At 65.2% G+C, this 112,222-nt stretch carries 112 protein-coding genes (1 of these 112 only partly in view); 51 read left to right on the top strand and 61 right to left on the bottom strand.

Annotated features, from left to right (window positions below):
• Positions 1-60 precede the first annotated feature (60 nt).
• Positions 61-1,344, top strand: coding sequence for a BamB-related PQQ repeat family beta-propellar protein (locus AC4LGL_RS09965; RefSeq protein ID WP_491838567.1), 1,284 nt, complete (start codon positions 61-63; stop codon positions 1,342-1,344).
• Positions 1,345-1,351: 7 nt separating this feature from the next.
• On the opposite strand, the gene AC4LGL_RS09960 is transcribed toward AC4LGL_RS09965, so the two are convergent.
• The 8 genes from AC4LGL_RS09960 to AC4LGL_RS09925 all read right to left on the bottom strand — a co-directional run bounded on the left by AC4LGL_RS09960 (position 1,352) and on the right by AC4LGL_RS09925 (position 7,500).
• Positions 1,352-2,041 (bottom strand): esterase, encoded by a 690-nt coding sequence (locus tag AC4LGL_RS09960; protein ID WP_491838566.1) that lies wholly within the window; start codon positions 2,039-2,041, stop codon positions 1,352-1,354.
• 74 nt (positions 2,042-2,115) lie between these two features.
• On the bottom strand, positions 2,116-3,288 hold the full coding sequence (locus AC4LGL_RS09955) for a THUMP-like domain-containing protein (protein ID WP_491839317.1): 1,173 nt from the start codon (positions 3,286-3,288) through the stop codon (positions 2,116-2,118).
• 9 nt (positions 3,289-3,297) lie between these two features.
• Entirely contained in the window at positions 3,298-4,305 is a 1,008-nt protein-coding gene (locus tag AC4LGL_RS09950; RefSeq protein WP_491838565.1) for a methyltransferase domain-containing protein, read from the bottom strand.
• A 34-nt stretch (positions 4,306-4,339) separates the two neighbouring features.
• Positions 4,340-5,011, bottom strand: coding sequence for an enoyl-CoA hydratase (locus tag AC4LGL_RS09945; protein WP_491838564.1), 672 nt, complete (start codon positions 5,009-5,011; stop codon positions 4,340-4,342).
• Entirely contained in the window at positions 5,008-5,844 is an 837-nt protein-coding gene (locus AC4LGL_RS09940) for an NUDIX hydrolase (RefSeq protein ID WP_491838563.1), read from the bottom strand. The genes AC4LGL_RS09945 and AC4LGL_RS09940 overlap by 4 nt, the downstream gene beginning before the upstream one ends.
• Positions 5,841-6,710, bottom strand: a complete 870-nt coding sequence (locus AC4LGL_RS09935; RefSeq protein WP_491838562.1) for an ABC transporter ATP-binding protein — start codon at positions 6,708-6,710, stop codon at positions 5,841-5,843. The genes AC4LGL_RS09940 and AC4LGL_RS09935 overlap by 4 nt, the downstream gene beginning before the upstream one ends.
• Positions 6,641-7,357, bottom strand: coding sequence for a membrane protein YczE (gene yczE, locus AC4LGL_RS09930; RefSeq protein ID WP_491838561.1), 717 nt, complete (start codon positions 7,355-7,357; stop codon positions 6,641-6,643). Before yczE ends, AC4LGL_RS09935 begins: the two co-directional genes overlap by 70 nt.
• Positions 7,354-7,500 (bottom strand): hypothetical protein, encoded by a 147-nt coding sequence (locus tag AC4LGL_RS09925; protein WP_085980426.1) that lies wholly within the window; start codon positions 7,498-7,500, stop codon positions 7,354-7,356. Before AC4LGL_RS09925 ends, yczE begins: the two co-directional genes overlap by 4 nt.
• Positions 7,501-7,564: 64 nt before the next feature.
• On the opposite strand from AC4LGL_RS09925, the gene yczR reads away from it, so the two are divergent.
• Positions 7,565-9,004 (top strand): MocR-like transcription factor YczR, encoded by a 1,440-nt coding sequence (gene yczR, locus AC4LGL_RS09920; protein ID WP_491838560.1) that lies wholly within the window; start codon positions 7,565-7,567, stop codon positions 9,002-9,004.
• 7 nt (positions 9,005-9,011) lie between these two features.
• On the opposite strand, the gene AC4LGL_RS09915 is transcribed toward yczR, so the two are convergent.
• The 3 genes from AC4LGL_RS09915 to ctaD are packed head-to-tail and all read right to left on the bottom strand — an operon-like array spanning position 9,012 to position 12,372.
• Positions 9,012-9,320, bottom strand: a complete 309-nt coding sequence (locus AC4LGL_RS09915) for a hypothetical protein (protein ID WP_055112661.1) — start codon at positions 9,318-9,320, stop codon at positions 9,012-9,014.
• A 37-nt stretch (positions 9,321-9,357) separates the two neighbouring features.
• On the bottom strand, positions 9,358-10,602 hold the full coding sequence (serB, locus tag AC4LGL_RS09910) for a phosphoserine phosphatase SerB (RefSeq protein WP_491838559.1): 1,245 nt from the start codon (positions 10,600-10,602) through the stop codon (positions 9,358-9,360).
• 42 nt (positions 10,603-10,644) lie between these two features.
• Positions 10,645-12,372 carry an aa3-type cytochrome oxidase subunit I gene (gene ctaD, locus AC4LGL_RS09905; protein WP_491838558.1) on the bottom strand — a complete coding sequence of 576 codons (1,728 nt, stop codon included), beginning with the start codon at positions 12,370-12,372 and terminating at the stop codon, positions 10,645-10,647.
• A 176-nt stretch (positions 12,373-12,548) separates the two neighbouring features.
• Here ctaD and AC4LGL_RS09900 point away from each other — a divergent pair, with 176 nt between their 5' ends.
• The 3 genes from AC4LGL_RS09900 to AC4LGL_RS09890 all read left to right on the top strand — a co-directional run bounded on the left by AC4LGL_RS09900 (position 12,549) and on the right by AC4LGL_RS09890 (position 15,121).
• On the top strand, positions 12,549-13,622 hold the full coding sequence (locus AC4LGL_RS09900) for an iron-siderophore ABC transporter substrate-binding protein (RefSeq protein ID WP_491838557.1): 1,074 nt from the start codon (positions 12,549-12,551) through the stop codon (positions 13,620-13,622).
• A gap of 10 nt (positions 13,623-13,632) precedes the next feature.
• On the top strand, positions 13,633-13,908 hold the full coding sequence (locus tag AC4LGL_RS09895; RefSeq protein WP_491838556.1) for a YciI family protein: 276 nt from the start codon (positions 13,633-13,635) through the stop codon (positions 13,906-13,908).
• A 163-nt stretch (positions 13,909-14,071) separates the two neighbouring features.
• Complete coding sequence (locus AC4LGL_RS09890; RefSeq protein WP_491838555.1) at positions 14,072-15,121, top strand: NAD(P)-dependent alcohol dehydrogenase; 1,050 nt, start codon at positions 14,072-14,074, stop codon at positions 15,119-15,121.
• 65 nt (positions 15,122-15,186) lie between these two features.
• On the opposite strand, the gene AC4LGL_RS09885 is transcribed toward AC4LGL_RS09890, so the two are convergent.
• The gene (locus tag AC4LGL_RS09885) at positions 15,187-15,537 is read right to left on the bottom strand and encodes a DUF3349 domain-containing protein (protein WP_491838554.1); all 351 of its coding nucleotides are present in this window, start codon (positions 15,535-15,537) and stop codon (positions 15,187-15,189) included.
• A gap of 144 nt (positions 15,538-15,681) precedes the next feature.
• On the opposite strand from AC4LGL_RS09885, the gene AC4LGL_RS09880 reads away from it, so the two are divergent.
• Complete coding sequence (locus AC4LGL_RS09880) at positions 15,682-17,133, top strand: LLM class flavin-dependent oxidoreductase (RefSeq protein WP_491838553.1); 1,452 nt, start codon at positions 15,682-15,684, stop codon at positions 17,131-17,133.
• Positions 17,134-17,153: 20 nt separating this feature from the next.
• Here the strand turns inward: AC4LGL_RS09880 and AC4LGL_RS09875 are convergent, their stop codons facing one another.
• Positions 17,154-18,530: an alpha/beta hydrolase gene (locus tag AC4LGL_RS09875; RefSeq protein ID WP_491838552.1), complete on the bottom strand. Its 1,377-nt coding sequence runs from the start codon at positions 18,528-18,530 to the stop codon at positions 17,154-17,156.
• Between the two features lie 131 nt (positions 18,531-18,661).
• Positions 18,662-19,126 carry a DUF2510 domain-containing protein gene (locus AC4LGL_RS09870; protein ID WP_491838551.1) on the bottom strand — a complete coding sequence of 155 codons (465 nt, stop codon included), beginning with the start codon at positions 19,124-19,126 and terminating at the stop codon, positions 18,662-18,664.
• Between the two features lie 100 nt (positions 19,127-19,226).
• On the opposite strand from AC4LGL_RS09870, the gene AC4LGL_RS09865 reads away from it, so the two are divergent.
• Complete coding sequence (locus AC4LGL_RS09865) at positions 19,227-19,769, top strand: hypothetical protein (RefSeq protein WP_491838550.1); 543 nt, start codon at positions 19,227-19,229, stop codon at positions 19,767-19,769.
• Here AC4LGL_RS09865 and nrdF read toward each other — a convergent pair whose 3' ends face one another.
• From nrdF to AC4LGL_RS09850, 3 genes are all read right to left on the bottom strand, one after another.
• Positions 19,770-20,732, bottom strand: coding sequence for a class 1b ribonucleoside-diphosphate reductase subunit beta (gene nrdF / locus AC4LGL_RS09860; RefSeq protein ID WP_055119916.1), 963 nt, complete (start codon positions 20,730-20,732; stop codon positions 19,770-19,772).
• Between the two features lie 75 nt (positions 20,733-20,807).
• Entirely contained in the window at positions 20,808-22,346 is a 1,539-nt protein-coding gene (locus AC4LGL_RS09855) for a flavin-containing monooxygenase (RefSeq protein WP_491838549.1), read from the bottom strand.
• Between the two features lie 80 nt (positions 22,347-22,426).
• On the bottom strand, positions 22,427-23,167 hold the full coding sequence (locus tag AC4LGL_RS09850; RefSeq protein WP_039318236.1) for a TetR/AcrR family transcriptional regulator: 741 nt from the start codon (positions 23,165-23,167) through the stop codon (positions 22,427-22,429).
• Between the two features lie 151 nt (positions 23,168-23,318).
• Between AC4LGL_RS09850 and AC4LGL_RS09845 the strand changes: the two genes are divergently transcribed.
• The 5 genes from AC4LGL_RS09845 to AC4LGL_RS09825 all read left to right on the top strand — a co-directional run bounded on the left by AC4LGL_RS09845 (position 23,319) and on the right by AC4LGL_RS09825 (position 28,605).
• Positions 23,319-24,497 (top strand): geranylgeranyl reductase family protein, encoded by a 1,179-nt coding sequence (locus tag AC4LGL_RS09845; RefSeq protein WP_491838548.1) that lies wholly within the window; start codon positions 23,319-23,321, stop codon positions 24,495-24,497.
• 130 nt (positions 24,498-24,627) lie between these two features.
• On the top strand, positions 24,628-25,275 hold the full coding sequence (locus tag AC4LGL_RS09840; RefSeq protein WP_491838547.1) for a TetR/AcrR family transcriptional regulator: 648 nt from the start codon (positions 24,628-24,630) through the stop codon (positions 25,273-25,275).
• A 370-nt stretch (positions 25,276-25,645) separates the two neighbouring features.
• Positions 25,646-26,203: a nuclear transport factor 2 family protein gene (locus AC4LGL_RS09835; RefSeq protein ID WP_491838546.1), complete on the top strand. Its 558-nt coding sequence runs from the start codon at positions 25,646-25,648 to the stop codon at positions 26,201-26,203.
• Positions 26,204-26,209: 6 nt separating this feature from the next.
• Positions 26,210-27,004, top strand: coding sequence for an SDR family oxidoreductase (locus tag AC4LGL_RS09830; RefSeq protein WP_491838545.1), 795 nt, complete (start codon positions 26,210-26,212; stop codon positions 27,002-27,004).
• Entirely contained in the window at positions 27,001-28,605 is a 1,605-nt protein-coding gene (locus AC4LGL_RS09825; RefSeq protein WP_491838544.1) for a GMC family oxidoreductase, read from the top strand. The genes AC4LGL_RS09830 and AC4LGL_RS09825 overlap by 4 nt, the downstream gene beginning before the upstream one ends.
• A gap of 62 nt (positions 28,606-28,667) precedes the next feature.
• On the opposite strand, the gene AC4LGL_RS09820 is transcribed toward AC4LGL_RS09825, so the two are convergent.
• Together AC4LGL_RS09820 and AC4LGL_RS09815 are read right to left on the bottom strand one after the other, a co-directional pair.
• Positions 28,668-28,898 (bottom strand): SDR family oxidoreductase, encoded by a 231-nt coding sequence (locus AC4LGL_RS09820; protein ID WP_491838543.1) that lies wholly within the window; start codon positions 28,896-28,898, stop codon positions 28,668-28,670.
• Positions 28,899-29,004: 106 nt separating this feature from the next.
• Complete coding sequence (locus AC4LGL_RS09815) at positions 29,005-30,192, bottom strand: cytochrome P450 (protein WP_491838542.1); 1,188 nt, start codon at positions 30,190-30,192, stop codon at positions 29,005-29,007.
• A 133-nt stretch (positions 30,193-30,325) separates the two neighbouring features.
• On the opposite strand from AC4LGL_RS09815, the gene AC4LGL_RS09810 reads away from it, so the two are divergent.
• Genes AC4LGL_RS09810 through AC4LGL_RS09790 form a run of 5 tightly spaced genes read left to right on the top strand, consistent with a single transcriptional unit; the run spans position 30,326 to position 34,487 of the window.
• Entirely contained in the window at positions 30,326-31,069 is a 744-nt protein-coding gene (locus AC4LGL_RS09810; protein WP_491838541.1) for an SDR family NAD(P)-dependent oxidoreductase, read from the top strand.
• Positions 31,070-31,111: 42 nt separating this feature from the next.
• Positions 31,112-31,321, top strand: coding sequence for a ferredoxin (locus AC4LGL_RS09805; RefSeq protein WP_491838540.1), 210 nt, complete (start codon positions 31,112-31,114; stop codon positions 31,319-31,321).
• Positions 31,318-32,667: a cytochrome P450 gene (locus tag AC4LGL_RS09800; RefSeq protein WP_491838539.1), complete on the top strand. Its 1,350-nt coding sequence runs from the start codon at positions 31,318-31,320 to the stop codon at positions 32,665-32,667. Before AC4LGL_RS09805 ends, AC4LGL_RS09800 begins: the two co-directional genes overlap by 4 nt.
• Positions 32,667-33,530 (top strand): SDR family NAD(P)-dependent oxidoreductase, encoded by an 864-nt coding sequence (locus tag AC4LGL_RS09795; RefSeq protein WP_491838538.1) that lies wholly within the window; start codon positions 32,667-32,669, stop codon positions 33,528-33,530. Before AC4LGL_RS09800 ends, AC4LGL_RS09795 begins: the two co-directional genes overlap by 1 nt.
• Positions 33,531-33,557: 27 nt before the next feature.
• Complete coding sequence (locus AC4LGL_RS09790; protein WP_491838537.1) at positions 33,558-34,487, top strand: TIGR03564 family F420-dependent LLM class oxidoreductase; 930 nt, start codon at positions 33,558-33,560, stop codon at positions 34,485-34,487.
• Between the two features lie 4 nt (positions 34,488-34,491).
• On the opposite strand, the gene AC4LGL_RS09785 is transcribed toward AC4LGL_RS09790, so the two are convergent.
• Positions 34,492-35,685 carry a cytochrome P450 gene (locus AC4LGL_RS09785; RefSeq protein ID WP_491838536.1) on the bottom strand — a complete coding sequence of 398 codons (1,194 nt, stop codon included), beginning with the start codon at positions 35,683-35,685 and terminating at the stop codon, positions 34,492-34,494.
• Between the two features lie 89 nt (positions 35,686-35,774).
• Between AC4LGL_RS09785 and AC4LGL_RS09780 the strand changes: the two genes are divergently transcribed.
• A complete protein-coding gene (locus tag AC4LGL_RS09780; RefSeq protein ID WP_491838535.1) occupies positions 35,775-36,620 on the top strand; it encodes a TIGR03619 family F420-dependent LLM class oxidoreductase in 846 nt (281 codons plus the stop codon).
• A 62-nt stretch (positions 36,621-36,682) separates the two neighbouring features.
• Here the strand turns inward: AC4LGL_RS09780 and AC4LGL_RS09775 are convergent, their stop codons facing one another.
• Together AC4LGL_RS09775 and AC4LGL_RS09770 are read right to left on the bottom strand one after the other, a co-directional pair.
• Positions 36,683-37,111: a VOC family protein gene (locus tag AC4LGL_RS09775; protein ID WP_491839316.1), complete on the bottom strand. Its 429-nt coding sequence runs from the start codon at positions 37,109-37,111 to the stop codon at positions 36,683-36,685.
• Positions 37,112-37,118: 7 nt separating this feature from the next.
• Positions 37,119-37,889 carry an SDR family NAD(P)-dependent oxidoreductase gene (locus AC4LGL_RS09770; RefSeq protein WP_491838534.1) on the bottom strand — a complete coding sequence of 257 codons (771 nt, stop codon included), beginning with the start codon at positions 37,887-37,889 and terminating at the stop codon, positions 37,119-37,121.
• A gap of 126 nt (positions 37,890-38,015) precedes the next feature.
• Between AC4LGL_RS09770 and AC4LGL_RS09765 the strand changes: the two genes are divergently transcribed.
• Positions 38,016-38,693, top strand: a complete 678-nt coding sequence (locus AC4LGL_RS09765) for a nitroreductase family protein (RefSeq protein ID WP_491838533.1) — start codon at positions 38,016-38,018, stop codon at positions 38,691-38,693.
• Here AC4LGL_RS09765 and AC4LGL_RS09760 read toward each other — a convergent pair.
• Together AC4LGL_RS09760 and AC4LGL_RS09755 are read right to left on the bottom strand one after the other, a co-directional pair.
• Positions 38,690-39,043 (bottom strand): cupin domain-containing protein, encoded by a 354-nt coding sequence (locus tag AC4LGL_RS09760; protein WP_491838532.1) that lies wholly within the window; start codon positions 39,041-39,043, stop codon positions 38,690-38,692. The genes AC4LGL_RS09765 and AC4LGL_RS09760 overlap by 4 nt on opposite strands.
• Before the next feature lie 42 nt (positions 39,044-39,085).
• Positions 39,086-39,799 carry a LysR family substrate-binding domain-containing protein gene (locus tag AC4LGL_RS09755; RefSeq protein WP_491838531.1) on the bottom strand — a complete coding sequence of 238 codons (714 nt, stop codon included), beginning with the start codon at positions 39,797-39,799 and terminating at the stop codon, positions 39,086-39,088.
• 28 nt (positions 39,800-39,827) lie between these two features.
• Here AC4LGL_RS09755 and AC4LGL_RS09750 point away from each other — a divergent pair, with 28 nt between their 5' ends.
• The 3 genes from AC4LGL_RS09750 (at position 39,828) to AC4LGL_RS09740 (ending at position 41,622) form a co-directional block, all read left to right on the top strand.
• Positions 39,828-40,214: a DUF5997 family protein gene (locus AC4LGL_RS09750; protein ID WP_491838530.1), complete on the top strand. Its 387-nt coding sequence runs from the start codon at positions 39,828-39,830 to the stop codon at positions 40,212-40,214.
• Positions 40,215-40,346: 132 nt separating this feature from the next.
• The gene (locus AC4LGL_RS09745) at positions 40,347-40,850 is read left to right on the top strand and encodes an ABC transporter permease (protein ID WP_491838529.1); all 504 of its coding nucleotides are present in this window, start codon (positions 40,347-40,349) and stop codon (positions 40,848-40,850) included.
• A gap of 511 nt (positions 40,851-41,361) precedes the next feature.
• Entirely contained in the window at positions 41,362-41,622 is a 261-nt protein-coding gene (locus tag AC4LGL_RS09740) for a hypothetical protein (protein ID WP_491838528.1), read from the top strand.
• Positions 41,623-41,635: 13 nt separating this feature from the next.
• On the opposite strand, the gene AC4LGL_RS09735 is transcribed toward AC4LGL_RS09740, so the two are convergent.
• Complete coding sequence (locus AC4LGL_RS09735) at positions 41,636-42,202, bottom strand: metallophosphoesterase family protein (protein ID WP_491838527.1); 567 nt, start codon at positions 42,200-42,202, stop codon at positions 41,636-41,638.
• 67 nt (positions 42,203-42,269) lie between these two features.
• Positions 42,270-42,434, bottom strand: a complete 165-nt coding sequence (locus AC4LGL_RS09730) for a hypothetical protein (protein WP_491838526.1) — start codon at positions 42,432-42,434, stop codon at positions 42,270-42,272.
• A 115-nt stretch (positions 42,435-42,549) separates the two neighbouring features.
• On the opposite strand from AC4LGL_RS09730, the gene AC4LGL_RS09725 reads away from it, so the two are divergent.
• Positions 42,550-43,440 (top strand): hypothetical protein, encoded by an 891-nt coding sequence (locus AC4LGL_RS09725; protein WP_491838525.1) that lies wholly within the window; start codon positions 42,550-42,552, stop codon positions 43,438-43,440.
• Positions 43,441-43,488: 48 nt separating this feature from the next.
• On the opposite strand, the gene AC4LGL_RS09720 is transcribed toward AC4LGL_RS09725, so the two are convergent.
• Complete coding sequence (locus AC4LGL_RS09720; RefSeq protein WP_491838524.1) at positions 43,489-44,847, bottom strand: SMI1/KNR4 family protein; 1,359 nt, start codon at positions 44,845-44,847, stop codon at positions 43,489-43,491.
• A gap of 207 nt (positions 44,848-45,054) precedes the next feature.
• Here AC4LGL_RS09720 and AC4LGL_RS09715 point away from each other — a divergent pair, with 207 nt between their 5' ends.
• Positions 45,055-45,888: a MerR family transcriptional regulator gene (locus AC4LGL_RS09715; protein ID WP_491838523.1), complete on the top strand. Its 834-nt coding sequence runs from the start codon at positions 45,055-45,057 to the stop codon at positions 45,886-45,888.
• 105 nt (positions 45,889-45,993) lie between these two features.
• Here the strand turns inward: AC4LGL_RS09715 and nrdE are convergent, their stop codons facing one another.
• From nrdE to AC4LGL_RS09695, 4 genes are all read right to left on the bottom strand, one after another.
• On the bottom strand, positions 45,994-48,162 hold the full coding sequence (gene nrdE / locus AC4LGL_RS09710; RefSeq protein ID WP_491838522.1) for a class 1b ribonucleoside-diphosphate reductase subunit alpha: 2,169 nt from the start codon (positions 48,160-48,162) through the stop codon (positions 45,994-45,996).
• Positions 48,129-48,581, bottom strand: coding sequence for a class Ib ribonucleoside-diphosphate reductase assembly flavoprotein NrdI (nrdI, locus tag AC4LGL_RS09705; RefSeq protein WP_135359842.1), 453 nt, complete (start codon positions 48,579-48,581; stop codon positions 48,129-48,131). Before nrdI ends, nrdE begins: the two co-directional genes overlap by 34 nt.
• Before the next feature lie 40 nt (positions 48,582-48,621).
• A complete protein-coding gene (locus tag AC4LGL_RS09700) occupies positions 48,622-48,861 on the bottom strand; it encodes a redoxin NrdH (RefSeq protein WP_055112584.1) in 240 nt (79 codons plus the stop codon).
• Positions 48,862-49,363: 502 nt separating this feature from the next.
• Entirely contained in the window at positions 49,364-49,906 is a 543-nt protein-coding gene (locus AC4LGL_RS09695) for an NADPH-dependent FMN reductase (RefSeq protein ID WP_491838521.1), read from the bottom strand.
• Between the two features lie 90 nt (positions 49,907-49,996).
• Between AC4LGL_RS09695 and AC4LGL_RS09690 the strand changes: the two genes are divergently transcribed.
• Genes AC4LGL_RS09690 through AC4LGL_RS09680 form a run of 3 tightly spaced genes read left to right on the top strand, consistent with a single transcriptional unit; the run spans position 49,997 to position 52,881 of the window.
• On the top strand, positions 49,997-50,614 hold the full coding sequence (locus AC4LGL_RS09690; protein WP_491838520.1) for a TetR/AcrR family transcriptional regulator: 618 nt from the start codon (positions 49,997-49,999) through the stop codon (positions 50,612-50,614).
• A 4-nt stretch (positions 50,615-50,618) separates the two neighbouring features.
• A complete protein-coding gene (locus AC4LGL_RS09685) occupies positions 50,619-51,692 on the top strand; it encodes a DNA polymerase IV (RefSeq protein ID WP_491838519.1) in 1,074 nt (357 codons plus the stop codon).
• A 10-nt stretch (positions 51,693-51,702) separates the two neighbouring features.
• Positions 51,703-52,881, top strand: coding sequence for an AAA family ATPase (locus AC4LGL_RS09680; protein WP_491838518.1), 1,179 nt, complete (start codon positions 51,703-51,705; stop codon positions 52,879-52,881).
• On the opposite strand, the gene AC4LGL_RS09675 is transcribed toward AC4LGL_RS09680, so the two are convergent.
• Positions 52,878-53,759 carry an SDR family oxidoreductase gene (locus tag AC4LGL_RS09675; RefSeq protein ID WP_491838517.1) on the bottom strand — a complete coding sequence of 294 codons (882 nt, stop codon included), beginning with the start codon at positions 53,757-53,759 and terminating at the stop codon, positions 52,878-52,880. The two genes, AC4LGL_RS09680 and AC4LGL_RS09675, sit on opposite strands and share 4 nt — an antisense overlap.
• Positions 53,760-53,781: 22 nt before the next feature.
• A complete protein-coding gene (locus tag AC4LGL_RS09670) occupies positions 53,782-54,435 on the bottom strand; it encodes a TetR/AcrR family transcriptional regulator (RefSeq protein ID WP_135359838.1) in 654 nt (217 codons plus the stop codon).
• Between the two features lie 128 nt (positions 54,436-54,563).
• Here AC4LGL_RS09670 and AC4LGL_RS09665 point away from each other — a divergent pair, with 128 nt between their 5' ends.
• The 3 genes from AC4LGL_RS09665 to AC4LGL_RS09655 all read left to right on the top strand — a co-directional run bounded on the left by AC4LGL_RS09665 (position 54,564) and on the right by AC4LGL_RS09655 (position 57,384).
• Complete coding sequence (locus AC4LGL_RS09665; RefSeq protein WP_491838516.1) at positions 54,564-56,045, top strand: cytochrome P450; 1,482 nt, start codon at positions 54,564-54,566, stop codon at positions 56,043-56,045.
• Positions 56,046-56,141: 96 nt separating this feature from the next.
• A complete protein-coding gene (locus AC4LGL_RS09660; RefSeq protein WP_418022588.1) occupies positions 56,142-56,621 on the top strand; it encodes a MarR family winged helix-turn-helix transcriptional regulator in 480 nt (159 codons plus the stop codon).
• Positions 56,622-56,718: 97 nt separating this feature from the next.
• The gene (locus AC4LGL_RS09655; RefSeq protein ID WP_491839315.1) at positions 56,719-57,384 is read left to right on the top strand and encodes a nitroreductase; all 666 of its coding nucleotides are present in this window, start codon (positions 56,719-56,721) and stop codon (positions 57,382-57,384) included.
• 5 nt (positions 57,385-57,389) lie between these two features.
• Here AC4LGL_RS09655 and AC4LGL_RS09650 read toward each other — a convergent pair whose 3' ends face one another.
• On the bottom strand, positions 57,390-57,845 hold the full coding sequence (locus AC4LGL_RS09650) for a 2-isopropylmalate synthase (protein ID WP_418022589.1): 456 nt from the start codon (positions 57,843-57,845) through the stop codon (positions 57,390-57,392).
• A 231-nt stretch (positions 57,846-58,076) separates the two neighbouring features.
• Between AC4LGL_RS09650 and AC4LGL_RS09645 the strand changes: the two genes are divergently transcribed.
• Complete coding sequence (locus AC4LGL_RS09645; RefSeq protein ID WP_055112567.1) at positions 58,077-58,838, top strand: sulfite exporter TauE/SafE family protein; 762 nt, start codon at positions 58,077-58,079, stop codon at positions 58,836-58,838.
• 10 nt (positions 58,839-58,848) lie between these two features.
• Here the strand turns inward: AC4LGL_RS09645 and AC4LGL_RS09640 are convergent, their stop codons facing one another.
• From AC4LGL_RS09640 to AC4LGL_RS09600, 9 genes are all read right to left on the bottom strand, one after another.
• Entirely contained in the window at positions 58,849-59,913 is a 1,065-nt protein-coding gene (locus AC4LGL_RS09640; protein WP_491838515.1) for a phosphotransferase family protein, read from the bottom strand.
• Between the two features lie 116 nt (positions 59,914-60,029).
• Positions 60,030-60,884, bottom strand: a complete 855-nt coding sequence (locus tag AC4LGL_RS09635) for an SDR family NAD(P)-dependent oxidoreductase (protein ID WP_491838514.1) — start codon at positions 60,882-60,884, stop codon at positions 60,030-60,032.
• Between the two features lie 143 nt (positions 60,885-61,027).
• A complete protein-coding gene (locus tag AC4LGL_RS09630; protein WP_491838513.1) occupies positions 61,028-62,521 on the bottom strand; it encodes an aldehyde dehydrogenase family protein in 1,494 nt (497 codons plus the stop codon).
• Positions 62,518-64,161, bottom strand: a complete 1,644-nt coding sequence (locus AC4LGL_RS09625; RefSeq protein ID WP_491838512.1) for an AMP-binding protein — start codon at positions 64,159-64,161, stop codon at positions 62,518-62,520. Before AC4LGL_RS09625 ends, AC4LGL_RS09630 begins: the two co-directional genes overlap by 4 nt.
• The gene (locus AC4LGL_RS09620) at positions 64,158-67,628 is read right to left on the bottom strand and encodes an indolepyruvate ferredoxin oxidoreductase family protein (RefSeq protein WP_491838511.1); all 3,471 of its coding nucleotides are present in this window, start codon (positions 67,626-67,628) and stop codon (positions 64,158-64,160) included. The genes AC4LGL_RS09625 and AC4LGL_RS09620 overlap by 4 nt, the downstream gene beginning before the upstream one ends.
• Entirely contained in the window at positions 67,621-68,142 is a 522-nt protein-coding gene (locus AC4LGL_RS09615; protein ID WP_491838510.1) for a YceI family protein, read from the bottom strand. The genes AC4LGL_RS09620 and AC4LGL_RS09615 overlap by 8 nt, the downstream gene beginning before the upstream one ends.
• Entirely contained in the window at positions 68,139-69,875 is a 1,737-nt protein-coding gene (locus AC4LGL_RS09610) for an FAD-dependent monooxygenase (protein WP_491838509.1), read from the bottom strand. Before AC4LGL_RS09610 ends, AC4LGL_RS09615 begins: the two co-directional genes overlap by 4 nt.
• Before the next feature lie 61 nt (positions 69,876-69,936).
• Complete coding sequence (locus AC4LGL_RS09605) at positions 69,937-70,347, bottom strand: nuclear transport factor 2 family protein (RefSeq protein ID WP_491838508.1); 411 nt, start codon at positions 70,345-70,347, stop codon at positions 69,937-69,939.
• A 35-nt stretch (positions 70,348-70,382) separates the two neighbouring features.
• On the bottom strand, positions 70,383-70,979 hold the full coding sequence (locus AC4LGL_RS09600; protein WP_491838507.1) for a VOC family protein: 597 nt from the start codon (positions 70,977-70,979) through the stop codon (positions 70,383-70,385).
• 63 nt (positions 70,980-71,042) lie between these two features.
• Here AC4LGL_RS09600 and AC4LGL_RS09595 point away from each other — a divergent pair, with 63 nt between their 5' ends.
• Entirely contained in the window at positions 71,043-71,984 is a 942-nt protein-coding gene (locus AC4LGL_RS09595; RefSeq protein ID WP_491838506.1) for a fumarylacetoacetate hydrolase family protein, read from the top strand.
• On the opposite strand, the gene AC4LGL_RS09590 is transcribed toward AC4LGL_RS09595, so the two are convergent.
• The gene (locus AC4LGL_RS09590) at positions 71,985-72,572 is read right to left on the bottom strand and encodes a TetR/AcrR family transcriptional regulator (protein ID WP_491838505.1); all 588 of its coding nucleotides are present in this window, start codon (positions 72,570-72,572) and stop codon (positions 71,985-71,987) included.
• A gap of 193 nt (positions 72,573-72,765) precedes the next feature.
• Between AC4LGL_RS09590 and AC4LGL_RS09585 the strand changes: the two genes are divergently transcribed.
• Entirely contained in the window at positions 72,766-73,812 is a 1,047-nt protein-coding gene (locus AC4LGL_RS09585; protein WP_491838504.1) for an amidohydrolase family protein, read from the top strand.
• 10 nt (positions 73,813-73,822) lie between these two features.
• Here the strand turns inward: AC4LGL_RS09585 and AC4LGL_RS09580 are convergent, their stop codons facing one another.
• The 3 genes from AC4LGL_RS09580 to AC4LGL_RS09570 all read right to left on the bottom strand — a co-directional run bounded on the left by AC4LGL_RS09580 (position 73,823) and on the right by AC4LGL_RS09570 (position 76,315).
• A complete protein-coding gene (locus AC4LGL_RS09580) occupies positions 73,823-74,311 on the bottom strand; it encodes a MarR family winged helix-turn-helix transcriptional regulator (RefSeq protein WP_157923431.1) in 489 nt (162 codons plus the stop codon).
• Positions 74,312-74,376: 65 nt separating this feature from the next.
• Positions 74,377-75,381 (bottom strand): zinc-binding dehydrogenase, encoded by a 1,005-nt coding sequence (locus AC4LGL_RS09575; RefSeq protein WP_491838503.1) that lies wholly within the window; start codon positions 75,379-75,381, stop codon positions 74,377-74,379.
• Positions 75,382-75,481: 100 nt separating this feature from the next.
• A complete protein-coding gene (locus tag AC4LGL_RS09570) occupies positions 75,482-76,315 on the bottom strand; it encodes a class I SAM-dependent methyltransferase (protein ID WP_491838502.1) in 834 nt (277 codons plus the stop codon).
• Between the two features lie 162 nt (positions 76,316-76,477).
• On the opposite strand from AC4LGL_RS09570, the gene AC4LGL_RS09565 reads away from it, so the two are divergent.
• Positions 76,478-77,152, top strand: coding sequence for a winged helix-turn-helix transcriptional regulator (locus AC4LGL_RS09565; RefSeq protein WP_491838501.1), 675 nt, complete (start codon positions 76,478-76,480; stop codon positions 77,150-77,152).
• A gap of 3 nt (positions 77,153-77,155) precedes the next feature.
• Here the strand turns inward: AC4LGL_RS09565 and poxB are convergent, their stop codons facing one another.
• Positions 77,156-78,892, bottom strand: coding sequence for a ubiquinone-dependent pyruvate dehydrogenase (gene poxB, locus AC4LGL_RS09560; protein WP_491838500.1), 1,737 nt, complete (start codon positions 78,890-78,892; stop codon positions 77,156-77,158).
• Between the two features lie 71 nt (positions 78,893-78,963).
• Complete coding sequence (locus AC4LGL_RS09555) at positions 78,964-79,731, bottom strand: SDR family NAD(P)-dependent oxidoreductase (protein ID WP_491838499.1); 768 nt, start codon at positions 79,729-79,731, stop codon at positions 78,964-78,966.
• A gap of 221 nt (positions 79,732-79,952) precedes the next feature.
• Here AC4LGL_RS09555 and AC4LGL_RS09550 point away from each other — a divergent pair, with 221 nt between their 5' ends.
• The 5 genes from AC4LGL_RS09550 to AC4LGL_RS09530 all read left to right on the top strand — a co-directional run bounded on the left by AC4LGL_RS09550 (position 79,953) and on the right by AC4LGL_RS09530 (position 85,815).
• Positions 79,953-80,333: a GatB/YqeY domain-containing protein gene (locus AC4LGL_RS09550; protein WP_491838498.1), complete on the top strand. Its 381-nt coding sequence runs from the start codon at positions 79,953-79,955 to the stop codon at positions 80,331-80,333.
• Positions 80,334-80,354: 21 nt separating this feature from the next.
• Entirely contained in the window at positions 80,355-81,878 is a 1,524-nt protein-coding gene (locus AC4LGL_RS09545; protein WP_491838497.1) for an ATP-dependent DNA ligase, read from the top strand.
• A 114-nt stretch (positions 81,879-81,992) separates the two neighbouring features.
• A complete protein-coding gene (locus AC4LGL_RS09540; protein ID WP_491838496.1) occupies positions 81,993-84,299 on the top strand; it encodes a carbon starvation CstA family protein in 2,307 nt (768 codons plus the stop codon).
• Positions 84,299-84,436, top strand: a complete 138-nt coding sequence (locus AC4LGL_RS09535) for a CstA-like transporter-associated (seleno)protein (RefSeq protein ID WP_491838495.1) — start codon at positions 84,299-84,301, stop codon at positions 84,434-84,436. The genes AC4LGL_RS09540 and AC4LGL_RS09535 overlap by 1 nt, the downstream gene beginning before the upstream one ends.
• Positions 84,437-84,528: 92 nt before the next feature.
• The gene (locus AC4LGL_RS09530; RefSeq protein WP_491838494.1) at positions 84,529-85,815 is read left to right on the top strand and encodes an amidohydrolase family protein; all 1,287 of its coding nucleotides are present in this window, start codon (positions 84,529-84,531) and stop codon (positions 85,813-85,815) included.
• A 68-nt stretch (positions 85,816-85,883) separates the two neighbouring features.
• Here the strand turns inward: AC4LGL_RS09530 and AC4LGL_RS09525 are convergent, their stop codons facing one another.
• Both AC4LGL_RS09525 and AC4LGL_RS09520 read right to left on the bottom strand, forming a co-directional pair.
• A complete protein-coding gene (locus tag AC4LGL_RS09525; protein WP_491838493.1) occupies positions 85,884-87,113 on the bottom strand; it encodes a cytochrome P450 in 1,230 nt (409 codons plus the stop codon).
• Positions 87,110-88,165 carry an LLM class F420-dependent oxidoreductase gene (locus AC4LGL_RS09520; protein WP_491838492.1) on the bottom strand — a complete coding sequence of 352 codons (1,056 nt, stop codon included), beginning with the start codon at positions 88,163-88,165 and terminating at the stop codon, positions 87,110-87,112. The genes AC4LGL_RS09525 and AC4LGL_RS09520 overlap by 4 nt, the downstream gene beginning before the upstream one ends.
• Positions 88,166-88,321: 156 nt before the next feature.
• Here AC4LGL_RS09520 and AC4LGL_RS09515 point away from each other — a divergent pair, with 156 nt between their 5' ends.
• Positions 88,322-89,818 (top strand): acyl-CoA carboxylase subunit beta, encoded by a 1,497-nt coding sequence (locus AC4LGL_RS09515; RefSeq protein ID WP_491838491.1) that lies wholly within the window; start codon positions 88,322-88,324, stop codon positions 89,816-89,818.
• Positions 89,819-89,865: 47 nt separating this feature from the next.
• On the opposite strand, the gene AC4LGL_RS09510 is transcribed toward AC4LGL_RS09515, so the two are convergent.
• From AC4LGL_RS09510 to AC4LGL_RS09500, 3 genes are read right to left on the bottom strand one after another with little or no spacing between them, the layout of a single operon-like run.
• Positions 89,866-90,912, bottom strand: coding sequence for a TIGR03857 family LLM class F420-dependent oxidoreductase (locus AC4LGL_RS09510; protein WP_491838490.1), 1,047 nt, complete (start codon positions 90,910-90,912; stop codon positions 89,866-89,868).
• Between the two features lie 28 nt (positions 90,913-90,940).
• On the bottom strand, positions 90,941-91,318 hold the full coding sequence (locus tag AC4LGL_RS09505) for a nuclear transport factor 2 family protein (protein ID WP_135359825.1): 378 nt from the start codon (positions 91,316-91,318) through the stop codon (positions 90,941-90,943).
• Positions 91,315-92,361, bottom strand: a complete 1,047-nt coding sequence (locus tag AC4LGL_RS09500; RefSeq protein ID WP_491838489.1) for a phosphotransferase — start codon at positions 92,359-92,361, stop codon at positions 91,315-91,317. Before AC4LGL_RS09500 ends, AC4LGL_RS09505 begins: the two co-directional genes overlap by 4 nt.
• Positions 92,362-92,429: 68 nt before the next feature.
• Here AC4LGL_RS09500 and AC4LGL_RS09495 point away from each other — a divergent pair, with 68 nt between their 5' ends.
• Positions 92,430-93,038 (top strand): TetR/AcrR family transcriptional regulator, encoded by a 609-nt coding sequence (locus AC4LGL_RS09495; RefSeq protein ID WP_491838488.1) that lies wholly within the window; start codon positions 92,430-92,432, stop codon positions 93,036-93,038.
• On the opposite strand, the gene AC4LGL_RS09490 is transcribed toward AC4LGL_RS09495, so the two are convergent.
• Genes AC4LGL_RS09490 through AC4LGL_RS09480 form a run of 3 tightly spaced genes read right to left on the bottom strand, consistent with a single transcriptional unit; the run spans position 93,021 to position 96,725 of the window.
• A complete protein-coding gene (locus AC4LGL_RS09490) occupies positions 93,021-94,100 on the bottom strand; it encodes an alpha/beta hydrolase (RefSeq protein ID WP_491838487.1) in 1,080 nt (359 codons plus the stop codon). The genes AC4LGL_RS09495 and AC4LGL_RS09490 overlap by 18 nt on opposite strands.
• Positions 94,093-95,709 (bottom strand): flavin-containing monooxygenase, encoded by a 1,617-nt coding sequence (locus AC4LGL_RS09485; protein ID WP_491838486.1) that lies wholly within the window; start codon positions 95,707-95,709, stop codon positions 94,093-94,095. Before AC4LGL_RS09485 ends, AC4LGL_RS09490 begins: the two co-directional genes overlap by 8 nt.
• Positions 95,706-96,725, bottom strand: coding sequence for an NAD-dependent epimerase/dehydratase family protein (locus tag AC4LGL_RS09480; protein WP_491838485.1), 1,020 nt, complete (start codon positions 96,723-96,725; stop codon positions 95,706-95,708). Before AC4LGL_RS09480 ends, AC4LGL_RS09485 begins: the two co-directional genes overlap by 4 nt.
• Positions 96,726-96,815: 90 nt before the next feature.
• Between AC4LGL_RS09480 and AC4LGL_RS09475 the strand changes: the two genes are divergently transcribed.
• Entirely contained in the window at positions 96,816-97,757 is a 942-nt protein-coding gene (locus tag AC4LGL_RS09475; protein WP_491838484.1) for a TIGR03619 family F420-dependent LLM class oxidoreductase, read from the top strand.
• Between the two features lie 62 nt (positions 97,758-97,819).
• Here AC4LGL_RS09475 and AC4LGL_RS09470 read toward each other — a convergent pair whose 3' ends face one another.
• Positions 97,820-98,254, bottom strand: a complete 435-nt coding sequence (locus AC4LGL_RS09470) for a nuclear transport factor 2 family protein (protein WP_135359777.1) — start codon at positions 98,252-98,254, stop codon at positions 97,820-97,822.
• Positions 98,255-98,494: 240 nt separating this feature from the next.
• Here AC4LGL_RS09470 and AC4LGL_RS09465 point away from each other — a divergent pair, with 240 nt between their 5' ends.
• Genes AC4LGL_RS09465 through AC4LGL_RS09455 form a run of 3 tightly spaced genes read left to right on the top strand, consistent with a single transcriptional unit; the run spans position 98,495 to position 101,792 of the window.
• Positions 98,495-99,502, top strand: a complete 1,008-nt coding sequence (locus AC4LGL_RS09465; RefSeq protein WP_491838483.1) for a Rieske 2Fe-2S domain-containing protein — start codon at positions 98,495-98,497, stop codon at positions 99,500-99,502.
• Positions 99,499-100,116: a cysteine hydrolase family protein gene (locus AC4LGL_RS09460; protein WP_491838482.1), complete on the top strand. Its 618-nt coding sequence runs from the start codon at positions 99,499-99,501 to the stop codon at positions 100,114-100,116. Before AC4LGL_RS09465 ends, AC4LGL_RS09460 begins: the two co-directional genes overlap by 4 nt.
• Before the next feature lie 20 nt (positions 100,117-100,136).
• The gene (locus AC4LGL_RS09455; protein WP_491838481.1) at positions 100,137-101,792 is read left to right on the top strand and encodes a medium-chain acyl-CoA ligase Mig; all 1,656 of its coding nucleotides are present in this window, start codon (positions 100,137-100,139) and stop codon (positions 101,790-101,792) included.
• On the opposite strand, the gene AC4LGL_RS09450 is transcribed toward AC4LGL_RS09455, so the two are convergent.
• A complete protein-coding gene (locus tag AC4LGL_RS09450) occupies positions 101,776-103,263 on the bottom strand; it encodes an aldehyde dehydrogenase family protein (protein ID WP_491838480.1) in 1,488 nt (495 codons plus the stop codon). The genes AC4LGL_RS09455 and AC4LGL_RS09450 overlap by 17 nt on opposite strands.
• Positions 103,264-103,421: 158 nt before the next feature.
• Here AC4LGL_RS09450 and AC4LGL_RS09445 point away from each other — a divergent pair, with 158 nt between their 5' ends.
• The 3 genes from AC4LGL_RS09445 (at position 103,422) to AC4LGL_RS09435 (ending at position 106,228) form a co-directional block, all read left to right on the top strand.
• Positions 103,422-104,207, top strand: coding sequence for an SDR family oxidoreductase (locus AC4LGL_RS09445; RefSeq protein ID WP_491838479.1), 786 nt, complete (start codon positions 103,422-103,424; stop codon positions 104,205-104,207).
• A gap of 82 nt (positions 104,208-104,289) precedes the next feature.
• Positions 104,290-105,510 carry a cytochrome P450 gene (locus AC4LGL_RS09440; protein ID WP_491838478.1) on the top strand — a complete coding sequence of 407 codons (1,221 nt, stop codon included), beginning with the start codon at positions 104,290-104,292 and terminating at the stop codon, positions 105,508-105,510.
• A 13-nt stretch (positions 105,511-105,523) separates the two neighbouring features.
• Positions 105,524-106,228: a TetR family transcriptional regulator gene (locus AC4LGL_RS09435; protein ID WP_491838477.1), complete on the top strand. Its 705-nt coding sequence runs from the start codon at positions 105,524-105,526 to the stop codon at positions 106,226-106,228.
• Positions 106,229-106,250: 22 nt separating this feature from the next.
• Here the strand turns inward: AC4LGL_RS09435 and AC4LGL_RS09430 are convergent, their stop codons facing one another.
• Positions 106,251-107,711 (bottom strand): aldehyde dehydrogenase family protein, encoded by a 1,461-nt coding sequence (locus AC4LGL_RS09430; protein ID WP_491839314.1) that lies wholly within the window; start codon positions 107,709-107,711, stop codon positions 106,251-106,253.
• 183 nt (positions 107,712-107,894) lie between these two features.
• Complete coding sequence (locus AC4LGL_RS09425) at positions 107,895-110,117, bottom strand: molybdopterin-containing oxidoreductase family protein (RefSeq protein ID WP_491838476.1); 2,223 nt, start codon at positions 110,115-110,117, stop codon at positions 107,895-107,897.
• Between the two features lie 28 nt (positions 110,118-110,145).
• On the opposite strand from AC4LGL_RS09425, the gene AC4LGL_RS09420 reads away from it, so the two are divergent.
• The 3 genes in view from AC4LGL_RS09420 to AC4LGL_RS09410 are tightly spaced (at most 12 nt apart) and all read left to right on the top strand, a layout consistent with a single transcriptional unit that may run on beyond the window.
• Positions 110,146-110,583 (top strand): Zn-ribbon domain-containing OB-fold protein, encoded by a 438-nt coding sequence (locus AC4LGL_RS09420; RefSeq protein WP_491838475.1) that lies wholly within the window; start codon positions 110,146-110,148, stop codon positions 110,581-110,583.
• A gap of 12 nt (positions 110,584-110,595) precedes the next feature.
• Positions 110,596-111,744: a thiolase family protein gene (locus tag AC4LGL_RS09415; RefSeq protein WP_491838474.1), complete on the top strand. Its 1,149-nt coding sequence runs from the start codon at positions 110,596-110,598 to the stop codon at positions 111,742-111,744.
• Positions 111,745-111,753: 9 nt separating this feature from the next.
• Positions 111,754-112,222, top strand: partial view of an amidohydrolase family protein gene (locus AC4LGL_RS09410; protein WP_491838473.1) — the beginning only. It continues 764 nt past the right edge of the window; only the first 469 of its 1,233 coding nucleotides appear in the window; it begins with the start codon at positions 111,754-111,756; the stop codon falls past the right edge of the window.

The raw sequence follows: 112,222 nt of genomic DNA, 5'->3' as shown, positions 1-112,222 counted from the left end.
GTTACCCTCACCTGGGTCACAATTACGAGCGCCCTGCGTGTTCGGCGACGAAAGGACATCGTGTTCCGGCGATACCTTGCACTGGCGGTCGCGGTGCTGCTCACGGGCCTGCTCGCCGGTTGCGAGAACACCGATTCATGGGTGGACGCACACGCCGCACAAGGTTGGTCGGCGCAATACGGAGACGCCGCCAACAGCAGCTACGTCCGATCTCGTGGTCCCGAAGCGCTCCGGCTGGAGTGGAGCCGGTCCGTCAAGGGTGAGCTGGCGGCCCAGGTGGCGCTCAGTTCGGATGGCCGTCTGGCCGTCAACGCGCAGACCGCCGGTGGTTGTTCGTTGATGGTGTGGGAGGCCGACAACAATGCCCGCCAACGCTGGTGCACGCGACTGGTCCTCGGCGGTGGCTGGTCCAGTCCCCTGTTCGACGGGTTCGACAACGTCTACGTCGGCCAGCCCGGCACCATCATGTCCTTCCCTCCGACCCAGTGGATCCGCTGGCGCCAGCCGGTGATCGGCATGCCGACCACGCCCAGGCTTCTCGATGACGGCCAGCTGCTGGTGGTCACCCATCTAGGGCAGGTGCTGGTGTTCAACGGGCATCGCGGCACGGTCGAGGGCACGCCGCTGGACCTGGTCTCCGGTGTGGACCCGACCGATTCGCAGCGCGGTCTCGGCGATTGCCAACCGGCCCGGTCCCGCTGCCCGGTGGCGGCCGCACCGGCGTTCTCGCATGAGGCCGGCCTCGTGGTGCTCAGCGTGTGGCAGCCCGGTGCCGAGGCGCCCGTGCTGATGGGCCTGCGCTACCACCCCGGCGAGAAGACATTGCTGACGCAGGAATGGACGAGCACCGCCGTGGACCGCGGGCCGCTGGCCAGCCCGGTGCTGTCGGCCGACGGTTCGACGGTGTACGTCAACGGCCGCGACCAGAAACTGTGGGCGCTCAACTCCGCCGACGGCTCCCCCAAATGGTCGGTGCCGCTGAGCTATCTGGCCCAGACCCCGCCGTCGGTGTCACCGGACGGGCTGATCGTGGCCGGTGGCGGACCAGAGGCCAAGCTGACCGCGGTGCGCGACGCCGGCGCTCACGGCGAGGTGGCCTGGACCCGTGACGATGTCGTTCCGCTGACCACGACGAGCCGCGCGGACGGGGTGGGATACACAGTGGCCCGGGAGGGCGGTCACGGCCAGACGCTGTTGGTCTTCGACACCGGCGACGGACACACCCTCAACAGTTATCCCGTGCCCGAGGCCACGGGCTGGCCGGTCGGCGTTTCGATCGGACACGACCACCGGATCGTCACCGCCACCAGTGACGGTCAGGTGTACGGGTTCGCCCCGGCCTGACCGGCGCTCAGGCGAGCAGCGCCGCCACAGCCGAGCGCGGGACGTTGGCCTGGCTGGCTCCGGCGGCCTCGGGCAGCAGCTCGCCCTGGCCGAAGAAGAAGATCACCGAGTCGTCGGTGATCGCGAAGTTCTGATAGTGCGCGGGATCCAGACCGACGGCCGGCGTGATGGCCTGTTCGACGCCGGACTGCTTCTGCAGTTCGCGCTGCACGATCGGGAAGATGACGTCCAGCGGCTTGGATCCCGGCTTGAACAACGTGTCGAAGGTAATCGGTGCCCGGGTGGCCACGTTGTAGTTGAACGTCTTGTACCAGGTCTGCGGGTGGGCGCCACCGACGTTCTGATAGACCTCGAACACCAGGCTCTGGGTGTGCGGTGGGGTCCCGGAGCTGTACGCGGTGCCCTTGGCGTCGAGGACGTAGGGCTGATCACGTGAGCCGGGCATGCCCGAGACGTTGACGAACCCGTCGCGGGTCTGGATCAGGTAACCGGCGACGGCCTGTTGATCGGGATAGTCGACCGGGAACGTGTAATCCAGTGTGTAGGTGGCGTTGGCGGTGTGCACCTGACAGACCTGGTCGCCGTCGACGGTGCCGCCGAGGTCGACACAGGCCGACTGCGCAGCCACCACGGGCATGCCGAGCCAGCCGAGCAGCGCACCGGCCGCCAGCAGCGCTGTCACATGGGAAATTCGCATCGTCAGTCGTCCTCGCAGGCGATCAACTCACACCGGTGGATCCACCGGCGTGTTTCGTTCAGGGTACGTGTCAGTTATCGAGACGGGCGACAAATGAATGCCGTTGCCCGACTGGCCGCTCCGGAGCCGAGCCGGGCGATCACCACCGCCAGGCGCTCGGTACCACGCAACCGCATCCGGGTCCGGAGCACATCGGGGTCGACGTCGACGCCGCGGATCAGGATTTCCAGTGCTCCTACCGACCGCGCCGCCAGCGCGGACCGGAGCCGGCGTTCCTGGAATTGCAGCTGTTCGAGGACCTCGAAACCTCGCACCCCGGCGGGCAACTCGTCACCGGACAGGTAGGCGATGTCGGGGTCGAGCTGCCACAGTCCGTGCCGGGTCGCGTAGTGGCGCACCAGCCCCGCGCGCACGACCGCACCGTCGGGGTCGACGATCCAGCGGCCCGCCTCGGCGACGGGACAGTCGTCGGGTTGGGCGTCGGTGAGCTCCTCACCCGTCTCGAGCATGCTGGCCCGCCTCCGCACACCGGGCTCGGTCAGCCCGGGTGACCACAGGCAGGCCTCCCGAACGCTGCCGCCCACCGAGGTCACCTCTATCTCCCCGGTGAACCCCATCTTGGTGAGCTCCTCGAAATCGATTCCCGGAGCGCACTTCACCACCAGGTCCCGTCCGGCGTAGACATCCAGGACCGCATCGAGCGCCGGGGTGTAGGCCCGCGGGTCGAAGCGGCGCCGTCCGCCGGACCGGCGAGCCGGGTCGATGAGCACCACCGTGTCGCGGGTCACCGGTGTCAGCGCGTCGGCCCGGCACAGTGGGACAGCGGTGCCGCCGTCATCGAGATTGTTGGCCGCCATCGCCAACCGCACCGGATCGAGGTCGCTACCGACTAGCTGTGCAGCGCAATCACGCAGTGCCACAAGCTCACTGCCGATCGAACAGGTGGCATCGTGAACCCGGGCGCCGGTGAGCCTGCGGGCCCGGTGCGCAGCGACCGGCGCAGCCGTGGCCTGTTGCAGGGCATCGTCGGTGAACAGCCACCGGTCCGGTTCGGTGAACTTGGCCTGCGCACGCCTGCGCAGCTGCACGGTTTCCACGAGCACCGCCGCGTGGTCACCGAATTGCGCGCGGACAGAGGCGATGTCGCTGACCAATGCTGCTCCGGCCAACGACATCCCGGCGACCTGCGTCAGGGCCTGCTCCCCCGCCTCCGACCGCAGATAAGCGACAGCTCCGATGTCAAACAGCGTCGGGACCTAATCTCCTGACGGCTTAACCCCGGTGACCATCACGTTGTAGAACCAGCCCTTGGGCACCACGCGGCGCCAGATGTTGGAGTCCACCCAGCTCAGCGTGGTCCAGCTGTTGAACGCGAACTTGGCCCAGCCCCAGCCCAGACGCCCCGCCGGCACCGCGGCCTCGAAGGTGCGTACCGGCCAGCCGAGCATCGCCGCGGTGAATTCCTCGCTGGCGGTGCGAACTTCGACCGCGCCGGCGTTGGAGGCCATCCGCTCCAGATCGGCCGGGTCGAACGTGTGAAGGTCGACGACGGCTTCCAGCGCCGCGGCGCGGGAGGACTCGTCCAGTTCGGCCTGGGGGCGCCGCCATTCGCTCAGCCACGGCAGCTTGGTCAGGTTGGTGGTGGCGTGCCAGGTCAGCGTCGACAGCTCGCGCGCGTACTTGTTGCCGACCGTGGTGGGCTCACCGGCGAACACGAAACGGCCGCCGGGCTTGAGCACCCGGACCACCTCGCGCAGCGAGAGTTCGACGTCGGGGATGTGGTGCAGCACAGCGTGCCCGACCACCAGGTCGAAGGTGTTGTCCTCGTACGGGATGCCCTCGGCGTCGGCCACGCGCCCGTCGATGTCCAGGCCGAGTGACTGACCGTTGCGGGTCGCGACCTTGACCATGCCCGGGGACAGGTCGGTGACCGAACCGCGGCGCGCCACCCCGGACTGGACCAGGTTGAGCAGGAAGAACCCGGTACCGCAGCCCAGCTCGAGGGCCCGGTCATACGGCAGCTCGCGCTGCTCGGCCGCGGGCACGATCGCGTCGAACCGGCCGCGGGCATAGTCGATACACCGCTGGTCGTAGGAGATCGACCACTTCTCGTCGTAGGTTTCGGCTTCCCAGTCGTGGTAGAGCACCTGCGCGAGCTTGCTGTCGTGCATCGCGGCTTCGACCTGCTCGGCCGTGGCGTGCGGGTTAGGAGTCGGCATGCCGGCAATATCGGCGTCGGTGCCGGAATCCTTGATGTCAGTCATGCAGGGCAGCCTAACTGCCCGGGTCGGGTCGGCGTCAGGGCCGGTCCACCACTTTGTCGACGGCGGCCTTGGCCGCGGCCAACACGTCCACGGGATGGTCCACGAATCTCCGTGCCCAGGCCAGTGCCTCGTCGTAGACGTGGTCGGGTGCCACCATCTGGTCGATCAACCCGAGCTCCAGAGCCTCCTCGGCACCGACGAACCGACCGCTGAAAACCAGCTCCTTGGCCTTGCTGGCGCCGATGGCCTCGGCCAGCCGTGCCCCGCCCCCGGCGCGGGGCGCCAGTCCGGCCAGGATCTCGGTTGCCCCGAACTTGACGTTGTCGCCGCTGACGCGCCAGTCGGCGGCCATCGCCAGGGTCATCCCGCTGCCCAGGGCATAACCGGTGATCGCGGCCACGGTGGGTTTGGGGATGGCGGCCACGGCCTCGACGCACTGACGCAGTGCCGTGTCCGCGGCAGCCGCCTCGGCCGCGTTCAGTGTGCGCAGCTCGGGTACGTCGTCGCCGGCGCAGAAGATCTCGTGACCGCCGAACAGGATCACCACTGAGATGTCGGTGCGCTCACCCAGCTCGTGGGCGGCGGCGACGATCTCGCGGTACATCTGCCGGGTCAGGGCGTTGGTCGGGGGCCGCGACAGCATCAGGGTGCCGACGCCGTCCTGTTCCGGCGTCACCCCGGAGATCACGCTGACGAACTCGTTCATTGTGCAGATTCCCCGCCCCGGCCCAACGGCGCCCGGTGGTTCCTGGCCGCGTTGTAACGACCGCTGTCGAAGAACTCGATCTGCCAGCTGCCCTCACCGAGGGACAGGTTCGGTTCGATGGGGGCGATCTTGCGCTCACTGGCCAGCACGTCGGCTACCGATCGGCCGGCCAGTGAATTCAGCTGGGTCCAGGTCGGTGGCAGCAGGAACGAGTTGCCCTGCTCGAAGTCGTCGAGGCCGGCCTGCGGAGTGCTCCAGAAGGCGCGGTCCGTTTCGGTGTTCTCGCCGTCGGCCCGCTGCCCCTCGGGCAGGGCGCCGACGAAGAAGAAGGTGTCGTAGCGGCGGGTGCGCTCCTCTTTCGGGGTGACCCAGTTGTCCCACGGCCGCAGCAGGTCCGCCCGCAGCACGAGCTTCTCGTCGCGAAGGAAGTCGGCGAACGACAGGGAGTGGTTGGCCAGGGCGGCGCGTGCGTCGCCGTAGACGGAGGCATCGGAAATGATGCCCGGGGCCCCCGATCCAACGGAGGGCCCGGCGAACAGGACCCCGGACTCCTCGAAGGTCTCGCGGGCCGCGGCGCACACCAGCGCCTCGGCCAGTCCGGTGTCGACCCCGAGCCGTTGTGCCCACCAGTCCGGTTCGGGACCGAACCAGGCGATGTCGGCGTTGCGGTCGCGTTCGTCGACTCCGCCGCCGGGGAACACCATCACGCCGGCCACGAACTCCATCGCCGCGTGCCTGCGCATCATGAAGACTTCGATCGATTCGGCGGCGTCGCGGACCAGCATCACCGTGGCCGCTGGTCGCGGCACCAGTGGGTCGGTCGTTGTGGTCATTCACGCCTCCTATGAGCCGCCCGGCTCCTGGTTCGCCGGGCGAAGTAACGCCCGTCGATCACGTCAAGGGCGATCGACTGGCCGAACGCCTTGGACAGGTTCTCAGCAGTCAACACCTCGGTCAGTAGACCCGAGGCAACCGCCTTGCCTTCCGAGAGGATCAGCGCGTGGCTGAATCCGACCGGAATCTCCTCGACATGATGGGTGACCAGGACCATGGCCGGCGCATCGGGGTCGGCAGCGAGATCGGTCAACCGCGCCACCAGCTCCTCGCGGCCACCCAGGTCGAGCCCGGCCGCGGGCTCGTCGAGCAGCAGGAGTTCGGGGTCGGTCATCAACGAGCGGGCGATCAGGACCCGTTTGCGTTCGCCTTCGGACAGCGTTCCGTAGGTCCGCTCGGCGAGGTGTTCGGCACCGACGCTTTCCAACATGTCGATCGCCTGGGCGTAGTCGACGTCCTCGTAGTCCTCACGCCAGCGGCCGAGCACGGCGTAGCCGGCCGACACCACCAGGTCGCGCACGACCTCGTCGTCGGGGATCCGCTGGGACAGCGCCGAGCTGCTGAGGCCGACGCGAGCGCGCAGCTCGGACATGTCGGTGCGGCCCAGGCGTTCCCCGAGCACATACGCGGTGCCCGACGAGGGGTATTCGGTGGCGGCGGCGATCCGGAGCAGCGAGGTCTTGCCTGCGCCGTTGGGGCCGATCACCACCCAGCGCTCGTCGAGTTCGACGGTCCACGTGATGGGCCCGACGAGAGTGTTGCCGCCTCGCCGGAGGCTGACCCTCGCGAAGTCGATCAACAGGTCGGGGTCGGTTCCGTTTCCGTCGTCGCCGGTTGTCGAGTCGGTGAGTTCCCCTGCGGCCACTCGCTCATCGTAGTGACCGGTTCCCGTTCTGCCCGGGCGCGTCCGTCGCTGAAATCGTGGAACAACAATGACCGTGGTGTCAGCCGCAGGAACAGCTGCACGAGCGGGCCGATCCCGAAGGCATAGACCAGGGTGCCGATCCCGACGGTGCCGCCCATCAGCCAGCCCAGGGCCAGCACGGTCGCCTCAATCCCGGTGCGCACCAGTCGCACCGACAATCCGGTGCGCGCGACCAGCCCGGTCATCAGGCCGTCCCTGGGTCCGGGGCCGAGGCCGGCACCGATATAGAGCACGGTGCTGATGGCGTTGAGCACGACGGCACCGATCATCGTGGCGATGCGCAGCGGTAACGCCGACGGCGCCGGAAGTACCGCGAGGGTGGCGTCGACAGTGACGGCGATGACGATGACGTTGGCGACGGTCCCGATTCCGGGCCGGTTGCGCAGCGGGATCCAGGCCAGGAGGACCACAACGCCGACGACGGCGGAGGCCATCCCGAGCGACAGTGCGGTGTGCCGGGTGATTCCCTGGTGGAAGACGTCCCATGGGTCCAGTCCGAGACCGGCGCGCACCATCATGGCCATCGACACGCCGTAGCCGCACAGGCCGATCAGGAGCAGCGCACCGCGGGTGAATGCCGTCCTCATGCGTGGTCGGGAAATCGGACGCGGATCGCGTCGAGTTCGCTACGCACCCGGCGGGCGTCCACATCGCGGTCGCCGGCGTAGTTGCCGGGATCGTGTAGACGGCGCAGATTCTCTGCCAATCGGGAAATCCAGTTCCGTGCCATGCCGCCATGGTCTCGGCGATGTGGCTTGTCTAGCAATAGCCAGTTAGACCATACTGGCCTCATTATGTCGGCAGATATGGCTACCAGAGCCCTCGATGTGGACCTCTTGGCCCGCGAACTAGGTAACTGGCGTACCTCCAGCCAAAGTGGACCCGCCTACCTCGGCCTGGCCGACGCGATCCGGCTGCTCATCGTGGACGGCCGCGTTCCGGTCGGGTCACGCATTCCCTCCGAGCGGGCACTGGCCGAGTCCCTGCGGGTGTCGCGCACCACGGTCACGGCGGCCTTCGCCCAGCTGCGTGACGACGGTTATCTGCACGCCCGCCGCGGAGCCCGCAGCGTCACCGCGCTGCCCACCGCAGGTCACCTCCAGCCCGAGGCCACCACGCCGACGGTCAGCCTGGCCGCCGCGGCGTTGTCCGCGCCGGGCACTGCCGTGTTGGAAGCCTTCGCCGAAGCCGCCCGCGACATCGCGCCGTATCTGCGCGAGCCGGGTCACGAACTGATGGGCGTCGGCCCCCTGCGTGCGGCCATCGCCGAAAGGTATTGCGCCAGAGGGTTACCCACCGACCCGAATCAGATCATGGTGACCAGCGGCGCCCAGCACGCCATCGGGCTGATCTTGGCCAGTCACACTCAGCCCGGCGACCGGGTCCTCGTCGAGCAACCCACCTATCACGGTGCGCTGTCGGCGATCTCGACTGCCGGGGCACGGGCGGTTCCGGTCGCGCTCACCGAGGACGGTTGGGAACTCGACGCGGTACAGGCCGCACTGCGTCAGCTCGCGCCGAGCCTGGCCTACCTGGTTCCCGACAGCCACAACCCGACTGGGTTCACCATGCCCGCGGCCGAGCGAAAGCGGTTGGGGCAGATCATTTCCGATACCCGCACCCGCACCATCGTCGACGAATCGATCGCCGACATGTGGATCGACGAGGCGCCGCCTGAGCCGCTGGCGGCCTCAGTGCCCCGGAATGATCTGGTGCTGACCATCGGTTCGATGTCGAAATCGTTCTGGGGTGGCCTGCGGGTCGGCTGGATCCGCGCCGAGCGCGGAACTCTGGCCACCATCGCGGCGATCCGGCCGTCGGTGGACCTCGGTACCCCGATCCTCGAACAACTCGCGGCGGCAAAACTACTCGCGATGCGGGCCGAGGTACTTCCGGAACGGCGCGAGATCATCCGCGCCCGTCGGGAGTTCCTGGTGGCGCTGCTTTCGCGAGAGCTTCCGGACTGGCAGCCGGGGCACGGCCGTGGCGGGATGTCGCTGTGGGTGAAGCTGCCCGCGCCGATGAGCACTGCGTTGTCGGCCGCGGCCATGCGCCTGGGTCTGGATGTGCCCGCAGGCCCGCGGTTCGGTGTGGACGGCACGTTGGAGCGGTTCATCCGGCTGCCCTATGCGCTGCCGGAACCTGAACTCGAAGCGGCCGTGCACCTGCTGGTGCGGGCCTGGCACAGCATCACCGGCACGCTCAGCGCGCAACCTCAGACGTTGGTGGTCTAGTCAGCGATCAGGGCTGCTGCGACATTGCGTAGCAGGTGCTGTAGTGCTCGATGGTGCACGGGATCCCGTTCACCGTCGGCAGCTCACCGGGCCGGTTCGTGATGTTGGTTCCCCCGGCGCTGGGCGCCATCACCGGCGGTGCCACCGCGCCCATCCCGCCGCCGGACGAACCGGCCACGCACACGCCCTCGAACTTGGTCTGCACCGTTCCCGACGGGCATCGCTTGGCCTCGGCCGGGGCGGCAACCGCCAACTGACCCAGAACCGCCGCAACGGCGAACACGCCAACGACAACCGTGTGCTTCAAGTTCGCCATGCCCCACACCCTACTTCAGGGGTGAGCCGACGGGGTGTCAGTCCTCGGGGATCTCGACACGCCGCAGCACGCCGTCCTGGGCGTCGGCAGCCTCGATCTCGCCGCGGGTGACGCCGAGGATGAACAGCACGGTGTCCAGATAAGGGTGGCTCAGCGACGCGTCGGCAACCTCACGCAACGCCGGTTTGGCGTTGAAGGCGACACCGAGGCCGGCAGCCGCCAGCATGTCGATGTCATTGGCCCCGTCGCCGACGGCCACGGTCTGCTCCATGGGGACGCCGACCTGCTGGGCAAAATCGCGCAGCGCCTTGGCTTTCCCGGGCCGGTCGATGACCTGACCGATGACCCGCCCGGTCAGCTTGCCGTCGACGACCTCCAGTTCGTTGGCGGCCACGTAGTCGAGCATGAGTTCGTGGGCGAGCGGTTCGATGACCTGACGAAAGCCGCCCGACACCACGCCGCAGTGGAAACCGAGTCGCCGCAGGGTCCGGATGGTGGTCCGGGCGCCGGGCGTCAACTCGACCTGTTCGGCGACATCGTCGAGGACCGACGCGGGCAGGCCCGCCAGGGTCGCCACCCGGCGGTGCAGTGATTCGGCGAAATCCAGTTCGCCCCGCATCGCGGCTTCGGTGACGGCGGCTACCTGGGCTTCCATCCCGGCCCGGGCGGCCAGCATCTCGATGACCTCACCCTGGATCAGGGTGGAGTCGACGTCGAAGACGATGAGCCGCTTGGCCCGACGGGCCAGGCTGTAATCCTCCAGCGCGATGTCGACGCCTTCGTCGACGGCCACCTGGGCCAGTGCCGTCTGCAGTTGGCTGTAGGCCGCCCCGGCCGGCACCGACACCCGAAGCTCCAGCCCGGTCACCGGGTAGTCGGACACCCCACGGATCGTGTCGATGTTGACGCCCAGACCCGCCACGGCGCGGGCCACCACGCTGAACGCTTCGGCCGTGATCGGACGCCCCAGCACCACGATCGTGTGCGTGGACGGCTCGCGCATGACCGGCATGTCGTCGCTGCGCTCGATCGTCACGTCCAGGCCGAGGCCGTGGATGGCCGTCTCGACGTCACGGCGCAGAGACTCCCCCGCAACCGTCTCGATCGGTGCCGCGACCAGCACACCCAAGGTGAGCCGGCCGCGGACCACGACCTGTTCGACGTTGCGCAGTTCCACCTGATGGCGGGCGAGCACCTCGAACAGTGCCGAGGTGACACCGGGCTGATCGACTCCGGTGACGGTGATCAATACCGACGAGCGCTCTCGTGGAGCACCGTTCATCGATTCACCTTCGACGTGCTCACCCCCGGATGCTGCCACCCGTCAGCTGGAGCTGTCCGCAGACTCGAGCTCTGGGTGATGCGCACGGCCAACGTGGGCCTCGGCGCGCATCCGCTCGACCATGTGCGGGTAGTGCAGCTCGAACGCCGGGCGCTCCGAACGGATCCGGGGCAGCTCGGTGAAGTTGTGCCGCGGCGGCGGGCAAGAGGTCGCCCACTCCAGCGAGTTGCCGTAACCCCAGGGGTCATCGACCGTCACCGGCTCGCCGTAGCGCCAGCTCTTGAACACGTTCCACACGAACGGCAGCGTCGAGATGCCCAGGATGAAGGCACCGATCGTGGAGATCACGTTGAGCGTGGTGAAACCGTCGGACGGCAGGTAGTCGGCGTAGCGACGCGGCATCCCCTCGTCACCGACCCAGTGCTGCACCAGGAAGGTGGTGTGGAAGCCGATGAAGGTCAGCCAGAAGTGCAGCTTGCCCAGGCGCTCGTCGAGCAGCCGACCGGTCATCTTCGGGAACCAGAAGTAGATGCCCGCGTAGGTGGCGAACACGATGGTGCCGAAGAGCACGTAGTGGAAGTGCGCGATGACGAAGTAGCTGTCGGTGACGTGGAAGTCGATCGGCGGGCTGGCCAGCAGCACGCCGGACAGGCCACCGAGCAGGAAGGTGATCAGGAAGCCGACCGAGAACAGCATCGGCGTCTCGAACGTCAGCTGGCCCTTCCACATCGTGCCGATCCAGTTGAAGAACTTGATGCCGGTCGGGACGGCGATCAGGAACGTCATGAAGGAGAAGAACGGCAGCAGGACGGCGCCGGTGGCGTACATGTGGTGTGCCCACACGGCCACGGACAGGGCCGCGATGCTGATGGTGGCGTAGATCAGCGTGGTGTAACCGAAGATCGGCTTGCGGCTGAACACTGGGAAGATCTCGGACACGATGCCGAAGAACGGCAGCGCGATGATGTACACCTCGGGGTGGCCGAAGAACCAGAACAGGTGCTGCCACAACAGGACGCCGCCGTTGGATGGGTCGTAGATGTGAGCGCCCAGGTGGCGGTCCGCAGCCAGGCCGAACAGTGCGGCGGTCAGGATCGGGAAGGCGATCAGGACCAGGATCGAGGTCACCAGGATGTTCCAGGTGAACACCGGCATGCGGAACATCGTCATACCGGGTGCACGCATGCAGACCACGGTCGTGACCATGTTGACGCCACCGAGGATGGTGCCCAGACCACCGACGGCCAGACCCAGGATCCAGAGGTCACCACCGGCGCCCGGCGAGTGGATGGCATCGGTCAGCGGCGAGTACGCCGTCCAACCGAAGTCCGCGGCACCGCCGGGAGTGATGAAGCCGCCCATGGCGATCAGCGCACCGAACAGGAACAGCCAGAACGACAGGGCGTTCAGCCGCGGGAACGCCACGTCGGGCGCACCGATCTGCAGCGGGAGCACCAGGTTGGCGAACCCGAACACGATCGGGGTGGCGTAGAACAGCAGCATCACCGTGCCGTGCATGGTGAACAACTGGTTGAACTGCTCATTGCTCAGGAACTGCAACCCGGGCATCGCCAGCTCCGTACGCATGAACAGAGCCATCAGACCGCCGATGAAGAAGAAGGCGAAGCAGACGACGCAGTACATGATGCCGATCAGCTTGTGATCGGTCGTCGTGATGAGCTTGTAGATCAGGTTGCCCTTGGGGCCCATCCGTTCCGGAAAAGGACGACGTGCCTCGAGTTCTCCGATTGGGGGCGCTTCGGCTACCAAGAGATCCTCCAAAGATTCGTCGGGAAATCCCGCATATCGACCTGAATCCTAACGCTCCCGAAGGCTTGAGCGCCCGTGGGTCCTACAAACTGTCGTACTGAGTCGCCCCGCGGAGTCGCGACTTTCGATGGCGAGGCCCTGACCAGCGGCAAGGCTGTGAATGTTACGGTCGGCCGGTGCTGATGAACCGACCCCGCGCCGCAGTCGCGGTGATCGCTGCGGCCGCGACACTCGCCAGTGGATGCGGTTCGGCGGAGCAGACGTCGCAGTCGCAGACGTCGATCTCTACCAGCGTCACCAAGATCGCAGATTCCGGCGTGCTGGGTAATCAGCGCAAGCCCGACGAGTCCTGCGCAGCGGAGCCCGCCGCCGCCGATCAATCGGCGCGGGAGGTCCGCAACGCACGCGCCGAGGGCGGTGACATCCCGGAGTCCACCGAGGTACGCGGCGACCCCCAGCGCATCGTGGCACTGTCCGGCGACCAACTGGACGCGTTGTGCGCGTTGGGCCTGCAGTCCCGGATCGTCGCCGCCGCACTCCCGGAGGGTTCGTCCGAGCAACCGTCTTACCTGGGTGGCGTCGTGCACGGGGTGGCGCCGGCCGGTTCGCGGAACGCGCCGGACCTGGATGCCGTCAAGGCGGCCAACCCTGATCTGATCCTGGGCTCGGCGGCTCTCACTCCGGCGTCTTTCGGCGCCCTGTCGGCGATCGCCCCGACGGTGTTCACGGGTGCACCGGGCGCTGCCTGGCGGGACACGTTGCGCGCGGTGGGCGCGGCGACGGGTCGCGCCGACGCCGCCGCCGACCTGATCGGGAAGTTCGACGACGCTGCCCGCGACACCGGTGCGAAGAACGACGCCCCACACTTCCAGGCTTCGGTGGTGCAGCTGACCGAGAACAGCGTCCGGGTGTACGGGGCCGACACCTTCCCCGGCAGCGTGCTCGCCGCAGTGGGGTTGGATCGCCCTGCCGCGCAACGGTTCACCGACAAGCCTTACGTCGAGCTGGGGACGACGGACGCCGACTACCGCATCGCCGACGCGGACATCGTCTACGTCTCGTTCACGTCCGCGGCCGCTCGGGACAACGCGCCCAAGATCCTGCAGGGCTCGGCGTGGCGGGATTTGTCGGCAGCCAAGGACAACCGGGTGTTCGTGGTGAACAACGAGGTCTGGCAGACCGGGCAGAACATCGTGGCCGCCCGCGGCATCCTCGACGATCTGCGCTGGGTCAACGCCCCGATCAACTAATCTCACGGACGTGTTTCACGTCCTCACCACCACGTACACCCAACCAGCCGACGTCGTCGACCAGACCCGTCCCGCCCACCTGGCGTGGCTCGAGGAGGAAGTCGCCGCGGGCCGCATCGTGCTGGCGGGGCGTCTGGAATCGGCGACCGGTGCGGTGCTGATTACCGGAGACCTCAGCGAAGAAGAGGTCGAGGACGTGATCGCGCGCGATCCCTACACCCTGGCCGGACTCATCCGCTGCGAGCGGGTCTCCTTCAACGGGTCGTTCCGCGCACCTGGGCTGTGATGCCCGTCCCGGTAATCATCCGGGAGATATGTCACAGGCGGTAGCGGGATTACCGCCGCCGCCTGCGTCGTTGCACGCTCCGGACTGCCGTCACAGGCAGTGATCAGTTAACCGGACTAATCTTTTCCGGGATACGTACAGACGACGAGCAAAGAGGGCTTTGATGAGCACTGTTTACGCCTACGCCGCCAACTCGGCGACGGAACCGCTGGCCAAGACCACGATCACCCGCCGCGAGGTAGGGCCGCATGATGTGGCCTTCGACATCCACTTCGCCGGCATCTGTCACTCCGACATCCACACGGTGAAGGCCGAATGGGGCACCCCGAACTACCCGGTGGTCGCCGGGCACGAGATCGCCGGTGTCGTCACCGAGGTCGGCTCCGAGGTCACCAAGTACAAGGTCGGCGACCATGTCGGTGTCGGCTGCTTCGTCGACTCCTGCCGCGAGTGCGACAACTGCAAGGCCGGTCTTGAGCAGTACTGCACCGGCAGCGGCATGATCGGCACCTACAACGCGACCGGGCGCGACGGCACCCCCACCTACGGCGGGTACAGCGGCGCGATCGTCGTCGACGAGAACTACGTCCTACGCATCCCCGACAGCATCCCGCTGGACAAGGCCGCTCCCCTGCTGTGCGCGGGCGTCACCCTGTTCTCGCCCCTGCGCCACTGGAACGCCGGGCCGGGTAAGAAGATCGCCGTGATCGGCCTCGGCGGCCTGGGCCACATGGGCGTCAAGCTCGCGCACGCGATGGGCGCGCACGTCACCGTGCTGTCGCAGTCGCTGAAGAAGATGGAAGACGGCCTCCGACTGGGCGCCGACGAGTACTACGCGACCAGCGACCCGGACACCTTCCGCAAGCTGACCGGTCAGTTCGATCTGATCCTCAACACCGTGTCGGCGAACCTGGACCTCGGCGCCTACCTGGGCCTGCTCAAGACCGACGGGACCCTGGTCGAACTCGGCGCGCCGGAAAAGCCGCTGGTGGTGCCGTTCTTCCCGCTGGGCGCCTACCGCCGCAGCCTGTCCGGTTCGATGATCGGCGGGATCCCGGAGACCCAGGAAATGCTCGATTTCTGTGCCGAGCACGACGTCACCCCGGAGATCGAGGTCATCCAGCCCGATTACATCAACGAGGCCTACGAGCGCGTGCTCGCCAGTGACGTGCGGTACCGCTTCGTGATCGACACCGCCTCGCTGCGCGGCTGAGTCGCGGCTTCGTCAACGCCGTGGAATGCGGTCACCCTGGTGACCGCATTCCGCGGCGTTGTGCGTTATCCGGCTTCTGAGTCCTGGTCGGCGCCGGACTGCAGCTCGACACCGGCCAGCGGCCAGCCCGCGGCGGCCAGTTTTGCCGCCACCCGCGCGATGTTCTCCGGGCCGGCGTCGTGGTCGGTGACTTCGGCGATGAATTCCGCGATGTCGTCGCGGTCGATGGGATGGTCGATGTCGGCAGGCGCTGCGGCCTCAGCGAGGTTGCGCACCACCTCGGCCACCTGCTCCTCGGTGAGCGGGGTGGCCCGCAGCAGCGCGAGCAACGGCACGCGGTCGGTGCCCGGGACCCCTTCGGGGTAGCCGGCACGCAGCCAGTTCAGAACCGAGATCAGCAGCGACTTGGTTGACACCCGGTAAGTTTCGCGGCTGCCCGGCCAACCCACCACTGGACGCGCCGACAGTTGGCAGGGCATTCATTCGTGATTCACCACCAAAAACAATCCCGCTGAGCGCAACCGGTGACTGACTCCCAGTGCCCGGGCATCCTCGGCACAGTGACTCGTGTGATCCGTTTCAACGCCTTCGACATGAACTGCGTCGCCCATCAGTCCCCGGGGCTGTGGCGCCATCCGGAGGATCAGTCCTGGCGCTACAAGGACATCACCTACTGGACCGAATTGGCGAAGTTGTTGGAGCGCGGGCGTTTTGACGGACTGTTCATCGCCGACGTGCTGGGTACGTACGACGTGTACGGGGCCAGTGATGAAGCGGCGATCCGCCAGGCCGCGCAGATCCCGGTGGGCGACCCGATGCTGCTGGTGTCGGCGATGGCACTCGTGACCGAGAACCTGGGCTTCGGCATCACCACCGGAACAGGATTCGAGCATCCGTATCCCTTTGCCCGACGGATGTCGACCCTGGATCACCTGACCAACGGTCGGGTCGGGTGGAATGTCGTCACCGGATATCTTCCTGCTGCGGCGCGCAATATGGGCCAGACCGATCAACCGGCGCACGATGCGCGCTACGACCACGCCGACGAGTACCTCGAAGTCCTCTACAAGCTGTGGGAGGGCTCCTGGGAGGACGGCGCGGTGGTGCGCGACGCCGAACGCGGCGTCTTCACCGACCCGGCCAAGGTGCATCACATCGGCAACTCCGGAACACATTTCAGCGTTCCGGGGGTCCATCTGGCCGAACCGTCGCTGCAGCGAACCCCGGTCATCTACCAGGCCGGCTCCTCGCCGCGTGGCGTCCGCTTCGCCGCCGAGAACGCCGAAGCCATCTTCACCGCTGCTCCCACCAAAGCGCTTCTGCGGGAGACGGTTTCCACGATCCGGGCCGAGCTCGAGTTGGCCGGCCGAGACCCGTATTCGGCCAAGATCTTCAACCTCACCACCATCATCACCGGCGAGACCGACGAGGAAGCCCACGCCAGGCATGCCGAGTATCTGGCCTACGGTGATCCCGAGGGCGCACTGGTGTTCATGTCCGGGTGGATGGGCGTGGACCTGGCCCGCTACGGCCTCGACGAGCCGATCGGCAACGTCGATTCCAACGCAATCCTGTCCGCGGTCAAGGCATTTCAGTCTGCATCGGACAAGGGTGGCGAGTGGAACGTCCGCGATATCGCCGAATGGGGTGAGATCGGCGGCATGGGACCGCGCATCGTCGGGTCGGGCGTGCATGTCGCCGACACCCTGCAGGAGTGGGTCGAAGAGACCGACGTCGACGGCTTCAACCTGGCGTATGCGATCACACCGGGGTCGTTCGCCGAATTCATCGACCATGTCGTACCCGAACTCACCGCGCGCGGCGCCTACCAGACGGAATATGCCCCGGGCACCCTGCGCAACAAGCTCCTCGGCAACGGCGACCGTCTGGCCGAGGAACACCGCGGTGCCAGTTACCGTGTGGGCGGGCGGAATTCGACGATCACCGAGCGTCCGTCGACCCTGCCGTCCTCGTCGGCTTCGACGGCTGCCCAGCCCGCCCGGGGCCGGTAGATCTGGTCACCCGGAGATTCTCAACGCGGGGCAGCCTGGACGTTCGTGGGTTGCGGCCCGAGTGTCGACGCCGGCAGCTGGGTCTCTTCCACGCCCGGGGTGTTGAGCTGACCGGCCAGCCACGGCAGTGAGGCGCCGAGGGCGTTGGCGGCGAACGCCCAGTCATGGCGCCCCGGGGCGGTCTGCACCGAGCACGTGATCGCTTGGGCGCGGGCCGCATTGCACAGTGTGCTCGCGGCGACGTCCTGGGCCTCGGGATTGGCTGTGGGATCGCGAGTGGTCCCGCGCTGCGAGATCGGCACCTCGAACCACGCCGTCACATCGGAGTACGGACCGTGTTTCTGCATGATGGTGACCGGATCGTAAGCCGCCCAGGCGTCGGCATCTCCGCCGAACAGCCTGCTGATGGTCTGCGCCTTGTCCCCCGCGTTCGGACGTAGGTCACCGGCGATGTCGATGAACGACCGGAACATGTCGGGGTGCATCAGGGTGAGATCCACCGCGCAGGTGCCACCCATCGACCAGCCTGCGATCCCCCACCCGTCACGATCGGCACGCACGCCGAAGTTCGAGATCAGGTACGGGACCACGTCCTTGGTCAGGTGATCGGCGGCGTTGCCCCGGGTTCCGTTGACGCATTCGGTGTCGTTGGCGAATGAGCCGGTGGCGTCGACGAACACGAACACCGGAGCGTTGCCGCCGTGGGCTGCCGCGAATCCGTCGAGGATGCCCAGCACGTTGCCTGCGCGCAACCAATCGGCCGGGGTGTTCAGTTGCGAGCCGATCATCATGATTGTCGGAAGCTGCGGCGGCGGGGTGCTGGCGAACCACGCCGGTGGGAGGTAGACGAGTTCGGTGCGGTGGCTGAACCCCGAAGTCTGCGAGTCGATGGTCACCGGCACCAGAACACCGCTGGGTGGCCGGAAGTGCGCCAGTTGCATCTTCGTCACGGTCAGGCGGTCGGTCTGTCCCGGCAGTGGGCTCGAGGTGAGCTGCTTCCACATGCCGTCCACCGTCGGGAAGTATCCGACCCAGATATTGAGGGTGAGTGCGCAGGCCAGCCCGCAGGCCCCGATCGCCACCACCGATGCGGTACGGCGCCACCATCGCGCACTCATCCAACCCACCACCGCGACACCGAATGCCAGGGCGGTCAATGCGATCCAGACCCAAAGTTCAGGTGGTCCGGCGTTGCCTGCCACTCCGATCGAGTCGATGTACCAATACGTCAGACCCGCCAGCACTGCCGCCGCGAGCACCAGTGCGGGCAACAACCGGGTGCGCCATCGCGGCGTGCGCCAGCCCACGGCGGCTCCCAGCAGCAGCGCAGCGATCAGCTGAACGACAACCGGGAACCAGCCGTGGATCAGCGAGATCTGCGCAATGAGCTGGTGCATCAGCTCTCTTGATATCAGCGCCAGCTGTCAGCTCACTGGAGGGATGCTGAGTGGGCGTCAGGTGGGACCACCGCCACCTGCCGAAAAAGCGGGCGGACGCCACGGACTCGCGCGGCGCGTCTAACGTCCGACTAGGAGCTCCATACAGCCACTCCGAGCACCATTCCGGCGATCATGCAGCCGGCGGACGCGGCGATGGCGATCGGCGCAAAGCGTTCCTTCTTCGTCAGGCCGACGGCTCCGAGGATAAGGCCGGCAGGTCCGAACAAGATCGGGCAGAAAAGTACTGAAACACCCGCGCACACAAAGGCAATGATCGAGAAGAGGTTGGACGGTGATGCCGCATTCCCATATTGGTCCGGTGGCGGTGGCGGATAATGTTGCGGATACTGTGGCTGCCCGACAGGTTGCGCATACTGCGGCTGCTGCTGCGGCAGAGGCGGATACGACATCTGGGCGGGTGGCGGCGCATACGGCGGAACATTGGTGGTCTTCCTTCGGCGCTCGGACGTCCAGCTCTGGCCGTCCCAACGACGTTCTGAGCCAGGCGAACCATCCGGATCGTCGTACCAGCCAGGTGGCATTGCCGCAGTCATCTCAGCACCATATCCGGTTGCAGCCCCACGTCATCGAAGGTTTCGTGGGTTATCTCAGCGACCAACTGCATGCCAGGACGCGACGACTTAAGGTGACCTGATGAGCATGAGAATGCTGGTGGCCCTGGTAAGCGCTGCAATCGGCGCCGGCCTTGGTGCCCCCGGGTTGGCTGCAGCAGACCCACCGCCGCCTCCTCCCCCGCCGCCACTCAATCTCAACGCGCTGACGCCGGTGAAGCCGTCAGACTTCGCGATGCACAACGGCGAGTACTACGCCTTCGCGGTACCCGGCGACATCGCGTGCGCGATCGGCCGCGGATCCGGCAAATATGGCTGCAGCGGTCCCCTGCCCGCAGCACCGGACGGGGCCAACGCGGTGACCGGCGCACAACAGGGACCACCGACGTTCATGAACGACAACCGGCCGCTGTTCGTGTTCGACGGGTTGCCCAACCGGTTGCTGCCCGGATCGCGCATCAGCTTCCGCAACGTGACCTGCGGGACCGACGGCACGGTGACGGTGTGCAGCAACTCCTTTGACGGGGCCGGGTTCGTTCTCAGCCCCGCCGGCAGCTATGTCCTCGACGTGAACAACCCACTGCTGCTCAACACCGGCGAGGGCCGCAACCCGTACGCCAACTAGTTAGAAGTCCCAGTCCTCGTCTTCGGTGTTGACGGCCTTGCCGATCACGTACGACGAACCGGAGCCCGAGAAGAAGTCATGGTTCTCGTCGGCGTTCGGTGACAGCGCGGACAGGATCGCCGGGTTCACGTCGGTCTCGTCCTTGGGGAACAGTGCCTCGTAGCCGAGGTTCATCAGCGCCTTGTTGGCGTTGTAGCGCAGGAACTTCTTGACGTCCTCGGTCAGCCCGACCTCGTCATAGAGATCCTGGGTGTACTCGACCTCGTTGTCGTAGAGCTCGAAGAGAAGCTCGTAGGTGTAATCCTTGAGCTCCGTACGCTTTTCCTCGTCCAGCAGCGCCAGCCCGCGCTGGTACTTGTAGCCTATGTAGTAGCCGTGCACGGCCTCGTCGCGGATGATCAGCCGGATCATGTCGGCGGTGTTGGTCAGCTTGGCCCGGCTGGACCAGTACATCGGCAGGTAGAAGCCCGAGTAGAACAGGAAGCTCTCCAGCAGCGTGGAAGCCACCTTGCGCTTCAGCGGTTCGTCACCCTTGTAGTACTGCATGACGATCTCGGCCTTGCGCTGCAGGTTCGGGTTTTCCTCCGACCAGCGGAACGCGTCGTCGATCTCGGCCGTCGAGCACAGCGTGGAGAAGATGTTGCTGTAGCTGCGGGCGTGCACCGACTCCATGAAGGCGATGTTGGTGTAGACGGCTTCCTCGTGCGGGGTCAGCGCATCGGGGATCAGGCTGACGGCGCCGACCGTGCCCTGGATGGTGTCCAGCAGCGTCAGACCGGTGAACACCCGCATGGTGAGCTGCTTCTCGTGCGCTGTGAGGGTGCCCCAGGACGGGATGTCGTTGGACACCGGCACCTTCTCCGGCAACCAGAAATTACCGGTGAGCCGATCCCAGACCTCGGCGTCCTTCTCATCCTGGAGACGGTTCCAGTTGATCGCTGAGACACGGTCGATCAGCTTCATGCCTTCGCTCACCAGAACCCCATTTCACCAGGTTGTTTTGTTTGCCGGACGGCACCCACGACACTACCCCTGGGGCTAAGCCCCAGCGGGGACCCCAGTATCTAGTGTTTTCGTGTCGTGCCCGGCATGGATGAAATCGAACTCCGCCGGATCCAGCTTGCGCGTTGCCAGCCAGTACTGCCAGGTCATGCCGCTCCACAGGGTCCGATTGACTCCGTGAGCATCCATGTACCAGCTCCGGCAACCTCCGGTATTGAACACGGTGTCGGCCAGATCGCGTTGCAGCTCGGCATTGAACTCCGTCTGGGCGCGTGGACTGGGCGACAGCGCGGCGGCCCCGGCGTGGTCGACGGCGGCGATCGCCTGGCCGACGTAGCGGATCTGCGATTCGATCATGAACACCACCGAGTTGTGGCCCAGTGCGGTGTTCGGCCCGAGCAGGAAGAACAGGTTCGGCATACCGGACACCGCAATGCCGCGGTGGGCTGACATCCCCTCGCGGTTCCAACGATCCACCAGATCCTCACCGCCGGCGCCCTTGATGTCGACGTAGGTGTAGGAGTCGGTGACGTGGAAGCCGGTGGCCCACACGACCACATCCGCCGGATGCTCGACGCCGTCGGCGGTGACGATGCCGGTCGGCGTCATCCGAGTGATCGCCTCGGTGATCACCTGGGCCTTGGGGTTGGCGATCCCGCGGTAGTACTTGTCGGAGTTGAGGATTCGCTTACATCCGGCGCGGTAGCTCGGGGTGAGTTTGCGGCGCAGTTCCGGGTCCTTGATGCTGCGGTTGATGTTGTAGCGGCCCATCGCCTCGCCGATCTTGAGCAGCCGCGGCTGCTGAGTCATGGCGAAGCCGACGCCCTCGTGGATCCAGTAGATGGCGGCACGCATGGCCGCACGGGTGCCGGGGACATAGCTGAACACGCGCCGAATCCATTGCGGGAACTTGTTGTTCACCCGCGGCATCACCCACGCCGGGGTGCGCTGGTAGAGGTGCAGCTCGGCGACGTCCTTGACGATCTCGGGCACGATCTGGATGGCGCTGGCGCCGGTGCCGATCACTGCAACCCGCTTGCCGGTGAGGTCGACGCTGTGGTCCCACTCCGCGGAATGGAAAGCCGCTCCGGCGAAATCCTCGCGCCCCTCGATGTCGGGGATCTGCGGGATGTGCAGGCCGCCGGCCCCGGACACCAGGAACTGGGAGACGAACTCCTGGCCGGTGTCGCTGAACACGTGCCAGCGCAGTTCCTCTTCGTCCCAGTGCGCGCGGTCCACATGGGTGTTGAACCGGGTGTAGCGGCGCAGCCCGTACTTGTTGGCCACGCCCAACAGGTACTCCTGAATCTCGGGCTGGAACGACCACATGTGGCTCCAGTCCGCCTTCGGTTCGAAGGAGAACGAGTACATGTGCGACGGGATGTCGCAGGCACACCCCGGGTAGGTGTTATCGCGCCACGTCCCACCGAACTCGTCGGCCTTCTCCAGGACGAGGAAGTCGACGCCTCGGCGTTGCAGTTCGATCGCCATCCCCATGCCCGAAAACCCGCTGCCGATGATCAGGGCGCGGGTGTGGATGGGTTGCTGACCCTGTGAGGGTTGGGCAGCCGTCATAGCTCAGGTCCTTTTCTGGGAACGGCGGTACCGGATATTTCCCAGTCTCCGGACGTGGGAGTCAGCTGTCAACGAGGCGATCAGCTGGCGTGCTGGCGACGCTGGACACCTTCATGCAGCGGCAGGTCCGGGTCGATCCAGATGCCGAGCAGTTCGCAGGTGCCGTTGATGGAACCGACCATGATGGTGGTCAGGTGGTTGACGAACTCCTCGGCCGGCATCCGGCGCGGGCTGTCCTCATCGGTGCCCAGCCACCAGTCCGTGGCCGACGCGCACGCACCGAACGTGGCGAATGCCGCCAGTTCGATCGCGGCCCCGTCCAGTTCCATCTCGCGCAGTTCGTTGGAGAACATGTCGGCCATCGCCAGGGTGATGCCGCGGCCCTCATTGAGTGCGCGCATGGTCGATTCGCTCTGTTCGGCGAACCGGCCCTGGATCAGGAACCGCAACACGTTGGGGTGCTCGTCGACCAGCAGCACGTACTGCTCGACGCTGCGCCGGATGACCTCGCGGGCCGGGTCGGCCCCGAGGTTGATCGCCGGGAAGATCGCTGACCACAGCATGTCGCGCAGTCGCTCGCCGATGGCCTGGAACAGATCGGACTTGTCGGCGAAATGACGGTAGATCTTGGGCTTGGCAGTACCGGCCTCTTCGGCGATCTCCCGCAGGCTGACCTCGGGTCCCAACCGGTCGATCGCCCGGAACGAGGCGTCGACGATCTCGGACCGCACCTTCTTACGGTGCTCACGCCAGCGCTCGCTACGGGCGTCAACCTTGACGCCCGGGCCATCGCTGGAATGTGATCTCGACGTTCGCCGCACGCGATCACTGTACCTGTCCTGATAGCGCTGACCTGCCCAGACCGCCCTACAACACGCGGTTTTACCGTTTGACCCGGGCGTTCGCCCGTCACGCCACCGACAGCCGGCTTGGGTACTATCGCAGCCACAGTCAACCGATGAGACGAGGCTCATGACGCAGCGATACGACCTGGTCATAGCAGGTGGCGGCCCATCAGGGTCGGCCGCGGCGTGGCAGGCCGCTCAGACCGGCGCGAAGGTGCTGGTCCTCGACAAAGCGGAGTTCCCCCGCGACAAGCCGTGTGGCGATGGACTCACCGCCCGTGCGGTGAGCTATCTGCAGAAGATGGGCCTGGCCGACGAGGTGGCCAAATTCCATCGGGTCAACAAGGTGACCGTATTCAGCCCCAGCGAGTGGGAACTGTCCTTCCCGCGCCGCCCCGGCATGCCCGACCACGGCCACACCGTGAGCCGCACCGAACTCGACACGCTGCTGCTCAAGCACGCCGAGTCGACGGGCGCCGAGGTCCGCCAGGGCGCCGAGGTTTCCGGTCCGGAATTCGACGCCAAGGGCCGCGTGGTCGGCGTGGTGCTCAAGAGCGGTGAGAAGGTCTACGGCGACGCGGTCATCGCGGCCGACGGCGCCTACTCCCCCATCAAGCGGGCCCTGAAGATCGACTCGGAGTACAACGGGTACTCGGCCATCGCGATCCGGTCGGAGATGCACGCCAACCGTCCCGACTCCGACGCGTTCGAGATCTACCTCAAGCTGTTGTTCCAGGGTGATCAGCTGCCCGGCTACGGCTGGGTCTTCCCGATGGGCGGAGGCCGGTTCAACATCGGCCTGGGTTATGTGAACAGCTACAAGAACTGGCAGTCGATCAACGCCACCCAGTTCCTCGGCGACTTCCTGCGGACCCTGCCCGCCGAATGGGAACTGCCGCCGATCGAGGAACTCAAGAAGAACAAGAGTGTGCGGGCCTGGCGATTGCCCATGGGCTTCACCGCGTGGCCGCCGTGGCGTCCGGGCGTGCTGTTCGTCGGGGACTCGCTGGGCGCCGGCAAGCCGGTGTCCGGTGCCGGTATCTCCAAGGCCCTCGAGTCCGGTCTGACCGCAGGCGAGTGCGCGATCGCCGCGCTCACCAACGGCGGGCCCGACGACTTCACGAACTATGAGCAGCGGATGCGCGCGGCGTGGGGGCGCGAGTACCGCCGTGGCCGCTTCTTCAACAAGCTAGCCGGGATGCCTGCGGTCGCCGGTGCGGGCCTGAAGGCGTTGGACAACCACACCTTCCGTGACATGCTGCTCAAGTCGCTGTACAAGAAGGCGCAGAGCCCGCAGCACACCTAGGGCGTGGGTCTCGACGTTTGGCCCGAGCGTGGGGTTTGGACACGGATTCTCACCGGAATTCGCGTGCAGACCCCACGCTCGTGTTCGGCCGGGTGTCAGAATGTCGGCAGTCGAGCGAGCGAGGGAGACCATGGCAGCATCGGGCCGACGGGTAGGCGCAGAGACGTCGAAAACCAGGGACGTGTTGCTCGACTGTGTCGAGAAGATGATGCTCGAAGACGGCTATGCCAGCGTCACCTATCGCGCGTTGGCCACCAAGGCCGGAGTCACCCCGAGCCTGGTGCAGTACTACTTCCCCGTGCTGGACGACATCTTCATCGCCGCGATCTCACGCTACTCGCAGCGAAACGTGGAGTACCTGAACAAGATCCTGGCCAAACGCACCGAGGATCCGCTGCGCGCGCTGTGGGAGTACAACTGGGACGAAGCCACGGGCGCGCTGATGACCGAGTTCATGGCGCTCGGCAACCACCGTAAATCGATCCAGGCCGAGATCGCCTCGGTGACCGAGAGTGCCCGCAAGGTCCAATTGGACGCATTGACGGGCAAATTCGGCGAAGACGCCCGCCCCTTCGGCAATCTGTCTCTGCCGGCGCTGCAGTTGCTGATCTCGAGCCTGCCCAAATTCCTCAACCTCGAGAAGGGCATCGGCGTACAGACTGCCCACGCCGAACTCACCCAGGTCTTCGAGGATTATCTGGACACCATCGAACCCCGCACCGTCCCGGCCAAACGTTCCACCCCGGCCAAGCGGCGCACGAAAAAGACTGGTAGCTAGAAGCACCAAGGTCACTCGGGGTCGCGGCAACACCCCTCGAATTTCGAGGTGCTATACAGGCGACGTCATGCTCATTCTGGTCGGAGACGGTCCAGACCCTGTGAAGCACAAGCGCATTCAGCGCTACGTCATCGACCGGTCATCTGTCGACCCACCAATTCCATGCGATAGAACGCTTTACCAGTAACGCTCGGCAGCGGCCCAGCGACGTCAGCGGTCCGCACTCGAACAGCGTGCGCATCGCCTCGCGACGATCACCCAATTGGCCGCCAGAAGTCAACGCCGATACCGCCTTCCTCGAGCGCCGGATGTGCTATACATTCGTACAACACTTCGATCGTATACCCCCTCCGAAAGGACCGCAGCCCCGATGACGAACACCGATGACTTCGAGCAGCTACACCGGCGGGTGCAGTACCTGGAGGACCGGACCGCGATCCTGGATTGCGTGATGAACCAGTCCCGGGGCCATGACCGCCACGATGCCGAACTCATGGGCAGCGTCTACTTCGAAGACGGGGTGGACGAGCACGGGCCGACGGTCAAAACCGGTCCCGAATACGGTGAATGGGCCAACGCGGCGCACACCGCGGTGTTCGAGGACCATCTGCACAACATCACCACCCACACCTGCGAGGTCGACGGCGATGTCGCCCACGCCGAGAGCTACGTCATCGGCGCCATGCGCGCCAAGGGCGGCAAGATCGTGTCCCTGATGGGCGGCCGCTACATCGACCGTCTGGAGCGCCGCGACGGGGTCTGGAAGATCGCGCTGCGACGGTGCACCATCGAATGGATGATGAACGGCGACTCCTCACTGCTGAACTCCGGCGCAGTGGCCGGGTTCATCAAGGGCAGCTGGGACAAGACCGACGCGTCCTATCACCGGCCGCTTTCCATGGACGGTGCACCGGTCAACCGCTGGTAACTCGCCATGGAACTCAACGGCAGAGTTGCACTCGTGACCGGCGGCGGGTCGGGCATCGGCCGCGCGTCGGCACAGCGGTTCGCTGCCGAAGGGATGCGGGTCTGTGTAGTCGACATCGACGAAGGGGCGGCGCACGAAGTCGCCCGGTCGTGCGATGGATTGGGTTTCGCCTGCGATGTGTCCGACCCAGCCCAGGTCGAGGCCGCCTTCGCGCGCTGCGCCGAGGAGCTGGGCGGCGTGGATCTGGCGTTCCTCAACGCAGGCATCACGATCCACTGGTCCGGTGACATCGGATCGCTCGATCTGGACCAGTACCGGAGATCGGTCGGCGTAAACCTGGACGGAGTGGTGTACGGCGCGGTCGCGGCCGTCAAGACCATGCGATCGCACGAGGGCGCCACGGAGCGCGCCATCCTGGCGACGGCCTCGCTGGCCGGGCTGACGCCGTGGCATCCCGATCCCGTTTACAGCCTGGGCAAGCACGGCGTGGTCGGGTTCATGCGGTCCATCGCCCCCAACCTGGCGCCCGAGGGGATTGCGGTGCACACCGTCTGTCCGGGAATCACCGAAACCGGCGTGCTCGGAGACCGGCGCAAGCTGGTCGAACGGATCGGCGTGCCGGTGATGGAACCCGAAACGATTGCCGACGCGGTGCTGACCGCGGCGACCGCACCGCCGGAAACCACCGGGTCATGCTGGGTGGCCCAACACGGAAAGCCATCCTGGCCAATGACTTTCACCGAAGTCACCGGCGCCGACCTTCGCTTGAACGTACCGGTCACCCCGAGGACGAAGATATGACCAACTACGACTACATCATCACCGGCGCCGGTTCGGCCGGTTGCGTACTCGCCAACAGGCTGTCTACCGACCCAGCGGTATCGGTCTTGCTGATCGAGGCCGGCGGCGGTGACAGCAGTCCGGTGTTCAGCATCCCGAAGGGCTCGGGGTTGGTGTTCGAGAATGAGAAGTACACCTGGCAGTACCAGACCGTGCCGTTCGGACCGAGTTCGCATGTCGAGACCTGGATGCGCGGCAAGCTGCTCGGCGGGTCGAGTTCGGTCAACGGGATGATCTACAACCGCGGCAACCGGGCCGATTACGACGAGCTGGAGCGGCTCGGCAACCCCGGCTGGGGTTGGGATCAGATGCTGCCGATCTTCAAATCCTTCGAGGACAACGAATTCGGGCCGTCAGCGACTCGCGGTGCCGGCGGTCCGCTGCACATCTCGGTTCCGCGTGATCCCGACCCGTTGTGTCAGGAAATGCTGGCCGCCGGGGTGAAGGCAGGCTTGAAGGAAGTCCAGGACATCAACGAATCCGACGAAGAGCGGATCGGCTACGCCACCTCCACCATCAAGAGCGGTCGGCGGGTCAGCGCGTCGCGAGCCTTCCTCAAGCCGGCCATGTCCCGGCCGAACCTCACTGTGCTCACCAAAACCTCCGTCGACCGCATCCTGTTCGAATCCGGTAGAGCGGTCGGGGTACTCGCCCGAAACCGCCGAGGTAGCACCGAGATCCGGACCTCCCGCGAGGTGATTGTCTCGTTGGGCAGCCTCAACAGCCCGAAGTTGCTGCAGCTGTCCGGCATCGGCCCCAAGAATGTCCTGACGGCCGCGGGCGTCCAGGTCTATCTGGAGCGTGACCGGGTGGGCCGCGGTATGCGGGAACACCGTTGTGCCGCCATGCGGTTTCGGCTCAACGCCGATCTCGGTTACAACCGGCAGCTGTCGGGCAATCTCGCCCAGGCGATGACCGGGGCCAGGTATCTGGCCACCCGCAAGGGGCCGCTCGCAGCACCGTCGTTCGATCTCATCGCATTCGTCAAGTCCCGGCCGGACGCCGAGCGGGTCGATGCCCAGTTGATGCTCGGGCCGTGGACCATCCCGCCGTACAACACCGGCGAACCGGTCAAGATCGAACGGACGGCGGGCGCGTCCTGTCTGGGTATGGCGCTGCGTCCCACAGCCGAAGGACGTTGTGAGATTACCGGATCCGATCCGGCTGCCGCGCTGCTGATCGATCCCAATTATCTCGGCTCCGACGAGGATCGGCAGACCACGGCCAACCTGCTGCGCAAGATGCGGGAGATCTTCGGGCAAGAACCGATCGTCGACCGGATCGGTGGCGAGACCTATCCAGGATCTGCCGCGACAACCGACGACGAACTCGTCGATGCCGCCCTCGACGGCGGCTACAGCGGATATCACGCCATCGGTACCTGCGCCATGGGACCGGATGACGATGCCGTGGTGGACAGCCGACTGCGGCTTCGCGGTGTGGACGGTCTGCGTGTTGTCGACTGCTCGGTGATGCCGACCATGGTGGCAGGCAACCTCAACGGACCGATGATGGCGATGGCCTGGCGGGCCGCCGACTTCATCCTGGAAGATCTGGCGTGACAACAGAACCGGCGCCGGTCCGTCCGCGAGGGCTGGACCGGCGCCGTTTCACGTGGCTGCCCTCACATGACGGCGAACCCAGCGTCGACCGGTAGCGACACACCGGTGATATAGCGGGCCTTCTCCCCCGACAAGAACACCACCGCATTGGTGACGTCGAGCGGTTCGACGAACAGCCCCGGCATCAAATTCCCGATCACCGCGCTGGAATCAGGGTTCGCTTCGAAGACCGCCGCCATGTGTTGGTTGAAAATCATCGGGGTGGCCACCCCGATCGGGTGTACCGAGTTCACCCCGGATTTCGGCCAGCGCCACCGCGTGGCTGCGGCCCTGCCCGCGTGCGGCGCCGGTGATGACCGTGACGTGGCGTCCTGGTGACGTCATTGCTGTTCCTTTCGCTCAGCCGACGATGGCCGGCATGGTGTCCCAGCCACGCACAGTCGAGGTCCGCGACCGGCGAGCTCCGGACATGTCGATCTCCCACGTCGGCCAGCGCTTGAGCACTTCTTCGAGCGCGACCCGACCCTCCAGACGCGCCAGTGGCGATCCGACGCAGAAATGCGGGCCGCGACCGAAGGTCAGGTGTCCGCCGGGCTTACGGTGGATGTCGAAGCGGTCGGGCTCGTCGAATTGGCGCTCATCCCGGTTGGCCGACGCCAGCATCATCAACAGCGCGCTACCGGCGGGCACCACCCGGTCCTGGAACTTGACATCGTCGGTCGCGACGTAGCGCGCCACATGCGGCCCCGGCGGCTCGTAACGCAGCAATTCCTCGATCGCCGTGGGAATCAGGGCGTGGTTTTCGGCGAGTTCCTTTCGCTGGTCGGGGTGTTCGGCCAACACCTTGCCCATCCACCCGAACAGCCGGCCGGTCGTCTCCACCCCCGCCCCGGCCACCACGGCTAGGAAGACGATGAGCTCCTGCTTCGCCAACTTGCGGGTGGTGCCGGTCTCGTCCTCGAACTCCACATTGAGCAACTCGGTGATCAAATCGTCGGAGGGATTCTTCTCCCGCCATTCGACGTATTCGCCGAACATCTCACCGGTGAAGTAGTGATCCTTGTCGATCCGCATCGGCTTGCCCGGTTCGTTGCGCAGCGTCTGGTTGGCGTGTTCACGCACCGCGGGTTGTTCGGCATCGGGGATGCCCGCCAGCATGCCGATCGTCCGCATCGGGAGTTCCGCACCGAGATCCTCGACGAAGTCGAAGCGGTCGCCCCCGACGAGCGGATCAAGGCACGCCACGCAGAAGGCCCGGATCTTTTCTTCGACGGCGCGCATCTTCTTCGGGGTGAAGGCTCTGGCCACGATCGCCCGATGAATCGTGTGCAGCGGTGGATCCTCGTTGATGAAAATCCCGGGCGGCATCACCGGATCGGTCAGGACGACCTCAAGGATGTCACCCTTCGCCGAGCTGAGCCGGGCCGTGTCCTTCAGTGCCGCATCGACGTCCGCGTAGCGGCTGATGCCCCAGAAGTCGTGGCGCTCGTTGTAATACACCGGGGCCTCGTCCCGCAGCCGACGGTAGGTCGGATAGGGATCGATATCGATGTCGACATCCCACGGGTCGTAATAGAGGTCGCTCATGGCCATTTTCTCCTCAAAGTCAGCACGAGTGTAGGGCAATGCCATACATTCGTACAGCATCCACTTGTGCCGTCGCGCCCTTCCGCTATACATTCGTACAGCGGATGCGATCGAGGGCACAGGAGGTTGAGGTATGGGCCGGGTAGCAGTGGTCACCGGTGGTGGATCGGGGCTGGGGCGGTCGATCGCCGTCCGACTCGCCGCCGACGGCAAAGATGTTGCGGTCCTTGACCTCAACGCGGAAGCAGCGGACAAGGTGGCCGCCGAGATCCAGGCGGTCAGCGGCCGGGCGATAGCCCTCGGTGTCGACGTATCGGACGAGGAGGCCGTCACACAGGCCTTCGACTCGGTCCGCGGTGAGCTGGGCCCGGTCGAGATCCTGGTGACGAGCGCAGCCATCTCCGGATTCAGCCGTCTCGACAAGATCACCCTCGACCAGTGGAACCGCTATCTGGCGGTCAACCTGACCGGGACGTTCCTGAGCATTCGAGCCGCCCTGCCCGACATGCTCAGCGCTCAGTGGGGACGCGTCATCACCATCTCTTCGGCCGCCGGACAGAAGGGCGCTCAAGGACAGGCGCACTATTCCGCGGCCAAGGGCGGTGTCATCGCGCTGACCAAGACCGTGGCCCTCGACTATGCCGCCAAGGGCATCACGGCCAACACCGTACCGCCGTTCGCCATCGAAACGCCCATGCTGCGCGAGCAGCAGGCCGCCGGAAAGTTGCCCCCGGACAAATTCCTCAACCAGGCGATCCCGGCCGGCGCGTTGGGCAGCCCCGAGGACGTAGCGGCGGTGTGTTCCTTCCTGGCCGCCGATGACGCCGGATACGTCACCGGACAGGTGATCGGCGTCAATGGCGGCGCCGTCACCTGACTCAAACCCCTTGAATCACCCACGTTTCGATCAGGAGCCACTGTGAAAGCAGAAGTCGACACGTCGCGATGCCAGGGCCACACCCTGTGCGCGATGATCGCACCGGAAATTTTCGAACTCGATGACACCGACGGCCACGCCCACGTCGCCGTCGATATTGTTCCGTCCGGGTACCACGAGCAGGTGCACGAGGCGGTGCGTTCCTGCCCGGAGCAGGCCATCCGCATCCTGACTCTGGAGACTGAACAATGAGCGCCCCCACCGATCCGGCCGCGCATTATCACTTCGACCGACACGGCCCCGATTACCGGGAGAACTTCCTCGATATCACCCACGAGATGCAGCAACGGTGCCCGATCGCGTGGACCGATACCTATGACGGCCACTGGGTGGCCGCCGGTGGCCACCAGGTGTTCGAGCTGGCCCGCTGCCCACATGTCTCTAATGACCACGATGTGAACAACGAACGCCGCGGCTACAAGGGCATCTCCATTCCGACGATGTTGGAAGCCGAGGGTTTTCGCGGCGGCATGCTGGAAATGGACGACCCCGAGCACCGCTTCTATCGCACCGCGCTCAACCCATACCTGTCCCCTGCCGCGGTCAAGCGCTGGATCCCGTTTGTCGACGAGATCGTGCGGGCCTGTATCGACGACCACGTCGAGACAGGGCAGATCGATTTCGTCGACGACCTGGCCAACGTGGTGCCGGCGGTACTCACCCTCGCCATGCTCGGTGTGCCACTGGAAAAGTGGAGGATCTACAACGAGCCGGCACACGCCTCGGTCTACACGCCGCCGGACTCCCCCGATGCCGCCCGGGTGCGCGAACTCTATATGACGATGGGCATCGACCTGTTCACCAACCTCACTGAGATTCGGGACAATCCACGGCCGGGCATCATCGACGCCCTGGCCAAGCTGCGTATCGATGGCGAGGCGCCGCCCGACATCGAGCTGATCGGCATGCTGAATCTGTTGATCGGCGGCGGGTTCGATACCACCACCGCACTCACCGCTCACGCGCTGGAATGGCTGTCCCAGAACCCCGACAAGCGGACCCAGTTGAGCAGCGAGCGGTCCGGATTACTCGACCGGGCCACCGAGGAGTTCCTGCGCTTCTTCACCCCCGCGCCGGGTGATGCCCGCACCGTCGCCGACGAAATCGATCTGGATGGCACCCTGCTCCGTGAAGGTGAGCGGCTGTGGCTGTCCTGGGCGATGGCCAATCGGGACCCGGAGCTGTTCGACGATCCGGATACCCTGCTGATGGATCGAAAGAACAACCGCCACTTCAGCTTCGGCCTAGGAGTACACCGGTGCATCGGCTCCAATGTGGCCAGGACGGTGTTCAAATCCATGCTGACCGCGGTCCTTGACCGGCTGCCCGACTACCAGTGTTTGACTGAGGGGACCGTGCACTACGACAGCATCGGGGTGATCCAGGGCATGCGGCACCTGCCCGCTCACTTCACTCCCGGTGCACGACGTGGCCCGGGCCTCGACGAGACCCTGGCCAGGCTGCAGGAGATCTGCGACGACCAGGGCTTGGCGCGACCTATCACCGAACTCAAGACCACGGTCGAGATCGCCGGCTGATGGGCCAGAACCGACCGGTTGCCGTCGTCACCGGAGCCAGCCGCGGCGCGGGAGCGGGTATCGCACATGCGTTGGGAAGCCACGGCTGCACGGTGTACGTCACCGGACGCAGTGAGAACCAGGGGGATTCGGCCCTGGCCGGCACGATTCACCACACCGCAGAGCTCGTGACCGCGGCTGGGGGCCGTGGCGTAGCGGTGCGTGTCGACCACAGTGACGACGATCAGGTCAGGGCCCTGTTCGACCGGATCGCCGAAGAGCATGGCCGGGTGGACATCCTGGTGAACAACGCCGCGGTCATCCGCGACGAGATGATGGGCCGCACCAAGTTCTGGGAGGAGCCGCTCAGCGTCCTCGACACTCTCGACGTCGGCCTGCGCAGCAGCTATGTGGCCACGGTGCTGTGCGCGCCCCTGATGCTGCCGCAGCGCAATGGGCTGGTCGTCTTCACCTCGTCGTCGGGTTCGGTGCACTACGCGTTCGGGCCCGCCTACGGCGTTCCGAAGGCCGGTGTCGACAAGATGGCCGCGGATATGGCGGTGGACTTCCGAGAGTTCGACATCTCGGCGGTGTCGCTCTGGATGGGTTCCCTACTGACTGAACGAGTCCGCACGATCATTGCCGCCAAACCCGACAAGTTCGGTCACATCCTCGATACCGCCGAGACGCCGGAGCTCACCGGCCACGTCATCTGGTCGCTGTTCAACGACCCGGATCTCATGGAGTCCAGCGGCCAGACGCTGATCGGGGCCGAGCTGGCGACCAAGTACGGCATCGTGGACGAGGAAGGCCGCCAACCACCGTCCTACCGGACGATGTTCGACGTCCATCCACACCAGCAGTATCCGCACGTCATGCGATAACCGGACATGGAATAGGAGCCTCAGGCGATGCGTATCGGACTGTCCGGCGGCGCCGCGTCGGTTGACCGGATGATCACCCAAGCCGAGGAAGCCGAGGCCGACGGGTTCTCGTCCCTGTGGTACGCCAGCGGCGTGGCCGGTGACCCGCTGGTGGCAATGGCGATGGCCGGGCGGTCCACTCAATCGATCGAGCTGGGAACCGCTGTGCTGCAGACCTATCCGTGCCATCCGCTGTTACAGGCCAATCGAGTGATCGCAGCCGGTAACGCCATGGGACGGCCGGGCCTTTGCCTCGGCCTCGGCCCGTCACACGAACCGATCGTGCGGGACGTACTGGGCCTGTCCTACGACCACCCGGCCCGCAACACCGGCGAATATCTGCGGATCGTCGGCCCACTGTTACGCGGCGAGGACGTCGACGTCGACGGCATCGACTGGAGCGCGCACACCGCAGGCCGCGCAACGCGTCCAGACCATCCGATCCCCCTGCTGCTCTCGGCGCTGTCGCCCCGGATGCTGCGCATCGCAGCACAGTTCGCCGATGGGGTGGTTCTGTGGATGGCCTCGCGCCAAGCCGTGGAGTCCCGGATCGTCCCGGTTCTCGACGCGGCGACCGCCGAGTTCGGCCGGCCCCGGCCCCGAGTCGTGGCCGGACTGCCGGTGGCAGTCCACGACGATGTCGACGAAGCCCGCGGCGCGGTGGCCGCCAACGCGGGCGCCTATGCCGGCATGCGTAACTACGAGCAGATCATTCGCGCCGGGGGCGGAACCAACGCTGCCGATGTCGCCATCGTGGGCCCCGAGTCCGAGGTGCATCGTCAACTCCAGGCCCTGCTCGACGCCGGTGCCACCGACCTCTGGGCCCAACCGGTCGCCGTCGGTACCGATCGGGCCGAGCGGTCCACGTCGGTACGACGTACCAAGGCGCTGCTCAGCTCCCTGGCACGCGAAGCCTGAACCCTCAGCCCAAGATTGCCGGCATGCTGTCCCAACCCCGCACCGTGACGGCGGGCGCGCGGACGGCATTCTGCTCGTCGATCGTCCAATCCGGCCACCGCTTGAGGATCTCCTCGAGCGCCACCCGGCCCTCCACGCGGGCCAATGACGCACCGAGGCAGAAATGCGTTCCCCGGCCGAAGCTCACGTGGTTGTTGGCGTTGCGGTGGATATCGAACCGGTCCGGATCGTCGAATCTGCGTTCGTCACGATTGGCCGATCCGGCGATGAGCTGGAGCGCCGACCCAGCGGGAACTGTAGTGCCGTGGTACGTCACCTCTTTGGCGACGTAGCGGGTGATGCCGTGCACCGGCGGTTCGTAGCGCAGCACCTCTTCGATCGCAGCGGGGATCAACGACGGGTCCGCGACCAGTTCGCGGCGCTGATCGCGGCACTCCCCCAGGATCTTGCCGAGCCAGCCGAAAAGCCTGCCCACGGTCTCGGTTCCGGCGTTGGCGATCACCCCCAGAAACACCAACAGCTCCTCGGAACTCAGCTTGCGCTCGACGCCGTCGGCATCGATGAACTCGACGTTCAACAGCTCGGTCACCAGGTCATCCGAGGGATGGTCTTGGCGCCACTCGACGTACTCGCGAAACATGTTGCCGTTGAAGTAATTGTTTTTGCTCACAGCGAGGGGCTCACCAGGGTTGTTGCGCAGCCGGCGCCCGGCCACCTTCCGCACGTCGCGCTGCAACTCGTCGGGGATACCCACCAGCATCCCGATCACCCGCATGGGCATTTCGGCACCGAGGTCATCGACGAAGTCGAAGCGGTCCCCACCGATCAACGGATCCAGACACTTCGCGCAGAAGTCACGCACCTGCTCCTCGATGGCCTTCATCTTCCTGGGCGTGAAGGCTCGTGACACCAGCAGCCGATGCACGGTGTGCAGCGGTGGATCCTCATTGATGAACACACCCATCGGCATCACGGGCTCGGCCTTGACCACCTCCAGGATGTCACCTTTGGCCGAGCTGAGGTTCGCGACGTCGCGCAGGGCATGTTCGACGTCAGCCATCCGCGACAACGCCCAAAAGTCGCGTTTCTCGTTGTAGTACAGGGGAAATTCGTCGCGCAGCTGCTTGTAGACGGGGTACGGGTCGGCATCGATCTCGACGTCGTACGGGTCGTAGTAGAGCTGGCTGGTGTCCACCATCCGGATGCGCTCCTCGGTCTGTTCATCGCCGCCGAGGCGGCCGGTGCAGTACGATCGTACAGCATCCGATTTTGACCCAAAGGAGAGTCATGGATTTGGGATTCGTCTCGCTTAACACCCTGCGAGACCTCGCGCCGGCCACCCTGGGACCGGAATTGGAGGCCCGCGGTTTCGAATCATTGTGGGTCGGTGAGCATCCGCAGATTCCAGTGGCTGCCGCGGATCAGTTCCACCCCGCCCTGCTCGCTGCACAAAAGCAGATTCTCGATCCGTTCCTGTCGTTGCTATCCGCTGCGCAGGCAACCGAAACGCTGTACATCGGCACCGCCGTGGCGTTGCCGCTCGAGCGCGAATTGTTCACCTTTGCAAAGGAAGTCGCCACCCTCGACCATTTGAGCAACGGGCGGGTGGTTCTCGGGGTCGGGGTCGGCGCACGGGCCGAACTGCAGACGTCGCGCCCAGTGAAATGGGCCGACCGCTATCGCGCACTGGCCGATATGGTGGCTGCGCTCACGACACTGTGGGATGACGACGAGTCCGAGTATCACGGCGAGTTCTACGACTTCGCCCCGGTGTGGTCGCATCCCAAGCCCCGCCGACGTCCGCCTCTGCTGGCTGCGGCCACCGGACCCAAGGCGATTCGGGAATGCCTGGCCTGGGCCGACGGCTGGCTGCCCGGCGATGCCGCATTCCGCGATGTGAGTGCCGCCCTGACCGATTTCCGGCGGACAGCCGAGGAGGCCGGTCGCGATCCGTCCGCCCTCGATCTCACGATCATGGCCTGGGGTAACCCGACTTTGGAAACGCTGGCCGGCTACCGCGATCTGGGCTTCAACCGAGCTGTGTTAGGTGGCGGCCGCAAAAAGGCCGGCGACCCGTCCACCACTCTGACGTTTCTGGACGACTACGCGGACATGGTCCACGAGCTGCGGTAAGACCAGAGTAGCGGTGGTGTGCCGTTCGGAACGACACACCACCGCCGCATCACGCTCGAAGCTCAACCGGCCGGAACCGGCCGCACCTTCGAGTGGATCAGCTCGATCAACTGCCCCTCGGGATCGCGGACCATGCAGGCGAATCCGCCGCCCGGATCCGCCACCACAGCTCCACCGGAGGTCTGCACCGCCGCCTGGGCGTCGGCCATGTCGTCTACCGCGATCGAAAGGTGGGTGAGGCCGGCGCCAACCATATTCCGCTGCGGCTCATCCGGAGCGGGATGTCCCGAGAAGGTCAGCAACTGCAGCACGAATCCACCGTTCTGCAGATAGACCGCCTCGAATCCGATCGGCTCGGCCAACCCGAGCAGACCTGCGGCCATCTTGTCCGGGACCGTCATCCGCTGCACCTCGGCGAATCCGAGTGCCTCGTAGAACTTTTTCACGGTGTCGATGTCGCGGACCCGAAGCCCGACGTGACTGATGCTCACACCCATCTCAGACACCTGCCGGACCGGGGCCGCCGTGCATGTACAACGTCTGCCCGGAGCAGTAGCTGGAGGCATCGGAGGCGAAGAACAGGACGCCGTAACCGATCTCGTCGGGTTCGGCGATACGACCCGAACCGTTGGTCTTACCGATCATGTCGATATCGAAGCCCTGCCGCTGCGCATCGGCTTCCAGGCCGGGGGTCCGGATGGCGCCGCACGCAATACAGTTGACCCGCACCCCTTTTCGCGTCCAGGCTGCCGCCATCGACCCGGTGAGGTTGTTCAAGCCGGCCTTGGCGGCGGCGTACACCGGCGCCTGCGGCATCGCCAGCAGGCTGGCCCCTGAGGAGATGTTGACGATCGAGCCCTTGCCCTGGGCGATCATCGGCTTCGCGGCGGCCCGCGACAGGTACCAGGCACTGGAGAGGTTCAGATCCAAAACCTGGTGCCATTCGTCGTCCGTCCACTTCATCAGCGACTTCGTCTCGCCGCCACCGGCGTTGTTCATCAAGACGTCGAGGCGACCGAACTCGGCGAGCGTCGTGTCGACCAGCGCATTGCACTCCTCGGCGTTCGTCACATCGGTCGGCACCACCAGCGCGCGGCGACCGAGCGCCTCGATCTCGGTGGCGGTCGCCTTGAGCGGATCAGGACGACGGCCGGCCAGCACCACATCCGCACCGTGCTGGGCCAGGACCAGCGCCGACGCCCTTCCGATTCCGGTTCCGCCGCCGGTGATGACGGCGACCTTCCCCTCCATCGAGAACCTATCGCTCACAGCATCGACTCCTATCCACGGCTGTACACATGTCCAAATGCAATACGACCGTACAGCAGTCTTGTCGGCGAGGCGAGACGTTCGCCGATACTCGACATCGACGGCTACGTCGAGTACACCAATGGGATGCCGGATCCAACCGACAATGTCTGGGAAGCGCTGTCCACCGCCCGATCGATTCGACGATTCACCGACGAGCCTGTCGACGATGAGACGCTCAACCGCTGTCTGCGGGCCGCCACCTGGGCGCCCAACGGCGCCAACGCCCAGCTGTGGCGTTTTATCATCCTCGATGCGCCCGAACAGCGCGCCGCGGTGGCCGAAGCAGCCCAGATCGCTTTGCAGTCAATCGAATCGATCTACGGCATGTCCCGACCCACCGAGGACGATCAGAGCCGAGCGGCACGAAACAACCGCGCCACCTACGAGTTGCACGATCGAGCCGGTGAATACACCTCGGTGTTATTCGCGGCCTTCAAGAATGAGTTCTCGTCGGAGTTCTTACAGGGCGGCTCGATCTACCCCGCCATGCAGAACTTCTACCTCGCAGCACGTGCCCAGGGATTGGGCGCATGCATCACCAGCTGGGCCTCCTACGACGGCGACAAGGTCTTGCGCGAATCGATCGGCATCCCCGACGAGTGGTTCCTCGCCGGACACATCGTGGTGGGCTGGCCACGAGGCAAGCATGGGCCGGTTCGGCGTCGGCCCCTGTCCGATGTCGTCTTCCGCAATCAATGGGACCCCGAGCGCGCCGACATCACGTACGGCCGCGGCGCACGGCCACGCTCTACCGATCTCTAACCTTTTGGATAGAACAGGAACAGCACACAACCCTCGGCGGATTGCGGTACATGCCACGACCCGGCCGGGGCGTGCAGGAATGTGCCCGCGGCGTAGTCGTTGACGCCGTCGTTGAACACTCCGGAGACCACGTAGACCTCTTCGGGACCGGGGTCATGCAGATCTTCGCCCGCCCAGACCGCTCCCGGCGCGATGGTGGTGACGGCCGCCTTGGCGCCGTTGGCCCCCTTCCAGAGCGGCTGGACGGTGATTCCGGGAAAGACTTCGATCGGTTCGACCTCAGCCGTCGACTTCCAGACGTATCCGGGCGCGTTGGGACCGAACGACGCAACGTCACCGTTAGTTGTCATATGTGCACGAACCGTGTGCGCCGGCTCGCAATTCCCACCCCGTCAGCGTCGGCCGCGCTTGGCCGAGTCCGGCTTGCGGGCGACCTTGCCCGCAGCGGCGCGGGCGGCCTGCTTGGCGAGGGTCTTCTCCCGGGCGGTGCGTTTTGGCGCCGGCTGGGATTGCCCCCGCGACGAGCTGGGTTTGCGGCCCCGCACGATCCCGATGAACTCCTCAACCAGTTCCGGTTGCGGACCTTCCGGGAAACCCAGCGCCACAGGGCAACTGGGCGCGTCCGCGATCGGCCGGTACGTGAGGTCCTTGCGGTGGTACAGGCGCGCCAGGGACTGCGGAACGATGAGTGCTCCCATCCCGGCGGCGACGAGTTCTATCGCATCCTTGGTGGTCTCGGGTCGGTGATCAGCCGGAACACCCGGGGCTCCTTCCCACCCGAGGACGTCGTCGAGTGGCAACAACGTCGCCTCGCCGTCGAGGTCGGCAGCGGTGATCTCATCGGCGGCGGTCAGAAGGTGATCGGTCGGCACCACCGCCACCGTCGTCTCTTCGTAGAGGGGAATGAGGGCAAGCCCCGACGTGTCGCCCGGCAGCCGGAGCAACGCGACGTCGACGGTGCCGTCCCGCACCGCAGAGGCCGCGTCTGCCGCGGTGAGGGCACACAACTGCAGCGGAACCCCCGGGTGGCGCTCCGCCCAGATCCGCGCCCACTTCGCGGGCGTCCCGCCGGGGACATACCCGAGGGTCAGGGACTGCGAGGTCACCGCCTCAGGTTACCGATACGCTCATTGCATGAGCAGGCCGAACGCGCAGTCCATGAAACCCGCCACGGCGGCGAAGAAACTGGACGTGTATCTGCCGGCCACCCCTGCCGATTTCCAGGAGAACGCGATCACCCGCGCCGAGCTGGCCGCGCTGCAGGAGGACCCTCCGCAGTGGCTCAAGGACCTGCGCAAGAACGGGCCGCACCCGAAGAACCTCGTCGCGGCCAAGCTCGGTATTTCGATCGCCGGTCTCGCGCGTGGCGGTGTCGGAGATGCACTCACCACCGAGCAGATCGATCAACTACTCGGGGAGAAGCCGGAGTGGCTCGTCGCGGAACGCGAGAGCTACCAGAACGTGCTGGCCGAGCAGCGGCGCCTGAAGGCGCTGCATGCGGAGCAAGCCCGCGAGAAGTGACTCCCCCCGGCCTCCCCGACTGAACTACGCCGGAGCGTCGCGTGTCCAGCAGCTGAACCTCTCCTGTCCGATCGCTGGATATGGTGGTTTCGGAGGCAGCAGCGAGGAGGGCCGGATGGCGGTGAGCAGGTTGTGAGCGTTCACGAGCACCCGTCGACGCCGCCCGGCCGGGCCTACCGCTGGTGGGGCGTCGGCGCGATCGCCTGTCTGGTTCTGGCGGGGATCGGGGTGCTCTGCGCCTTCCTCCCGATCTTTTTTGATGTCACCGGCCCCCGTGAACTCGGTTGGCTGCAGGGCCTGGGCCTGGCGTCGGTCTTCGGAATAATCCCCGCGGGCATCATCGGTGCCATCTTCTGCAGCCACAAGCGGTACCGCACGTCGTTCACGAAAGCGCATGTCTCCGAAGGAGGGATCACGGAGATCGCCAAGGTGCGCAACTCTGACGACGACTCGTACTACTACCGGCTCACCGTGTCCGCCGAGGTGGAAGGTGGCCAGACCATCCGGAGGCACTGCACCTTGGGCGGTCAGACCCGTCGCCCGGAGATCGGGCAGACGTTGCGGTTCCGGCACACCACGCTCGATCCAGAAAACCTGGAGGACGCGCTCTTCGACAGCGTCCTCGAACACCGGTGAACTGCGGCGGTCACATCCCGAGTGCCGCCTCCTCGTCTCCGCCGTTCCACGAGCGGGCAACTCCACGCAGTCGACTCCGACGGGCGCCCCGTCCCGACCGGCGAGGCTGACGACCACTGCGCCAGTGGCACATCCAGCACGAGCACCATTTGTGGCCGGTGAAGGTCCACTCCCATCGGCAAGGGCCGGGACCGGTGGTCCAGCCGGCTTCCAGATCGGGAAGGGAGCAGAGCGCCGGATCACCACCGCAGAGGTGCACTGGGTGATGGGCTACTTCACCCCGAAGCAGGCGGACGGCGAAGGGAGCGTGAGCGTCGGTACGAGACATGCGGATCCTCGGAACTGGGGCAGCCCCACCGAGTCCGCAGATCCACTGCGGGGCAGGGCTACCGCGGTCTCCTGAGACCGCCGGCCGAGGTTGTGCGCATGAGCAGGAACGCTACTCCACAGGCATGACATCGTCGGAAATTTCCGCGTGGCGCAGCAGTCGGAGTGGGGCAGACTTCTCGATATGCCAGATTCCGCGCGAGCCACGTATGCGGTCGTCAGTGACGACCCGGAGTACGCCGGCACGACCTACGTCCTGGACGAACTCGACGACGGCTCGGTCTTGATCTACCTCGAATACCCCGACGGCAGCGCCCTTGATGCCGGCTACCTCCACGACGAGGAGGTCGAGGGCCTCAGCGAGAGCGAGTTGCTCGCGCAAGTCGACCAGGCGCTCCAAGACGGCCAGCTGCCGCCGCGCGGCGAGATCGTGACACCCAGCTAACGCAGACTCGGCGTCAGCGCTGCATCTCCACGGCGATCTCCTCAGCCGATGCCGGCCACCGATCCCACGCCTCCAGCGACACGCAGATCGACCGCTTTCCCGACCGTGGCTCATCGGAGTGGGTGTGTCCGTGGATCAACCACATCCCCAGGTTCGGCAACTGATATTGATCGAAGTTCTTGCGCGACAACCTGTCCGGAACGTCGACGTACGGGAAGTGGCTGAGCATCACGCCCTCTCCACCCACCTTCGTCCGCGCCACCTGCTGCACGCTCGCGAACACCGCGGCGTAGGCGGCGAAATGCTTCTGTGCGCCCCGGTACATCGGATGCACCGGATCGTGATTGCCGGTCACGAGGTGCATCGGCACCCGCAGCGTGCTCAGCTGCGCCAGAGCCGATTCCATCGACGCCACACCGCCGGCACAAACGTCACCGAGCACCCACAGCGTGTCCTGTGTCGGATCGAGCCGGTACAGCGGCGCCATCACCGCGGCATCGTGCGCGGCCACGGTGTCGAACCCGCGCAAGCCCGCCAGCTTCGGATGCGCGAGGTGCAGATCGGCGGTGAAGAAGTCCACCCGCGGACGGTAGCGGGCAAGCCCGACACCTCGCGACCGACTTTCGCCCCTGGAGTCGTCGCCGACGCTACCGGCCGAACATATCGCTGAGGCGATCGAAGAAGCGATCCATGCGCTGCTCCAATCGAGTGCCTTTGCCCCACTTCTCCCATGCGTAGATCAGACCGAGTATGGCGGCGACAATCCCGAGCACCAGAGCGGTGACAAGTACCGCCTCAACGGTTGTCGACATCGGAACATGATGTCTGACAGGTTCACATGAACACCATCTGTCGATCTAGGTACGCGTTCAAGCGAGCTTCAGGCTACTCGTAATGGCGTACCCGTCAGTCGGGCATGATTGCGCGATGAACTCGCGGTGGTGGAGGCTGTTCGATCGGACGCTGTACCAGCTGCGCTGGATTGGTCCGCCCGCATATCTGGGGCTTGCCCTTTACATGGGCTGGGTCGGGATTGAGTTCATTCCGGACGCCGCCATACCGACCCAGCTACTCGGCTGGGGATTTCTAGCGGTTGGCATCTGGTCCTTGCGACAGTCCTACAAGGAATTTCGGGAGGCCCGCGATGCCGAGCCGCCGTCCTGGCTGCCCGACCTACCGGACCCGGACGAGGCCGATAGACCCGAGTGGCGGCACCCGCTGACGCCGGAGCTGCGGGAACAACTGCTGTCAACATTCGCCTTGCTGAAAGCCGCCGGGGTTGTCGACTCTGACGAGGTAACCGACGACGAGGTCGTCGAGTGCGCTGAACATACCGACGTATTCGAAGACATGGACATCCCCTCTGTGCTGATGGTTCTAGAAGAGCTGGGGGACGAACGGGATCCACCGTTTCGTCACCTCGCGTTCTTCGCCAACCAGGAGTTCTACGACGACGATGCATTCGAGATCGTGAGTGAATTCGCCCGACTCAGCGGATATACCGGGCCGTTGCGACAGATCAGCTGTGACATGACCGGCGACTACCCGCAGGGTCCCGACTATGACCCGATGCCCAATGCCGTCATCGAATTCGAGATGGGCGCTGCCCGATACTCGCTGGCCTTCACCCTGTATCGCAAATACCTACCCAACGGGCTGATCGAACAGCTCGCACCGATCTTCGCCCCGCCCGAACTCGAGGAGCGCTTCTACGTCGCGTGGAACAGCGACAATATGGACATCACATACACAACCCCGGCCAAGATCGCGGAGTTCAACACCGCACTCGGTCCGGAACCGTTCTGGGTGCCGATCTGATCGATGCCAGGCCGGATCTTCCAGGGGGAGCGTCAAGGCAGGAACAGCTTATCCCTCCGTATTCCAACGTATTTCGCGCAGACTGTCCATCAAGTTCCGCTTCCGCCATCCACGCATCTGCGTCACCTCGATAAGTGGTCTGCCGAAGAGGCTGAGCAGGTCATTGGCCGTCGTGACCGTCGCCCCGAGGTCGTGGTCGTCATCAACGATTTCGGCGGCGAGTAACTGCTGCGGGACGAGTCCAGCGTCGAGGAGGACGCGCCACTCGGCCAATCTCATCGACAGAAAGTCCAGCGCGGGAAAGCGTGTGAGCTGTCGCGGGTCGGCCAGTGCCCCGGAGTGAGCCCAGATGGCGTGAATCCGTGGATGATCAAGCAGCGGACCAAGGTCGACGGGAGCGTCGCCCTTACTGATACCGAGCACCTCGGTGTCGGCATTCCAGTCATCGATGGAGGCCGTGGCCCCGTCCTCGACGGGCCAGCTGTGGGTGCCTTCGCGGCCGTGCACCAGCATTTCGGTGAACGAGTCGCTGCAGTACATCGCCCCGGCGGGAGACTCGTGGTCCAGGTAGACGACTTGGCCTCGATACCCTTGCGCCGCTGGCGCAAGGTCGGCGGCGTAGATATTGCCGCCCCCGTCGTGGCCGACGGGGAACCACAGCGGCGTCCAGCCCAACGGTTGAATCCGCTCCGCAGGATCCGGTCCGAGTGACATCTCTGCCGCATACCACCAGATCGACCCAGCTTGCACGGGATTGAACATGTTCCGCGTCCAGGTGTCGTCGAGCGGGATGATCTCCATGCCGTTGTAGCTGCGGCCTTCACCGCCGCTGATGTAACCGCTCCCAGCGGTCAGGTAGATGGCCCTGACCTCTTCGGTCAAGGGAACTCCGAGTTGCGCTTCCGCCGCCGCCAACTCCTCGGCTGCAGCCGGTGTGGCATGCGGGTTCTGCTGGGTGACCAACCGGCTCAGCGCGGCCGGGTCGGCGCTGGGCGCAGGACCCACCGTCAGGGTCAGGTCGGGCTGACGGCGATAGAGGCCGGGCTGGGCCCCCTCCTTCAAGACGAGCACACCTGGCTCTACGCGGGACTGAGGGTAACGAGATTCCTCGACACAAACCGGCCGCTCGACGAGGTCAACTTCACGAAGGCCGGATCTGCTGGACCGCAGGATAATACCCGCGCGCTCGACCTCGAACCGCTTGGCAATAGTCAACAACTCATCGAACAGCCTGCGATGGGACTGATCGTCGCGCCCTGGGGATTTGCCATCCATGAGTAGCACGCCGCCGGCCCCGTGCCGCTCAAAGCTCCCCCTGAACTCAACGACGTTGACACCGCGCGGCGCGGACCGCAGCTGCGCGTCGAGGGCGGGCAACCAGGTGCTCAGATCACGCAGTGTGGCCATTCGCCGGAGTCTAGAGGCCGAACCGACCTGCGATCCCACGTTCTTCCAATACCGAATGGCTAGTTATCACACCTCTTTTCGAGATTTGCCTGCAACAACTGGCCACTCGACCTGAGTGTCAGCGAAATGCCGGGGCCGTCTGGCGCAGAAACGCGCGGGCATGCCGGGCTTGACTCTGACACCATGTGAGAGGGCACAGTCGTAGCCGTGACCGACACCCCGTCTTTGATATCAATCGGCAGGTTCTCCTCGCTGAGCCGTATCTCCGTTCGCATGCTGCGCCACTACGACACTCACGGTGTCCTGGTGCCCGCGCAGGTGGACGCGATCAGCGGCTACCGCCGGTACGCCGCGGCTCAGCTGGCCGACGCGGCCGCGATCCGGCGGCTCCGCGACATCGGGTTCGGCGTGTCCGCCATCGGAGCCCTGCTCGCCATTCGCGGCACCGCGGCGTTCGACGCGGCCCTCGCGGCCCAACGCATCGAACTGGTCGCGGCAGCCGAGGAGGCCAGCGCGCGGCTCCGGCTCATCGACCATCTACTTTCCGAGAAGGAGCTCACCATGACGGACACCGTCACCCAAGAGACCGTTCCCGCCCGCACGATCGTGTACCTGCGGGACACCGTTCCGAACTACGCCGCTGAGGGGCAGTTGTGGGCGCGGTTCATGCCCGCCCTCGCCGAGCAGGACGTCACACCGGGCATGTTGGGCGGATGCATCGAGCACGACGACGAGTTCCGCGAATCGGATGTCGATGAATCGGTGTTCGTCGAGGTTCCCGCCGACACCACGGCACGGGATCCGCTGAGCGTGCTCGTTGTCCCCGCTCGACGGGCCGTGGTGGCCAGCGTCACGGGGCCGTACGCCGAGGCGATCCCGCGGGCGCACGAGCTCATCGGCGCGTACATGGCCGAGCACGGGTTGACCCTGACGCGTACCGCCGACGACATCACGACACACCACTACAACGTGTACCTCGACGACCCACGCGACGTGCCCGAGGACCGCCTTCGGACAAAGGTGTACGTGCCGGTTCAGTAGACCGGCCTACCGGCGCACAGCCCTCTGATGCCGAATGGCCAGTTGTTGCACACCTTTTCGTGATTTGCGTGCAATAACTGGCCATTCGAGCCGCTCAAAGCTGCGTCACAACATGCAGCTGACGCAACCCTCGACTTCGGTTCCCTCCAGCGCCATCTGACGCAACCGGATGTAGTAGAGCGTCTTGATTCCCTTGCGCCAGGCGTAGATCTGCGCCTTGTTGACCTCGCGGGTGTCGGCGGTGTCCTTGAAGAACAACGTCAGCGAAAGACCCTGGTCCACGTGCTGGGTGGCCGCGGCGTAGGTGTCGATGATCTTCTGGTACCCGATCTCATACGCGTCCTGGTAATACTCCAGGTTGTCGTTGGTCAGATACGGCGCCGGGTAGTAGACCCGGCCGATCTTGCCTTCCTTACGGATCTCAATCTTGCTCGCCACCGGGTGGATCGACGACGTCGAGTGGTTGATGTACGAGATCGACCCGGTCGGCGGGACGGCCTGCAGGTTCTGGTTGTAGATGCCGTGCTTCTGCACCGACTCCTTCAACTGCTTCCAGTCGTCCTGTGTCGGGATGTGGATCTCCGCATCGGCGAAGATCTGCCGGACCTTGTCGGTGGCCGGCTCCCATGCCTGATCGGTGTATTTGTCGAAGAACTCCCCCGACGCGTACTTCGAGTCCTCGAACCCGCCGAAGCTCGTACCGCGTTCGATCGCAATGAGATTCGACGCCCGCAGCGCGTGGAACAGCACGGTGTAGAAGTAGATGTTGGTGAAGTCGATGCCCTCTTCGGAGCCGTAATGGATCCGCTCGCGGGCCAGGTAGCCGTGCAGGTTCATCTGCCCCAGGCCGATCGCGTGCGAGCTGTTGTTGCCCTGCTCGATCGACGGCACCGACCAGATGTGCGTCTGATCGCTCACCGCGGTCAGCGCCCGGATGGCCACCTCGATGGACTGCGCGAAGTCCGGTGAATCCATCGTCTTGGCGATGTTCATCGACCCGAGGTTGCACGAGATGTCCTTGCCCACCTTGGAGTAGGACAGATCGTCATTGAACTCCGAGGCGGTCGAGACCTGCAGGATCTCCGAGCACAGGTTGGAGTGGGTGATCTTGCCGGCAATCGGGTTGGCCCGGTTCACCGTGTCCTCGTACATGATGTACGGGTAGCCCGACTCGAACTGCAGCTCGGCCAGCGTCTGGAAGAACTCGCGCGCCTTGATCTTCGTCTTGCGGATCCGCGCGTCGTCGACCATCTCGTAGTACTTCTCGGTCACCGAGATGTCGGCGAACGGAACGCCGTAGACCTTCTCGACGTCGTACGGCGAGAAGAGGTACATGTCCTCGTTCTTCTTGGCCAGCTCGAAGGTGATGTCCGGGATCACGACACCCAGCGAGAGCGTCTTGATCCGGATCTTCTCGTCGGCGTTCTCGCGCTTGGTGTCGAGGAACCGGTAGATGTCGGGATGGTGTGCGTGCAGGTACACCGCACCGGCGCCCTGACGGGCTCCCAGCTGGTTGGCGTAGGAGAACGAGTCCTCCAACAGCTTCATGATCGGGATGACGCCCGAGCTCTGGTTCTCGATGTTCTTGATCGGGGCGCCGTGCTCACGAATGTTGGTCAGCAGCAGGGCAACTCCACCACCGCGCTTGGACAGCTGCAAGGCAGAGTTGATCGAGCGCCCGATGGACTCCATGTTGTCCTCGATGCGCAGCAGGAAGCAGGACACCGGCTCGCCGCGCTGCTTCTTACCCGAGTTGAGGAACGTCGGGGTGGCCGGCTGGAAGCGGCCGTCGATGATCTCGTCGACGAGCTTCTCGGCCAGCACTGTGTCACCGGCGGCCAGCGTCAGTGCCACCATCACGACGCGATCTTCGAAACGCTCCAGGTAGCGCTTCCCGTCGAAGGTCTTGAGCGTGTAGGAGGTGTAGTACTTGAACGCACCGAGGAAGGTCGGGAACCGGAACTTCTTGGCGTAGGCCCGATCCAGCAGGCTCTTGACGAAGTTGCGGCTGTACTGGTCGAGCACCTCGCGCTCGTAGTACTCCTTCTCGATCAGGTAATCGAGCTTCTCGTCCTGGCTGTGGAAGAACACCGTGTTCTGGTTGACGTGCTGCAGGAAGTACTCCCGCGCAGCCCGCACATCCTTGTCGAACTGAATCTTGCCGTCGGCGTCGTACAGATTCAGCATCGCGTTGAGCGCGTGGTAATCCGTCTCTCCGGGCAGGGTGTGCCCAGGAGCGGTTACAGGCTCTGCAGCTGTGACGGTTGGTGGCACGTCTGGTCCTTCCAAAAGTCTTTCAACCCCGCACGGACTGCTTCGACGTCGTCCGGGGTTCCCATGAGTTCGAAGCGATACAGGTACGGGACGCCGCATTTGCGCGAGACAACATTGCCCGCGTACGCGAACTCCGCACCGAAGTTGTTGTTGCCCGCGGCGATGACGCCGCGGATCAACGACCGATTGTGTTCATTGTTCAGAAAGGCGATGACCTGCTTGGGGACGTAGCCACCGTTGTCGATGTCGGGGGTGGCACGGCCGCCGCCGTAGGTGGGCAGAATCAGAACGTAGGGCTCGTCCACCTCGATGCGGCCGTGCAGCGGGATCCGGGTGACGCGATCTTCGGGCCATCCCAGCTTCTGGACGAAGCGGTGGGTGTTCTCCGAGACGCTGGAGAAGTAGACGAGATGGCTCATCGTGTTCTCCGTCCTTCCCCCGTGGTGGTGATGCCTTCCGTTATGCGGTCGCCGCGACCGTGCTCAGTGCCTTGATCCGATCGGGACGGAAGCCCGACCAGTGGTCGTTACCGGCCACCACAACGGGGGCCTGCAGGTAACCGAGCGCCATGACGTAGTCGCGGGCCTCGCTGTCGAGGGTGATGTCGACCTTCTCGAACTCGATGCCCTGCTTCTCCAACGCCTTGTAGGTGGCGTTGCACTGCACGCATGCGGGCTTGGTGTACACGGTGACGGTCATCTTCGGTACGGCTCCTCTTGCGGAAAGTGAAAAAACTAGACAGGTGACTGGCAACTGATCGGGTCTTACGTTTCGCTTAAGTTCAGCGACCTTCGGGCCGCCAAAATTCCTGCCGGTCGAAGCCGCTCTCCGGCTGGTCTTGAAACCGACTCGGCCGGATTCGCTACGCTCCGGCCGGCTCCCGAACTGTGGTGGCCTGTCGGTCTCACAGACACTACACCTAGTGGCCGACAGTTCGAAGCCATACAACATGTTCTGAATAACATTTCTGAAATTCCCTGGTCGTAAGCTTGCCAGCAACCACGTTCGCGGCGTGTCGCGCCCGACTTGACAGACCGTGTCGCGCGGCACCCCTAGATGTACCACCAGCCACCGACAAGTCCGGCCGCCGCACCGCGCGAGCCCCCCTAATAGCAAAGCCGCCGGCCGGGTCTGAACGACCCAGCCGGCGGCAAGATTTTGCCGGAAAGCGGCGCAAACGGCAAAACGCGAAGACGACCCCTCAGCCGACCTCGGTTGTGAGCTTGCTCACAATGTCACGCAGCGCCTCCGCCACCTCGGCGTTCTCCCTGGGGTGCTTGCCGTCGAGCGACTTGGACGGCACCGACAGCTTCAGATCTTCGACCACGCGCGGCCCGGCGATGCCGAACGATTTACGAGTCTCGTCATGTGCCCACACGCCGCCGTACTGCCCGAGCGCCGCCCCGACGACCGCCAGCGGCTTGTCCTTGAGCGCGCCGTTGCCGAACGGCCGCGACAGCCAATCGATGGCGTTCTTCAACACACCGGGGATGCTGCCGTTGTATTCGGGGGTGACGACGAGCGCGGCGTCGGCCTCGCCGGCTGCCGCCCGCAGGGCGACCACCGACTCGGCCACCTCATCGGTGTCGATGTCCTCGTTATAGAAGGGCAGCTCCCCCAGCCGATCAAAGATGCGCAGTTCCACTCCGTCGGGCGCCTGCTCCACTGCCAGCTCGGCGATCTGCCGGTTGACCGACGCCGCCCGCAAGCTCCCTACCAACACCAGCACCTTGGTATCGGCCATGTTCACGCTCCTTTTGTTCGACTCGCCCGATTCTCGCAACGATCAACCGGACTGTGGTCCGATTAATTCCAGCTGAGTTAAAGTTCAGTGGTGGCAGCCTCCGACCGCCCTACCCGGCTCATGGGCATCGACCCGGCGCCACAGGAACGCGGCCCAGGGCGCGTCGACGCCGCCCGGAACCGCGCCCTTATCCTCGACGCCGCGCGCCGGCTCATCGCCGACCGCGGCCCCGACGCGGTCAGTACCGACGATATCGCGGTCGAGGCCGGCGTCGGGAAAGGCACGGTGTTCCGCAGGTTCGGCAGCCGTGCCGGTCTGATGATGGTGCTCCTCGACGAGGACGAGACCGCCGAGCAGGACGCCTTCATGTTCGGCCCACCCCCGCTGGGCCCCGGCGCACCACCGTTGGAACGGCTGCTGGCCTACGGCGCGGATCGCCTCCGATTCGTCCACAACCATCGAGCGCTGCTGTCCGACGCCATCCGTGATCCTGCGCTGCGCTTCTCCGGCCCGTTCACCCTGCACCGCACCCACGTCCGAATGCTGCTCGAAACCGCCGGCACCACAGGTGATCTCGACGCCCAAACCGACGCCCTGATCGCACTTCTGAACCCCGACTATCTGGAGCACCAACTGTCCGCCGGGCGGAGCCTCGATCACCTGACGACTGCCTGGCAGGACACCGCCCGCAAGTTGTGTGGCCACTAGCGCCATGACCGCCTGGGTGCTGCATGTCGACCTGGACCAGTTCCTGGCCTCGGTCGAGTTGCGGCGCCACCCTGAACTTCAAGGCCTGCCGGTCATCGTCGGCGGCAGCGGTGATCCCACCGAGCCCCGCAAGGTGGTCACCTGTGCGTCGTACGAGGCACGCGCGTTCGGGGTGCACGCCGGGATGCCGCTGCGCACCGCGGCGCGCAGATGCCCTGACGCCACCTTCCTGCCGTCAGACCCCGATGCCTACGACGCGGCCTCCGAACAGGTCATGGGTCTCCTGCGCGATCTCGGCCACCCGCTGGAGGTGTGGGGCTGGGACGAGGCCTTTATCGGCATCGACCCGAAAGCCCCGGTCGACCCGGTCGAGTTGGCCGAGCGCATCCGCATGGTGATCGCCGCCGAGACCGGCTTGTCCTGCTCGGTGGGTATCAGCGACAACAAGCAACGCGCGAAGGTGGCTACCGGCCTGGCCAAACCGGCGGGTGTCTACCTGCTCACCGAGACCAATTGGATGTCGGTGATGGGTGACCGTCCGACCGATGCGCTGTGGGGCATCGGCCCCAAGACCACCAAAAAGCTTGCGACGCTGGGCATCACCACGGTGGCCGATCTGGCTGCCACCGACGCCACCGTGCTCACCGCAGCCTTCGGGCCCAGTACGGGGCTGTGGATCTTGCTGCTCGCCAAGGGCGGCGGCGACAGTGAGGTGAGCTCCGAGCCGTGGATTCCACGGTCACGCAGCCACGTCATCACCTTCGCCGAGGACCTCACCGACCGCAGTGAGATGGACGACGCGATCCGGGACCTGGCCCGGCGGACCCTCGACGAGGTGGTGGAACAGGGACGCATCGTCACCCGGGTGGCAGTCACGGTGCGTACCAGCACGTTCTACACCCGCACCAAGATCCGCAAGCTGAGTTCACCGAGCACCGACGCCGACGCGATCACCGACACTGCGCTGGCGGTCTTCGATCAGTTCGAGTTGGACCGGCCGATCCGACTGCTGGGTGTTCGGCTCGAACTGTCCATGGACGAGCTTCCCACCGCCCCGATTGTCGGAACCGACCAATAGCCTCGACGCCATGCTGCAGACCATCGCGATCCGGGGCTACCGCTCGCTACGGGAGGTGATCCTCCCGCTGGCCGAGCTCACCGTGGTCACCGGCGCCAACGGCACCGGAAAGTCCTCCATCTATCGGGCGCTGAGGCTACTGGCGGACTGCGGGCGGGGCCAAGTGATCGGGTCGCTGGCCCGCGAGGGCGGGCTGCAATCGGTGCTGTGGGCGGGCCCGGAACAGCCGTCCGAGCATGCCCAGGGCACCACACGAACCCGCCCCGTGTCCCTCGAACTCGGTTTCTCTGCAGATGATTTCGGCTATCTGGTGGATCTCGGCCTGCCGCAGATGGCCGGGTCGGGCGGTGAGCCGTCCGCGTTCGCGCTCGATCCGGAGATCAAGCGCGAGGTGGTCTTCGCCGGGCCGGTGCTGCGTCCGGCCTCGGCGCTGGTGCGCCGCACCCGCGAGTACGCCGAGGTGGCCGCCCAGTCTGGTCGGGGTTTCGATGAATTGACCCGTTCACTGCCCTCCTACCGCAGCCTGCTCGCCGAGTACGCACATCCGGACGCGCTTCCGGAGCTGTCGGCGGTGTCGGACCGGTTGCGCGACTGGCGGTTCTACGACGGGTTCCGGGTCGATGCCGCCGCACCCGCCCGCCAGCCGCATGTCGGTACCCGTACCCCGGTGCTCTCCGACGACGGCTCGGATCTGGCCGCGGCGGTGCAGACGATCATCGAGACGACGTTCGACGATCTGGCCCGTGCAGTAGCCGACGCCTTCGACGGCGCCACCATCTCGGTGGCGGTCAACGACGGACTGTTCGATCTGCAGCTGCGCCAGCGCGGCATGCTGCGACCGTTGCGTGCAGCCGAATTATCGGATGGCACACTGCGTTTCCTGCTGTGGGCGACGGCGCTGGCCAGCCCCCGGCCACCATCGCTGATGGTGCTCAACGAGCCCGAGACGTCGCTGCACCCCGATCTGGTCCGACCGCTGGCATCGCTGATCCGCACGGCCGCCAAGCAGTCCCAGGTGGTCGTGGTGACGCATTCGCGCGCACTACTGGACTTCCTGGAGACCACGCCGGCGGCCGATGAGCAGCGGAGCTCCGCGATCGAGGTCGAGCTCTACAAGCAGTGGGGTGAGACGAAGGTGGACGGGTTCGGCATGCTGAACACGCCCTCGTGGCACTGGGGAAAACGCTAGCGCTGCACGGATTTCGGCCGTAGTGCCCGGCTGAAGAGCACGTTGACCTGCCGCATGGCCACACTGTACGGCCACCACGCGACGCGCTTGAAGGCGTACAGGGCGCGGATGTCGACCGACGTGTAGATCAAAAACCGGTTGCGCGCCATCCCGGCCAGGATCTTGTCGGCCGCCTTCTCCGCAGAGATGGCGTGGCCGGCGAACCGGTCCACCCATTTCTGTACGTTCGGATCTTCCCGATCTACACCGGCGATCTGAACCGTCTGCACCAGACCGGTTTTCACCGCACCCGGCACCACGACCGACACCCCGATGCGATGCCGCGCCAGGTCGAAACGCAGCACTTCACTCAGTCCACGCAGCCCGTACTTGCTCGCGCTGTAAGCGCTGTGCCAGGGCAGCGCCACGATGCCGGCGGCCGAGGACACGTTCACCAGGTGCCCGCCGCGGCGAGCCTGCACCATCGGCGGCAGGAATGTCTCGATCACGTGGATCGGGCCCATCAGGTTGACGTCGATCATCGAGCGCCAGTGTTGGTGGGTGAGTTGGTCGACGGTCCCCCAGGCCGATACCCCGGCGATATTCATGACCACATCCATCGACGCATGGGCGGCATGGATGTCGGCAGCGAATGCCGCCACCTGGTCGTAGTCGGAGATATCCAGCGCTCGGTGGGCGGGCACCTCGGCGCCGAGCGCCTTGGCGTCGGCGACGGTCTGGGCCAATCCGACCTCATCGCGGTCGGTCAGGTACAGCTCAGCACCCCGGGCCGCCAGGGCAAGGGCGGTAGCCCGGCCGATGCCGCTGGCTGCGCCGGTGATCAAGCACTTTTTCCCCGAAAAGTCCGCCCGGGCGTTACCCGCGGTATCACTCCCCATAGCGGTGACCTTACCTGTGGCGCTAACCGTCCTGGCCGCCCCACAGTGCGTTGAGCCACAGTCGCTCGACCACGTCGAGCGCACGGGCCGGGTCGGTTCCCCGCCCGACGAAGGCGGAGTCGTGCGAAAGCGTCATCGCCGTGGTCGCCACAAGGGTACGGACCAGGGCCGGGAGGTCATCCGAGATCGGACGGGCACCGGCGTCTTGTTCGACCAGGCCCACGATCTGGTCGATCACCGCGTCCTCGTAGTCGTTCATCAACTCGCGGATCTGGGCGTCGGTGTTCTGCGCGACGGTGCAGGCCGACATGATCGGATCGTTGGTCGCGAAGACGGTGGCCGCGCTTCCGACCATCCGCTTGGCGAAGGCGGCTGGCGTTTCACCGGCGTCGCGGGGCGCGTAGTTGTGGGTCAACGCGGCGAGTTGTTCCATCGCGTCAGACACGATCACTGCCAGCACCGCGTACTTCGAATCGAAGTAGAAGTAGAAGCCCGACCGGGCCACCCCGGCGCGTTCGCTGATGGTGCTCACCGACAAATCCGCGAACGACTGCTCCTCGAGCAGTTCCCGCACAGCCGTCACGATGGCCTCGCGTTGCCGGTCACCACGGCTGCGACGGGCCTGCGGACGCCCGGTGGAGCCATTGCTGCTCCCCGGTATCGATTCGGCGGTCATGGCATTAGACCTTTGCATCCACGACGCGCCAGTTCAAAACTTGACATGCGTCAAGTCTGACAGTCAGGATGGCCTCAAGTGGTGACATCGACCACACTTCGTCGGACTTTGTTGGTCAGGAGCGGCCCATGACAACCATCAGCACCCCGCATTACCTGCTCGATCAGGCCAAGCGTCGGTTCACCCCGACGCCCAACACGTTGCCGGGAATGGGCGTGCTCGAAAAGCGCCTCAAGGCCAAGGAGTGGGACCAGTTCGTCTTCGCCGAACCCCCCGCCGGCAGCGGCCTCAAGCCGATCATGGGCGACTCCGGTTTGCCGATCATCGGCCACATGATCGAGATCTTCCGTGGCGGTCCCGACTACATCCTGGAGCAGTACCGCAAGAACGGCCCGCTCTACTACGCGCAGTCCCCCGCCCTGTCCTCGGTGATGGCGCTGGGCCCCGACGCCACCCAGGCGGTCTTCTCCAACCGCAACAAGGATTTCTCTCAGCGCGCCTGGGATCCGGTGATCGGCCCGTTCTTCGAAGGCGGCCTGATGCTGCTCGACTTCGACGAGCACATGTTCCATCGCCGGATCATGCAGGAGGCGTTCACCCGCTCCCGGCTGTCCGGCTACATCTCCCACATCGATTCGGTGGCTTCGAGAGTGCTGGCCGACGATTGGGTGGCCAACGACCCGCGCTTCCTGGTACATCCGGCGATGAAGGAACTCACCCTCGACATCGCCTCGGAGGTGTTCATGGGCGTGCCGGCGGGGACCGACCGCGCGCTGGTCACCACGATCAACAATGCGTTCACCACCACCACGCGGGCCGGCAACGCGATCGTCCGCACGTCGGTGCCGCCGCTGAAATGGTGGCGGGGCATCCAGGCCCGCAAGACTCTCGAGGACTACTTCGCCAGCCGCATCGGGGAGAAGCGACAGTCGGAGAGCACCGACATGTTCAGCGTGCTGTGTCATTCCGCCGACGAGGACGGCCAGAGCTTCACCGACGACCAGATCATCAGCCACATGATCTTCCTGATGATGGCCGCCCACGACACGTCCACATCGACCATGACGACGATGGCCTACCACCTGGCGGCCAATCCGGAGTGGCAAGAGCGCATGCGCGACGATTCGGCGCGGATCGGCGACGGGCCAGTGGACTTCGAGGCGCTGGACAAGCTGGAAACCTACGACCTGGTGATCAACGAGTCGTTGCGGATGCAGACACCGCTGCCGTTCAACTTCCGCGAGGCCGTGCGCGACACCGAGCTGCTGGGCTACTTCATCCCGGCCGGCACCAGCGTGGTGACGTGGCCTTCGATCAACCACCGGCTGCCAGAGCTGTGGACCGACCCGGACAAGTTCGACCCGGAGCGTTTCGCCGAGCCGCGCAGCGAACACAAGAGCCACCGCTACGCGTTCGCCCCGTTCGGCGGTGGCGCGCACAAGTGCATCGGCATGGTATTCGGCCAGTTGGAGATCAAGACCGTGATGCACCGGCTGCTGCGTCGCTACAAGCTCGAGCTCGCGAGCCCGGACTACCAGCCGCACTACGACTACGGCGGCATGCCGGTGCCGATCGACGGCATGCCGATCGTGCTGCGCCCGCTGCACTGAGGCATTCGATGGCCCATTGGCCAGTTGTCGCACGCGTTAGACGTATCGCCGTGCGATAACTGGCCATTCGGCGCTCCAGGCGTCTAACGTCGCGACATGACCGCCGATGAAGTCAAGGAGGCATCGACGCCGCGCGCGACCGATCGCGCCGGCGATACCTCGCCGTTCGCCCTCGGATTGCTGCTGAGGCGGGCCCACTGGCATGCGTCGGCCGTGATGTCGGAGGCACTTGCACCCCTCGGCATCGAGATGCGCCATTTCGCGGTCCTGCTCGAGCTCGTCAATCACGGCCCGACGGAACAACGGGATCTCGTAGAGGCCACCGGGTCCGACAAGTCGGCAATCATGCGAGTCATCGACGACCTGGAACACAAGGGCCTAGCGGTGCGCAAACCGGTTCCGGGTGACCGGCGGGTGCGGGCGGTCGAGGTCACCCCGAAAGGCCTGGAGCTTTTCGACGCCGCACATGTAGCGGCGCGGCCTCTGGCCGAACGCCTGGTTGCCGCGATGCCACCAGGCGACGTCGAGCAACTGAAAGAACTCCTGATCCGTCTGAGCCCGCCACCGGAGCCGTAGTCAACCTCGCGCAACCACACCCGGGAATAATTCGCGCCACTACCGTCTTGAATGAGATAGTCGCAAACGCGACAATCTATCCGGGAGGCACGCCATGATTGACGTCTACGACGCGGTCACCAGCCGACGGGCGGTACGCGGATTCACTGATCAGCCCGTCCCCACCGAGGTTCTACAGCATGTGCTGACGGCCGCCGCCTGGTCGCCGTCCGCCTCGAACATCCAGCCCTGGCACATCTACGTGGTCACCGGCGCTCCGCTGGCCGAGCTCAAGAAACGGGCCACGGAACGCGTGGCCAACGGCGAACCCTGGGACGAGCGGGAGTACGAGATGTACCCCACCGACATGAAAGCGCTCTACGGCGACCGTCGCGCGGCCTTCGGCAAGGAGCGCTACAGCGCCCTCGGCATTGCCCGCGACGACTGGGACGCCCGCCAACGCGCCGCGATCGCCAACTGGGACTGCTTCGGCGCACCGGCCGCGCTGTTCTGCTATATCGACCGTGATCTGGGCCCCGCGCAGTGGGCGGACCTCGGGATGTACCTGCAGACCGTCATGCTGCTGCTACGTGCCGAGGGACTGCACAGCTGTCCTCAGATGGCGTGGTCTCAAGTCCGCGGCACCGTCGCCGACGTCCTCACCCCTCCACCTGAACTAATCCTGTTCTGCGGCATGTCCATTGGCTATGAGGACCCAACTGTCCCCTACGTTCGGACCGGCCGCGCGCCACTGGACGAAACGGTCACCGTAGTCGACGGCTAACTCGCTCAGGCCGCCATCAGCCGGTTGGCGCAGGCGATCACCGCGGACAGGGCCGACTGCACCGGGTCGTCGGACAGTCCCACGGCCCATCGGCGATGCAGACCGTCGCAACCTTCGATGAAGGTGGCGGTCTGCCCCGCGGCGGGCAGTTGGTGGAACGAGGTGGTCTCGACGCTGACGCCGCGGTCATGCAGCATCGCGGTCAGCGCCGCCACGGGCCCGCTGGCCGCCGCGGTCGAGGTGGCGATTTCGTCGCCGATGGCCAGCGTCGCCCGGTAGCTGCGGGCCTGCGGGCCGAGGCGGCTGCCTGTCCTGCGCTCGTCGGCGCAACTGAAGTGCCCCAGTCGCAGTGGGCCCGCCGACGGCGAATATTCGCCCAGGAACTGCTCCCAGGATGTCGATTCGCCCGCATCGCGGAGGTCGCGCGGCAACGGGGTGGTGAAGTGGGCCGAGAATGACATCGGATCACCCGATTGCGGTGCTGGTGAAGTGAGATACATGTGCCGGTCTTCTCTTGCTCAGAGGAAGTGACCGACGAAGTAGCGAACGACCCACAGCGGGGGGTCGGTCTGATCAGACCCCGCTGCGGGTTGCTACTACAAGTCGCCTTGGCACGTTGGCGATGCTAGACGCAGCCCGTCCGGTCACGCAAACACTTTTTGGCTACGTAGTCTCGGCGGAGTGGACGCCGCATGAGCATCGCCGACGTTGCACTGCTCTTTTTCGCCGGGATTGCCGGCGGACTCACCGGCAGCATCGCCGGGCTGGCCTCCGTGGCCACTTACCCCGCGCTGCTGATGGTCGGGTTGCCCCCGGTGACGGCGAACGTGACCAACACCGTGGCTGTGGTGTTCAACGGTGTCGGTTCGGTCTGGGGCTCACGGCCAGAACTGGCCGGACAGGGGGCCTGGCTCAAGCGGATCATTCCTGTCGCCGCGCTCGGCGGCGTGGCGGGGGCGGCACTACTGCTGTCCACCCCGGCTGAGGGGTTCGAACGGGTGGTGCCGATCCTGATCGGTTTCGCGTCCGTGGCAATCCTGCTGCCGCGCCGCGAACACCGCGAAGCCCGCATCGCCAACCATAATCAGCACCGGATCCGGGCGGCGTCGGAAGCCGCCGCCATCTTCCTGATCACCATCTACGGCGGCTATTTCGGAGCGGCGGCCGGGGTGCTGCTGCTCGCGCTGTTGCTTCGTGCGGGTGGTGCAACGCTGGCGCATGCCAATGCGGGTAAGAATGTCATCTCCGGCGTCGCCAACGCCGTCGCCGCGCTCATCTTCGTGTTCTTCGCTCCGGTGCACTGGGGCGCGGTGGTGCCGCTGGGCATCGGATGCCTGATCGGCTCCCGACTGGGTCCGATCGTGGTGCGCCACGCACCCGCCACCCCATTGCGGTTTCTGATCGGCGCGGCGGGAGTCGCACTTGCCGTCAAGCTCGCGCTCGACACCTACTGACGACCCATGACTATTCGAAGGGGTTGTCCCCCTTGGCCACCCGTGTTCCGAGCACAAGCAGGTTCTCCGCCGAAGCGTGCAGTTGCTCACCGGCGTCGCGGCTGGCTCGCCCGGCCAGGTATCGCGACCAGGTTCCCTCGATGACGATGCCGAGTTTGAAACATGCCAGCGCCACATACCAATCCAGCCGGTCGGTCTGTCGGCCTCCGGCGGCCCGGTACGCCTCGATCAATTCGCTGCGGTGAGCCAGTCCGCCGAGCGCTGCCAGTGCCGAGCCCGCGTTGATCGGATTGGGATCATCCGGCCAGCACACGAGCATCCACCCGAGATCGAGCAGCGGATCGCCGATCGTGCACATCTCCCAATCGATGAACGCGGCCAGTTCAGGAGTCTCGCGGCGCAGCAGGACGTTGTTGAGGTGCGCGTCGCCGTGCATGATGCCGGGTTCGGCGTCGGGCGGGCGGTTGTCCTCCAGCCACTGCGCCAGATCGCCCACGCCCGTCAACGACTCGGACGAGTAGTGCTCGTGGCGGTAGCTGTCGAGCAGTCCGAGGAACTGCGGAACCTGGCGGGCCAGAAACGATCCCGGCCGGCGGATGGCGGCGAGCTCGCTGTTCTCCCACTCGACATTGCCCAGCTCCGCCAGGCTCCCGGCATAGGACAGCCCGACCCGGTAGCGCAGGTCAGCGTCGTCGCGGTAGGCGTCACTCACATCGGTCCCCGGGTTGAACCCGTCGACCTCCTCCATCAGGTAGAACACCACGCCGATCACGTCGAGATCGGTGCAGGCGGCGATGAATCCCGGATGCGGCACGGCCGATCCGGCCAGCGTCCGCAGTACGGCGATCTCCCGCAGCATGGTCTTGTCGCTCGTCGGGCGTGGGTGCAAAGGGGGGCGCCGCAATACCATTCGACGTCCGTCGACACACATGCCCACGACGATGTTCTGGGTTCCGCCGGTCAGCGGCGCCACGTCGGTCACCGTCGATCCGATTTGCTGCTCCCGCAGCCATTTCTCCAGTGCGGCCTGATCAGCCTCGCTCAACGTCGGTAACTCTGGCGCGTCTCCGGGCATGCAGACATAGTGCCATCCGTGCCCCAAACCCGGCGGGCCCCGGACCAAACGAGCTGTGCGGATGCCCATCCCACCTCATGCACAGATGGAATTCATCGGCAAATCATTGATCGTCGTCAATCACTGAGCCGGTCACTGGTACCGACCGCCCGCCCAGGATTGCGGGCTCCAGCAAGCAAGCCGGCTAGGCCGGCGATCGGATCGGCCAAACTGGCGCATGACCGAACTTTGGGCTCAAAGCGGTCGGCTGCCCGGTCCAACAGTAATGAGTCGGCGTCTGGGGCGTTTGTGGCCAGGAATTCGCCCGCCGCTATCGCACGGAAGAGTGCATCGGCCACCGCCTCAGGTGGTTGCACCTCGGAAAGCGGCAGTATCTGCATTGCCTGTTCGGGCTCGATTCCGCTCAGTCGGGCGCTGAACAGAAAGTTGGTTTCGGTGATATGCGGAGCGAGCACCATCACCCGGATACCCAGCGGGGTGCACATCAAGGACAATGCTTCGGTGAATCCGAGAATACCTGCCTTGGAACAGATATACGGCAGCAGTAACGGCGCCTCAGGGAACAACGCGAGGCTGGACGACGTGTTGATGATCAGCCCCGACCTGCGATCGGCCATCCCAGGGAGGAACGCGTTGATCGCGCGAACCTGCCCGAGCACGTTGACCTCGAAAATCCATCGCCAGTCGTCGAGCGGGATTTTGCCGATCGGGCCGGCAGCGGCCACGCCCGCATTGTTGAACAGCACGTCGACAGGCCCGATCTGGTTCACGACATTCGCCAACGAAGCGACGTCTTCATCGACCGAGACGTCACACCCGACCCCTGTTGCCCTACCCCCGCCGGCAACGATCTCGTCGGCAACAGCCCTGGCTGCGGCACTGTCGCGGTCGGACACCACGACATGAGAACCCGAGCGCCCGAAGATCCGTGCAACCGAACGCCCTATGCCCCCGCCGGCGGCGGTCAGCACTACCACCTTGTCGCGTAAATCCATTTACCTTCATTCTCTTTCAGAATTGTTGCTCGCTCGTATGCGCACGGCCCGGCGCACCCCTCCATCTCCGGGGTGATCGCGGTGTGCAGGTACCGTCCTAGAGCTTCTGGGTATCTGATCTAAGACGAAACCACTGGCGCGGGAGCAACTTCCCCATACACTTTGACCTGCTGGAACTGCTCGAGAGCACGTGGACCGCACAGGAAACCTCCGTTGCTGCTCGCCTTGAACCCGCCCTGCTCGAACTTCTCGTTCAACAGTCCCCAGGTATTGATCCATACACCGGCGGTCTGTAAACCACGGCCGATGGCATGGGCGCGGCCCGGCTTACGCGTGAATACCGCTGCACCCAAACCATATTCGGTTGCATTTGCCCGATGAACGGCTTCAGCGTCGGAATCGAAAAGTTCGAATGTCTGCACCGGACCGAATAGTTCCTGTTGAACCACCGGGATGTCGAGCCGCTGCACTTCGAGCAGTGTGGGGCGGTAGAACGCCCCGGAGGCCAGCGGCCCATCAGTGATGAGTCCGCCCCGGACCAATGGCACGGCATGCCCGAGAGCATCTTCCACCAATCGGTCGACGCGCTCTGCGCTCGCCCTGTCGATCAACGGTCCGATCTGGCTAGCGGGGTCATCGCTTCGACCGGGCTGTATCGCGGCCAGTGCCTCACTGAGCCGAGCCCGGACCTCATCGGCAATGGCGCGGTGCACGAGCACCCGTGATCCGGTGACGCAGAACTGGCCGTTGAACATCGTTGCGGCAGACACCACGGTTGGGATCGCGACGTCGAGATCGGCGTCGTCGAGCAGAATCAACGGAGTCTTGCCACCCAGCTCGAGATTGAGCCGTTTGAGGGTGGCAGCACTCGCTTCAACGATCTTCCGGCCGACCGGTGTACTGCCCGTGTAGCTGATCACTGCCACTTTCGGCGAGCTCACCATCAACTCCGCACCGCGACTACCCGATTCGGTGAAAATATTCACCACTCCGGCTGGAATGGCCGAGCACTCAGCGATGATCTCCGCGAAAAGGGTGTTGGTCAGCGCCGTCTGCGCCGGCATCTTGATGACCGCCGTGCACCCCGCAGCCAAAGCAGGCCCCAAGGCCCTCACGGTCAGGGTGATCGGCGCATTCCAGGGCGTGATGATCCCCGCGACTCCAAGAGCCTCTGGAATGGAGCGGAAGTGCACGTCCGCGCCGATTTCGGCATGACGCCCCACATCTGAGCTGATGAGGCATGCCGCGGCGTTGTAGCGCAACCACTGGACGGCGGTGCCGACCTGGAACATCGTCTGCCACAACAACATGCCATTCTCTTGACTCATCATCGACGCAAGTTCGTACGATCTCGCTTCCACGCCATCAGCAATCTGAGATAGGGCACGTGCCCGCTGGTTCACATCGCGGGCCCACTCCCCCGTCTCGAAAGCGGCGCTGGCGGCGGTGATGGCAGCCGCTGCTTCGTCGTCGCCGCCGTCTTGATAGTGTCCGACGGCTTCGCCGGTTGACGGGTTGATGGATTGTGCGGTTGTTCGGGATTCCGTCCATTGCGCATTGATCCAGTGCCGGGCGGGAACAGCTGCTTCCGTCGCGATGTCGATCGCGCTCATTCGTGGGCTCCTGTCATCGTTGGGTTATTTGCTGGTTCGATTGATCGCCCTGCGGCCAAGAAACTCTCAAGGAGGCCGCGTACTGCTTTCTTGTCCGGTTTCCCCAGCCCGGTGAGCGGAATGGCGTCCACTACCACCACTCTCTTCGGTGAGTGAACCGGCCCCTTGCGGCTTCGGACTGCTGCGCGGATCTCCGAAGTGAGAACCGCGATGTACCCGTCGTCCCGGGCGGATTTCGCGCGCAAGACGATCACCGCGGTAACCGCCTCCCCCCACTTGTCATCCGGCGTTCCGACGACGCAGACCTGCTGTACGGCAGGGTGTTCCGCGACGATGTCCTCCACTTCCCGTGGATAGACGTTGAATCCGCCCGTGATGATCATGTCTTTGACCCGGTCCACGATGTACCAGTAGCCGTCCGGGTCTTCACGAGCGAGATCTCCGGTGTGCAGCCAACCGTCCCGGAAAGTGTCCTCGGTCATCTGGCCTTGATTCCAGTAGCCGTGACTGAGTAGTGGTCCGCTGACACAGATTTCACCGACCTCACCTTGCGGCACCGGTTGACCGTCTTCGCTCAGAAGCGTGCAGCGTGAGAACTGTGTCGGCCGTCCACAAGAGGTGCGGCGTTGTTTCTGGTGTTCGTCGGTGGGCAGATAGGTGATGGCCATCGGAGCCTCGGATTGGCCATAGAACTGGGCGAATTTCGGACCGAAGTGCTCGATCGCCTCGTCCAGCCGTGTCGGGCTGATTGCGGAGGCGCCATAGTAGATCGTCTCGAGCGACGATAGGTCGCGGGTACGGAGGTCGGGGTGATCCAGGAGCGAGTAGATCATCGACGGGACGAGCATCAGCGCCGTGATCCGTCTCTTCTCGATCGTCTCAAGCACTGCGGCTGCATCGAATCTGGGAAGTAGGGCTACCGTTCCCCCCTTGACCATTACGGGGACGATGAAGGTCGCGCCGGCGTGCGAGAGTGGCGTACAGGTGAGGAACTGGGGGCGCTTCGGCCACTCCCATTCCGCCAGTTGGATTGTCGTCATCGTGAAATAGGTGCCCGCCGTGAGCACGACGCCCTTCGGCCGTCCTGTCGTGCCGCCGGTATACACCAGACTGACAATGTGTTCAGGCGGCAGAGGGACGACAACCAGTGGTTGCGGTACGAACGTCGCCGCCTGCGCACAGAGGTCCGTTGCGACGTGGGACAGCTCTTCGGGCACGGGGCCGAGCGTCAGAATTTGACACAGTGATTCCACCCGCTCGATGAGTGCGAGTGCGCGCTGCGCATAAGCCGGCGTCGGATCGATGATCAGTGAGGTGACGCCGGCATCTTCGAGAATGTAAGCGTGGTCGTCGAGTGAGCCAAGCGGATGCAACGCTACGCGCCGATAGCCGCGAATGTGCATTGCCGCAATGTCGATCAAGACCTCAGGGCGGTTGTAGGCGAGCACCGCAACGAACGAATCAGCCTGGACGGCCAGTGAGTCGACCGCTTGCATGTACCTGCTGATTTCGTCGCTCAGTTGACGACCCGTCAGCGTGATGAGCCCTGACGTGAGCATCGGGGCATCCGCATGTCGACGGAGCGCCTCGCTGAGAAGGTGTCCATTGTGGTTGGGCTGGTGCAGAACTCTGGTGTTCATAACGTGTCGAATTCCTCGAGAAGGGTGGCGACCTGGCTGCGATAGCGATCGACGTTGTCAAGCTTGATCTGTTCATAGCCGCGAATTCCGTCGGGAAGCTTCGCGATCGCGACCGCGGTGGAGTGATTGCCGGTGGTCAGCTCCGCAGTCAGCCTGTGCAGGATCGTGGTGTACTCGCCGATGAGCTCGCGTTCCAACCGGCGAACACCTGTGTAGCCGAAGATGTCCAACGGAGTTCCGCGCAGTCGACGCATCGCCTTCAGGAGCCGAAAGGCAGGCGTGAACCGGTTGCCCAGTCGGAGCTTGTTACGCATGCCCAACGCACGAATAACCGGTGGGTGCAGGTGAATATAGGCTTTGCTGGTAGCACCGAACTGCTGTTTGACACTCGATTTGAACTCGGGATCCAATGCGAGTCGGGCGACTTCGTATTCGTCCTTGTACGCCATCAGCTTGTAGAGGTACCGTGCTGCTGCCTCGGCAAGCGCCGTCGAATCTGGTCTGACACGACGTTCGGCTTCACGTACCCGCTCGATCTGCTTCCGGTAGAACTCGGCGTAGCCGAAAGCCTGATACTCGATGAGATCTGCGACTCGGCGATCGATCAGGCGCTGCAGGTCGACTTCGGAAGTGCTGTGTTCGCCCCCGCTGGAGGTTTGTGGCGATGGATCGCTGTCGGCGCCGTGCGCCACCTGCCGTCGGCCCAGGCGGAACGCCTGATGATTGCGGTGAACGTCAACGCCATTGATTTCGATGGCGCGTTCGATGGCTTCGCTCGACAAGGGCAGCCGGCCGGTCTGGAACGCTACTCCGAGCATCACGACGTTGCTGAACTGCTCATCCCCGAGTGCTTCGCGCGCCAGCTCGCCGGCATTCAGCGACACGCAGCGGCTGGTTTCCTGCATGATCGCCGCGTGCATGTCGGCGAAGTCCGGAAGCTTCAACGACGTGTCGATGACCATCTGACCGGTGGGGATCTGCGCCGACGAGACAACCGCCACGGTGCGCTGCCGCGACAGCACCTTGAGGTTGGCCGCGTCGGTTCCGGCCAACGGATCAGACACCAGGTAGAGGTCGCAGGACTGTGCGCTGAGCTTGCCCGGTCGCAAGACTGGCTGTAACGAGACCTTGAGATCGGAGATGACGGCGCCGCCCTTCTGCGCCAGCCCGGTCTGATCGAGGCTGCGCACATGCTTGCCCTCCAAGGCAGCGGCCGTCGCCAGAAGTTGTGCGATGGTGACGATTCCGGTGCCACCGATTCCAACGATGCGTATCTGCGCCTCGGTCGGCGTTGCGGTGAGTGGTAACGGAATCAAATCGGCGTCGATGTCTTCTACGCCGGGGGCCGGTGCCCGTTTCGCGTGTTCGTCGGGAATGACGGTGACAAAGGACGGGCAGTCCCCGTGTAAGCAGGAGAAGTCGAGATTGCAGGATGACTGGTGGATTTCAGTCTTGCGACCGAATTCGGTCTGTACGGGTCTGACCGACAGACAATTCGATTGGACCCCGCAGTCGCCGCATCCTTCGCAGATGCGCTGGTTGATAACGACCCGCTCGGCAGGTGTTGGCATCAGACCGCGCTTGCGCTTTCGCCGCTTTTCCGCCGCGCACTCCTGGTCATGAATCAGCACGGTGACCCCATTCACAGCGGCGAGGCGGGCTTGCTCTTTCTCGAGCTCGTCGCGATGCTTGACAATGACATCCCGACCGAGTCGAGCCTGCCTACGGGTTCGCCGGACGTCGTCGGTGGTCACCACGATGTCGGAAACCCCTTCCGCCCACAGTGAATCGATCACGCGGCTGAGTGGCATTCCCCCGATCGGATCCTGGCCCCCGGTCATCGCGACGGCAGAGTTGTACAGCAGTCGGTAGGTGATGTTGATGCCGGCTGCGACAGCGGCGCGCACGGCGAGGCTTCCCGAGTGCGTGAATGTGCCGTCACCGATGTTCTGCACAAGGTGGTCTCGATCGATGAACGGTGCCATTCCGATCCATTGGGCGCCTTCACCTCCCATTTGAGTGACACCGAGGACGTGGCCGGCCTGCCCCTCGTCCATCACCATGACAAGGCCGTGGCATCCGATGCCGGCGCCGACGAGGGTGTCCTCGGCAGTGCGGGTGGAGCTGTTATGTGGGCAACCGGAACAGAAGTAGGGCGTGCGCGCGATCACGGGTAACTCGATTCGAGCAGGCGGGCGCGGACGTTCGATCCATCGCTGCGCCGGTTCGATGTGGTGACCCTCGCCGAGTCGACGCGCCAGACCCCCGATCACCCGGTCGACGTCGAGCTCACCGGACGGCGAGAAGAGGGCACGGCCGGCATGGTCGGACTTTCCGACGATCACCGGGGCGTCCGCCCTTGCGTACAGGATTTCCCTGACCGCGGTCTCGATGAACGAGCGCTTCTCTTCGACCACGATGATTTCTTCGAGGCCTTGTGCGAAACGGCGGACGATCTGTGGGTCCACCGGATTCACCATGCCGAGCTTGATCAACCTGATTCCGTGGCGTGCCAAGCTTTGCGAATCTCCCAGTCCCAGCCGCTCCAGCGCCTCGCGCACGTCCAGGTACGTCTTGCCTGCGGCGATGACACCGATTCGGTCGTCGGCGGTCGTCTCGGTGATGACGTTGAGGCCGTTGGCTTGCGCGTAGTCCAACGCTCGTGGAAATCGTCGGGTGAGAAGGCTGTGTTCCAGTGCCGCAAGGTTCGCGCCGATCAGCATGGCCGACGGCCGGTGCGTGCTGGGTTCGAGACCTGCGATCGTCGGGTTGATCCGGTCCGGGTTGACGACCGCGGTGCTCGCACCATCGGCAACTGCGGTGGTGATCTTGAGTGCGGACCAGGTTCCGGTGAATCGGGACAGATGAGCCGCGTGGATCCCGAAGTCCAGAATGTCTTGAGAATCGGCGGGATACAGGGTCGGTAGGTACAGATCGCTGACGGCCACCTCTGACGAGCAGGGGTAGGTCGACGACTTTCCTGCCGGGTCGTCACCGATGAGGGCCACCGCGCCACCCGCGGGATCGGTGCCGATCAGGTTGGCATGCCGGATGGCATCGGAAGCACGGTCCAGCCCTGGCGATTTGCCGTACCAGTAACCCGTCACTCCGTCGGGTCGCAGGGATCCGGCCTGACGGGCGAGTTGCGTTCCTGCGACGGAGGTCGCCGCCAGTTCTTCGTTGACCGCTGGGCGGTGAACGATTTCGACGTCACCGAACAATGTGAGCCGCCGCGCCAACTCGATGTCGTAACCGGCGAGCGGTGACCCTTCGTAGCCGGCCACGAAACTTGCCGATCGAAGCCCGCGGCGCGCATCGACCAGGGCGCGGTCGCGGATCATGCGGACGAGGGCCTGAATTCCGGTGAGGTACACCGTGCCGTCAGCGAGTAGATAACGATCGTCCAAGTTCTCTGCGTGGCGCGCCGGCACGCTCTGCGCCAGAGGATGTGACACGCCGCTATTCATGGCGCCCCAGTGACAACGCACCGTTGATGACGAGCGACCGCCTGATGTACCCCAGGGCTGAGAGCCAGCCGAACTGTCGAATGTCAAGAGTCGCGCTTCCCGACATGGTCAGGTGATCGGCGTCGACGCGGGCCGTTCCGTGGACGGGAACTTCGATGCTTCGGCCGCGCACCGACAGCCGTCCGGTACCGGTGATCGTTCGGCTCGTGACGGTGACGTCCTGCGAGCTGAACCTGATGACCGGAAATTTGGCCGAGTCGAGAAAGAACCGGTTTTGCAGATCGTGGTCCCGGAGCCGGTTGCCCGTGTTGACACTCGCCGGGTCTATGGTCAGCTCACCGAGCAGCGAGCCATCATCTTGCATCGATGCCCAGCCGTCGAAACACTCGAAAACACCTATGGCTGTGAATATTCCGAACATCCAGCGAGCTTCGAACCAGATCTTCGACACTGCCGGGTCCACCCGCCAAAGAGGCTGCTCTGTTTGCGACCCGACGTACTGCCCACCGGTCACCGGGCGAGCACCGCTTCCACAGCTGCAGCGAGCGCCAGGACCGGCTGATCGCTGGACGACTGACTCCGCCACGCAACGTGGTTGTCGGGGCGGACGAGCACGGCACCGTCGTCGTCGACTTCACACATGATGTCCCATTGGCCGTCGACGTCGCGGTGCGTGGTGCCGATTTGGGCCGTCGCGATGCGCACGCCCAACTTCTCGGCGACCTCGGCGGCCGCGGCGACCCACGCACTGCCTCGGCTACCGGTGATGAGCACGCCGGCGTCTCGGGCGCCGATGAGATCGTGAGTGGACAAACGTTGGCCGGCCTGCTCCAGCCAGGCATGGGGCAGTCGATGGCCCGGGCGTGTCGTGGGGTGATAGACCTGGCCGAGCGGATCACCTATGGGTGGCGTGGACCCGTCGGCCACGAGCGCCCCGCCGGCGTACGCATATCCCATCTCGAGTTCTTGTGCGCAGAACTCGATGCACTGGGTCTCGACGACGGTGCGGAAACGTGCTCGCCGCGCCTCCCCCACCAGTCCGTCGGCGAAAAAGCCGCTGACGATCAACGCGTCCACCTCGGGTGGCAATGGAAACGGGATGAGCCCGAATCCGGCGTCGATGGCGAGGTGATTCTGGGCCGCGAACATGGCCCACTCGACGTTGCGAAGGCCGACCGGTTGACGTTCTGCCCCATAACTCTCCAGCAGGCGTGGTGGTGCGTCCCCCCGAAGCACAGCGGTGAGCTTCCAGGCGAGGTTGTGCACGTCTTGGATACCGGAGTTGAGACCGAGACCGGTGGTCGGTGGGAGACGATGGGCGGAGTCGCCGACCAAGAGAATGCGACCGTCCTGATAGCGTTCCGCGATCGTGGACTCGGCCCACCAATGGCTGATCTTCTTGACCGTGATGTCGATGTCGGTGCCGATCAGTTCACCGATCTTCGCCACGATCGCCGCGTCAGCGGGCACGGGTTCACCGGGAAGTACTGCGAAGTGCGCTGTCCATTCCTGCGAGCTTGGCCCCCAGGTGGGACCCATCGGAACCAGGCGCCCGCCGCTCGGCAGGAAATGAGCGATGATGACGCCCTCGTTCCACCATGAGGAGAGGTCTGCGCAGATGTGCGCGGTGATGGTTTCGAAAATCTTGGACGGACCGACCATGGCAATTCCGAGAAGTTGCCCGAGCGTCTTGCCCCCGTCGGCGCCGACAACGTATTGCGCACGGACCGAATGGACTTCGTCATCGGCCAGATCTCGTACCGTTGCGTTGACCCCCTGGTCGTCGTGGACCAGCGTGATCAACTCGTGCCCGAACTTCACGCCGGCGGGGTTACGGGATTGCGCCTGGGCGCGCAGCACCGGCTCGAGGCGCAGCTGCGGCAGGTTCGTGGGCGGGCATACCGAATTGCGCCGGTACTCGGCGGTGGAGTCGCCGGCGCCGAAGCACTCCATTTCGAAGAGCTGCTTGCCATCGAATGGCCCTTGACCGGTGAGAGTTGTGCGCCACTCGACCTTCGACATGTGGTTCAGCGGGATACCTTGTGCATACACCGCCTCGGCGACGTCGAACTGGCGCAGAATCTCCATCGTGCGCGGATTCAGGTAGTGAGCTTTGGGCAGTTCGGATGTCGAATCGTGGCGCTCGATGAGCATGTGGTCAATGCCGTATTCCGACAACATGATCGATGTCGTCAGACCGGTTGCGCCGCCACCGACGATCAACACCGGAACTTCAAAGTCTGCCACTGCTATCTCCTTTTGGGTCGCCGAAAGAGGGCGGGTACTCAGGTGGGGGTGATGGTCGGCGTCAGAGGTCACCGATGAGGAAAGTCGGCGTCAGCTTGCGTTCCGCAAGGCGCCAACGGCCATCGGTTCCGAGTCGGTACAGATCCTCGACGTCGCCGATGATCATGTGGGGCCGGGCAGACTCGCCGATGCTGCGGTAGATGGTCATGACAAGCGTTCCGCGTACCTGCTCCGGACCTTCACCGAGCAGCCGGATGTTGGTCACCACATGGCGAGACCGGATGTCACGGTTCTGAGCCCGCTCGCCCAGGTGTCGGCGGATGTCGACGATCCCGCTGGCGTCATGGGCTCCCGTCGAAAGCACGGCATCATCGGTGAACAGTTCTGCTGCCCGGTCGGCGTATCCGTGGTCGACGAGCCACGAGTACTCGGTGGACAGGGCCTCGATCGCGCGGCGTGTTTCGTCGTTCACAGGGGAATTGGGTTCGGTGTGCATGCCGGTACCGCTCATTTCGTACGGACGGCATCGAACCCGCCCGCTCCGGTGTCGGGCCGCTTACGCAGCTCGGATTCGGGGGTCCCGCTGTGGAATCGGCGTACGAAGTCGTCGGGATCGATCTCTACGCCGATCGGATTCTTCGGAAACTCGACGGCGAGAAAGGCATTGGTTTCTTCGATGGTGGCGAAGTTGTCAACTTGTAGTTCGATCTGATTGCCGTCCGGGTCCCGGTAGTAGAACGAGATGGTCGGGCCGTGGTTGATGGTCCAGTAAGGCTCGATCCCAAGCGATTTCAGCCGCTCGTAGGTCGCGACGAGATCACCCAGGGTGCCGTAGGTGAACGCGACATGCTCAAGTCCGACAGCCATGTCCGGCCGTTCCGCCAGGGTGGGCACGTTGGCGATCGCGACTCGGTGGTGTTCGTCGTCGTAAGTCATGAAACACAGTGCACCCGGAACCTCGAATGTCGGCCAGGCGCAGAGCACCGCTTGGTACCAAGCGAGCATCGCGTCGTATTGCGTGGTGCGCAGGACCACGTGCGCCAGCCGTGCCGGGCTGATGGACGCCGTGGTCTCCACGGTTTCCTGGGGAGCTTCCTGTGGCACTGCAACCTCCGATATTTGTTTACTTCATCATTTTTCTTGATAGGTTTATCAAACTAGATTGACGTGGACGGCTTCGTCAAGACCCGACGAAGCGCGCAACGCGGTGACGCACTGCGCGAATCACATGAAAGGCAAGAAGTCATGCACCTCTACCGAACGTCCCTGGGACTCGCACGCAACGACGGGGACGGCCTGCTGCTGCTCGATCTGCCGTATGCAGATATAGCGGCACTATTCGAGGCCGGTCCTACGCTGGCCTCGACCGCACCCATCCGCGCCCGTGTGACATTCGAAGATGTCAATGTGCTTGCGCCAGTGGCCAAGCCGTGCCGCTTCGTCGTCGTCGGACTGAACTATCGCGCACATGCGACCGAGACCGGGTTAGGGATTCCCGCCGAGCCGACATTCTTCTGCGTCGACGGCGGACCGGTGGCCGGCCCCGGCGACCAGATCATCCTTCCGCCGGCAGCACCAGACCATGTCGATTACGAGGGCGAGGTCGGCGTGGTGATCGCGCGCGCCGCATACAACGTCTCAGCCGAAGATGCTTGGGACTACGTCGGCGGGCTGACGTGCGTCAACGACGTATCGGCCCGGGATCTACAGGCGGCCGCCCTAGGCGAACCAGGCTCGGCCGGCCTTGGCCTCTCAAAGGCGATGGACACGTTCAAGCCGATCGGCCCCGCGGTGGTGACGATGGACTCGTTCTCCTTGCCGCTGGACATCGGTCTGACCACCAGAGTTAACGGCGAAGTTCAACAGCAAGGCAGGACAAGCGATTTAATATTCGACATTCCCACGCTCGTGTCGACGGTCTCAAGAATGGTCACCTTGCTACCAGGTGACGTGATCTGCACCGGGACGCCATCGGGCGTCGGCGCAGCAGCCGGCCGCTTCCTCCGGCCCGGGGACATCGTCGAAATCGAGATTGGGGGCATCGGCACGCTGAGCAATAGCGTTGCCACCCACTCACCCACCAGCGACCCAGGTCCCGCACCAGCGTGATCAACGGTGCTTGGTGGTCAGCAGTCCACCCAACAACAGATCGATCGTGACCCGTGTGTACGTCTCGACTGCGTCGGGATCCGCGGTATCGATGTCGTACATCCGCTCCATCAACGCGCCCGTCATGAAGAACGCCGATGCGCTGCCGATGATGAAGCGTGCGACGTACGGAATCGGGAGGTCGTCCCGGATTCGACCATCCTGCTGGCCGAGCTTGATCAACTTCGCGAGGTGCTCCTCCAACGGGGCGATGTAGGTGTCGGAGAGCCAGTGGACCCGCTCTGTCGCGAACTGCGATTCACTCGCGAGCAAGGGGGCGACGTTGGGATGTCGGGCCAGGAAGGAGATGTGCCGTCGAATCAGCACCTGCAGCGCCGAGACGGGGTCTAGCTCCTTGAGCTCATGATTGAGCTCCTGCTGCACCAACATCTCGTTGAAGGCCCTACCGACCGCCGCCCGCCAGAGATCGTCCTTTGAAGTGAAGTAATAGTGCATCAGCGGCTGCGCAACACCAGCGGCGCGCGCGACGGCAGACATGGACGTGCCTTCGTAGCCAGATCGAGCGAAACAGTCGATCGCCGTCTCCAAGATCACATCTCGGGTGTTGTTGGCGCCCCGCTGCGACGGTTCGGACGACTGCGCCGGTTTGCCGCCGCGGCCGCTCCGGCGTGACGCTGCAGCTGACATTCGAAGTTCCCTCCTCGGTTCCGACGTTCCCAGAATGGCAGAGCCGATGCCATGACGGCAGTTTGGCCCGCGCCAGAGGGAACGCTGGAGCACGTTGTTTACACAATCAATTTTATTTATTAGTCTATCAATCATGGAATCGTTGCGGGTCATCACCGTCGAGGAACACTTCCACCACCCCGAGGTCAGCGCGGAAGTTCGGGCGTTATCGGGACCGCTGCCGGTGGCGCCCGACGACGGATTCGCCACCTTCATTCAGGAAGAATTCATGCCCGATCGGGATTCGGCCGAACAACTCGGGGGCAACAGGCTTGCCCACATGGACCGGGCCGGGATCGACGTCCAAGTCGTGTCACACGGCGCATTCAGTCCGAACAACCTTGATCACCCTGAGGCTGTCGACCTCTGCCGGAAGGTCAATGACCGCCTGGCACAACAAATTTCAGAGCACCCGACGCGATTCCGCGGGTTCGCCACTATTCCCCTGCACGATCCCGCCGCTGCAGCAGATGAGATGAAGCGGTGCGTGAACGAACTCGGGTTCGTGGGAACCTTGATCACCGGAACCTGCGGCGGCCGATTCCTGGATGACGAACGCTTTGATCCCATCCTGGCCGCAGCCGAGGAGGTGGACCTTCCCATCTACGTGCACCCCGGGATGCCCGATGGTCCGGCATCAATCATTCCTTACGCCGGCAATTGGCCGGCCGCAGTGCATTTCACCTTCGCCACCCACGCCTTCGGATGGCACATGGAAGCGGGCATACACATCATCAGGCTCATCCTGTCCGGCGCGCTGGACCGGCATCCGAAGCTGAAACTACTGAGCGGTCACTGGGGCGAATTCGCCGCCGGATGGCTCGAGCGCCTCGACGGAACGTTCGCGAAGACCCGTTACCTCGAACGAACTGTGAGTGACTACTACCGCGACCACGTATGGGTCACGCCGTCAGGAATGTACAGCGGCAATCAGCTGCAGTACATCCTTGCCGAGGTCGGCGCCGACCGGATCATTCACTCCGAGGACTTTCCCTACCTCGTACGTGACGATGTGGCGGACTTCCTGGTCCAATCCGACCTCACCGATGACCAGCGCCATGCGATCGCTCACCGCAACGCAGAGCAGTTGATGCGAATGTGAATCTCGGCCACTAGCGCTCCCGAGCGCGGCGGGCGGAGGTGTAGGTCTGCTCGAGTTTGGCGACCGACCTTGCGAACTCCGCGCGCCGGCTCGGAGGCACAGCCTCAATCGCACACTGCTCGAGCGACGTCCACAGCCGTTCGAGAGGCTTGCGCAGCGCTAGGCCTTTGTCGGTCAGCCACACCTCTTTGGCGCGACGGTCATTGTCGGAAGCCGCCCGCGCCACCAGCTCGCTGAGCTGCATGCGCTTGATCGCCCGCGAGATCGTCGAGTGATCCACGCCGAGGGCCTGCTGTAGCTCTGATTGAGTCTGACCGTCCCGGTCGTAGAGCTGCATCAGGATGAGTTCCTGACCGGGATGCAAGCCCAGTTCCAACAGCATTTCCGACCCCCATCCGTGGAACGCGCGCGACAACGCGAAGATCCCGAAGGCGATCGGCGCCACCTTCACGGTCTCGGTGCGTCGAATGGCCTCGAGGTCTGGCGGATTCGGTCGCATCGTCATCTCCTGGAGTGAGCGGGGTCGCGAGGGTTGTTGGCAATATATGTGGCCAGCTACACGACTTATGGAATCAACACCACTTTCCCGAAATTCTTGCGGGCGGCCAGAATACGGTGCGCTTCGGGCGCGTCGGCAAAGGGCACGGCGGCGTGAACGACGGGCTGAATCGATCCGTCCGCCAGTTTGCGTTCGAGCGGTTCGAGCCATGACCGTAGCGACCCGCGTTCTTCCCAGAGCCCCATGATGTTCAGGCCCACCACCGTTTTTGACTCATCAAGTTGTTTCAGGAGGTTGAACCCGCGCATCATTGCCAGGGCCTGCGGCATCGCGGTACGAAGTGAACGCTGTTCGCCCCGCAGAAGCGACGATGCTCCGTAGGTGATGACACGGCCGCCGGGACGAAGCAGCCGGTAGGACCTTCGCAACGATGTTCCCCCGATGGCTTCGAGAATGACGTCGTAGGACGTCAGGCCCTCCCACCACCCGTCTTGACGGTAATCGATGGTGCGGTCGACCCCCAGATCGCGCAACCGGCCATGCTTCGACGGCGACGCGGTGCCGTGCACCTCCGCACCAGCAGCCTTCGCCAGCTGTACCGCCGCGATGCCCACGCCGCCGGCGGCAGCGTGGACGAGGACGCGCTGACCAGCGCGCAGATGCCCGGACCCGAACAGTCCCTCCCATGCCGTTGCGTAGTTGGTGAAGATCGCCCCGCCTTGTTCGAAACTCAGCTCGTCTGGCAGTACGGCAACGTCATCGGCACCGACATCGGCTATCTCGGCATAGCCTCCGTAACGCGTCCCCGCAAAGACTCGACGGCCCAGCAAGGCCGTGTCGACGCCCTCGCCCACCGCCTCGACGATTCCCGCCACGTCGAATCCGGGAACAAAGGGAATCTCGGGCGACACGGGATTGAGTCCTACGCGGTACAACGCGTCCGCGAAGTTCACACCGGCGGCTCGCACCGCGATACGGACGCTGCCCCTTTCAGGAGCCGGCGGATCAGGCCACTCCTGCAGTTGCAGGACCGATGGCCCGCCCTTTTTGGTGATCACTACTGCTCGCATGGCTCCTCCTGCTCGCCGACCCGCCGTCGATATGTGGCTAGACAATTATTGCCTAGCCACATAGTTACGTGGCTAGGCAAATAAATCAAGGCGGCAGAGGTTACATCTGAACCCGCGGCGTCAACTTGCGGGTACTCACCAACAGGTATTCCCACGGCATCCAAGAATCGGTGAGAAACCGGTCGCCGAGCGCAGCGATCTCGGCGTCGAGTGCCGCGACCCGATCGGCGTCACCGGCGATGGCCCGGTAGGCAGAGATCGTGGGGCCGTAGTTGGCCTTGAAATGATCACGGAATGCTGCGCCGTCGGGGTAAGCGGTGACGTCCAATTCCCTCCGTTCACAGGTCAACTCGCCGACCCGTTCGCCCAGCAGGGCGCGCACGTACTGTTCGTCGCCCCATCGGGGCGGCGGGGACACACCGGCAGGCGGCGCGGGCACGTACGGCTTCATGGTGGCGAACAACTGGCCGATGAATCCCTCCGGAGTCCACGAGATCAGGCCGATCCGGCCGCCCGGGCGCGTCACACGCAGCAGTTCATCCGCGGCCTGCTGATGGTGCGGAGCAAACATCACCCCGATACAGGAAAGCACCGTGTCGAACGAAGCGTCGGCATAGGGCAACGCCTCGGCGTTGGCCTCGGCCCAGTCGATGGTCAACCCGGCCTCCGCAGTCAACCGGCGTCCCTCGTCGACAAGCTCCGGACACAGGTCACTAGCCGTCACCCGCGCGCCCGTCGCGGCGGCGGGGATGGCGACGTTGCCGGTGCCGGCGGCCACGTCGAGTACGCGGTCACCGGGCCCGATGCCACTGGCGTCCACCAGGACGGGCCCCAGTGGACGCACGATGTGCGCGGCGATCGCCGCGTAGTCACCGAGCGCCCACAGCGCCCGGTGTTTGGCCTCAAGTTCCCTGTCGGAGGTCGTGACATTCATGGCGGGCTCCTCTCGCGGCGTGGCTTCATCGTCAACCCATACGGCCTGGGCAATCCAGTACCAGATCTGTAGCGGGCCGGGTTCTGGATCTGTACTGGCTTCGGAGCCTCGACAGCGGTGTACTTAGAAAGCCGTGCACTGTCCGGGGAGGGAAGACCGCCGATGTCGACGTATGGCCAGTTCTGTCCCGTGGCCAAGGCCATGGAATTGCTCGACGAACGCTGGACCTTGCTGGTGGTCCGGGAACTGCTGCGGGGCAGCGCGCACTTCAACGAGCTGCGTCGCGGGGTACCGAAGATGTCTCCCGCGCTGTTGTCCAAGCGGCTGAAGTCGCTGACCCGCGCCGGGGTGATCGAGCGTTCTGAGATCGATGGGCGGACGAGCTATTCGCTGACCCCGTGCGGGCAGGAACTCGCCGGGGTGGTGGACGCGCTCGGGTCGTGGGGGGTGCGGTGGATCGGTGAGCTCGGCGAGCAGGATCTCGATCCGCACCTGCTGATGTGGGACATGCGCCGCACCATCCCCATCGCCGACTGGCCGCGGTCGCGCACCACCGTCGCGTTCATCCTCGACGGCGTCGACCCCAAAGCGTCCAGGTGGTGGCTGACGGTGAGCGACGGGCAGGCCGACGTCTGCGATTTCGATCCTGGCTACGAGCTGGCCGGGACCGTGCAGGCCGACCTGCGCGCCCTGGTCGAGATCTGGCGCGGCGATGTCGGCTGGGCCCGGGCGGTGCTCGACGGCAGTGTCGCGTTGTCAGGATCCGCCGATGTTCGCCGGGCCATCCCGAGATGGCTGGGCCAGAGCACGGCGGCCGCCATTCCTCGGCCGGCTTGAGCGTCAGTCCAGGATGCGGCGGGCGACGTTGGTGGTGACCAGGTCCAGGAGTTCGTCGGCGCGCCCGGCCAGGATGGTGCGGATCGCGTAGAGCGAGAAGCCTTTTGCCTGTTCGACGGTGATCGCCGGAGGTATCGACAGCTCCTGACGTGCGGTATGTACGTCGACGAGTGCGGGGCCGTCGTGGGAGAAGGCATCGGTCAGGGCCCGTTCCAACTCACCCGGTTCGGTGACACGACGGCCGAACATTCCCATGGCCTGGGCCACCGCGGCGAAGTCCGGGTTGACCAGGTCGGTGCCGAACGTGACGATGCCGGCGGCCTTCATCTCCAGCTCGACGAAGTTCAGCGATGAGTTGTTGAACACGATCAGCTTCACCGGCAGCTTGTTCTGACTCAGCGTCACCAGCTCGCCGAAGAGCATGGTCAGTCCACCGTCGCCGGCCAACGCGACCACCTGCCGGCCCGGCAACGCGGTCTGCGCACCGATGGCGTGCGGGAGCGCGTTGGCCATGGTGCCGTGGTTGAACGACCCGATCAGCCTGCGGCGGCCGTTCATGGTCACGTATCGCGCCGCCCACACCACCGGAGACCCGACGTCACAGGTGAACACGGCATCGTCGGAGGCCAATCGGTTGGCCAGTGCGGCAACATATTCCGGCCGGATCGGGGTCTTGTCGCGGTCGTTGACGGCCAGTGAGTCGAGCGTGGCGCGGGTCTTGCGGTAGTGGCGTAGCGACCGGTCGAGGTGCTCACGAGTGGTCTTGGGCCGCAGCAGCGGTTGCAGCGCGGCCAGGGTGTCGGCGACGCTGCCGCGCAAGCCCAGATCGACCGGCGTCCGGCGGCCGAGGTTGCGACCACGGATGTCGACCTGGATGACGGTGGCGCCTTCTGGGTAGAACTGCTGATACGGAAAGTCGGTGCCCAGCATCAGTAGCGTGTCGGCCTCTTTGATGGCCTTGTACCCGGAGGCGAAGCCGAGCAGCCCGGTCATGCCCACGTCGAACGGGTTGTCGTACTCGATGAATTCCTTGCCGCGCAACGCATGGACGATCGGCGCCTGCAGCGTCGAGGCCAGCTCGATCAGCGCATCATGCGAACCGGCTACGCCCGCGCCGCCCAGGATCGTGACACGCTCGGCGGCGTTGAGGATGTCGGCGGCCCGACGCACCGACTCGTCGTCGGGACGCACGATCGATCGGGTCGGTCGCACCGGACACGTCGCCCAAGCGCTCTCCCCCGTGCGCTGCAGGAAGATCTCGCCGGGGATGACGACGACCGCGACGCCGTTGTCCTCGACGGCCGCTCGCATCGCCATCTCCAGGATGCGCGGCGCCATCTCGGGGGTGCTGACCAGTTCGCAGTAGACGCTGCACTCGCGGAAGAGATCCTGCGGGTGGGTTTCCTGGAAGTACTCCGACCCGATCTCGGTACGTGGAATGTGGGCGGCGATGGCCAGCACCGGGACCCGGCTGCGCTGCGCGTCGAACAGCCCGTTGATCAAGTGCAGATTGCCCGGGCCGCAACTGCCCGCGCACACCGCCAGCTGGCCGGTCAGTGCGGCGTCGGCGGCCGCGGCGAATGCGGCGGTCTCCTCGTGGCGGACGTGCTGCCAGGTGATCTCGCCGCTGCGCCGGATGGCGTCGGTGAATCCGTTGAGACTGTCACCGGGAAGGCCGTAGACCCGCCTTACCCCACTCAGTGTGAGTGCGGAGATGACTTGGTCTGCAATGGTCGCCATGACGCCTCCCGGTGTGGGTTCCGGCGTGATCGCTGACGCGGGGCGCGCCCTCGATCACGCCGGAATTCACTCTACTTGGGGGCGAAGCGCTGGCCGGCGTCCAGACGCAGGCACTGACCGTTGAGCATGGGGTTCTCGGCGATCGCGACGGCGAGTTTGGCGTACTCCTCGGGCTTGCCCAGGCGCTTCGGGAAAGCGGCGTCCTTGGTGAGCACCGCGGCGAACTCGTCGGGGATGCCCTCGGTCAGGCCGGTGGCGAACAGGCTCGGCGCGATGGCCAGCACCCGGATTCCCAGGCTGCCCAGGTCGCGCGCCATGGTCAGGCACATTCCGGCGATGGCAGCCTTGGACGCCGTGTAGGCGACCTGGCCGATCTGACCCTCGAACGCCGCGATGGAGGCGGTGTTGATGATGACGCCGCGCTCTTCGGCCTCTTCGTCGACCGGCTCGTTCTTGCTCATGTGCCAGGCGGCGAGCCGGCTGATGTTGAACGTGCCGATCAGGTTGAGGTCAATGGTGGAGCGGAACGAATCCAGGCTGTGCGGACCGTCCTTCTTGATGGTGCGCTCGCCGATGCCGCCGCCTGCGGTGGTCACGATGATGTGCAGGCCACCCAGGGCGGCCACGGCCTCTTCCAGCACCTTTTCGGTGCCGTCGAAGTCGGTGACGTCGACGGGGAAGAACGAGCCGCCGATCTCGTCGGCCACTTCCTGGCCCTTGGATTGCGGCCGGTCCAGCACAGCCACGCTGGCGCCGCGCTTGGCCAGTGTCTCAGCGGTCGCGCGGCCGAAGCCCGACGCGCCGCCGACGACGATAGCCTTCTTGCCTTCGATCTCCATCTAGCTTCCTTTCCAAAAATGACCGAAATCGTAAAGCAACCTATCCCATCAACCCTTCCCGTAAGCCTTTCGGGTTCGCTATTTTGGTCGCCCTGCACCGCGACCGTGCGTGTCTGTCCCCCGACACACCGCATATCGTCGGCATTTCGCGCACCCTCGCCGCGGACGAGCGTGCGTAAATCCCTCGACGCTGCCCGCCAGCCCGGTTAAGTTCGTCCGCCATGACCCCGGCAGAACTTTGGCGCGACCGACTCCGCGAGTCCCTGCTGTCGGCACGCAAGGCCCGCGACACCATCAGCACGGCCGCGATCCGGTCGGCGTTGAGCGCCATCGACAACGCCGAGACACCGCAGGCCGATCAGACCGATACCCGCATCGGCGGAACGATCGCCGGCGCGGTGTCGGGTGTCGGCTCCACGGAGGTGGCGCGCCGAGTGCTCAGCGACGAGGAGGTGCGCGACCTCATTCAGGCCGAGGTCGACGAACGACTCTCGGCGGCAAACGAATACATCGCCAACGGGCATCATGAACGGGCATCGGAGCTGCAGTCGGAGGCCGCGGTCCTGACTCGGGTGCTCGGCCAAGCGCCGGAGGTTGTCTGAGCTCCGTGGCACGCTGAGGGCGTGTTGCTCGCTGACGTCGCTGCCGCATCCGCCGACATCGCGGGATCCTCGGCGCGCCTGGCCAAGATCGACCGCATCGCCGCCCTGTTGTCGGTGGCCGCCACGGACGGGGACGGCCGCACGGTCGCGGTCACGGTGTCCTGGTTGTCCGGGGAACTCCCCCAACGCCAGATCGGGGTCGGTTGGGCGGCGTTGCGCTCGCTCCCGACGCCGGCGGAGATCCCTTCATTGACCGTCACCGGCGTCGACACTGCATTCACCGACATCAAAGGAATCGCGGGCAAGGGCTCTCAGGCGCTGCGCGCCGATTCAGTGCGCGACCTTTTCGCGGCGGCCACCGACACTGAGCAGACGTTCCTCCGGCGGCTCCTGGGCGGCGAGCTGCGGCAGGGCGCCCTGGCGGGCGTGATGGCCGACGCGGTGGCCCGAGCATCCGGTGTCCCGGCGGTCGAGGTCCGGCGGGCGGCGATGCTCGCCGGTGACCTGCCCGCGGTGGCCGCAGCGGCGCTCACCGGTGGCCGGGCCGCCCTGGCCGAGTTCAGTTTGCAGGTCGGCCGCCCGGTCGGGCCGATGCTCGCACAGACCGCGACCGGTGTCGCCGACGCGCTCGAACGGCTCGGCGGTACAGCGGTTCTCGAGGCCAAGCTGGACGGCGCGCGCGTACAGATCCACCGCAGCGGCTCGGAGGTCTCGGTCTATACCCGCAGCCTGGACGACGTCACCCACCGACTGCCCGAGGTGGTCGCGGCGACACTGGCACTTCCTGCCACCGATCTGATCGCCGATGCGGAGGCCATCGCGCTGCGGGTTGACGGGCGCCCGCAGCCGTTTCAGGTTACGGCCGCCCGGTTCGGCCGCAAGACCGCAAACGACCTCGAACCGCTGTCGGTGTTCTTCTTCGATCTGTTGCACATCGATGGCCAGGACCTGCTCGACCTGCCCACCGAGCAGCGGCTGACTGCACTCGATGCGCTGGTACCGCAGGACCGGCGCGTCGACCGCGTCGTCACCTCAGATGGCGCGGTCGCGCAGGACTTCCTGGACCGCACCCTGGCCGCCGGCCATGAGGGCGTGATGGCGAAGTCGCCGACGGCACCGTATGAGGCCGGCCGCCGCGGCGCCGGCTGGCTCAAGGTCAAACCGGTGCACACCCTGGATCTGGTGGTGCTGGCGGTGGAATGGGGGTCGGGCCGCCGCACCGGCAAGCTGTCCAACATCCATCTGGGCGCACGGGATCCGGACACCGGTGGGTTCGTGATGCTGGGCAAGACTTTCAAGGGCATGACCGACGCGATGCTGGCGTGGCAGACCGAGCGCTTCCGGGAACTGCAGGTCGACGACGACGGCTGGGTGGTCACCGTACGGCCCGAGCAGGTCGTCGAGATCGCCTTCGACGGCGTCCAGAGGTCGAGCCGCTACCCCGGCGGTGTCGCGCTGCGGTTCGCCAGGGTCCTGCGCTATCGCGACGACAAAACCCCGGACGAAGCCGACACGATCGACACCGTGCGCGCCTTCCTCACCTGACGCGGCGCCGTTCACCTGGTTAGGGTGCGGAAACCGGGATTCGATGCCGTGCGGTTTGGCTCGATGAAAAGATCACACCCGACGCGTACGACACTGGGCGAGCAAGGAGAGACCGTGGCAACACCGGATGCCCCACCGGCGGATCGCATCGAGGACCACGACGGCGACATCACCTATATCCGCACCGACAAAGACCTTCCGCCGGTGGCGATCATCGACCGCTCTCCGATCACCGTCAAACACAAGGCGATCTTCGCGACGGTCGCGGTGCTCGGCGCAGTCGCTTGGGCAGTCATCGCCTTCTTCCGCGGTGAGACCGTCAACGCGGTCTGGTTCGTGATCGCCGCGATCTGCACCTATGTGATCGGCTTCCGGTTCTACGCCCGGCTGATCGAGATGAAGATCGTCCGGCCGCGCGACGACAATGCCACCCCGGCAGAGCTTTTCGAGAACGGCACCGACTACATGCCGACCGACCGGCGCGTGCTGTTCGGTCATCACTTCGCCGCGATCGCCGGAGCGGGGCCGCTGGTCGGCCCGGTGCTGGCCATGCAGATGGGCTATCTGCCGGGGACCATCTGGATCATCATCGGCGCGGTGGTGGCCGGCTGCGTGCAGGACTATCTGGTGCTGTCCATCTCGGTGCGCCGCCGCGGCCGTTCGCTGGGGCAGATGGCACGCGACGAGCTCGGCGTGGTCGGTGGCGTGGCGGCGATCGTCGGCGTGCTGGTGATCATGGTGATCCTGTTGGCGGTGCTGGCCCTGGTGGTGGTCAACGCACTGGCCGAGAGCCCGTGGGGCGTGTTCTCGATCGCGATGACGATCCCGATCGCCATCTTCATGGGTCTGTATCTGCGTTTCTTCCGCCCCGGACGGGTGTCGGAGGTGTCCCTCATCGGCGTCGCGCTCCTGCTGCTCGCGGTGATCTCCGGCGGTTGGGTCGCCGAAACCGACTGGGGTGCTGACTGGTTCACGCTCTCCAAGGTCACCCTGTCGTGGTGCATCATCATCTACGGCCTGGCCGCTTCGGTGTTGCCGGTGTGGTTCCTGCTGGCCCCGCGCGATTACCTGTCGACGTTCATGAAGGTCGGCACCATCGCCCTGCTGGCCCTCGGCATCCTGATCGCCCGGCCGGTGATGCAGGCACCCGCGATCTCGCAGTTCGCCGCCAGTGGCACCGGCCCGGTGTTCGCCGGCTCGTTGTTCCCGTTCCTGTTCATCACCATCGCGTGCGGTGCACTGTCGGGCTTTCACGCGCTGATCTCCTCGGGCACCACGCCCAAGTTGCTGGAGAAGGAAAGCCAGATGCGGCTGATCGGCTACGGCGGCATGCTCACCGAATCGTTCGTCGCGATCATGGCCCTGATCACCGCCGCGATCCTCAACCAGCACCTGTATTTCGCGATCAATGCGCCGACGGCGGCCACCGGCACCACCGCGCAGACCGCGGCCGATTACGTCAACGGCCTTGGCCTGTCCGGTCAGCCCATGACGGCCCAGGAGATCACCGCGGCCGCCGACGGCGTCGGCGAGCAGTCGATCGTGTCGCGCACCGGCGGCGCCCCCACCCTGGCGTTCGGCATGTCCGAGGTGCTCCACCAGGTGTTCGGCGGAGAGAGCCTCAAGGCCTTCTGGTATCACTTCGCGATCATGTTCGAGGCGTTGTTCATCCTCACCACGGTCGACGCCGGCACCCGGGTGGCCCGGTTCATGCTGTCGGACGGCCTCGGCAATCTCGGTGGGCCGCTGAAGAAGTTGCGCGATCCCAGCTGGCGCGTCGGCGCGTGGGCCTGCTCGATCATCGTGGTCGCCGCGTGGGGTTCCATCCTGCTGATGGGTGTGACGGATCCGCTGGGCGGCATCAACACCTTGTTCCCGCTGTTCGGCATCGCGAATCAGCTGCTGGCCGCGATCGCGTTGACGGTGGTCACCGTTGTGGTGATCAAACGCGGCTTGGTGAAGTGGGCCTGGATACCGGGGCTTCCGTTGTTGTGGGACCTGACGGTGACGATGACGGCATCGTGGCAGAAGATCTTCTCCGCCGACCCGAAAGTCGGTTACTGGAAGCAGCATTCGCAATATGTCGCGGCCCAGGAGGCCGGAAAGTCGACGTTCGGCGCAGCGAAGACCCCCGATCAGATCGACGCCGTCATCCGCAACACCTTCATCCAGGGCACCCTGTCGGTGGTGTTCGCGGTACTGGTGCTGATCGTGTTCATCGCAGGGGTGGTGATGGCGCTGCAGGCGCTGCGCGGCGCCGCCAGGCCGCTGGCCGTGGATGAGGAGGTTCCGTCGCGAATCTTCGCCCCGTCGGGACTGATCCCCACCCAGGTCGAGAAGGAGGTGCAGAAGCAGTGGGACGCCTTACCCGGAGCACACGCCAGGCCGCACGCCACATCGGCTGGTACTGGTCAACATTGATGGGTGACAACCACTACCGGCGCTACGTAGCGCATCGGGAGCGGACGCACCCGGACCAGCCGGTGCTGTCCGAGCGCGACTATTGGAAGATGCGGCACCGCAACACGGAGGCCAATCCAGGGGCGCGCTGCTGCTGACCCGGCGAATCTGCTGATCGCCTGGCCCAGGAGGCGATGCACGGTCTAAACTGTTGCTATTACGGTAAGGCCGTCGTGAATGGAGCGCGTTCGTGAATAAAGACGACATGATCCTGATCAGCGTGGACGATCACATCGTCGAACCACCTGACATGTTCAAGAACCACCTGCCCAAGAAATACGCCGACGAGGCACCACGCCTGGTGCACAACCCCGACGGCAGCGACACCTGGCAGTTCCGCGACATCGTCATCCCCAACGTCGCGCTCAACGCGGTCGCCGGCCGCCCCAAAGAGGAGTACGGCCTCGAACCCCAGGGCCTCGACGAGATCCGCAAGGGCTGCTACAACGTCGACGAGCGGGTCAAGGACATGAACGCCGGCGGCATCCTCGGCTCCATCTGCTTCCCGTCTTTCCCGGGCTTCGCCGGAAGGCTGTTCGCCACCGAGGATCCCGAGTTCTCCCTGGCGCTGGTGCAGGCCTACAACGACTGGCACATCGACGAATGGTGTGGCGCCTACCCCGCTCGCTTCATCCCGATGGCACTTCCGGTGATCTGGGACGCCGAGGCGTGCGCCCAAGAGGTGCGCCGGGTGTCGAAGAAGGGCGTGCACGCCCTGACCTTCACCGAGAACCCGGCCGCCATGGGCTACCCGAGCTTCCACGACGACTACTGGACCCCGCTGTGGAAGGCGTTGTGCGATACCGACACCGTGCTCAACGTGCACATCGGATCGTCGGGCAAGCTGGCCATTACCGCCCCCGACGCGCCGCTGGACGTGATGATCACCCTGCAGCCGATGAACATCGTGCAAGCCGCCGCGGACCTGTTGTGGTCCAAGCCCATCAAGGATTACCCGGATCTCAGGATCGGGTTGTCCGAGGGCGGCACGGGCTGGATTCCATATTTCCTGGAGCGGGTCGACCGCACCTACGAGATGCACTCGACCTGGACGCATCAGAACTTCGGCGGCAAGCTGCCCAGCGAGGTGTTCCGTGAGCACTTCCTGACCTGCTTCATCTCCGATCCGGTCGGCGTGGCGTTGCGCGACAGGATCGGCATCGACAACATCAGTTGGGAAGCCGATTATCCACACAGCGACTCGATGTGGCCGGGAGCGCCCGAGGAACTGTGGGATGTGCTGACCGAGAACAACGTCCCCGACGACGAGATCAACAAGATGACGCATGAGAACGCCATGCGCTGGTACTCGTTCGATCCGTTCACCCACATCTCGCGGGAGCAGGCCACCGTCGGCGCTCTACGTAAAGCCGCTGAGGGCCACGATGTTTCGATTCAGGCGCTCAGTCACCACGAGCAGGGAACGCGCGGCGATGCGCTGCACGCGGCGGCCCGAGGCAACTCGGCTTCGGAGTAATTTCGCCGCCGACATAAACGAAAGGGCTGTTATCCCCCAGATAACAGCCCTTTCGTTGTTTTCGCGCACTACCGGAGCGTGTACCGCACCGGCAGGTGCTTGAGCCCGCCGACGAACGTGGTCGCGGTGTGCGCGGGAGAGCCGGCCAGCTCCATCGAATCCAGCCGTGGCACAAGCTCACTGAAGAAGCTGTTGATCTCCATGCGCGCCAGCGCCGCCCCGAGACAGAAGTGCACACCGTAGCCGAACGCCAGATGCTTGTTGGGATCGCGGCTGACGTCGAACCGGAACGGATCGGTGAACACTTCTTCGTCCCGGTTGCCGGACGGGTAGGCCAGGAGCACCGACTCCCCTGCTGCGATCGTGGTACCGCGCACCGTGGTGTCGACCGCGGCGGTGCGCATGAACGCCTTCACCGGCGTCACCCAACGGATCATCTCCTCGGTGGCCGTACCCATCAAGCCGGGATCGGCCTGCAATCGCGCCAACTGGTCAGGGTTTTCGATCAGGGCCTGCATACCGCCGGAGATCGTGGCACTCGTGGTGTCGTGTCCGGCGGCCGCCACGATCGCATAGTAGGACACCGTCTCGATGTCGTTGAGCGGCTCACCGTCGATGCGGGCGTTGGCAATTGCCGATGCCAGGTCGTCGGTGGGGTTCTCCCGCCGCGAGGCGGTCAGCGCGGTGAAGTACTGGAACATCTCCAGCAGGGCGGACATGGTGTCCCCGGAGTCGCGCTGGTATTCGTCATCGTCGCTGCCGAACAGCTCCTGCGTCAGCTTCAGCATCAGCGGGAAGTCGGCCTCGGGCACCCCGAGCAGGGACATGATCACGTACAGCGGATAGTTGACCGCCACTTCCTGGACGAAGTCGCATTCGCCACCGGCGGCCAGCATCTTGTCCACGTGGATCTTGGCCAGCTCGTCGACGCGTACCTTCAACGCCCGCATGGCTTTCGGGCGGAACCAGTCCGCCCCGATGGCCCGCATCACGCGGTGCTCGGGGTCATCCATGTGGATCAGGGTGCGCACCCCGACGGCAGCCTGGTTGTCGTCGTTCTCGGACGTCATCAGGACAGGGCGGGGCGAGTTGGTGAACACGTCGTTGGCGCGCTCGATGTCCATGATGTCGTTGTACTTGGTGATGGCCCAGAACGGCTTGTAGCCGGGCACCTCAACCCAGGACACCGGGGCGTTGGCCCGCAGGTGGGCCAGGTCCGCATGGAAGGCCGCCTCGTCGGCATACGCCGACGGATTGGCGAACTTCTTGGCGACCTCGTCGATCGTGCGGACGGTCATACGTTGCTCCTCACTGGCGGGCATTCGCGAAACTCCTGCAGCACCGCGTTGACGGTTTCCGGGGACACAGCGGCGGGAAAGCCTGGCAGCACGCGGTCGATGACGCCGTCGCAACGGCGCCGCAATGCCGCGGCCAGTTCGGGGATCGGCGCGACCACGGCGAACGTGTCGAGCACCTCGTCGTCGATGAGCTCGCCCATCGCGTCCCACTGGCCGGCCAACGACAGCCGGTGCAGATCGGTGTGCAGGTCACCCCAGCCGTGCAGCTCGAGGACTTTGCGGTACGCCGGTGTCGAACCGTAGAACGCGAGCTGTTTGCGGGTGGCGACCGACGCCGCGGCCATCTCCTGTTCGTCGGCGCCGGTGACGACGAAGACCGGGCAGGACAGCTCGAAGTCACCACGGTCGCGCCCGCGGCGGTCCATGCCGCGCTGCAACGCGGCCGCGGTCACCTCGTCCAGATAGCGCCGCGTGGTGAACGCGTGCGCCAGCAGCCCGTCGGCCACCTCACCGCACACCTCGGTCATCAGTTCACCGACGGCGGCGAGGAACACCTTGGGGAACGGCAGCGCCGACGGTTCTGGGGTGAACATCGGCGTCATAATCTTGTGGGTGTAGAACTCGCCCTCGAACCTCAACTTGGTGCCGTCGCGCCAACATTCCCAAATCGCCTGCAGCGCTTCGATGTACTCGCGCATCCGGCGCGCCGGGTGACTCCACGGCATGCTGAAACGCTTCTCGATGTGCGGCTGGATCTGGGTGCCCAGGCCAAGGATGAAGCGTCCACCCGAATAGGTCTGCAGATCCCAACCCAGCTGAGCCATGGTCATGGGATTGCGGGCGAAAGCCACCGCGATGCTGGTGCCGATCTGGATCCGTTCGGTGTGCTCGGCTGCGAGTGCGAGTGGCAGGAACGGGTCGTGATTGATCTCGCCCGTCCAGCACCCGTCGTAACCGCTCGCCTCGATCTCGCGTGCAAGGCCCGGGACATCGGCCATCCGACTGGGGACGCCTCGATCGATCTTGACGTCGCGGGGAACCGGGTCACTCATCGCCTGTACGCGCCTTTGCCACCGTGTCCGACCATGTGCAACCCGATCACCTCATCGACGCTACAGTAAGCAATTCAGTATGGTCAACGGCGGTACGCTGAGGCCCCTAGGGCACTGCGCGACGAGTGAGGACAGTGGCATGACAAGGACGCCGGCATGACGAACGACCCGGAGTGGAAGGAAACGCTCGAGGACCTGGCTCGTCGACGCGAGCACACCCACGGCATGGGTGGTCCCGAGCGGTTGGCCAAGCACCACGGCAAGGGCAAGCTCGACGCCCGTGCGCGGATCGCGCGGCTGCTGGATCCCGGCACTTTTCAGGAGTTCGGGACGCTGGTCGGGGGCGACATCGCCGCCGATGGCCTCGTCGCCGGCGCTGGCCGCATCGACGGCACACCGGTGGTGGTGGGCGCCGAGGACTTCACCACGCTGGCCGGCAGTATCGGCCCGGGCGGAAACGCCAAACGGTATCGGCTCGCCGAGTTGGCCTTGCGCAACAAGATTCCACTCGTGATGTTGTTGGAGGGAGCGGGTTTCCGCCCCAGCGGTGAGCATTACGGACGTACCCCGACCGATCTGATCGCCCAGGCGAAATGCTCGGGAAAGGTGCCCACCGTATCGGCGATCCTCGGCCCGTCCGCCGGCCACGGTGCCCTGGTGGCCCCGGTGTGCGACTTCAGCATCATGAGCCATCAAGGAGCGATCTTCACCGCCGGTCCCCCGGTGGTGAAAGAGTCCACCGGAGAGGACATTTCGAAGGAGGATCTCGGCGGCCCGAGCGTGGCACTGGCCAGCGGCGTGATCCACAACTACGCCGAGGACGACGAGACGGTCATCGACGACATCCGGCGCTACCTGTCGTATTTCCCGTCCAGCGCATGGTCGTACCCGCCGACGCGGCTTGCCGACGACACCGCAGACCCGAGACCCACCCCGGAGATTCTCGATATCGTGTCCCGCGACAACCGCCAGATCTACGACATGCGCGCCGTGATCGACGAGATCTTCGACCGGCCAGACTGGTTCGAGGTACAACCGAAATTCGGCCGCGCGATCATCTGTGCGCTGGCCCATCTGGGCGGCTATCCGGTCGCGGTGGTGGCCAACCAGCCACAGGTGATGGCCGGTTCGATCGATGCCGATGCCGCCGACAAGGCAGCGCATTTCATCACCGTGGCCGACTCGTTCCACCTGCCGATCGTGTTCCTCGCCGACAATCCCGGCATGCTGCCGGGCAGCCAGTCCGAACGCAGCGGCGTGCTGCGCAGCGGGGCGCGGATGTTCGCCGCCCAGACCGCCGCCACCACCCTCAAACTGCACGTGACGTTGCGCAAGGCTTTCGGCTTCGGCTCGATGGTCATGTCGCTGCTGGGTTTCGACGATCAGGTGGCCACGTTCGCCTATCCCGGCGCGACCATGGGGGCGATGGGTGCGGCGGCGCTCAGCGCCGCCACCCATGCCGGCGAGGATTACACCGAGGTGCTCAAGCGGATGGAACTCGAGGCATCGTTCCGGTCGGCAGGCCACCTCGGCTTCGACGAACTCATCTCCCCGGAGGAGACGCGGAACGCCCTGTTGGTCACCCTGCAGCACGGCATCTTCAGCCGTCAGGCAGTCGCCGAACCGGTGTCCCGCACCCTGATCACGCCATAACCCCTACCGGCGAGCAGTCCCCCGCTTGCGGGAGACCGCTCGCCGGGTCACTCCTTGGTGGCCCGGTACTCGGTGACGATCGGCTCGAGCTCGTCGGGGGTGGCCCCGTGCATGATCACGGCGTCGGCACCGTAGTCGAACTCCTTGCGGATGCGGTCCACGCATTGGCTCGCCGATCCGGTGGCCGACGGCTCCAACCACTCGTCGGGGATCAGCGTGGCGATGTGCTCGATCTGCTCGGCACTGGCCTTGTGGTCGATGCCGCCCGGTATCGAGGTGACGACGGAGTCTTCCCGGAAGCGTTGCAGCACGGCCGGATCCCAGCCGTTGGTGCTCACCAACAGGTCGCCATAGCCCTGTAGGTAGGTGGCGAGCCGGGCCACGGTCTTCTTCAGTCGCAGTTCCTCGGGCAGGTGATCACCCACGGTGGCGAAGCACGACCACACCCGCACACTGTCGGGGTCGCGGCCGGCCTGCTCGGCGGCTTCTTTGACGGTCTTGACCGCGCGTTGCAGCGTCTCGGGGGTGAAGTAGGTGTGCAGGATGACGTCGTCGAACTCCCGCCCACCCAGCGCCAGGGTCTGCGGGCCGAAGGCCACGATTGCCAACCGGATGTCCTCGTTGAAGTCGGGATCGAGGAACAGCACCTGATACTTGCCGATCGGGCCGTCGTGATTGAACACCACCTCGCCGTGCCACAACTTGCGCATGACCTGGGCGAAGTCCTCCATCTGAGCGGTGGTCACCGCGGGAACCCCGAACGCGTTGTACATGGCCGCCACGCCGCGCCCGATGCCCAAGGTGAATCGGCCCCGGGACAACCGGTGCATCGTGGTGGCCCACGATCCGGTGATCAGGGGGTGGCGGGTGTTGTGATTGGTCGCCGCCGTCGCGATCTGCATCCGATCGGTCACCGCGCAGGCCGCGCCGACGAGCGACGAGGCTTCCTTGACGTTCCACCGCTCCGAGATGAATGCGGTGCCGAAGCCGAGTTCCTCGCCGCGGCGTGCCTCATCCATCAACGTCGCCGGGCCTTCACCGCCGGCACCGGCCAGCAGGTAGTAGCCGAGTTCGTCCAGGAATCGGTCGGTCATTTCGGCTCCTCGCGCAAGCGCTCGTCGGTCATGCCCAAACTCCTTGTTTGTAACCACAGTTCCACACCTCGGTGATGCGGCCGTCGACCACCCGGAAGATCTCCATGCTGCTGACCGTCATGGCGTTACCGTCGGGGAACGTCATCGGGGATTCGTACACGATCGCCACATGCTCGCCGTCGTCACCGGCGACGACCAGGTTGAGGTCGAACCGGATCGTCTCGAACATCGCCCAGTGATCGATCACCCTGTTCACCGCCTCTTCGTGGGTGAGCACCTTCGCCTCGCCCACATCGTGGCGGATGACGTTCTCTCCCAACAGTTCATCGGCAAGGGCGAAGTCCTTCTCGTTCCAGACCACCCAGTTGTACTGTTCGACGACTTCCCGCGCAGTGCGAACGGTCACGCAAAGACCTCCAGTGCGTTGATGTCTTCGATCGCCGCGACGGCCCGGTCGATGAGCGTCAGGCACAGCTGCCGGGACCGCTCGGGCGCCACATCCCAGGTGAGCAGGGCGACCACCGGCATGTACAGCAGCAGCGCGGTCGCGAAACGGTAATGCCGCCACGCCTCGTCGAACGTGTACCCGGCAACTTGACTGACGTACTCACGCAGCAGCTCCTCGTCCCGACCGTGACGCACCTCGGTCGGCAGACCCTGGCTGACCAGATACGCGATATCGGCCGCACCCGCACCGCGGACCGACAGCTGGAAGTCGACCACCTTGAGCGCATCCTCGTGAAAGAACATGTTGTCAGCGCGGATATCTCCGTGCAGCAACATGTTCCGTTCTGACAGAACGGAAAGTGCGGTGGGCGCGAGATCGGCGAATCGTTCGGCGAACGTGGCGACCGCCGCAGGCACCTGCTGACGGGTATGGTCCCGGTAGAGCTGCCAACCAGGAGCAAAAGCGGGCAGGAACAGGTCCCGGGTCAACGTGCTGTCAATGCTCGGGAACTCCTGCAGTACAGCCTCATCGACACCGGCCGACCAGGTGTGTAGGCCGGCCAGCTGCTGAATGCAGAGTTGGGCGCGCGGTAGCGACAGCCCGGCCAGGTGGTCGGCGTTCTCCCAGTCCCGTAGATCTTCGAGCACGAGCACGAAGTCGGGTCCCGACATCCGCGCGACGTGGCAGTGCGGTGTTGCGATGGGCGCATCTGGCGCGACATGCCGGTAGAAGTACAGCTCACGTTGGTAGCCGCCGAGCATCTCCATCCCGCCCCGCGCCAGGGAGTCGGCGGGCAGTTTGACGATCAAAGTCTCAGGGACATCATCGGATCCGTTCAGATGAATCCGATACAACGCCGCGGAGAAGCCGGTGTCCAGCGCGATCCGCTCGGCCCGCACCGCCGTCACCTTCGTGCCCAGCGCCTCGGTCAACCAGGACGCGGTCACCTCCTCGATGCCCGTGGGCACCGGTCCGGAAACCGGCACTGCGACTGATGTCATCATCGACCTCCGCACACAAATTTGACGCTGAACAACTAAGTTAGTTGTCGACCGTCTAATATGCAAGGGTGCCGTCCCCCGCCCAGGGCCTCACCCAGCCGGAGCGCGTGGAACAGTCCTCGCGCCGGCTGCTGCAGGCTGCCGCTGAGTTGATTGTCGAAAAGGGCTGGGAAGCAACGACTGCCGCCGAGATCGGACGGCGGGCGGGATATAGCCGAGCCATGGTGCATGCCCGCTACGGCAGCAAGGATGCCATCCTCGATGCCTTCCAGGATGTGTACGTGACACGGCTGAACCCCGATCCCGAGCCGGGCGCCACCGGGCTGCAGCAGGTGCTCGCGCATTTCGACCGCGTGCAGGAAATTCATGCCGAGGATGCCGCGGTGACCAGGGCCATGTTCGTGTCGGCATTCGAAGCGGTGAAGACCACGTCACCGCTGCGCGACGGCGTCCGCACCCAGTTGGCCGGGGCAGCCGTCAAGATCGAAGCCGGTCTGCGCGCCGGTATCGCCGATGGTTCCCTCCGGCCCGACATCGACGTCGACATCGCGTTGCGGGACATCACCGGATCCATCTTCGGGATCGCCTTCCAGTGGGTGGTCCTACCCGAGGACCACGATCTCGGCCACGAGATCAACTGCGTGCGAACCCGGATCACGTCAAGCTACGGTCGTTAAGAACCGCGCCGTCGCATCCTGAACCGCACCGGAGAACAGGTGCCCGACATGGCTGCCGTCGTGCCAGTGGAGCTCGCCGCCCCATTGCTCGTGCATCGCCAGGGCCGAACTGCGCATCGCCATCCGGTCATGCCAGGCGCCCACGATCAGACGTCGCTCGGCACACGGTCGGGTACGCAGCGGGTCGATCACGGAGGTCATCGCGGCCACCGTCGCTGACTGCAGCTGGTGCGCCGATTGCTGGCCCGCCGATCCCCAACGTCCCAGGTGCATGCCGATCATCGTGTTGAGGCCGAGGATCGGCGTGTAGAGGGCCACCGCGTCGACCCGAGCGTCGAGATGCGACACCAGCGCCGCCACCGCGCTGCCCAGTGACAAGCCCGCCACCGCGATCGAGGATGCCTGCGGTTCGAGCCAACCGATCAGAGCCCGTACCTCCGACACCGCTCGCATCATGCCGGCCACGTTGGCCAGCGGATCCCGAGCCGGGTACTCCGGCCAGGACCGGCGCCGCGGCCCGTGTCCCGGCTGCACGGGTAAGGCGACGTTGAAGCCGAGGTCGCTCAGGCGGCGCACCCGGGCGACGAGGAGGTCCATGGGATCGCCCTGACCCGCCCCGTGCACCCAGATCAGCCATGGCCGCGCGTCGTCTCCGCACCGGTACAGCCGGGCCCTTGCCGTGCCAACGCCGCCGTGCCCGTCGGCCAGCACCGAGGCGGGCAGTGCGGGTTCGTGGTCGAAGACGAGCTCCTCGAACGTCAGCGCGCCGAATCTGCGTGGCCGGATGTGTTTGACCTGCAGAGCATCTGGCGGCGGGTGCGCGGCGTCGATACCAAGTACGCCCAGTTCGTCGGCTGCCCACTGGTATTCACCCAATGGGCGCGGAAGCTGCGGCGGTGGACCGGTCAGCGTCATACCGGTGACGACGAGCTCGTCAAGGGTGACCTCACCGAGTTGACGCAGACCGGTGACCGACAATGGGTTCCATTGCCCGGCGAGCGCACCCACCGAGCGCGGCACCACGCCTCCGAGCTCCCACGCGATCCGGACCGCCCTATGCAATGGTGAATCCCGTGTACCCGTCGGCGGCTATCTGGTCACAGCGGCGCCGGTATTCGGGGATGCCCGCGGTGTAGCCGAGATACATCCGCTTCTTGCCGGGCACGTTGCCGCCGTTGTACCAGGAGTTGCAGCTCGGGTCCATCAGCACCGTGGGTTCCACCAGCGCCGTGGTGTGCTCGACCCAGTCGACCTGCGCCTGCGGCGTCGCCTCGATGGTCCGGCGCCCAGCGGACCTCAGGTACCCGATGCAGTCCGCGATCCACTCCACATGCTGTTCCAGGGCTGCCACGAAGTTCGTTGCCGCCGAGGGACTTCCCGGTCCCTGGATGGTGAACAGGTTCGGGAAGCCGGCCACCGCCACGCCCAGATAGGACAGCGCGCCCTCCTTGGACCAGTACTCCCCCAGCACCATGCCGTCGCGGCCCTGCACGTCGATCCGGCTCAACGCGCCGGTCATGGCGTCGAATCCCGTGGCATACACGATCACATCGAGGTCGAAGTCACCTTGTTCGGTGGAGATCCCGGTCTCCGTCACCTCACGGATGGCGCCCTGGCGCAGATCGACCAGCGTGACGTTGTCCCGGTTGTACGTCTCGTAGTAGCCCTGATCGATGATGGGCCGCTTGCACGCGAACGGGTGGCTCGGTGTCAGCGACGCCGCGGTCTGCGGATCTGAGACGATGCGGGCCACGGCTTGGCCGTAGAGTTCGGTGGCCATCCGGTTGGCGTCGATGTCGAAGAAGACATCGCCCCAATTGAGCGCGCCCATCACGCCGTTTTCCTCGACCGCGCGTCGTTTCTCCTCGGGTGAAGCGGCTTTCACCGGCGGCCGCACCAGCATCTCGAGCAGCACCGAGAACGCACTGAGCCGCGCCGCCCCGACCGGGTGTTCCCGCTGCGCAGCGCGGATGGCCGCATAGTCAGCCTTGAGCGCATCGAGTTCCCCCGGTTCGAAGGACCGAACCTGCCACGGCAGAGTGAACGCCGGGGACCGCTGGAGCACCGTGAGATGTTCGCACTGCCCCGCCACCACCGGGATGAGCTGTACCCCGGTGGAGCCGGTGCCGATCACCCCGACGCGCTTGCCGGCGAGGTCGACACCCTCGCGCGGCCAGTGACTCGTGTACAGCGAGGTGCCGGTGAAGCGGCCCATTCCGGGGATGTCGGGTTCCAGTGGCACCGAAAGGATTCCGGTGGCTGCGACCACGAACGGTGTGCGCAGCGCCTGGCCGTCGGCAGTGGTGACCGTCCAGTGCGAGGTACCTTCGTCGAAGGTCATCGCCACGACCTCGGTACCGAAGGCGATGTCGCGGCGAAGGTCCAGCCGGTCGGCGACGAAGTTCAGATATGCCTCGATCTCGGGCTGGGCGGGCATCGTCTCCGTCCAGACCCACTCCTGCTGGATCTCATCGCTGAAGCTGTAGGAGTATTCGATGCTCTCGATGTCGCAGCGGGCACCCGGGTACCGGTTGACCAGCCAGGTGCCGCCGACGTCATCGGCCTTCTCCAGGACCCGCACCCGCAGGCCCTGTTCTCGCAGCCGATGCAGCGCGTACAGCCCGGAGAATCCGGCGCCGACGACGATCGCATCGAAATCGGTGGCGCTCACAGATCGATGACCTTTTCGTTGCGGCTCTTCCGGTCGACGTAGAACTGTGCTGCCCGGCCGATCGATTCAGCGGTAGGAGCGGGTTCCCAACCCAGATCGCGGGTGGCCTTGCCGTGGTCAGCCGGCGAGGTCAGCCACATCAGCCGCGCCGCCGTGAGGTTCATCGGGAAATCGGTGCCGAACAATCGATTCGACAAACCGGCCAACCACCCGAAGGCATACAGGGGAGCCATGGGAATTCCGAATCTGGGCGGTCGGGCACCGACCGCTTGCGCGGCCGCGGTGAACATCTCCCGCTGCGACATATACCTTTCGGAGACGATGTAGCGCTCACCGATCCGGCCCCGGTCCGCGGCCCGAATGAGGGCATCGGCTGCGTCATCTATCCCGACCACCTCCGAACCCGCGCCTCTGACATAGACCGGTAGCTGTCCGAACGCTGCCATTGCGACGAGCGCGCCCTGCCTGGGCTGCCAGTCGGGCGGACCGTACGGATTGGACACGCACATCGCGACGGCCGGCAGTCCGCGCTCGCGCGCATATGACAGCACCAGATCTTCGGCCTGACGGCGGGATTCGATGTAGGGCCCGCCCTTGCCTCCCCAGTTGAACGGGGTGTCCTCGTCGACGGTTGCCCCGTCGTCACCGACGGCGATCGTCCCGATGGTGCTGAGGAACACGAAACGCTGCAGGTCCGCATTCACCGCGACGTCGAGGACATTGCGCAGGCCCTCGACATTGGTGTTGAAAAGCGGCGTGGGATCGGCCAGATGGGCGCGAGTGTCAACGACGCAGTAGAAGACCACGTCGCGGTCGGCCATCGCAGCAGCCACCGCCTCGGTGTCGAAGATATCTCCGTAGCAGCGTTCCACCTCGACGCCGTCGATACCCTTCGTCGAACTGCTCCGTCGCAGCAGTACCCGCACGTCGTCACCGCGCTCGACAAGCTGGCGGGTGACGCAGGCGCCCACGTTTCCGCTTGCGCCCATGACCAGTACTTTTCGCCGGCGATCCATCACCACTCCATCCCAATCGGCAATCAGCGATCGATGTTACGGTAACGCTTTCAGTAGCGTCCCGAGAATGGGTCAGAAACGGGGAGATCGATGAAGTACACCCTGGAATACCCCAGCGAGCTGCCCACCGCACCTGACGATTTCCTGCAACCCGAGGTCATCCGTACGGTAGCTACCCAGGCTGAAGCGGCGGGTTTCTCGGCGATCGCGTTGAGCGAGCATCCGGCCCCCTCGGTCAAGTGGCGGAACAACGGCGGCCACAACACGCTCGACCCGATCGCCGCGCTGAGCTTCATGGCGGCAGCCACCTCGCAGATCCGGTTGATGACCAACCTGTACGTGCTGCCCTTCCGGAACCCGTACCTGTCAGCCAAGGCACTGGGCAGCCTGGACCTGATCTCCGGTGGCCGACTCATCGCCGGCGTCGGGGCGGGCTACCTGCGATCCGAGTTCTCGGCAGTGGGCGTGGACATCGACCGACGTGCCGGGCTGCTCGATGAAGCGTTGGCGGCCCTGCATTCCATCTGGGCGGATCCCGAAAAACCGTTTTCCGGGCAGGATTTCGGCGCGGTCGGACCCGTCGCGCTGCAGCGCACGGCTCAGCGGCCCCATCCCCCGATCTGGATCGGCGGAAATGGAGCCGCCGCGATCCGGCGCGTGGTCGGGCACGGCAACGGATGGATGCCCATCATCGCCACGGCAGGCATGGCGTCGACCATGCGCACCACTGCCATCGAAAACGCCGACCAGTTCGGCACCGCCGTACAGCGCCTGCGCGACCGACTCGCCGATACCGACCGTGACCCGGCGTCCGTCGACATCCAGGTCGTCTGCCCACATACCAATCTGGAGGACGAAGCCTCGCTGCGGCACGCACGCGAGGTTCTCGCCGAACTCGCCGGCCACGGCGCCACCTGGGCCGTGGTGCACGTGGACGGCAGTAGCCCGGACGCCGCGCTCGACTACATCAAGACATTCGGCGAGGCGATGAATCTTGTTGCCGACGGGGGTGTCTCAGACTCGCGTTTGTAACGCCACGGCGGTGCTCGGCCAGATTTTTCGCCACAGCGTTACTCACGCGGCCGACTCATCGCCTACGCGGTCTTGAACTTCAACAAGGTTCGAGTCAGGTGCAGACTGGTGATCTGCCATGTGCCGTCACGCTTTTCGTAGGTCTCGTGATAGTGACCAGCCCCGTGCAGCTCGCTGCCGTCAGGGAAGAACAGCATGTCTTCCATGGCCCAGATACCTGTCGCGGTGGTGTCGGAGGTCAGCATGATCTCCGGGGTGTGGCAATGGTGCACCGTCGCCGCATGTTCGACACCACCCCATACCACCGGAAAGAACTCGTCGAAGCTCTTCAGCGGAGGCGCCGTCTGCGGATCGGCTCCCCCGGTCGAGACGGCCATGTCGAGCGTCACGACGACATCGTCGACGAACAATCCTCGCCAGGCATCGATGTCCTTGGTGTCCAGGAACCTGCAGTAGCGGGCCTTGAGCTGCTTGATCGCCTCGATGTCGTCGGACAACGGGTCACCTCCTGTTGATTGCCGCGGACTATACGGTAAGCGGCTCGGTTGGCTCCGCCCGCTTGCGCCGGTTTCGACGCCACGGCTGCCGGTGAGCACGTTTCGCAACCCTGACGTCGACAACAGCGTCGATGCACGACGTCGCACCGATTCCGCACCGCCCGCTTCCCGTGCAGTAACCGCTACTGTAATGTCTTCCGTACGTCCTGCGAGAACAGTGAAAACAGGAGGCAGCTGGCCATGAAAGTGCCGTTTACCTGGAAGGTCACCGGCTGGTTCATGATCGGTTGGTCGGCCGAGTACGAGGTCGGCGATGTGAAGGCGTTGAAGTACTTCGGTGAAGACCTCGCCGCCTACCGCGACGAGTCCGGCGAACTGCATGTGCTGGAAGCCCACTGCAAGCATCTGGGTGCCCACATCGGCCACGGCGGCAAGGTCGTCGGCGACTGCGTCGAGTGTCCGTTCCACGGCTGGCGGTGGGGTCCCAAGGGCAACAACACTTACATCCCCTACCAACCGGACAAGCCCAACCGTGGCCTGCGGTTGCGCTCCTATCCCGTCAAGGAGCAGTACGGCTGCATCTTCATGTGGTACCAGCCCGAAGGCAAGGAACCGCAGTGGGAACTGCCCGACATCTTCCACAAGTTCCCGCAGTTCGAAACCGATCCGAATACGTACTACCGGCCCTACCCGGAGTTCTCCAGCCGGGCCGACGCCATCCCGGTCCATCCACAGATCGTGGCTGAGAATGGGCCCGACAGTTCACATTTCCGCTATGTTCACGGCGCGACGGTGACGCCGGTGTGCCTGCACTGGGAGCACGTCGACGAGGAATGGCGGTTCCTGACCGGCTGGCCCGACGCCCGCAGCGACGACCCTGACAAGATGGCGCTGCGGATTCACAGTCACTTCTCCGGGCTCGGCTTCGCCATGAGCGCCTTCGAGGGTTCGTCGAACCACCGGTTGATCTTCGCCTGCACCCCGGTCGATGACGAGGTGTCGGACATGTTCTATTCGATCTGGTGGCCCAAGCTCCCCGGTGAGACGTCCGACATCCCACCCGAGCAGGTGCGCAAGCAGGTCGAGAAGCAGTTCCTCAAGACAGTGTGGGAGGACTGCGACATCTGGCGCTACCAGAAGTACGTCGAGCATCCGCCGCTGGCCAAGATCGACGCGAAACCCTATATGGCCATGCGTAAGTGGGCCACGCAGTTCTACGAGGTGCCTCCGGTCGGCTCACCGGCATGAAACTCGATCTGAAAGAACTCGTCGCACCCGGCCACACCGCGATCATCACCCAGGAATGCCAGGGTGCGGTGGTCGGTCCCGACGCGGGGTTGGCCGCCCTCGCCGACGAGGCGCGCCGGGAAGCGCTACCCAACATCGCCAGGCTGCTGCCTGCGGCGCGGGACGTCTCGGCCAGGGTGGTGCACTGTCTGGTGCAACGACGCCCGGACGGGCTGGGTTCCAACCACAACGCCAAGATCTTCGCCATCGGCCGCACCGGCGTCGGTATCCTGCCCGGCACCCCCGGGGCCACCCTATTGCCCGAGTTCGGCCCGGAGCCAGACGATCTCGTCCTGTCCCGCTGGCACGGCCTGGGACCGATGGGCGGTACCGACCTGGATGCCGTTCTTCGCAACCTCGGCGTGAGGACCATCGTGGCCGTCGGCGTCTCGGTGAACGTCGCGATCATCAACCTGGTGATGGACGCGGTCAACGCCGGGTACCGGGTCGTGCTGCCGCGCGATGCGGTGGCCGGCATTCCGACGGCCTACGCCGACGCGGTCATCGACAACACGTTGTCCCTACTCGCTACCGTCACCACAACCGAAGACCTGCTGCACGCCTGGCAGCGCTGACCGCCCAAGAGGAGAAGCCCGTGCAGTTCACCGTTCCGGCCGTCGCGGAGGCCGTCGCCACCGCCATCGGAGATCGTCCGCTGATCGTCCAGGGCGAGCGGCGGTTCACCTACCGCCAGATCGTGGACCGCTCGAATCGCCTGGCGGCGTTCCTGCATTCGCGCGGTTTGGGCGCACAGACCGAACGTGGCGCACTGGCCGGTCACGAGGTGGGCCAGGATCTGCTCGGGATCTACGCCTACAACGGACCCGAGTTCGTCGAATCCCTGCTCGGCTCCTTCCGCGCCCGGGTCGCCCCGTTCAATGTCAACTACCGCTACGTCAAGAACGAACTGCAGTACCTGCTGGCCGACTCCGGTGCATCCGCGCTGGTGTACCACTCGGCGTTCGCACCGCGGGTGGCCGAGGTCCTGCCGGACCTGCCGGCACTGCGGGTGCTGATCCAGATTGCCGACGGCTCCGGCAACGAGCTGCTCGACGGCGCAGTGGATTACGACTCGATCGTCGCCGAGGATGCTGCGACAGAGGCACCCGTCGAGCCTTGCCCGGACGACCTCTACGTGCTCTACACCGGCGGTACAACCGGAATGCCCAAGGGCGTGTTGTGGCGTCAGCACGACATTTTCATGACCGCATTCGGCGGACGCAACATGGTGACCGGCGAGAGAGCACAGTCCGTCGAGGAGATCGTCGGGCGTGCAGTCGACAATCCGGGTACCAAGCTGATGATCCTGCCGCCGCTGATCCACGGTGCAGCCCAGTGGGCCGCGATGACCGCGATCACCACGGGCCAGACGCTGGTCTTTCCCGGCGTGGTGGATCGTTTCGACGCCGACGACGTGGTGCGCACCATCGAACGCGAGCAGGTGCTGGTGGCGACGGTGGTGGGTGACGCGATGGCCCGCCCCCTGCTGGACGCGATCAAGTCAGGGGCTGCGGACGTGTCATCCCTGTCTGTCGTGGCCAACGGTGGTGCGCAGCTGACCCCTTACGTCAAGCAGCAACTCATCGACGCCAAGGCCAATCTCATCGTCGTCGACGGTGTCGGCTCGTCGGAGACGGGTGCCCAGATGAGCCACATGTCGGCCCCTGGCGCGGTGTCGACCGGCACCTTCAACGCCGGACCCGATACCTGTGTGGTGACCGAGGATTTCACCGCTGTCCTGCCCGCCGGACACGACGGGCTGGGCTGGCTGGCGCAGCGCGGGTTCGTGCCGCTCGGATACAAGGGCGACGCCGCCAAGACAGCGGCGACCTTCCCGGTGATCGAGGGCGTGCGTTATGCGACGCCGGGCGATCGGGCCCGCCATCTGGACAGCGGCGCGATCGAGTTGCTCGGCCGCGATTCGGTGACCATCAACTCCGGGGGCGAGAAGATCTTCGCCGAGGAGGTCGAATCCGCGATCGCCTCGCACCCGGCGGTGCGCGACGTGGTTGTCACCGGGCGTCCCAGTGAACGTTGGGGACAGGAAGTGGTCGCCATCGTCTGTTTGGCCGAGGAGGCATTGGCGGACGGACCCGTAGCAGCCGACGAGTTGATCCGGCACGCCGAATCCTCGATCGCCCGCTACAAGCTGCCCAAAGCCGTGGTGTTCCGCCCGGTCATCGAACGCAGCCCCGCCGGCAAGGCCGACTACCGCTGGGCGCGCGAGCAGGCGGTCAGCGAAACTTCCTGAGCCGAGCGGCGGTTCGGCTACGGGCCCGCCGCAGCATGAGATCGGTGCTGACGCGCATCGAGGTGGTGAACGGCTTGGCCGCCTGACCCGTGACACTGAACGGTAGATCGTTGCCCACCACCGAGCGGTAGTGGCTGAAGGTATCGAAGCCGGCCTTACCGTGATAGGCGCCCGTCCCGCTGCGTCCGACTCCGCCGAACGGCGCGTCGGACGGGATCATGTGCGCGGCAAAGTCGTTGCGGGCCACCCCGCCGCTGCGGGTACGGCTCACGAAATGCCGGAAGTCGGCATCGTCCGGACCGAACCAGTAGGCCACCAACGGTGATGGGTTGGTGTTGATGTGGTCGACGGCCTCGTCGAGTGCGGAGTATCCGCGCACCACCAGTACCGGCCCGAACACCTCTTCGCTCGCGATCCGCATCCGGTCGTCGACGTCACGCACGATGGTCGGGGCGATCTTGCGCGAGCCCGGATCAGGCAGCACCTCGCCGACGGGCACGACGGAGTCGATCCGGGCTCCCTGGGCGCGGGCGTCGGCGATCAACCCGACAACCCGGTCGAAGTTGGCCTGGTTCACCGACGAGCAGTAGTCGGGATTGCCGACGATGCTGGGGAACAGATTGGTCAACGTTTTCCGTGCCACCTCGACGAACCGGTCCACCTGCGCATCGGGCACGAAGACGTAGTCCGGGCACACGCACACCTGACCACCATTGACCATGCGCGCCTGGGCGATTCGGCTTGCGGCCCGTTCCAGATCTGCGCCGGGGGCCACGACCACCGGGTTCTTGCCGCCCAGCTCAAGCGTGACGGGAACCAGGTTGTCCGAGGCGGCCCGGGCGACCAGTTTCCCGATCGAAGGCGAACCGGTGAAGAACAGGTGGTCGAACGGCAGGCCGGCGAACGCCGCGGCCACTTCCGGCCCGCCGGTGACCACCTGCAGTTCAGTCGTGTCGAAGTACTTCGGCGCGGTGGTCGCCATCAGTTCGGCGGTGCGCGGAGTGACCTCGGACATCTTGATCATCACCCGATTGCCCGCGGCGAATGCCGCAGCCGCCGGCAACACTGTCAGCTGGATCGGGAAATTCCACGGTCCGATCACCCCGACCACACCGAGTGGGCTGGGCAGCACCTCGGCGCGCAGGCCCGCGAAGCGCGTCGCCCGAAGCAGCTTCGTCGCGCGCATCCACTGTGGCACGTGGGCCCTGGTGTGTTCGATGACCGAGAGCATGCCGAGGATCTCGGAGAGAAACGCCGCCGACCGTGACCTCGACCCGTAGTCGGCAGCAGTGGCAGCGACGAAATCCTCGGAGTTGTCCAGGACCATCGCGAGCAACCGGTCGATGCGGTTGCGGCGCAACGCGACATCGGGCGGACCGTCGGCGATGAATGACCGGCGCTGGGCCGCCAGCAACTCGTCCAGGTCGTCGCGCTGCGACTGCACTGCCGCACGCTCCTCGATCGCGCTCATCGAATCCGTCTCCTCGCCAGGCACGCATGACATCTCCCGGAGATGCTTCCGGGAAGGCTAACGGTAGCACTCCACCGACAGGCCGAAGACGATTGTCCAACCAGCCCGAATTGTTTACAGTCATGCTTACTGTCGTTCATTCGGTGAAGGGTTGGGGCATGTCAGAAACCGCACGCAGAGTCGTCGTCGTCGGAGCCGGATCCGGGATCGGAGCGGCAACCGCGGCGCACTTCTTCGAGCGCGGCGACCACGTGCTCGCGGTGGATCTGCGCGCAGGTGACACCCCGGCTTCCGAACACGCCACCTGCGACCTCCGCGACGCCGCCGACATCACCCGACTACTGGGCGAGATCGGTGACGGCTGGGACCTGCTCGCGCATGTCGCGGGCGTGCCGGGTACCGCGCCGGCCGCCGACGTTCTGAAGGTCAACTATCTCGGCATGCGACTGATGACCGAAGGGATGCTGCCGCTGTTGCGCCCCGGCGGCTCGATCGTCACTGTTGCGTCAACCGCGGCACTGGGCTGGCAGCAGCGCATCGACATCCTCGACGGACTTCTCGAGCTCACCGACGGCGACTCGGTGGCGCAATGGCAGACCGGGCAGGATCCGGATTTTCCCGTCTACACCACCTCCAAGCAGGCCGCGATCCTGTTCGTCAAGCGAGTGGCCGGCCCGGCCTGGAGCAAGTACGGGGTCCGAGTCAACACGGTCAGCCCGGGCCCGGTCGAGACACCGATCCTGTCCGACTTCGAGCAGACCATGGGCAAGGACGTCCTGGACCTGGTGCGGGCCACCGTGGGCCGGCACGCCACCGTGGACGACGTGGTTCCACTGATCGCCTTCCTCGCCTCCTCCGAGGCACGTTGGATCAATGGTCAGGACATCCAGGTCGACGCCGGCTTCATCGCCGCGATGAGCAACGGGGCTCCGATCACACTCTGAACGCCACACAGATTCAGTTACTGTAAGATTTACAGTAATATGCATCAGAGTGATCGGTCGACGCCGACAGGTGGAGTGAGCTGTGGATAGTCAAGTGCAGGACGTCGCGGGCGAGGAATCGGTCGTCGACACGGCCACCCTGCTGCGCGATCCGTACCCGATCTTCGCGCGGCACCGGGCCAAGCACGGCGTGTTCCGCGGTTCGGTGATGGACTGGTCCAAGACGCCGGAATCCCTTCTGCCGGAACATCAATTCGCCGCGGTGTCGTTCGACGCCGTCAACACCGTGTTCCGGGACAGCAAGTCCTTCAACTCGAAGATCTACGACAACACCATCGGGCTGTTCATCGGCCCCACCATCCTGGCCATGGAGGGCAAGACCCACCGCGAGCATCGCAACCTGGTCTCGGCGGCGTTCAAGTCACGCTCGCTGCAGCGTTGGGAACCAGAGATCGTCCGCCCGATCTGCGAGGCGCTGGTCGACGAGTTCATCGAATCCGGCAGCGCTGATCTGGTGCGCGACTTCACCTTCGAATTCCCCACCCGGGTGATCTCCAAATTGCTCGGACTGCCCGAGGACGACCTGCCCTGGTTCCGGCAGCGCGCCGTCGAGCTGATCAGCTACACCGTGAAGTACAAGCGCGCGTTCGAAGCCTCCGCGGCCCTGAAAGACTATTTCCTGAACCAGATCGAGCTGCGCCGGTCCGAGCCCACCGACGACATCATCGGCGACCTGGTCACCGCGGAGATCGACGGCGAGAAGCTGACCGACGAGGCGATCTACTCGTTCCTGCGGTTGCTCCTGCCGGCCGGGCTGGAGACCACCTACCGGTCCTCGGGCAATCTGATCTACCTGCTGCTCACCCACCCTGAACAGTTCGCGGCGGTGCAGGCCGACCACGAGTTGATCGGCCAGGCCATCGAGGAGGGGCTGCGCTATGAAACCCCGCTCACCACAGTGCAACGGTCGACCACCCAGGACACCGAACTCGAGGGTGTGACACTGCCCGCCGGCGCGGTGATCGACGTCTGCATCGGGTCGGCCAACCGCGACGAGAACCGCTGGGAGCGGCCCGAGGAGTTCGACATCTTCCGGAAGCGGGTGCCGCACATCACCTTTGCCGCCGGCGAGCACACCTGCATGGGGCTGCACCTGGCCCGGATGGAAACCCGGGTGGCCATGGAGAGCCTGCTGTCGCGGGTGCACAAGCTCGAGCTGGTCACCGACGACGATCCGCACATCTTCGGTCAGCCGTTCCGCTCCCCCACTGCCATTCCTGTCACGTTCGAGCCGATCCGCTAGAGGGGTTGCTGCCATGGTCAGGCCCGCGGGCACCAGCGGTCGCCGGCGCCGCGAACGCGGGTCGATCAGTGTCGACGAAATCGTCCGCGGGGCATTCGAGATCGCCGGCGAGGTATCGATCGACAACCTCAGCATGCCGCAGCTGGCCCGCCATCTCGATGTGGGTGTCACGAGCATCTACTGGTACTTCCGCCGCAAGGATGAGCTGCTCGATGCGATGACCGAACGCGTCCTGATCGAATACGACATGAGTGTGTTGTCCATCGAGGGCCGCACCTGGCGGGAATCCCTGCGCACGCACGCCCACCGCATGCGCGAGATGTTCACGGCCAATCCGATTGTGTGCGACCTGATCCTGATCCGAGGCACCCGCGGCATTCCCGCGGCGCGCACCGCACTGGAGAAGATCGAACAACCGGTGGCCGCCCTGGTGGCAGCCGGGCTCACCGCCAGACAGGCCTTCGACACCTACACCGCCATATCGGTGCTGGTGCGCAGTTCGGCTGTGCTGCAACGGCTACAGAACCGCACCGACGAGGTCCAGTTCCCCCGCGAGTACTGGGAACAGGTGATCGACGCCGAGTCGATGCCGCTGATCGCCTCGATCCCCGGACGGGGCTACCGGATCGGCATGGCCGACGATGGGAACTTCGACCATATTCTCGACAGCATCCTCGATCGCGCCGAGACCCTGAGCGTCACCGCCGCCCAGGGCTGACGGTCCATCGGCGAGCGGGAAGTTACTGCCGGGGCAGCCGCCAGCCAATGGTCTTTGTCTCGGTGTACTGCGCGAACCCCTCGATGCCGCACTGTCTTCCGACACCACTGTTCTTGTACCCGCCGAATGGGGCGTCGGCGCCGTAGTACATGCCACCGTTCACGCCGATGGCCCCGGTACGGATCCGCCGGGCGATCGCCATCCCGCGCTCGGGTGACCCCGACATGACCGCGCCGGCCAGTCCGAACGCACTGTCGTTGGCGATCCGTACCGCCTCGTCGTCATCGTCGAACGGCAGCATCACCAGTACCGGTCCGAACACCTCGTCCTGGGCGATCGCCGAGCCCGGGTCGGCCCCGACGATCACGGTGGGTGCGACGAAGTGCCCGTCGCGCAGGTGATCTGCCAGCCCGGCGGGTTCGCCTCCACCCACCACGATCTCGGCGCCGTCATGGCGGGCGCCCTCGATCGCGTCAAGCACGCGTTGCTTGGCCGCGGCGGTGATCAGCGGACCGACCAACGTCGTCGGCAGCGCCGGGTCGCCCACCGGGACCGCACCGAATGCCATCGTCACGTTCGCGACCGCCTCGTCGAACAGGCTGCGGTGCACCAGCATCCGGGTGTTGGCCGCACAGGCCTGCCCGGCATGCACGCACGCCCCGATGGCGCCGGGGATGATGTGGCCGGGCTTGGCGTCGTCGAGCACGATCATCGCCGACTTGCCACCGAGTTCGAGGAAGGTGCGCTTCATGGTGTCGGCGCCGACCCGCATCAGATGCCTGCCGACAGCCGTCGACCCGGTGAACGACACCATGTCGACACGAGGATCGGTGCCCAACAGTCCGGCCACCTCGTTGGACGGTGTCGGCACCACGTTGAGGACACCGGGCGGCATGTCGGTGCGCTCGGCGATCAGCCGGCCCAGCCGGGTGGCATTCCACGGCGTGTTCGGATCGGGTTTGAGCACGACAGTGTTGCCTGCGGCCAGCGCGGGCCCGAGCTTGTTGAGGATCACCTCGATCGGGAAGTTCGACGGGGTGATCGCGGCGACCACACCGACTGCCTCTTTGACCACGGTGCGGGCGTTACGCTCACCGAACAGCCCACCGCCGTCGAGCGTGCGCTCCCATTCGAACTCGTCGATCAGCCGGGCCGGGTAGCGCAGTGCATCGGCCAGCGGCCAGTCGAGCTGGGCATTCTGCGTGGTCATCGCCGGGCAACCCACCTCGGCGATCAATTCCTCACGCAGGTGGTCTTTTTCGGCCTCAATGGCCTCCTGCAATTGGACCAGCACGCGCTTCCGCAAGCCCCGGTTGATGCTCCAGTCGGATTCGTCGAATGCACGCCGGGCGGCGCCGATAGCCGCGTCCATGTCCTGAGCACCGCCGGCCGCCGTCGTCCCCAGCACCAGACCCGTGGCCGGGCTGAGGTTGTCGAATTCGGCGCCGGACGCCGCGGCCACCAGCTGACCGTCGATCAGCATCCGTTTTTCGGCCCGGCCGGCAGCGCTCCGGCCGATCTCCACGCTGGTGACGGACTGCTCCACGACTTCACTCACGCGGACAACTGTAACACTTACAGTAATACTCTCAGCCCGCGAAACCGCATTCCGGCAGAGAAAGTGCGAGTAGCGGCCTGCTGGAATGCGGTTTCGGCGGAAGTAGAGTCAGCAGGGCTCCACCTGCACCGGCACACCCGTCAGCCAGGACATGCCGGCCAGCGCCTCGACATCGGCGGGATCGCTCGACATCAGCTGGTTGACGTTGGCACCGCCGGCCTGATTGGCGATCCGCCAGCGACCACTTCCCTTGTGGCCCCATCCATGCGGTATCGCCACGGTGCCGCGCACGATGTCGTCGGTGAGCGCCAACGCGATGTCGATCTGGCCGTACGGTGAACGCACCCGTACCTCGTCACCGTCGGCCAGGCGACGCGCGGCAGCATCCTCGGTATGCATGAGGACTCGATGGATCCTCTTGCCGCGCATCAGCAACGGTGAATTGTGCAACCAGGAGTTCTCCGAACGCGGTTCACGCATCCCGATCACGCGCAGCGGGTAGCCGTCGGGTGCCGCACGTCGCGACATCGCGGTGATTTCCGATGCGATGTCCTCGTGCTCGAGCCGTATCCGGCCCTTCGGATACACCACAACCTCACCGAGCACCCCGGTCCGGATGTTCGGTGCCACCACCACGCCGTGCGGATGCTGTTCGGTCAGACGGCGGAATGTCAGCCCGCCGCGGCGCAGCCCGAAACGGTCACCACCATCGGCCATCCGGATCATCATGTCGATCATCGACCGCGGACTGAGTCGCCTGCCCCGTCGTGCGGCTCGCCTGGCTGCCAGCCGAAGCGCAACGAAAACCGGTGTGCGAACCTTCATCCGGCTGATCAGGTCGACGATGATGTCCCATTCGGTACGGGCCTGACCGCGCGGCGCCACGACCGCGTCGGTGGCCTGGCGGAACGGGGTGGCCTGGAACATCTGAAATGTGACGGCGAAGTCGTCGCGCTCGTACATCGTCGTTACCGGCAGCACGTAATCACAGTGCGCGGTGGTCTCGTTGACGTAGATATCCAGCCCGACGGAAAGGTCTGTCGCCTCCAACGCGTCTTCCAACTCCGCGCCGTTGGGGACCGACAGCACCGGGTTTCCCGCACCGATGAACATCGCCCTGACCTGTCGTCGGCCGGGCGTCGTGATCTCCTTGGCCATGAACGCGGCAGGTTCGGCACCGATGACCAACGGCAATCCGCCGATCCGGGTGCGCTTGGTGCGGTAGCTGCGGCGCAACGAGACGCCCATCGCCATCGAACCCCACTTCTGTCCGGGGATGCCCAGGGTGCTGAACACGCTGCCGCCAGGCACGTCGAGATTTCCCGCGACGAGATTGACCGCGTCCAGCAGATACGTGGTCAGCGTGCCGTTGCGTCCGACGCACGTGCCCAGCCTGCCGTACACGGCAGCCCGTTCCGTGGCCGCGAGATCGCGTGCCAACCTACGCACCGTGTCGGGCTCGATACCGGTATGGCCTTGGGTGCGTTCAGGGGTGAACACCGCGCATTGCTCACGCAGCCAATCCAATCCTTCGGCCTGGGTCCGGGCCCTCGCGCTGGCCAACCCCTCGTCGAAGAGCACCTGCAGGATCGACAGGAGCAGGTACGCATCAGCATCCGGGGTGATCCCGAGCCATTCGAACTGGGCAGCGGTCTCACTGCGCCGGGGATCGACCACGACCACCCGCCCGCCCCGCTTGACGATGTCGTGCATGCGGTCCTTGATCCGCGGTGCGGTCAGGAAACTCCCGTGGGACACCACTGGATTCGCGCCGAGCATGATCAGCAGATCGGTCCGCACGAGGTCCGGTATCGGCACCGGGAACGGTGCTCCGTAGAGGAACTGGTTGGCCAGCAGGCGACTGCTGGTGTCCTGGGTCGAGGAGCTGAAGAAGTGGCTGTCGCCGCCGATGCCCTTGGCGAACGTCATCGCGGCGAACAGGTGTGAGTAGCTGAAGGCCGCGGGGTTGCCCATGTACCAGGCCAGCGCTCCGGAACCGTGCCTGCGGTGGATCTCGGTGAGCCTGGCGGCGATGTCGTCGAGCGCCGCATCCCAGCTCACCGGTTCGAATCCGTCCGCGGTGCGCTTCAGCGGCGTGGTCACCCGGTCCGGGTCGTTGACGACCTCGGTGAACGCGATGCCTTTCTGACAGGCGAATCCCGCCGACAGCGGATGGTCCTTGTCGGGCCGCAGGGCAGTCAGTCGGCCGTCTTCGACGGTGGCGATCATGCCGCACAGCGGCTCGCAGATCCGGCAGAACGTGGGCTTGTTCTCGGTCTTGCTCGCGGTCACTTGGTCTACGTTACTGTAAGAGTTACAGTTGCTAGACATTTTGGCCGAACACGGAGGAATCGGACTCATGCAGAAGGCCCTCGCGCCGGATATCTCGACCTGGCCTGACGCCGAACCCCAGCTGATCGGCAGCCGTTGCACCGACTGCAGCGCCACCACCTTCCCCGCCCAGGCCCGCTGCCCCAAGTGCTCCGGCGCCAACACCGAACAGGTGAACCTGCCGCGGCGCGGCACCGTCATCGCCTGGACGACCCAGGGCTTCCCACCCGGCGCCCCCTACAAGGGACCCACCGGCAAGAATTTCGTCCCCTTCGGCGTCGGCCTCGTCGAACTCACCGACGACACCGGACCCGTCCTGCGCGTCGAAGGCCGCCTCACCGAAAACGACCCCGCCAAACTGCAATTCGGCATGGACGTCGAACTCACCATGATCCCGCTTACAACAGACGAAGACGACCCCGACAATCCCGTCGAAGTTGTCACCTTCGCCTTCCAACCCGTCTAGAAGGGCACGCACATGACCAACGATGTAGCCATCATCGGCGTCGGCCTGCACCCGTTCGGCCGCTTCGAAGGCAAGTCCGCGATGGCGATGGGAGTGGACGCCATGTTCGCCGCCGTCGCCGACGCCGGGGTCGACTGGAAGGACATCGGCGCAGCCACCGGCGGCAGCTGGACGGTGGCCAACCCAGATGCGATCGTCGGGATGGTCGGACTGACCGGCATCCCGTTCACGAACGTGTTCAACGCGTGTGCCACCGCGGCCAGCGCCACCAAGGCCTGCGCCGACGGCATTCGGCTCGGAGACTACGACATCGGCATCGCCGTCGGTCTGGACAAGCATCCCCGCGGCGCGTTCACCGAAGACCCGTCACTGGTCGGGATGCCCAGCTGGTATGCCGAGAACGGCCAGTACCTCACCACCCAGTTCTTCGGCATGAAGGCCAACCGCTATCTGCACGAGCACAACATCTCGCAGCGCACGCTGGCCAAGGTGGCCAACAAGAATTTCCGCAACGGTGCGCTGAACCCGAACGCCTTCCGGCGCAAGCCGATCAGCGAGGACGACATTCTCAACTCGACGATGCTGAACTACCCGCTGACGCAGTACATGTTCTGTGCCCCCGACGAAGGTGCGGCCGCAGTCGTGATGTGCCGCGCCGACATCGCGCACAAGTACACCGACAAGCCGGTGTACCTCAAGGCCGTCGAGGTTCGCACCCGCAAGTACGGGGCCTACGAGGTCAACACCACCTGTGCACCGGTCGAGGAGGACGTGGCGCCGACGGTGTACGCCGCCCGCGCCGCGTTCGAAAAGGCCGGGGTGGCACCCGAAGACGTCGACGTCGTGCAGCTGCAGGACACCGACGCCGGTGCGGAGATCATCCACATGGCCGAATGTGGGTTCTGTGCCGACGGCGACCAGGAGAAGCTGCTGGCCGACGGCGCCACCGAGATCGGCGGCTCACTGCCGGTCAACACCGACGGCGGACTGATCGCCAACGGCGAGCCCATCGGCGCCTCCGGCCTCCGCCAGATCCACGAGCTCGTGCGTCAGCTACGCGGCGAGGCCGGTGACCGGCAGGTGCCCGGCAGCCCGCGCGTCGGCTTCGCTCAGCTCTACGGCGCCCCCGGCACCGCCGGCGCCACCGTCCTGACGCTCTGAGGAAACACCATGACTGAACAATTCAGGGATGCACCGATTTTCGATGCCGACCAGCACATGTACGAGACCGGGGACGCACTGACGAAGTTCCTGCCCGAGAAGTACAGCCGCGCCGTGCAGTACGCCCAGTTCGGCAGGCAGACCCGGGTCGTGATCAACAACCGGGTCACCGACTTCATCCCCAACCCGACGTTCGAGCGCGTCGCCGCGCCGGGCGCGCACGAGAAGTTTTTCGCCGGTGAGAACACCGAGGGCCTGACACTGCGCGAGATGCAGGGCAGTGCCATCGACGCACCCGAGGCCACCCGAAACCCGGAAGACCGGGTCAAGGAACTGGATCGCCAGGGAGTGGTCGAGGCGCTGAACTATCCCACCCTGGGCAGCCTGGTCGAGCACTCCAGTGCCGATGACCCACAGCTGACGCTGGCGATCGTCCACGCTCTCAACGAGTGGATCTTCGAACACTGGAGTTTCAACC

The organism is Mycolicibacterium arcueilense (genome assembly GCF_058536225.1).
Note: the sequence above shows the minus strand (reverse complement) of the source record. Positions and strands in the feature narration are given on the sequence as shown.

What these genes read in the sequence shown, in the direction of transcription:
- AC4LGL_RS09445 (WP_491838479.1), top strand. Translation starts at nt 103,422, where the DNA reads ATGTCAGAAACCGCACGCAGAGTCGTCGTCGTCGGAGCCGGATCCGGG.
- AC4LGL_RS09645 (WP_055112567.1), top strand. Translation starts at nt 58,077, where the DNA reads ATGAGCATCGCCGACGTTGCACTGCTCTTTTTCGCCGGGATTGCCGGC.
- AC4LGL_RS09575 (WP_491838503.1), bottom strand. Translation starts at nt 75,381, where the DNA reads ATGCGAGCAGTAGTGATCACCAAAAAGGGCGGGCCATCGGTCCTGCAA.
- AC4LGL_RS09825 (WP_491838544.1), top strand. Translation starts at nt 27,001, where the DNA reads ATGACCAACTACGACTACATCATCACCGGCGCCGGTTCGGCCGGTTGC.
- AC4LGL_RS09450 (WP_491838480.1), bottom strand. Translation starts at nt 103,263, where the DNA reads ATGAGCGCGATCGAGGAGCGTGCGGCAGTGCAGTCGCAGCGCGACGAC.
- AC4LGL_RS09865 (WP_491838550.1), top strand. Translation starts at nt 19,227, where the DNA reads ATGAGCATGAGAATGCTGGTGGCCCTGGTAAGCGCTGCAATCGGCGCC.
- AC4LGL_RS09780 (WP_491838535.1), top strand. Translation starts at nt 35,775, where the DNA reads ATGGATTTGGGATTCGTCTCGCTTAACACCCTGCGAGACCTCGCGCCG.
- AC4LGL_RS09890 (WP_491838555.1), top strand. Translation starts at nt 14,072, where the DNA reads ATGAGCACTGTTTACGCCTACGCCGCCAACTCGGCGACGGAACCGCTG.
- AC4LGL_RS09785 (WP_491838536.1), bottom strand. Translation starts at nt 35,685, where the DNA reads ATGGTGGACACCAGCCAGCTCTACTACGACCCGTACGACGTCGAGATC.
- AC4LGL_RS09725 (WP_491838525.1), top strand. Translation starts at nt 42,550, where the DNA reads ATGAACTCGCGGTGGTGGAGGCTGTTCGATCGGACGCTGTACCAGCTG.
- AC4LGL_RS09810 (WP_491838541.1), top strand. Translation starts at nt 30,326, where the DNA reads ATGGGCCGGGTAGCAGTGGTCACCGGTGGTGGATCGGGGCTGGGGCGG.
- AC4LGL_RS09680 (WP_491838518.1), top strand. Translation starts at nt 51,703, where the DNA reads ATGCTGCAGACCATCGCGATCCGGGGCTACCGCTCGCTACGGGAGGTG.
- serB (WP_491838559.1), bottom strand. Translation starts at nt 10,602, where the DNA reads ATGAACGGTGCTCCACGAGAGCGCTCGTCGGTATTGATCACCGTCACC.
- AC4LGL_RS09620 (WP_491838511.1), bottom strand. Translation starts at nt 67,628, where the DNA reads ATGAATAGCGGCGTGTCACATCCTCTGGCGCAGAGCGTGCCGGCGCGC.
- AC4LGL_RS09625 (WP_491838512.1), bottom strand. Translation starts at nt 64,161, where the DNA reads ATGAACACCAGAGTTCTGCACCAGCCCAACCACAATGGACACCTTCTC.
- AC4LGL_RS09520 (WP_491838492.1), bottom strand. Translation starts at nt 88,165, where the DNA reads ATGAGTGACCCGGTTCCCCGCGACGTCAAGATCGATCGAGGCGTCCCC.
- AC4LGL_RS09765 (WP_491838533.1), top strand. Translation starts at nt 38,016, where the DNA reads ATGCCGGATCCAACCGACAATGTCTGGGAAGCGCTGTCCACCGCCCGA.
- yczR (WP_491838560.1), top strand. Translation starts at nt 7,565, where the DNA reads ATGTCGGCAGATATGGCTACCAGAGCCCTCGATGTGGACCTCTTGGCC.
- AC4LGL_RS09650 (WP_418022589.1), bottom strand. Translation starts at nt 57,845, where the DNA reads ATGTCATTCTCGGCCCACTTCACCACCCCGTTGCCGCGCGACCTCCGC.
- AC4LGL_RS09460 (WP_491838482.1), top strand. Translation starts at nt 99,499, where the DNA reads ATGAAACTCGATCTGAAAGAACTCGTCGCACCCGGCCACACCGCGATC.
- AC4LGL_RS09675 (WP_491838517.1), bottom strand. Translation starts at nt 53,759, where the DNA reads ATGGGGAGTGATACCGCGGGTAACGCCCGGGCGGACTTTTCGGGGAAA.
- AC4LGL_RS09940 (WP_491838563.1), bottom strand. Translation starts at nt 5,844, where the DNA reads ATGACCACAACGACCGACCCACTGGTGCCGCGACCAGCGGCCACGGTG.
- AC4LGL_RS09550 (WP_491838498.1), top strand. Translation starts at nt 79,953, where the DNA reads ATGACCCCGGCAGAACTTTGGCGCGACCGACTCCGCGAGTCCCTGCTG.
- poxB (WP_491838500.1), bottom strand. Translation starts at nt 78,892, where the DNA reads ATGGCGACCATTGCAGACCAAGTCATCTCCGCACTCACACTGAGTGGG.
- AC4LGL_RS09840 (WP_491838547.1), top strand. Translation starts at nt 24,628, where the DNA reads ATGGCAGCATCGGGCCGACGGGTAGGCGCAGAGACGTCGAAAACCAGG.
- AC4LGL_RS09695 (WP_491838521.1), bottom strand. Translation starts at nt 49,906, where the DNA reads ATGGCCGATACCAAGGTGCTGGTGTTGGTAGGGAGCTTGCGGGCGGCG.
- AC4LGL_RS09475 (WP_491838484.1), top strand. Translation starts at nt 96,816, where the DNA reads ATGAAGTACACCCTGGAATACCCCAGCGAGCTGCCCACCGCACCTGAC.
- AC4LGL_RS09430 (WP_491839314.1), bottom strand. Translation starts at nt 107,711, where the DNA reads ATGCTGATCGACGGTCAGCTGGTGGCCGCGGCGTCCGGCGCCGAATTC.
- nrdF (WP_055119916.1), bottom strand. Translation starts at nt 20,732, where the DNA reads ATGAAGCTGATCGACCGTGTCTCAGCGATCAACTGGAACCGTCTCCAG.
- AC4LGL_RS09415 (WP_491838474.1), top strand. Translation starts at nt 110,596, where the DNA reads ATGACCAACGATGTAGCCATCATCGGCGTCGGCCTGCACCCGTTCGGC.
- AC4LGL_RS09630 (WP_491838513.1), bottom strand. Translation starts at nt 62,521, where the DNA reads ATGAGCGCGATCGACATCGCGACGGAAGCAGCTGTTCCCGCCCGGCAC.
- AC4LGL_RS09425 (WP_491838476.1), bottom strand. Translation starts at nt 110,117, where the DNA reads ATGTCTAGCAACTGTAACTCTTACAGTAACGTAGACCAAGTGACCGCG.
- AC4LGL_RS09870 (WP_491838551.1), bottom strand. Translation starts at nt 19,126, where the DNA reads ATGACTGCGGCAATGCCACCTGGCTGGTACGACGATCCGGATGGTTCG.
- AC4LGL_RS09640 (WP_491838515.1), bottom strand. Translation starts at nt 59,913, where the DNA reads ATGCCCGGAGACGCGCCAGAGTTACCGACGTTGAGCGAGGCTGATCAG.
- AC4LGL_RS09685 (WP_491838519.1), top strand. Translation starts at nt 50,619, where the DNA reads ATGACCGCCTGGGTGCTGCATGTCGACCTGGACCAGTTCCTGGCCTCG.
- AC4LGL_RS09570 (WP_491838502.1), bottom strand. Translation starts at nt 76,315, where the DNA reads ATGAATGTCACGACCTCCGACAGGGAACTTGAGGCCAAACACCGGGCG.
- AC4LGL_RS09945 (WP_491838564.1), bottom strand. Translation starts at nt 5,011, where the DNA reads ATGAACGAGTTCGTCAGCGTGATCTCCGGGGTGACGCCGGAACAGGAC.
- AC4LGL_RS09580 (WP_157923431.1), bottom strand. Translation starts at nt 74,311, where the DNA reads ATGCGACCGAATCCGCCAGACCTCGAGGCCATTCGACGCACCGAGACC.
- AC4LGL_RS09750 (WP_491838530.1), top strand. Translation starts at nt 39,828, where the DNA reads ATGAGCAGGCCGAACGCGCAGTCCATGAAACCCGCCACGGCGGCGAAG.
- AC4LGL_RS09740 (WP_491838528.1), top strand. Translation starts at nt 41,362, where the DNA reads ATGCCAGATTCCGCGCGAGCCACGTATGCGGTCGTCAGTGACGACCCG.
- AC4LGL_RS09925 (WP_085980426.1), bottom strand. Translation starts at nt 7,500, where the DNA reads ATGGCACGGAACTGGATTTCCCGATTGGCAGAGAATCTGCGCCGTCTA.
- AC4LGL_RS09760 (WP_491838532.1), bottom strand. Translation starts at nt 39,043, where the DNA reads ATGACAACTAACGGTGACGTTGCGTCGTTCGGTCCCAACGCGCCCGGA.
- AC4LGL_RS09915 (WP_055112661.1), bottom strand. Translation starts at nt 9,320, where the DNA reads ATGGCGAACTTGAAGCACACGGTTGTCGTTGGCGTGTTCGCCGTTGCG.
- AC4LGL_RS09835 (WP_491838546.1), top strand. Translation starts at nt 25,646, where the DNA reads ATGACGAACACCGATGACTTCGAGCAGCTACACCGGCGGGTGCAGTAC.
- AC4LGL_RS09665 (WP_491838516.1), top strand. Translation starts at nt 54,564, where the DNA reads ATGACAACCATCAGCACCCCGCATTACCTGCTCGATCAGGCCAAGCGT.
- AC4LGL_RS09670 (WP_135359838.1), bottom strand. Translation starts at nt 54,435, where the DNA reads ATGACCGCCGAATCGATACCGGGGAGCAGCAATGGCTCCACCGGGCGT.
- AC4LGL_RS09790 (WP_491838537.1), top strand. Translation starts at nt 33,558, where the DNA reads ATGCGTATCGGACTGTCCGGCGGCGCCGCGTCGGTTGACCGGATGATC.
- AC4LGL_RS09510 (WP_491838490.1), bottom strand. Translation starts at nt 90,912, where the DNA reads ATGACCGACCGATTCCTGGACGAACTCGGCTACTACCTGCTGGCCGGT.
- AC4LGL_RS09815 (WP_491838542.1), bottom strand. Translation starts at nt 30,192, where the DNA reads ATGAGCGACCTCTATTACGACCCGTGGGATGTCGACATCGATATCGAT.
- AC4LGL_RS09500 (WP_491838489.1), bottom strand. Translation starts at nt 92,361, where the DNA reads ATGACATCAGTCGCAGTGCCGGTTTCCGGACCGGTGCCCACGGGCATC.
- nrdI (WP_135359842.1), bottom strand. Translation starts at nt 48,581, where the DNA reads ATGAGCCATCTCGTCTACTTCTCCAGCGTCTCGGAGAACACCCACCGC.
- yczE (WP_491838561.1), bottom strand. Translation starts at nt 7,357, where the DNA reads ATGAGGACGGCATTCACCCGCGGTGCGCTGCTCCTGATCGGCCTGTGC.
- AC4LGL_RS09730 (WP_491838526.1), bottom strand. Translation starts at nt 42,434, where the DNA reads ATGTCGACAACCGTTGAGGCGGTACTTGTCACCGCTCTGGTGCTCGGG.
- AC4LGL_RS09420 (WP_491838475.1), top strand. Translation starts at nt 110,146, where the DNA reads ATGCAGAAGGCCCTCGCGCCGGATATCTCGACCTGGCCTGACGCCGAA.
- AC4LGL_RS09720 (WP_491838524.1), bottom strand. Translation starts at nt 44,847, where the DNA reads ATGGCCACACTGCGTGATCTGAGCACCTGGTTGCCCGCCCTCGACGCG.
- AC4LGL_RS09565 (WP_491838501.1), top strand. Translation starts at nt 76,478, where the DNA reads ATGTCGACGTATGGCCAGTTCTGTCCCGTGGCCAAGGCCATGGAATTG.
- AC4LGL_RS09435 (WP_491838477.1), top strand. Translation starts at nt 105,524, where the DNA reads ATGGTCAGGCCCGCGGGCACCAGCGGTCGCCGGCGCCGCGAACGCGGG.
- AC4LGL_RS09795 (WP_491838538.1), top strand. Translation starts at nt 32,667, where the DNA reads ATGGGCCAGAACCGACCGGTTGCCGTCGTCACCGGAGCCAGCCGCGGC.
- AC4LGL_RS09525 (WP_491838493.1), bottom strand. Translation starts at nt 87,113, where the DNA reads ATGACCGTCCGCACGATCGACGAGGTCGCCAAGAAGTTCGCCAATCCG.
- AC4LGL_RS09800 (WP_491838539.1), top strand. Translation starts at nt 31,318, where the DNA reads ATGAGCGCCCCCACCGATCCGGCCGCGCATTATCACTTCGACCGACAC.
- AC4LGL_RS09480 (WP_491838485.1), bottom strand. Translation starts at nt 96,725, where the DNA reads ATGGATCGCCGGCGAAAAGTACTGGTCATGGGCGCAAGCGGAAACGTG.
- AC4LGL_RS09465 (WP_491838483.1), top strand. Translation starts at nt 98,495, where the DNA reads ATGAAAGTGCCGTTTACCTGGAAGGTCACCGGCTGGTTCATGATCGGT.
- AC4LGL_RS09830 (WP_491838545.1), top strand. Translation starts at nt 26,210, where the DNA reads ATGGAACTCAACGGCAGAGTTGCACTCGTGACCGGCGGCGGGTCGGGC.
- AC4LGL_RS09855 (WP_491838549.1), bottom strand. Translation starts at nt 22,346, where the DNA reads ATGACGGCTGCCCAACCCTCACAGGGTCAGCAACCCATCCACACCCGC.
- AC4LGL_RS09515 (WP_491838491.1), top strand. Translation starts at nt 88,322, where the DNA reads ATGACGAACGACCCGGAGTGGAAGGAAACGCTCGAGGACCTGGCTCGT.
- AC4LGL_RS09960 (WP_491838566.1), bottom strand. Translation starts at nt 2,041, where the DNA reads ATGCGAATTTCCCATGTGACAGCGCTGCTGGCGGCCGGTGCGCTGCTC.
- AC4LGL_RS09555 (WP_491838499.1), bottom strand. Translation starts at nt 79,731, where the DNA reads ATGGAGATCGAAGGCAAGAAGGCTATCGTCGTCGGCGGCGCGTCGGGC.
- AC4LGL_RS09700 (WP_055112584.1), bottom strand. Translation starts at nt 48,861, where the DNA reads ATGACCGTCACCGTGTACACCAAGCCCGCATGCGTGCAGTGCAACGCC.
- AC4LGL_RS09845 (WP_491838548.1), top strand. Translation starts at nt 23,319, where the DNA reads ATGACGCAGCGATACGACCTGGTCATAGCAGGTGGCGGCCCATCAGGG.
- AC4LGL_RS09660 (WP_418022588.1), top strand. Translation starts at nt 56,142, where the DNA reads ATGACCGCCGATGAAGTCAAGGAGGCATCGACGCCGCGCGCGACCGAT.
- AC4LGL_RS09875 (WP_491838552.1), bottom strand. Translation starts at nt 18,530, where the DNA reads ATGCACCAGCTCATTGCGCAGATCTCGCTGATCCACGGCTGGTTCCCG.
- AC4LGL_RS09950 (WP_491838565.1), bottom strand. Translation starts at nt 4,305, where the DNA reads ATGACTGACATCAAGGATTCCGGCACCGACGCCGATATTGCCGGCATG.
- AC4LGL_RS09535 (WP_491838495.1), top strand. Translation starts at nt 84,299, where the DNA reads ATGGGTGACAACCACTACCGGCGCTACGTAGCGCATCGGGAGCGGACG.